This window comes from Paenibacillus kribbensis, from assembly GCF_002240415.1.
Lineage (GTDB): Bacteria > Bacillota > Bacilli > Paenibacillales > Paenibacillaceae > Paenibacillus > Paenibacillus kribbensis.
This window is the reverse complement of the sequence record NZ_CP020028.1, coordinates 1,200,686-1,316,028: the sequence shown is the minus strand read 5'-3', so window position 1 is coordinate 1,316,028 and position 115,343 is coordinate 1,200,686. Positions and strand designations below refer to the sequence as shown.

The window sequence follows — 115,343 nt, the reverse complement described above, 5'->3', positions numbered from 1 at the left end:
CATGCCCCAGCCCAATGCCCTCATGGGCTCCTTCAATCAACCCAGGCAGATCAGCCATCACAAAGTTACGATGATCACCCACATCCACGACGCCCAAATTCGGGGTAATCGTTGTAAAGTGGTAGGCGCCAATCTTTGGCTTTGCAGAGGATACGACTGACAGCAATGTAGATTTCCCTACGCTAGGGAAGCCGACCAAGCCTACGTCAGCCATCACCTTTAGTTCAAGGGTAATATAACGTTCTTGTCCCTCTCCACCGTTCTCAGCAAGCTCAGGCGCTGGATTACTAGGCGTAGCAAAACGAATATTTCCGCGTCCTCCGCGCCCTCCTTTTGCTACGATAACCTGTTGTCCATGGCGTGTCATATCTGCCAATACTTCACCCGTATCATCATCGGTGATGACTGTTCCCGGTGGTATGCGTACAATCATATGCTCCGCATTAGCTCCATGTTGAGATTTGTTACGACCCTTGACACCACGCTGGGCTTTAAAATGCCGTTGGTATCGAAAATCCATCAAGGTACGCAATCCTTCATCTACACGGAAAATCACATCTCCCCCGTTCCCTCCGTCGCCACCAGCCGGACCTCCTTCAGGAACGTATTTTTCACGGCGAAACGCAATTAAGCCGTCTCCACCGTCGCCGCCTTTAACAAAAATCTTCGCTTTATCTACAAACATGGTTACACCTTCCTTATGTCTGGCACTCCATCCGAATTTGAAGCATTTCGCCTGTTGGGAGCTTCTCTGTTCGAATGCGTTCACTTCCGTGTACGGATCTGACCTTCTTTAAAAAATTCGAATCGGCAGGTATTTCACTTCCTTCAAAGCGGACAATAACATCATTCTGATCCATACCGAAAAACAGTGTCAATCTGCGCACTTCTCCCCAGGACGACCGGCCACCGCCGTATTGATATGCACGCACCGTTTCTATGACAGCCGAGGCAAGCGACTCGCCGTCTTCGGGAGACATGACAGCGTCCAACTTTAAATGCTCCTCAACCTGTACCGACAACTGTAAATTCCCGGCGTTTACGCGAAAAGACTGCAAATAAAATACCAGTGAAGGAATACCCAGCTTGGATATTTTACTTTCTTCGGCCACGCGCTCTTTTATTGTTTCCACATAATCAGCTGATTTATCATGCTTATTCATACGAATATAGCCATAAAGCACCTGTAGGTCATTCATCCAGTCATGTCGATGATGGTTAAGCGTTGCGATAGCTGTATGTTCCAACGAACGCAAAGCAGCTTTACGCTCATTCTCAGCCTGTCTATGCATATACCACATGCCAAAACAAGCAGCAGCAACAGACCATACAGCTAATATGATAATCGTTAAACCTTCAGGATAGAGCAGTGAAAAAACCAAAGGAATCAGAATGGAACCCAACGCCAAATAAGGCGCTCTTATCCGCTGGAACATGGCTTCTCTCCGTTCTGCCATAATTAATAGATTATTAAATAACCTTAATCCAGTATAGCACAGACTGACTTTCCAGTTCATTACCATCATGCAAAAAAGCCTCCGACAAAAGTGCCGGAGGCTTTTCAGCGTGTCTAAGCCGCTATTAAGCTTCTACAGTAGCTGCTACTGGAGCAGCGTCAATCGGGTAGATGCTCACCTTTTTACGATCACGGCCCCAACGTTCGAACTTCACAACGCCGTCCACTTTCGCGAACAGAGTGTCGTCCTTACCGATGCCCACATTCGCGCCTGGGTGAATTTTCGTTCCGCGTTGACGAACCAGAATGCTACCGCCGGTAACTGCTTGACCGTCAGCACGTTTCACGCCAAGACGTTTCGATCTGCTGTCACGTCCGTTTTTCGTGGAACCTACACCTTTTTTCGATGCGAACAATTGAAGATCCAATGTCAATTTCAACATGATGTCTACCTCCTTCTTTGTTTATTTTCTATTTGAATATACTTACCATATGATTCAGCAATACTTGTCAGCATAATCACCATAGACTCCAGCAGCAGTTGAACCTGTGCGTTAGTAACATGGTGACTTTCAGGAGGAAAATACGCGCTCAAAAAGCCATTTTCCATTTCTGTTTCCATTTCAACGTCCGTAAGAGCTCCGATCGAATTGACAGTTCCTACAGTTACCGCTGAAACACCAGCACATACGATATCCTCGCCAGACTTGGCGTAATTCGCATGGCCTTTAATAGAAAATCCCTGTATGCTGCCATCCTCCAGTCGTATAATGCGCACGATAATCACTTATCGCACCCTCTTACGCTTGGATTTTTTCAATCGTCACTTTCGTGTACGGTTGACGATGACCTTGCTTCACATGATAGTTCTTTTTAGGTTTGTATTTGTATACAATGACCTTTTGACCTTTACCATGCTTCTCAACTTTAGCTGTTACAGAAGCTCCGGAAAGAAGCGGTGTACCTGCTGTCAAGCCATTGTCGCCAGACACTGCCAGAACACGGTCGAACGTTACAGTTTCACCATCGTTCGCTTCCAACTTCTCGATGAACAATACGTCGCCCTCTTGAACTTTGTATTGCTTACCACCTGTTTCGATAATTGCGTACATTTGCTTGCACCTCCTTATTTCTCAGACTCGCCTAATAGCAGGTGGCAGATTCCCGAAGGATACTGCACTTCAGTACCTGATTGGAGCGGTTACAGCATGTGCAGCCAAACTTACGCATCACACATACTAAGTGAGTATAGCACAAGCTTCATCCACATTCAACCTCTAGTTTTGAAATGATTTTGATTTACAGATTGCTCTACACAAGCGTCTTTTCCTCACGCACCTTTTTACGGGTCATTTCCAGAAGACCTAGCCGCGTCCAGCCCACAACATATGATTTGGTCCGATCCTTCTTTAGTCTGGCCTCCAGAACAGAGGATACTTCCCTACGGTTCTCCTCTTGCTCCATGTCAATAAAATCAATGATGATAATGCCACCAATATCGCGTACACGCACCAGCCGGGCAATTTCTTCGGCTGCTTCGATGTTAGTCCGGGTCACCGTCTCTTCCAGATTGCTGCCGCCCGTAAACTTACCGGTATTCACATCGATAACGGTCAATGCCTCCGTATGATCAATGACAATGTATCCGCCGCCCTGAAGCCATACTTTTCGTGCAAAATCACGTTCCAGCTGCTGGTTGATACCATAGGCATTAAAGATCGTTTCTTCTGCACTACGGAATATGCTCACATGAGCTTTCGCCGGACCAATCTGTTGCAGCATGATTTCCGCATCCTTCGCCTGTTCCTCGCTGTCAATGACCAGCTCATCCTGTTCCGGGGTAAACACATCCCGAATCAAGCGTTGAACGATGCTCAAATCCCTGTGTAGTTCACATGGAGCGGAGCATTCACCAGCTTTACGCTGAATGAGTGCCCACTGCTGACGTAGTTGGTCCAGATCATTTTCAATCGCCTCTATACTCATTTCCTCCGAAACGGTACGGATAATGATCCCTTCCTCACCCGTGCGCAGCTGTTCCCCCATTGCTTTCAAACGGGTACGTTCTCCCTCACGCTCGATTTTCTTGGATACAGCCACATAGTCGGCGCGGGGCATGTATACGATCCAACGACCCGGAAGTGAAAAATGAGTCGTCACTCTGGCTCCCTTGCTGCCAACAGCCTCTTTTAATACCTGTACAACAATTTCCTGACCCACCTTTAACAGCTCAGAAATGGACGGCTTTACCTGCGGCTGCTTGTCCAAATGAGCATGAAGCACGTCATCCACATATAAAAAAGCATTTTTTCGTTGTCCAATGTCAACAAAAGCGGCTTGCATACCCGGCAGCACATTGACTACCCTCGCTTTGAAGAAAGAACCTAAAATCCCCCGTTTTCGTGGCAGCTCTGCCGCATATTCAACCAATCGTCCCTCTTCCAACAGCGCCATTTGGGTCATCTGCTGCTGGCACTGTACAATCATTTGTTTCATGGTTTTTCAACCTCTCTGGATACAGCCTCTTCCTTAGCTCTTAAAACATTTATTTAAGCTTTGGTTTCTCACCATCTGGCGGACGTGCCGCAAAATAAGAGCGAATAAGGCGCTGCTCCGGCAGTACGGCTACAATCCGTCCCTGTTCATTCATAACGTAAACCATATGATACCGATCTCTTCTAAAAAGACGCAAAATAGGCTCCAAATGTTTCACTGGCAAGGATACAATAGGTAAGGCAATACTTCCCTTAGCTGCTTCGCGGTAAAAAAGCTCGTCCCTCCCCAGCAAAAAACGTATAAAACGGTAAGGAATATTACGATAATCCACAATATTAGAATAAAGCAAAAAAATCCCTACCGCCAGCAGATTTAAATGCACAGGTCCATTTTGTCTGAACAGTGGAGAAATTCCATACATGCAAAATAGCAAGCTCGTCACGATACTGGCCCGAAAAGTCCACACTAATGTACGATGATAAGAAAGAAACAAGCTGATCAACGCCTGCAGTATTTTTCCACCATCCAGCGGCAAAATCGGCAGCAAATTGAACAATGCAATAACTGCATTTCCCTGAATGATATAATTTACATAATCATGCTCAGCCCCGCTCACATTTCTGAACCATAATAGGATGATGATCATGATTCCATTTTGCAGAGGTCCAGCCAGTGCTATGACAACTTCCTTCCACGCATTGAGCTTCCCCTGATCCTCAATGACCGCCACTCCTCCAAAGGGTAGCATCTGTATGGAAAGCACTCGCGCCCCTAACAACGAAGCGGCTGTCGCATGACCCAACTCATGGATAAACACCAGTGTAAACAAGGTCATGATCTCAATAAAATGTCCAGTCAACACAGAAGTCAACATGACCAGTACAAACAGTGGATGCAGTGATAAGGTCACACCCCGGACATTAATCAAGAGCTACCACTTCCGCCGGATCAATATACTGATCCCCCTCTGCAATGCAAAAAACAGAGTCACCGCCTCATTGGCGCTATGGCTTGCTGGAAGTACACCAACCTCATCCCCCTCCTGAACCCAGTCGTTTACCTTTAGGGTAGAGCGAGAAAGCCTTCCGTATGTTGCAGTAATACCACCAGTGTGACGAATCGTAATTGTAGTTCCACTTTTGGGATGATTCAAAATGTCCAATACACGTCCTGCATCTATACTTTTAACAGCGACTACCCCGTTGCTGGTAACATTCGGCGTAATTTCCACCCCTTTAAGGCTTAGTGCAAACGGCTGTGTTATATTGCCTTCAATCGGCGCAAAAGCCTTTCGGCCCGCATTCACCTTGTGCGTTTCAGTCTCCTCGCCAAAGATCGGTAAAAAGGAAGGGGCACCGTCAAAATAAGTTCCATACCATTGTCTGGCGGCTGCAAAATCCATATCCTTATTCAAGGAATCTGCGATAAACATTTTCAAATTCACCGCATAGGGCATATCCCAGCGAAACAATCCCCACACCATTCCAAATAACACAGCTGCCATTATTGATCTGCGCCAGAAAGAAGTCCAAAAAGACGGACTGCGATTCTCTCCGAAAGATTGACGCCAGCGTTGCTGTTCATTTTTCCATTCGGTTTCCGGGTCTCTGGGCCGATTTGCATTGATTACGGGCATTGACTTCATTTCTCTATTCCCGTACCTGTCCTGATATACACCGGAGGAATATGGTTCAGATTGGCCTCCCGCGATTAGCTGCTGTATACGTTCTTCTCTGCGCTGCTTGATTCCGGAATTTTTATGCATCCTGTTCAGCCCCCTCAGCGAGGTATGTTTGATACATCTTATGAGGACGGGCTTCAACTTATGTTGTCCGGTTCGGGATTACGCTCCTGAAAAGCCAAAAAAACCGGCGGAAATCCACCGGATGCATTAGGTATGTAGGATAGCAAGACAAAACAAAGACACTTAAATAAGGCTACCACTTATTTAAGTGTCCAGTATCACAAATAAAAAGATTGCATGGCTTTAAAAGCCTGTAAATCTTCGCCATGCCTTTCACTACATCCTCTACCTTGGGAAAACAGTGAAGGGACCACGCGGAGCGTCTCCCAATCAAAACTCACGGTTTTACTCATCCACCCATACCAAAAAACTTCTTAAAGCGTGTCATCACGCTTTTCTTCTGATCCATCTGCATGAGGGGCACCGTATCACCCAAAATCCGTCTCGCAATGTTGCGATAGGCGATCGCTGCTTGTGAATCTGGATTCATGACAGTAGGTTCTCCTGTATTGGCTGATTTGATCACCATTTCATCATCCGGCACGATCCCAATAAGGTCTATGCTAAGCACTTGTAAAATCCCATCAATATCTAACATATCCCCGGATTTAACCATGCTGTTACGAATGCGGTTAACCACCAGCTTGGGTGAAATTACATGTGAGCTTTCCAGCAAGCCAATTACCCGATCAGCATCGCGTACGGCAGCATTTTCAGGGGTCGTTACAACAATGGCCTGATCCGCCCCGGCAATGGCATTTTTGAAGCCTTGCTCAATACCCGCAGGGCAGTCAATCAATATATATTCAAAATCCTTTTTAAGCTCCAATATAATATCCTTAACCTGCTCAGGTGTAACAGCACTTTTGTCCTTAGTCTGAGCGGCAGGCAGCATATAAAGCTCCTCAAAGCGCTTATCCTTGACCAGAGCCTGGTTTAAACGGCAACGACCTTCGGCTACATCAACCAGATCATAAATAATCCGATTTTCCAGACCCATTACCACGTCCAGATTACGCAGACCGATATCGGTATCCACCAGACACACCTTTTTACCGAGCAGTGCAAGCGCTGTTCCTATATTGGCTGACGTCGTCGTTTTACCGACGCCGCCTTTTCCTGAAGTGACGACGATAGCCTCTCCCATGTGCTACACCCCTTTGAACACGTTAAAATCGCGGCCCAGACGCACGATATTGCTCATTTTATCTATTTGCATAGCGCCATCCTTGAGATACGCAAACTCCATGCCGGATTCACGTGTCTCCCATTCGTCTGGTGGACGGCTGATCATTTCGGAAATTCGCAGTTGTGTCGGTGCAAAATAGGAGGCCGCGATAATCGCTTCGCTGTTGCCCTCCATCCCTGCGTGCGCCATACCTCGCAGAGCGCCGAGGACATAGATATCACCGGTACATGTTATAATTCCGCCCGGGTTAACATCTCCTAAAAAGAGTAAGTCCCCGTTATGATGAAGCACTTGACCTGACCGGATAATCCCTGTCACCGTATGAATAGGAGGCTTCCCCTGCACTTCCACAGGCAGCCCGGGAGATTCTATTGACCGTATGAGCAGATTCCCCTTCTGCTTCAAAATCTCCAGAATACTTTCCTTTTGTTCCTCTGTCACTTCCCGGCTTCCCAGCTTAATATCCACATGAATGATCGGGCCTGTTAAAATATTTTGATGACTGTGCTCCAGCTTAAAACGCAGCTCACCTAGCAAATCCTCAAACTCGCATTGATCGTCCAGCAGGAATACCAGGCCGTCTTTGATGCCTTTAATCGTGACATGATTCGATTTCACTGCCATTAGCCTGTCCCTCCTATTTCAATCATTTCGTCCCCGGGACGTCAAATCCCTGCTAACCCGGACAAAATGTGTGAAAAAAGACCTAGACAGCCTCTTCTTTTTTCACACGGGTACCCAAACGCTGCAATTGCTTGCGAACGGGTACATAAATAATGAGGGCAAACAGAAAATGGATAAATAAATCAGGAATCATATACTGTGCTAGCGCCCAGTCGAAAGTCTGATGGTTCAGCTGGAACAACTGATCAATGGCAAAAAGCATAGAGTCCAGCAGAAAGCTGCCAATCAACACAACCGCCATCATAATGGGCATTGGTGCACGCCTGGCTGTAAAAACAAGTCCCAATAAGTATACAGACAATCCCATTGCAAAAGAATAGGGTCCAATGATAAACCCGTAATAGACTACATCATGAATAAGTCCAAATACAATTCCCAGCACTAATGCGATATGGCGGCTGTAATACACAGATACAAACAAGATTACGACATACACAAGATTAGGAACCATCCTTGAATGCCAGCTATCGGGAAGAAGCCACGGTAGAATCGTTCCTTCGGCTATAAACAGTACAAACAACAGCAGTACTAAAACCTGACCGCGTATCTTCATTATTCCGGTACCTCAGGAGTATACAGAACGAACAGTTCCTTCCAATCCACAAAGCTGGCTGCCGGTTTAATAATGGCTGTCCGTGTTTGGCCAAACTCTCCGACCTGAATTTTTTCGACCGTGCCGATCAGCAGGTTTTTACGGAATTTCCCGCCACCACCGGACGTAATAATCTGATCCCCCTTGGCAATGGGGTCATTTTCCGAAATTTTTGTCATTTGAAACGTATTGGTGACTGGATCATAGCTTTCCACCATGCCGAATGTTTGCTCTTTCCCAAGTGCGGTAGCCGCTATCGCATAAGAGTTTGGATTTTTAGGATCCAAAGTAGTCAGCAATGTTACTGTAGAGGTGAAATTTGCAGTTCTGCTAATAACTCCTACAAAGCCATCCAGAGACCTTACCTCCTGGCCAACTCGCGCTCCATCCTTTGATCCGATATCAATCACGAGCGTTTTGGAATCATTGCTCACGCTGTTAACCTGGGCGACACGCCAATCATAATTATTTTTCGCCTTTTGTTGCTGAGTAAACTGCAATTCGTTCTGCAATCTGACGTTAGTCTCTTTATAATTGCGGGTTTGAATTTGCTCGGTAGTAAGCTGTGCCACCGCAATTTTCAAACGTTCGTTTTCTTTATAGATGCTCCGCATATTTCCGATATCTTCAAAGAAGCCCGCTATTGCTGAAGCGGGCCTGTAAAAGATACCTTGCACAAAGCCAATTGAATCTCTGGCGAACTTCTCCGGCCAGGTTAAGGAATTTCTCTGTCCAAGTGTAATCCCCATAAGGGCAATAAACAGAACGATTCCGATCAATAGAATAAATAGTCTTTTATTGCCAAACAGCTTAAACAGTTCCTACACCCCCGATTCAACGTTTGGAACGGACGGCAGAACTGCTCCGCGATTTGAACAAGTGGATATTTTCAAGTGCTCTGCCCGTACCAATCGCTACACAGTCCAGAGGATTTTCCGCTACAATCACTGGCATTCCGGTTTCACTCGCCAGCAGCTTGTCCAGGTTACGCAAAAGTGCTCCACCGCCAGTCAGTACAATTCCTCTGTCCATAATGTCTGCCGCTAACTCGGGAGGACATTTTTCCAGTGTTACTTTGACCGCATCCACAATCGCATTCACTGTATCCGACAACGCTTCGCTAATTTCATCGGATGTAATCGTAATGGTCTTCGGCAAACCTGTCACCAGGTCGCGTCCGCGGATTTCCGATGTCTCTACCTGCTCTAATGGCATAGCAGAACCAACTTCCATTTTCAACTGCTCTGAAGTCCGCTCACCAATCATCAGGTTATATTGACGTTTCACATACTGGATGATGGACTCATCCATTTCATCACCAGCCACACGCACAGAACGACTTGTTACAATGCCGCCCAAGGAAATGACTGCAACCTCGGTTGTACCCCCACCGATATCGACAACCATACTGCCTGTAGGCTCCCACACAGGAAGATCAGCACCAATTGCAGCTGCAAACGGCTCCTCAATCGTGTACGCCTCCCGCGCGCCTGCTTGCTTTGTCGCATCTTCAACCGCACGCTGCTCCACCGCAGTAATGCCTGAAGGCACACAAACCATCACGTTGGGATGACGTGGAAACAATGAACGTTGAGCTTGCGCCTGACGGATAAAATATTTGATCATCGTTGCTGTCGTATCAAAGTCAGCAATGACCCCATCCTTCATCGGACGAATCGCACGGATATTCCCCGGTGTGCGACCAATCATTTTTTTCGCAGATTCACCCACAGCTTCAATGGTTTTTGTATCTGTACGCAAAGCGACTACAGATGGTTCACGAACCACAATTCCTTTTCCTCTTACGTATACCAGCGTATTTGCCGTCCCCAAGTCAATTCCCAAATCCTTTGTAAAGCCACCCAGCATGATGTAATCTCCTTTTCTCTTCCCTGAAATCTGTTATCCATGTATAAACGGTTTATTCAGGCCGGCTTAGCCGGTCGTGTTTTAAATGTTTGATTTAAATATTATATTATATCAGACCTTGCTCCTTCAAACTTACAAAGGTCCCGTCCCCGATCACAATATGATCGAGCACGTCGATACCCACAATGCTGCCCGCATCCATCAGACGGCGGGTCAACTGGACATCCTCCGGGCTTGGCTTCGGATCACCGCTCGGATGGTTATGAGCGCAAATAATCGAAGCACTACTGCATTTGATCGCCGCCCGAAACACTTCACGAGGATGCACGATGGCGGAATTCAGGCTGCCCATAGACAGTGTCTCCTGGGCAATGACATGATTTTTAGTATTCAGGAACAGGCATACAAAATGCTCTTTCTGCAAATAACGAAGCTGTTCAAACAGCAGATCTGCCACATCCCGCGGGCAACTGATCACGGGGGTCTCCAAATGGCGGGACAATGCTAATCTGCGTCCCAGTTCGATACCCGCTTTTAGCTGTATCGCTTTAGCATTTCCAATGCCCTTAATCTGGGTCAGTTCGCTCAGACTCATATCCACCAACTGACGCAAGTTCCCCGCCTGCTGCAAAATACGCTGCGCTAAATGCACCGACGACTCATTTTGCGTTCCTGTACGCAGCAATATTGCCAGCAACTCCGCGTTGCTCAAGGCCTCAGCCCCATATGTCATCATGCGCTCTCTTGGTCGTTCTTCATGGGGGAGGTCGCGAAGCATCAGTATCGGCGACTCCAACATATGTTTATCCCCTTTAAGGACGCAGCACATTCACTCCAAAGTCGGACAGCATGTCCGACAACAGGGAAAGCGGCAATCCTACGACGTTAAAATAACAACCCTGAATCGATTCCACCAGCGTAGCACCCATACCCTGAATGCCATACGCTCCTGCTTTGTCAGACGGTTCGCCTGTATTCACATATGCCACAATTTGCTCATGGCTCAAAGGTTTCATTGTAACCTCTGTTTGGCGATGTCTGACAAGCGTTTTGCCGGTTACGGTATGTAAACAGGCCACCCCGGTGTACACAAGGTGTGTTCTTCCCTGCAATGCAGTCAGCATACGAACCGCGTCCGCATGATCAGCAGGTTTGCCCAATACCAAACCATCCAGCACGACAATGGTATCACTCCCAATCACCAGTCCAGCTTCTTCGGACTGAGCGGCAACGTTCACGACCGCTTCGGCTTTACGTGCCGCAAGGGTCTCCACAATTTGCTGAGGCGTCCAGCTCTCAGGCGTGCTCTCATCCGCATGACTTGGCATCACCTCAAAGGGGAGTCTCAAAAATGCGAGCAATTCCTTCCTTCTTGGTGAAGTCGATGCCAGAATAATGCGGGGCGTAATTTTCCCGTCCATAAGGGAAGCTCCTTTTCATCAGTTAGAGCCTGCGATACAGCCAGAACGCGGCGATGATGCCGATCAGACTAAGCAGGCTCAATTCAAAATTTATTGTTATGTTGTAACTAATAATATCCAGATCCGCTCTCGGCGACCAGGATATCGTAGTGGGGTGGGTCAGAAAGGAAAGGACTTTGAACGATTGAAGGGCCTTGGCAATCCATGCACCCAAAAGCCAACCGAGCAACAAAAACAGTATAAGCATTCCTACATTTTTTTTCATCCTGATCTTCCCTCGCCATTTTTTGACACCTTCATTATTATACGGTGATTTGTACTGCAATACAAACAGAAATCCGGCAGGGGGAACTATTTCCAGTTCCTTGCCGGAAAGTGTGGTTAATCTATTGTTTTATGAATTGAATAAATTCATTCTCACGCAAAACATATTCCATCATTGAGGACTGAATCTCCCAAATGTGCTCCTTTGCAGTATTCTTGTTATATTCACCAAGTGCAGAGACTGCACTATTCATCGCCTTTTCCAGTGAAGCTGCAGAGGCAGCCGCCTCCTTCGGAAGACCGGAGGGAAGTGCAGCGATATTTTGCGTCCACTGCTGATGCAGATCATTCAGCTCCTTCATTTCAGAGACGGGTACCGCAGCTGGACCGCCATCTCCGAGCAGAGATGAGCTAAGTCCACTCAACTTGCTTACTAATGTGCTGCTTAACTGAAAAAAGGCAGTGAGCTTTTCGCCTTCGCCTCCATAAGCGGCTTTTTCCAATCCTGGCAATTGAAGCTCACGAACATACAGTTCGACGCCTTGTGTCTTCAATTGATTGCTGAGCAGCTTGGCCTGCTCCCTGTCTGGCGATATTCCTGCATAAACCCGATTTTGGTCCTCGGCATCCCCTCCGGCAGCAATGCCTGCCTTTAACAGCTCTTCTTTGGCTTGCAAGGCCCGTTCTGGAGTACTAAAAACCCCGTACTGCAGCAAATAATAGGTTTGTGGAGGCACTTGAGTCGCTACGACATTGACGGGACTAGAATTCTCTTTTGCAGACGGTATACCTGTGCTAACAGATTCATTAAAGACTGGTATGGCCTGCTCTGCCGAGGATTCTGATCCCGGGACCACTCCGCCTCCGTTAAACAGCAGCAGCATGATATATCCAAACATCCCTCCAGTCACCAGCGCACTGGCTACTGAGCCGATCAGCTTCCATCTGGAGGAGTGAGGCGGTCGCTTCCGGTACTCTTGACCATAACGATAAGTTTCCTCATCTCCCTCCTCCTCCCGGCCATCTGGCAGAACGTCTGCATCTGACCAGGAAGCCGCCGAACGGCCAAAAGGGTCGTCCCATCCCTCCTGTACCCTCAACGACGAAGCAAAACGCCGGGTTGTATTACGTTTATACTCACTCTCAGGTTTATCAGGTTTTGGTTCTTGCGCATGTTCAATACTTTCTTCTCTCCCTCTAATCCGTCTCGTGCTTTCTCGCAGGTTAACGGTTTGCAGCTGCTTCTCATTTTGATGTAGTCCCGTATCTCTAATCGCTTCACGCCGTTCGCTTGCAACTGGCCCGTTTTTGGACGGAAGCACCTGAAGCTTTTCCTCCTGGCTTGTCTCTGGCAGCTGTTGATCGAATCGGAATGTCATCTTGGCCTTGTTCACGGATGCACTCCCTCCTTGTCCCATACTTCCTCATAGTTTGTTGTATGAGCCAAGCTGAGAAAATATGTCTCCAGCAATACAAGAAAAGGTATCCCGAAACATATTCAATGTTCGGAATACCTTTGTATATTGTAATTCATCGGTATAGCTTAACATATTGTACTTATTACGCTTGCTGTCCGCGAAGATGGCGCGCTAACGAGTCGCCCGCTTTCCAGATGTCTCCTGCACCCATCGTCAGCACAAGATCACCAGGCTGTAGCCGATCTTTCAACTTCTCGATCACAGCTTCTTTGGTCGGCAGGTAGATTGCATTGGCATTGCTGTTTTGGACGATCAAATCTACAAGCTTGGAAGAATGCACGCCTTCAATTTGTTTTTCTCCTGCTGGTGAATAAATGTCGGTAATAATGACTTCATTGGCTTCACTAAACGCACGGCTGAACGCATCCAGCAGGAAAAAGGTACGGCTATAGCGTTGCGGCTGGAACACAGCAATAATACGCTTGCCTGTCGCTCTCGCTGCACTAATCGTAGCCTCAATCTCTGTTGGATGATGCGCATAGTCATCAATAACCAGAATGTCATTGCTTTCACCTAGCACTTGAAAACGGCGCTTGGCTCCGTGAAATTCCAGAATCGACGCTGCGATTTGATCGAATGGAATTCCTGCTTCCAGGCATGAAATCACAGTCGCCATCGCATTGTACATGTTGTGTCTACCTGGCACAGACAATTCGATCGTTCCGAGCTCTGTCCCTTTCCGGCTCATGGTAAAGCTTAATCGACGGTCGCCTAATTGGATATCTGTCGCCATATAATCTGCTTCATGCTCCACTCCGTAGGTAATGACCCGAGTTTGAAGCTGCGGTATCATCTCGCGGATGTTCTGATCATCTGCACATACAATAGCCGCACCATCTGGCCGTATTTGGCTCAAAAACTGTACGTAGGCACTTTTCAGACGATTAAAGTCGCCATCGTAATTTTCCAAATGATCTGCCTCGATGTTGGTTACGATACCTTGCCACGGATGATATTGCAGAAAAGAGCCATCGCTCTCATCCGCCTCGGCAACAACAAACTCGCTTTTGCCCGCTTTGGCATTCGTACCCAAATTCGTGATTTCACCGCCAATGATATACGTTGGATCGACATTGCATCTCTCCATAACCAAAGCAATCATCGAAGAGGTTGTGGTTTTACCGTGCGCTCCTGCAACGGCTACTCCCTTACGCTCGTTAAGCAAGCGAGCCAGCATCTGTGAACGGTGCAGCGTTGGAATATTCAGTTCTTCCGCTGCCACCCGCTCCACATTGTCGCGAGACAATGCCGTTGAATAGACGACGATATCCGCACCCGCAATATGTTCAGGGGTGTGTCCGATATATATTTTTGCGCCTTTTGCCGCCAATTTTTCTGTCAGCTCTTGTGATGCCACATCTGAGCCAGTCACGGTATAACCCATCTCCAGCATAACCCGAGCAATCGCGCTCATCCCGTATCCGCCGATACCGATAAAATGAACATGTTCCGAAGTAATCAACAAATTTCACCAACCTTTTTCCGAATCGGTTTGATACATAAGGGTAGCCCGTACATCCGCAATGAGATACAGCGTACCGGACACCACCCCCAGATCTTCCGCTTCCGTATGTGACTGAAGTAGGCCAAGAGCCTTTTTCCAGTCACCTTCTACAATAATTTTCAAATCCGTTTTGGCATAAGACGGCCGCAGCTTCTCCACGAGATGAGCCAATTCAGCGGCATCCATTTTGCGGCGAAAAACAGGCTCGGTCAGGATAAGCGTATCCACTAGTGGCAGTATATGCTGCAAGTATGCTTCATGATGCTTGTTTGACAGCATCCCCATCATTAAAACCAGTTTTCTGTATGAATACAGCTGAGGAAGACTCTTTGCAAGCGTCTGTGCCCCTTCTGGGTTATGAGCCCCGTCAAGGACAATTCTCGGGGAGGTGCTGACCTGTTCGAGACGTCCAGCCCAAGCCGCTTGTTTAAAGCCCTTCAGCAGTTCGTCATCCTCCAACACAAAGGCCAAATACTGACGAAGGACCTCCAGTGCCATCATAGCTCCTGCCGCATTAGCACATTGATGCTCGCCTAACAACGCAATGTCGATTTCCATGTGCCGGAAAGGACCAGCGAATGAAAACGTTTGGCCCGTTTCGTCCCCGTTCAGCCGTTCATACGTAAACTGTTCACCGGCCAGATACAGGGTAGCTCCCTGTCTTGCCGCCGTTTCCCGTATAACCTGAATAGCTTCGGGTTGGGTAACGCAGCTTACGACAGGTACGCCAGGCTTGATGATACCGGCCTTTTCCCTTGCAATCTGCTCAAGCGTATCTCCCAGAATGTCTGTATGGTCATAGCCTACATTCGTAATAATCGAGACGATAGGACTCACGATATTAGTTACATCCATCCTTCCCCCGAGACCTGTCTCCCATACCACAACATCTGGAAAAGACACCGTAGCATAATACAGAATAGCCAGTGCTGTCGATACCTCAAACATCGTGGGTGATCCCAAATCACTGGCTGCTATTTCTTTTACCAGCGGGTACAGGCGATTGGCAAGCAAAACCAGCGTCTCATCAGGAATGTCGGTCCCGTTGAATTGAAAACGGTTCGTAAATCGTGTGATGTATGGAGACGTAAAAGTCCCGACATCGTAACCACACTTCATTAGGACGGAGGTTAGAAAAGCGCAGGTTGAGCCCTTGCCGTTGGTCCCCGCAACATGCACAAATTTCAAATGTCGTTGCGGATCACCCAACATGCTCATTAGCTGCTCGATTCGTTCAAGTCCGGGTCTGATTCCAAACGGAATTAAACCATTGATCCATTCCACTGCTTCATCATAGCTCTGTAAAGGAGCAGCCTCGCCGCCCCTGTTCGTATCTGACATCCTTTTCACCTTCAGGTCATTTTATAGTGAGTGAAATTATCCCTTGAGTTCTTCAATACGTGCGATAACTTTGGCGCGCTTATCTGAGTAATCAGCTTGTTTCGCCTTCTCTTCCTCGATGACTTTAGCTGGTGCCTTAGCCACAAAACCTTGGTTGGAAAGCTTTTTCTCCACGCGCTCCACTTCACTGTTCAAATGCTGAAGCTCTTTTTCCAGTCTGCCAATTTCCTGGGCAATATCAAGCAGTCCGGCCAATGGCAGATACAGCTCTGCGCCGCTGACAACAGATGTCATGGCTTTATCTGGAACGGAGAACTCCAATCCCGCGTCGAATTCGGACGTATTGCAGAATCGGCGTACATATTCCGCATTGCGTTTAATGATATCGAGAACGGCTTGATCACCGGGTTTTACAAGCAATTCAACCTTCTTGCTCATCGGTACGTTGACTTCAGCGCGAATATTGCGCACGGAGCGAATCACGTCGATCAGCAAATTCATTTCAGCTACCGCATCCTTATCCTCAAAAGCCGGATCATACACAGGCCAAGCGGCCAGTGTAATCGTTTCGCCTTCATGCGGAAGATGCTGCCATATTTCCTCGGAGATAAACGGCATGAACGGATGAATCATGCGCAGTGTCCGATCCAGTACATATGCCAGTACAGACTGTGTTTTCTTTTTCGCCTCTGCGTTGTCGCCATATAGGGAAAGCTTCGCAAATTCAATGTACCAGTCGCACAAATCATCCCAAATAAAGTTATACAGAAGGCGGCCTGTCTCGCCAAATTCATAAGCATCTATTAGACGCGTAATGTCGCGTGAAGTTTCGTTTAGACGGTGGAGAATCCAACGATCAGCAGTGCCCAAATCACCGGTAATGTCGATATCCGCCGCAGTAACACCCTCCAAATTCATCAGCGCAAAGCGGGACGCATTCCAGATTTTATTGGCAAAGTTGCGGGCTTGCTCCACTCGTTCCCAGCGGAAACGAAGGTCTTGTCCTGGCGTGCTGCTGGTGGAAATCATATAACGCATAGCGTCCGTTCCATATTGGTCGATTACATCGAGCGGATCAACACCATTACCGAGGGATTTGGACATTTTTCTACCGTCCGCATCACGAACCAGACCGTGCATAAGCACGTCCTTGAACGGAATCTCATCTGTAAACTCCAGTGCGGTAAAAATCATCCGCGACACCCAGAAATAAATAATGTCATACCCTGTAACCAGAACATTGGTCGGGTAGTAGCGTTTGAGATCCTCGGTCTGTTCCGGCCAGCCCAATGTCGAAAACGGCCACAAACCAGAGCTGAACCATGTATCCAGTACATCCTCATCCTGTTTTAGCTTTCTGCCAGCATATTCCGGCAAAGTTGTAGGGTCCTCTGCCGAAACAATAATTTCTCCGGTTTCTTCATCGTACCAAGCCGGAATACGGTGTCCCCACCACAGCTGACGGGAAATACACCAGTCGCGCACATTTTCAATCCAGTGCAGATACGTACGCTCAAAGCGGTCTGGCACAAAATTCACACCGTTCCCAGCCTTTTGCGCTTCAATCGCCTTGGCTGCCAGGGGCTTCATTTCTACAAACCATTGTGTGGACAGATAAGGTTCTACAACTACACCTGTACGCTCGCTGTGGCCTACTTGGTGCACATGCTCTTCAATACGAATCAATACGCCCTGTTCTTTCAGATCAGCGACGATTTGCTTACGGCAATCGCTGCGATCCAGGCCCTGATATTTGCCTGCTTCGGCATTCATCGTTCCTGTTTCGTCCATGACCGTAATTTGTGGCAACTGGTGACGTTGTCCCATTTCAAAGTCGTTCGGATCATGAGCTGGTGTAATTTTAACCGCGCCGCTACCGAAATCTTTATCTACATAATCGTCCGCAATGATCGGAATTTCCCGCCCGATAATCGGAAGCACAAGTGTTTTGCCGATCATTTGCTTGTACCGTTCATCTTCCGGATGTACAGCAACAGCTGTATCGCCCAGCATCGTTTCAGGACGGGTAGTGGCAACCGTAATAAATCCGCTGCCGTCTTTCAGTGGATATTGAAGGTGATACAGATTTCCGTTCACCTCTTTGTATTCCACCTCAATGTCCGACAATGCCGTACGTGCGGCAGGGTCCCAGTTAATGATGCGTTTACCGCGATAGATGAGGCCTTTTTTGTACAGTTTTACGAATACTTCGCGCACTGCTTGGGACAGTCCCTCATCCAGCGTAAAGCGCTCACGAGAATAGTCGAGAGAAAAACCCATTTTCTCCCATTGATTATGGATGTTATCCAAATAAAGTTCCTTCCATTCCCATACCTTCTCCAAAAACTTCTCGCGGCCCAAGTCATAGCGTGTCAGACCTTCTTCGCGCAGCTTCTGCTCTACCTTGGTTTGCGTAGCAATACCCGCATGGTCTGCCCCTGGCAGCCACAAGGCATCATAGCCCTGCATCCGCTTGGTGCGGATAATAATATCCTGCAAGGTAAAATCAAGCGCATGTCCAATATGCAGCATACCCGTCACATTCGGTGGTGGAATAACGATTGTAAAAGGCTCTGCCTCTGGATGTTGTCCGGCGCGGAAATAACCCTTCTCCATCCACGTTTTATACCATTTTTTCTCTGCTGATTTCGGATCGTACGTTGTTGGCATTTCCAAGGTTGTCTTGTTGTCTTGTTCTGACATATCAGGATACCCCCATGATTTTTCAATTGGCAAATAAAAAAAGCCCTTCATCCTCAAAGGACGAAAGGCTGTTCTTTCGCGGTACCACCTTTGTTTCACCCCTCGTGTATGTATCCACTGATCCATTACACATGGTGTGACACTTTATGCAGATAACGGTTGCGGACCGGCCTTATTCTACCGTGAACCTCGTACCTTCCGTTGGAATGAAATGAGGGACCGTTCAAACAGGCGACTCCCGGGTGACTTCGGCCAGTAGCTTCCTGTGGAACCTCACAGCGCTGCAATTCCACTCTCTGAAGGGCTTGCTGCCTACTCTTCCCGATCTCAGTCTTTCAATAGCTATACCACATCATACATTTCCCTTTGACTATAGTCAACACCCGCTGCGCATTTTTCGGCGGCTGGATCAAGGGATGTACAATACCTGACCTTCTTCTACATGATGCTCCGCCAATCTGTTATACAATTGAAGCTCCCGTGAACTGAGCTGATAGCGATCAGCTATTGTTTCCAGCGTATCCTCACGCTGCACGATGCATAAGCGGACCTTGCGGAAAGGCGTTTCATCCTGTGTATGGAAAAAAAGGTTTTTCCACTTGGCATTCTCCCGCTCTTCTTCGGCTTTCTGATCCTGCGGCTGCTGCTCCAGCTCTAGCTGATGCTGGTATTCCGCTTCTTTCACCGAACGGCTCGATTGGAGCAACGACGAGTAGACAACCGTGTCCGGCTCGTCTGCTCCTTCGTCCTTTTTGCTGTTAAGCGCTACACGCATCTCCGGCTTCTCGTCGGCAATGGTGTCATGGACCGCATGGTCCACCTGTTCTGACGCTTCAGGTCTAAAATCATCCACATGGCTCGCTTCCAATTGCGGCGGCTCCAGATAGCTCCCCGGCTCTGCTGAGGAATGTGCTTCAGACTGCAAAGGATCATGCACCACATCGGAAGATACAGCAGATACCTTCGGCTCACTTCCCGTCCATGCTTCCTCCTGCTGAAATCCCCATACTTCCGGTGCAGCATGCTCGTGCTTTATCTCGGAAGGGCTATCTTCAACCGCTTTGCCCGTCCAAGGCTCATAGAATCGATCAGAGTCTACAGCTGGCTCATAAGCTTGCTGTTCCGGCGGCAGTGGCAGTTTCTGCTCCCCATAGTCCAGTGACGGCTGTTCCCAGGAAGCAAGCTCCTGTTGGGTAGAATAAATCCCTTCCTGCCGATGCTCACCATCCGTGGAAGGAGATTGCGCCGGATGATCAGGTGCATGCACTACGGTAAATTCCTCATCCAGCCAAACCGCCGTCTCTTCGGCATGCGAGCTTTCCACCCCGTGCAACGAAAGAACGCCCGTAATATTCAGACTACGCAAGGAGAGCAGATCCACATCAAAATTTTCAATCTCGACCGAAATATCTTCCAATCTTCCTACCCGGTTCATCGGAATGGTAATTTCCACAGGTATCAAATGATGAAGCTCACTCGTGGCCTCTTCAGGTGTGCGGTACACGCCCTCCAGCAGCAAATGCCCTCGCAAAGCGGCATGGTCGCCGTGGGTTACAACCTGAATGCGTGGCAGAAGCTCAATTTCCTCCAACTCAGCAATCCCGGCAGCTTCCTCCGTCAAATGAATGCGTTCATAAATATCAAAACGCAAGCCTTGCGGCTGATCATTCTGTTGTTTATTCAAGGATGGCATCCTCCTTTGGGCAGCCTCCGCACATCCTCTGACTCCTGTCAGGCGCACGGAAACTCCATATTGCAAACCGTTTCTAGGTTCAAGTATATGCGCCAAAATAGAAGGCATGCCATCTTTTATAGCTGTTTGACCAGCTTTTGCAAATCATCCGGCCAAGCATCCTCCACGGTAATCGTTTCCCCGCTGAGCGGATGACGGAAGGTCAGACGCTCTCCGTGCAGCGCCTGCCTGCCAAAATCAGTCGCCCGGCCCCCGTACAATACATCCCCGAGCAACGGGAAGCCGGCATGACTAAGATGAACGCGAATCTGATGCGTTCGTCCGGTGTCCATTGTCAGATACACGAGGCTAATCGCACTTGGACCACTTCCCCATACGTCACCAAGTTCCACATGGGTAACTGCCTTTTGCCCAGTCGGAGATACACGGCGACGCTGCTTGTGATGCCTGTCCTTGCCAATAGGCCAATCCAATGTCCGCAGCGATGAAGGCACTTCCCCCCGTACCAAAGCTACATAGCGGCGGTCGATAGCCTTGGCTCGCATTTGCTCGTCCAGCTTGAGCAACGCGAATTCGTTTTTGGCATATAGCACCGGGCCTGTCGTATCCACATCCAGACGATGCACATGTCGTACTGCTGCATGAATGCCATGGATTTCATAATAGGATGCGACAGCATGATCCAACGTCAGTGGACCATCCTTTACACCGCCGTCTGGATGGACCGCCATCCCCGCTGGTTTGTGTACGACCAGGCAAAAATCATCCTCGTACAGTATCGTCAAATCATACCAACGTGGGATGACGCCAAGGTCCATTACAGGAAAAAGGGCCAGCCGCAGCCGGTCCCCTGTATGTTCAATCCCTTTTTCGTGCCTTAGTCTGCGCCACAGCTTATCCGGCAATCCCAAATGATTCAGCAACCAGTGGTCTACAGCCTCAGCGCGATCTTCATTCTCAATGCGATTTTCACCAGCTGAAATTTCCCGTCCCGGTGTGACTTCCAGCCAAGGTCCCCTTCTTCTCCAGCTACCCTGCCAGCTCATAGACGTTTGAGCGCGCGATAGTTCGCTTCAATGGTGGCGTCAATATCCTCAACCGTATGCACACCTGATACGAACATGCCCTCGAATTGAGATGGAGCCACACTGACTCCCTCATTCACCATTTCGGTAAAATAACGGCGGAAATGATCCTGATTGCTCGTTTTAGCCGTATCAAAATTGACAACCTTCTCGTCCGTGAAAAATGGACACACCATGGAACCCACACGGTTGATCGAGACAGGAATACCGAGCTCACGCGCGTTACGTTCGAATCCGGCCTGCAGCCGTGCTGCCCGCTCTTCCAGCCGATCGTACACTTCCGGTGTCAGCAATTTAAGCGTCGAATAGCCTGCTGCCATAGCCAATGGATTTCCGCTCAGCGTACCCGCTTGATAGATTGGCCCGGAAGGCGCGATTTGCTCCAAAATGTCGCGACGTCCGCCGTAAGCACCTACAGGCAGTCCACCACCAATAACTTTGCCCAGACACGTAAGATCCGGCGTCACACCAAAGCGTCCTTGAGCGGAATGAAGTCCCACCCGGAATCCAGTCATCACTTCATCAAAAATCAGCAGACTTCCATATTGCCGGGTTACCTCACGCAAACCCTCCAAAAATCCAGGCTGTGGCGGTACAACACCCATATTGCCTGCTACCGGCTCGACAATAATTGCAGCAATCTCTTCGCCAAATTTCTCAAAAACCAGCTTCACTGAAGCCAAATCATTATAAGGAACAGTGATCGTATGTGAGGCCACGACTTCAGGTACACCCGGACTATCGGGCAGACCTAATGTCGCAACACCAGAGCCCGCTTTAATCAGCAAGCTGTCCGCATGACCGTGATAAGAGCCTTCAAATTTAAGGATTTTGCTGCGTTTCGTAAATCCGCGTGCGAGTCGTATTGCACTCATGGTCGCCTCGGTCCCCGAGCTCACCATACGAACAAGTTCCATAGAAGGAACACGCTCGCATACGAGTTTGGCCATTTCAGTTTCCGCCAACGTTGGTGCGCCGAAGCTGGTTCCTTTTACAACAGCAGCCTGTAAGGCTTTAACCACTTCGGGATGTGCATGGCCCATAATAAGCGGTCCCCATGAACATACATAGTCTATATAGGATTGACCGTCGATATCATATATACGCGATCCTTCCCCACGGTCGATATATACGGGCGTTATGCCTACGGATTTAAAAGCCCGAACCGGACTGTTTACGCCACCTGGAATATATTGTTTTGCCTCATCAAAGGCGACTTTGGAGCACGTATCCTTGCGCACCGTTCGTTGTTCGTCGATCATTCTGATCACTCCTGTCTTCTGAAAAATACGCTTATTGCTTCAACCATCTTGCCGCATCCTTGGCAGAATAGGTAATAATCATATCCGCACCCGCACGCTTCATGCTTGTCAGAATTTCCAGCACCATCGCTTTTTCATCAATCCAGCCTTGAAGAGCTGCCGCCTTGACCATTGTATATTCGCCGCTGACGTTGTAAGCCACCAAAGGCAGATCAAATTGATCCTTAATCGTACGCATCACATCCAGATAAGAAAGAGAAGGCTTCACCATCAGCATATCTGCACCCTCCAGCACGTCAGATTCCGCTTCTCGCAACGCTTCGCGTGCATTGGCAGGGTCCATCTGATACGATTTGCGGTCACCAAACTGCGGCGCAGAATTTGCGGCTTCACGGAAAGGACCGTAAAAAGCAGACGCATATTTGACGGAATACGACATAATCGGAATATGTGAAAAGCCTTCCTGATCCAATCCTTGCCGAATGGCCTGCACAAAACCGTCCATCATATTGGATGGGGCGATAATATCCGCACCTGCTTTAGCCTGGGAAACCGCTGTACGTACCAGCACCTCCAGGGATTCATCATTCAATACTTCGCCGCATACCTCGCCATCATGCTCATGCATGTGTACCATACCGCAGTGTCCATGATCCGTAAATTCGCACAAACAAGTGTCGGCTACAACCAGCAGCTCGGGATAGCGGGACTTGATCAGACGAGTAGCCTCCTGCACAATACCATCATCCACAAAAGCCGATGTTCCCAAGCTATCTTTGGTTTCTGGTATGCCAAACAAGAGCACGGCGGGAATGCCCAGCTCGCTAATTTCTTTCAGTTCTTCTTCCAGCTGATCCAGTGAAAAACGGTATACGCCTGGCATGGAGCTAATCTCCTGCTTCACCCCAGTGCCAAATGTTACGTAGATCGGTTGGATAAAATCAGCCGGATTCAATACGGTCTCACGCACCATACTGCGGATCGCAGCCGACTGGCGCAAACGACGATGTCTCGTAAAAGGTACACTCATGATTGCAAACCTCCACATTCTATACATTCATTTGGTAAAAACACAAATTATAAAGTCACAGTAGTACTTGACTGCTTCCAGTCACACAGCGATTGGACCAGACTTTCAATGGTTGCCTTCTCAGACATAAAGCTGACGGTCAAACCGGCTTGGGTAGCTGTCTCGCCGGTTAAGGGACCAATTACTGCAATCGTAACTCCCTCCAGCAGCGACACCGGATCATCGACCCCCATTTGCCTGAGCGCTTCCATAAAAAAGGTTACAGTTGAGGAACTGGTAAAGGTAATGGCATGGATGGCGCGTTCCTCTAGCAGCTTGAGCAGCTCATCATCCTGTGTGTTGGCTGCCAGCACAGTCTGATACAGATCAGCCTCGGTTACCTCAAGCCCCATCTCTCTCAGCTTGTCTGGCAGCCAGGATCGAGCTAGATCACCTCTGGGGAGGAATACGTTCTGCCCTGCCTGCAAATCCTGCTCAAACGCTCCAAGCAAGCCCTCAGCCTGAAACGGACCTTCGATCTGTTCTGCTACGATTCCATGCGTCCGAAGTGCGGCTGCTGTAGCCGGACCAACTGCGGCAATACGCGCTTTGAACAGCGCACGCACATCCTTGCCCTGCTCCTCCAAGTGGGTGAAAAAGTACTCTACTCCGTTAACGCTGGTAAAGAACACCCAATCGTATTCAGGCAATCGTGCAAATGCCTTTTTAATTTGCTGTTTCGTCGGCTCGTCCGAAGGGACTACCGTCCGGATGACAGGGAACTCATAAGGCTCGCCGCCGAGTTCCTCAATCCGGCGAACCAGACTGCTGGCCTGTGCGCGTGCACGGGTGACCAAAATCCGCTTGCCGAACAAAGGCATATCCTCAGCCCATTTTAACTGTTCACGCTGCTTCACCACTTCTCCAACCACGATGACAGCGGGAGGCTGGAAATTAGCGGCCTTCACCTTGGCCTCGATATCCGCCAGCGTACCCACCAGTGTATCCTGCTCTGCACGAGTTCCCCAACGAATCAAAGCAACGGGTGTACTGGACGGCTTGCCGTGCTTCATCAGCTGCTCACTGATATAACCGATCTTCGCCACACCCATCATAAAGATCAGTGTGCCCGTTGCATTCGTTACTTTATCCCAATGAATACTTTGATCAAGTTTATCCGGACTTTCATGCCCTGTAATGATTGACAGCGACGAGGCCATATCCCGGTGTGTAACCGGAATGCCCGCATAGGCAGGCACGCTGATGGCTGAAGTGATACCGGGTATGATTTCATAGGAAATACCGTGTTTACGCAGCAGCCCGGCTTCCTCTCCAACCCGACCAAAGATGGTGGGGTCTCCCCCTTTGAGCCGAACAACCGTTTTCCCTTCCAGGGCCAGGTCCACCAGCAGCTGATTGATTTCCTCTTGCTTCATAGTGTGACGATCCGGCAGTTTGCCGACATATATTTTCTGTGCACCTGGCTTCATCAGCCCCAAAAGGCGTGGGCTTGCCAGTCTGTCATACACAATGACATCCCCCAGTTGAATACATTCCCATCCCTTGACCGTAATTAATCTCGCGTCTCCGGGCCCTGCGCCAACTAAATATACCTTCCCTGCCATATCATCATCCCCTTACCTGTGCCAAAATCTGTTCTGCTCCCTTGGCAATCAAGCTGGACGCCACCGCTTCTCCCAGCTTTTGCGGATCATCTCCCTGGAGCGTTTCCTTCAAAATAACCTCGCCATCCGGCGAGCCTACCATGCCCGTAAGGCGGATTTCTTGTCCAGCCCAGACCGCATGAGCCCCGATCGGCACTTGGCATCCCCCATTCAGTACGCCAAGAAAGGTTCGTTCTGCAGCAACCGTAGCCGAGGTATCCCGGTCATTGTAAAGCCGCAACAATGACAACAGCTCTTCATCGTCGGCACGGCATTCAATACCGAGCGCTCCCTGTCCAACGGCCGGCAAGCAGGCTTCCTCTGGTATATAGGACGTAATTCGCTCTTTCCAGCCCATTCGGTGCAAACCAGCCGCTGCCAAAATAATGGCGTCAAATCCTTCCGTCTCCAGCTTTTTCAGACGGGAATCAATATTGCCACGTACAGGCTCTAACTGTAGATCAGGTCGCATGGCTTTGATTTGACTGGCACGGCGCAGACTGCTCGTGCCTACTTTTGCTCCTTGAGGCAAATCCTCCAAGCTCTTGGCCCCGAGTGTAATTAGGCAATCACGCGGGTCCTCCCGGCGCGGTACAGCACCGTTGACAAGGCCTTCCGGCAATTCGGACGGCATATCCTTCATACTATGTACTGCCATATCAATCTCACCAGCCAGCATGGCCTGCTCAATTTCTTTAACAAAAAGGCCTTTGCCGCCTACTTTGGACAAGGTTACATCCAATATTCGATCGCCCTTGGTCAGTATTTTTTTGACGACAAACTGCAAAGCCAATCCATGCTCCGCGCACAGCGACTTCAAATCCTCAATGACATGCCCGGTCTGAGTTAGCGCAAGCGCGCTCTGTCTGCTGCCTACCACAATTGTTCGCATGTTATTCCTCCTGATTTTGCGCAATCCATTGGTATATCTCTTTTTCAGTCCAAGCGGTAAACTCATGACGTCGTATTTGATCCAAAATACCGCTGCTCGCCAGACGCCTCAGAAGCTTGGCCCTTTGCTGCGGAGAACTTACAGTACGTTTGATAATCTGTCGCATTTCGTACATAAAATCCAGATATGGCTCATATTCGCTGCCGAATAATGCTTCTAAAGCTGATGTAATATCAGCGGTTACAGCCGGACCTGCCCCTGCAGTGGAAACACTGATCGTCAGCCTCCCCCGCCGAAGGATGCCTGGCGTTATAAAGTCAGCCACTTCCGATTGGTCTGTCACATTTACCAGTATACCTCTTTGCCTGGCCTCATGCGCAACTGCATTATTCACTTCTCTCTGATTCGTTGTTGCATATACAAGAAAGGCCCCCTGGAGATCGCCCTCGCGATATACGCGATTTACCCAGTGGAGCTGCTTGTGATCGGCCAGAAGCTGTAAATCCGGCGTTATATTCGGGCTGATGACGGTAATGCATGCCCCGCTTCCTATCAGCCCCTTTACCTTGCGTTCCGCTACCCTGCCGCCGCCTACAATACAACAGATCTTATTTTTACAATTCAACGAAATCGGGACAAAATGTTGCAAACGCTCATTCACTCTCCCGTCCACTGATGAAATACAGACCAGGAATTCAGCAAAAAGTTAAGAATTAACAGGGTATAGCCCACTAATGCCCACTTTGCCATCACGAGTCCTGAACGCTGACTCCATCTTTTACTCACTAACAATACAATATACACGCACAAGGATATCGCTGTCATCAGCACTTTGCTATCCAGCAAAAGACGCCAGCGCTCCTCGGCAATAATAGAAATGACTGCAACGACAATAGAAACTCCGAGTAAAGGAGTGCCAATCAACAGGGCCTTATGCGTATACCGATCCATCATTTCGAGGCTTGGCAGACGCCTGATCGTGTCATTCCATTTCTTTACTTTCAATTTACGATGCAAAAACAGGTATAAGCCCGAAAATACAGCCGCTACTGTCATCGCTACAAAGCCGAGATTAGCCAACGCAATATGAATGAGCAGCAGCCCATGCACGGTATGCCAATTTGCGAGTGGGTTGTCGGTGGGCTCCATCCATATTTTATTGAGCACGAGTACCGCGAAGCTAATAATATTAAGCAGCAATACTGCAAATTCAGAATGTTGGTAGCGTGACAAAATCAAAGAAATCAGCACTAAAATAAATGAAAACAGAAATAAAAAATCGTAACTCACAAAAATAGGAAGGTGCCCCTCGTTCCAGGTTCTTATTCCCATATATACGAGCTGGAGCAAAAGAACGACAACAAGAAGCCCTGTACCTGTCCGTTTGGCATTCGCGTTGCGTCGAATTCCATCCGAGAATACAAACAGAAGGCTCAGGGCAAAAACATAAATCATTGAATCATATATAAGCATGCCTGAAGCCACGTCTGTACACCTACCTTTACAGGCCAGCCGGCGCTAACGAGGCTGGCGAGGCTTGAACCTGACCGGATGTTTCATGAACACCGGCCTCCGGTTTCATTAACGCGGATGCATCGCTTTTATCTACTTTCTGAGCGGCGTCCTCCAAACGATCCTCCAGAGCAAAAATGTGGCTAAACAACTCTAAGGCCTCATTCCCCTGCTTTTGGACTGCCAATTCCTTCACCCGATTGATAGGATCATGCATCATCTGGTTCAGCATGCTCTTCGTCAAGCGGCTAATCACTTTGCGTTGCCGTTCATCCAGCTCCGGAAGCTTGTTGAACAAGCTTTCCAGTGTATCCTGGTGCACGGATTCCGCTTTTTCCTGTAAAGCACGAATCACCGGACGCACTCCCATCGTTTTCAACCATTGATAAAATTCGCTAAGCTCGCCTTCGATCATATGCTCGATTTTGGCGGCCTCGGTACGACGCATTTCCAGATTGCTCTCCACGATACCTTCCAAATCATCAATATCGTATAGAAAAACGTTCCGCAATTCCCCAATAGCTGGGTCCAGATCACGCGGAACCGCGATATCGATCATAAACAAAGGGCGGGACTGACGTCTTTTCATACTGGCTTCAACCCGATCCCGATCCAGTATATATCCTTGGGCACCTGTCGAGCTGATAACTATGTCCACATCGGCCAACCGTTGAATGCCTTCCTCCATCGTAACCGGCGTTCCGTGAAACTTGGAGGCCAGGTCTTCCGCACGGGACAAAGTCCGGTTTGCCACAATAACCTCGGCTGCTCCGCCACTGTACAAATGCTTAACGGTAAGCTCGCTCATTTTACCTGCACCGAGAATCAGCACCTTCTTATCGGTAAACATACCGAAAATTCGCTTGCCCAGCTCAACTGCTGCATAGCTGACAGATACGGCGCTTTCTCCAATGGACGTCTCCGAGTGGGCACGCTTGCCCAATGTGACGGCTTGCTTAAACAACCTGTTAAACCATGTGGCCGTAATTTTCTGGGATTGAGCCTGAAGAAAAGCATTCTTCACTTGTCCCAAAATTTGAGTTTCCCCAATGACCATCGAATCCAGACCACAAGTCACCCGGAACAAATGCCGGATCGCCTGCTCATCCTCATATATATATAAATGCTGTGTAAATTGATCACGCGGAATGCCGAACCATTGCTCCATAAAACTGCGTATAAAATAACCGCACATGTGAAGGCGGTCCACCACGACATATATCTCAGTTCGATTGCAGGTTGCGACAACTACGCCCTCCAACACACTTTTAGTAAGTTTGAGTTGCTCCAGCGCTTTTGGCAAATCTTGTTCTGCAAATGTAAAACGCTCTCTGACTTCCACAGGCGCCGTACGATAATTCAACCCAACAACGACGATGTGCATTGCAAATTCACCTGCCTAAACTGTAATAAGAATAACCACTGTCATCATAAACTATGTTAATTATATCACAGAAGTCTGATTCTCCTCGGGCTGTTTTATGAATTGTTTATGAAAATTAGATGTATCCGCCACGCTCTATATCATTTGATTTAGTGTAGACTACTTTTAAAACAAATAACCATGGAAAATTCCATGGTTATGATATAGGACCACGCGAATGGCTCCATAAGAAACGAATTACACCAATTCAGCGCGCTTGCTCTCCGGTGATTCCACCTGAAGCTCTCCCAGGCCGCGAATCAGCTTCTTCGCATATGTTTTTTCCGGTTTTAGGACAGATACCAGGTAATCGATAGCCAGCTGCGGATCAACAGTCTCACCGCAGGTGTAACAATCAATAGCGGCAAATCCTCTCTCAGGATACGTATGAATAGAGAGATGGCTCTCCGACAACAGTACAAGCACAGTAGCTCCCTGTGGTTCGAATTGCTTGGATTGAACGGACATCACCGTTGCTCCGCAAGCTTCAGCAGCCTCAACCAATTGAGTCTCCAGAAACTGTGCATTATTCAGCAATTCAAACTCAACACCCCAAGTATCTACGGCAACGTGTCTTCCGAAAGTTGAGTACTCCAATTCCATCTTTCGGTTCCCCCTTCCTAGGAATAAAATGTTTGAAAAAAATTTCATCCGCTAGGACCTACGTCATTCACTTCCCGAGGGATAACCTCTCGCAACATTCAATGTCCTGAGTGAATCCTGGTTCCTATATTCATTTTCAACGAGATTAAAAATAACATCTATGTACAGCAAATGCAATCATTTTTTTGGAATAAAAAAGCCCCTTCCGGTAGCGAAGAGACTGCTCTGCATAACGATTCATTCCGGCCTGCCCAAGCCCAATTTAAGCTTCCAGCGCAAACAGCCTGGAGCAGCTCATCCGAAGCTTTTGATCAATCTGTTCCAGCTCCGAGAATGTACGAGCCAGATTCCGTTGATCCAGCAACGAATTAATGAGATTATACACGGCTGATATTTCATTTTCCACGTTGTGATGCTGAAAAAGCTGTTGTAGCTCCTGTACTGTGTTTTTATATTCAAATACCAGCTTGGAGCCTTCGGCATTCTTCTCCATAATTTTGCGAACAGTGCCTTCGTTATAAAAATACACCATTGTGAATCCTTGATACATCCGGTAAACAATGCCCTTACCCTTAAAGCGAACAAAAAGTTTACGTATAAACAAGGTTAGTTGCGGATGAATTAAGCAGCAAGTCAATTCACAGACATATTCTCCCTCTTTGGCCTCAAAAAACAAATGAACTTCCTCGCCCGCAGTATGCTCCAGAACGATTTCCTGTCCCCCGTTATCCAGCACTTTAATTCGGTAATGCACTTGGGGATCATCCACTGCCTGCAAAAATTCATCCATTTGAGTTTCCGACAAGGTCAAAGTGGTTTTTACATACTCTGTGGCTAACCGCTGAACCATACCAATCTCCTCAATTCTTTTCTGAACCTATAGTTCGAGCTTTACATTTTATTATACATCAGACCAACAGCGCTTTTCTTTCAAATCAGTTCACAAAAATCAGTCATTCATGAGAATTAAACGGAAAATATCTTCATTGAGGTGGCATTATCCCCGATATGCTCACTTTTCTGTTGAAAATCCACGTGATTGCTCAGCTATATATACGAAAAAGGACGCCCCAAGGGCGCCCTGCATTTACAATTCCGTCTGTTCTTCGTCGTCATTGCCTATATAGCCGGAGATGACAGACCACAGTTCTTCCTTGCCCATACCTTCTTCGGATGAAAAGGGGATAAACAATCCACCGGGAAGTATTCCGAGTTCCTGCTTAATGACTTTATAATGCTTTTCCCGTCGTGTTTTGGGGATTTTATCTGCCTTTGTACCTACAACACATACCGGAAGCCCGTTATGGCGCAGCCAATCATACATCATGATATCATCCTTGGATGGCGGATGGCGCAAATCAACCATTTGCAGCACCAGCTTGAGCTGCTCCCGCTCCAGCAAATAAGACTCGATCATCTGCCCCCAGGCTTTGCGGGACGTCTTGGATACTTTAGCGTAGCCGTAGCCGGGAAAATCGACAAAATAGAGATCATCATTAATCCGGTAATAATTGAGCTGTTGGGTTTTCCCTGGCGTAGAACTGGTGCGCGCCAAATTTTTGCGGCTAATCATGCGGTTAATCAATGAAGACTTCCCGACATTAGAGCGCCCTGCCAGAGCAATCTCTGGCAAAGCGTCTACAGGAAACTGATTGGGACCAACCGCACTAATAATAAATTCTGCTTTTGTTACTTTCATTGTGTCCTTAATTCCTCTCTAATGTACCCTTGCCTGCTCAACCAAAGCATGCTTCAGCACCTGATCCATATGGGCAACGGGAACGAATTCAACATCCTGCCGAATACTGTCGGGAATATCCTTCAAATCCCGTTCATTATCTTTGGGAAGCAGAATTTTTTTGTAGCCTGCCCGGTGAGCTGCCAGCGACTTCTCTTTCAAACCACCAATCGGCAGCACGCGACCGCGCAGGGTAATTTCGCCCGTCATAGCCACATCCTTCGATACATGCCGGTTGGTCAATGCCGAAATCAATGCCGTAGCAATGGTGATTCCAGCAGAAGGTCCATCCTTCGGAATCGCTCCCTCAGGAATATGGATGTGAATATCATTTTTTTCATAAAAGTCCGGTTCAATGCCCAGCTCGATCGCTTTGGAACGAGTATAGCTGAATGCCGCCTGTGCGGATTCCTTCATCACATCTCCAAGCTTACCCGTAAGAATCAGTTTACCGCTACCAGGCACAACCGTCACTTCAATCATCAGCGTTTCACCACCGACCTCTGTCCATGCCAGGCCTGTAACCGTACCGATCTGATCCTCCAGCTCCGCTACGCCGTAACGGAATTTGGCGATGCCCAAATAATCTTTCAGATTATCCGGTGTGACTTGAATCGATCCTTCCCCACCAGATACAACTGACTTCGCAGCCTTACGGCATAGGGAGGCCAGTTGCTGTTCGAGATTCCGCACGCCGGATTCACGGGTATATTCGCGAATGACACGCAGCAAGGTATCCTCGCCGATGACCAACTGCTCCTCTTCTAAACCATGCTCTCTCTTCTGCTTGGGCAGTAGATAACGATTGGCAATCTCCAGCTTTTCCAGTTCGGTATAGCCAGGAATATAAAGTGTCTCCATACGGTCCATAAGCGGGCGCGGGATATTGTGTGCAGCATTGGCTGTCGTCACAAACATCACATTGGATAGATCAAATGGCAGCTCGACAAAATGGTCGCTGAACGTATTGTTTTGTTCGGGATCAAGCACTTCCAGCAATGCTGCTGATGGATCTCCCCGAAAATCGGAAGCCATTTTATCAATCTCATCCAGCAAAAAGACCGGATTGGACGTGCCTGCCGTCTTCATCCCCTGAATGATACGCCCCGGCATCGCACCAACATAGGTCCGGCGATGGCCACGGATTTCTGCTTCATCCCGCACACCACCGAGGGAGATGCGAACAAATTCCCGCCCCATGGATTTGGCAATCGAACGAGCCAGCGAGGTCTTGCCGACCCCTGGCGGACCTACGAGACACAGAATCGGTCCCTTGATGGTCTTCACCAGCTTGCGCACAGCCAAGTACTCCAGTACCCGCTCCTTCGGTTTATCCAGTCCGTAGTGGTCATGATTCAGCACCTCTTCGGCCTTGGCAATATCCAGGTCATCATCGGTAAACGTATTCCATGGCAAGCTTAACAGCCAATCGACGTAATTGCGGATGACGCCACCCTCGGCGGAGCTTGCAGGCATTTTTTCCAGACGGTCGATTTCCTTTTCGACCTTCTCTTTTACCGGAACAGGCAGCTCCAGCTCACTCAACTGGTTGCGTAGCTCTTCAACTTCTCCTGCACGACCTTCCTTCTCGCCAAGCTCCTTCTGAATCGCCTTCATTTGTTCACGCAGATAATATTCCTTCTGCGTCTTTTCCATTTGCTTTTTCACTCGCTGGCTGATTTTACGTTCCAGCTCCAGAACCTCGCGCTCGTTGTTCAAAATATCCAGAAGCTTCTCCAGACGCTGAGTTACGTCGATCGTCTCCAGGATATCCTGCTTTTCCTTAATCTTGAGCGTCAGATGGCTTGTGATTACGTCTGCCAGCCGTCCAGGCTCCTCAATATCGGATACCGCAGCAAGTGTCTCGGGCGTTACCTTTTTGGACAAGTTGATATAATGCTCGAACTGGGTCAATACAGTGCGCATCAGCGCATCCGTCTCGGGCTGCACGTTTTCTGCCTCATGCAGTTCCTTGGCCAGTACCTCGTAATATTCTTCATTGTCCGTATATTGGATAATCTCGGCACGTTCCAGCCCTTCCACCAGCACCCGAATCGTTCCGTTAGGAAGCTTGAGCATCTGGCGCACCTTGGCTACCGTGCCGACTCGAAAAATATCCTCTTGTGTGGGTTCTTCAATATTTACCTCTGATTGAGAACACAGGAGAATCAAATTGTCTTCAACCATCGCTTTTTCCAAAGCCTTGACCGATTTTTCCCGGCCCACATCGAGATGCAGAACCATGCTCGGGTAGACCAGAAGTCCTCTTAAAGGCAGCAAAGGAAAACGACGACCTTTTGTCTTGATGGGTCCCATCGCTTTCGCACCTCCAGTGATTCTCAGGTTCCGGATTTTACAATCCTCACGTTGTTATCTTTCATATTTTATCAAATGTTAAATAAAAAAACCAATGAAAGAGCCACTTATTAGCAAGATCCTGTATCGGAAATCGTTCCATTATGCGTTCCATCCGCCTGCAGCAACGAAGATTGGGATGGGCGAAAAGTCTCAATTGGCGCATGCACAGGTGATTCCGACGTCATTTCTTGCCCAAACACATGACGGAATACTTCGGTAACCGACTGTACGGGGATGACCAGTAAGCCCTCAACACTATCAAAAAGAGCTTGCCAGTTTTCCTGCGGAATGATCACCTTTTTGGCTCCTGCCTGAAAAGCTGCCTCGACCTTGGCTAATACGCCGCCAATCGGTTTGACACGGCCGTGGATGCTAACCTCGCCAGTCATCGCAATTTCGTGATCCACCGGAATTCCCCGTATGGCGGATGCAATAGCTGTTGCCATTGCGATTCCTGCAGACGGACCGTCTACTGGTGTGCCCCCGGGGAAATTGATATGCAGATCGTAATTCGACGGAGACAATCCGAGTGTACGCAAAACGGTCAGTACATTTTCCACAGAACCTTTAGCCATGCTCTTGCGTCGCAGTGTACGGGAGCCACCCCCAATTTCCTCCTCATCGACTACGCCCGTAATATTGTAGCTTCCTTTTCCTTCAGGAACCGGAACCGCCGTAACCTCAATTTCCAGCAGCATCCCCATATTTGGACCGTATACAGCTAATCCGTTAACAAACCCGATTTGCGGCACACCCGGTACTTTTCGATCAGGACGTGGTTGAATTTGACTGCTTCCTGCAACCCATTCCACATCAGACGCATTGAGACGTTCCCGCTTCTCAGTGAGCGCCAAGCCAGCGGCAAGCTGGATCATATTGACTGCCTCCCGACCATTCGTAGCGTAACGCTGTACGACTTCTACCGCCTCGGGACAAGGCCCAAAGCCCAGCTTGTGGACAGCATCCTCAGCAATGCGAGCAATCTCCTGCGGCTGAAGGGCACGAAAATAAATTTCCATACAACGGGAACGGATGGCAGGTGGCAGCTCATGCGGAGAACGAGTGGTCGCACCTACCAGACGAAAATCCGCTGGCAATCCATTTTGAAAAATATCGTGGATGTAGGCAGGAGTATGCGTGTCTTCCGAGTTGTAATACGCACTTTCCAAAAATACCTTGCGGTCCTCCAGCACTTTCAACAGCTTATTCATCTGCGTCGGGTGCAATTCACCGATTTCATCAATAAACAGCATGCCGCCATGCGCCTTCGTTACAGCGCCAGGCTTAGGCTGCGGAATACCCGCTACCCCCATAGCTCCAGCCCCTTGATAAATGGGATCATGCACCGAGCCAATTAACGGGTCTGCAATGCCACGCTCATCAAAACGGGCCGTCGTGGCGTCAATCTCCGTGAATTTCGCATCAGCCTTGAATGGAGAGGACAGATTTTTCTTCGCCTCTTCCAGCACTACGCGCGCAGCAGCCGTCTTCCCTACTCCCGGCGGGCCATAAATAATGACATGCTGTGGATTCGCACTACATAAGGCCGCCTTGAGCGCACGCAGTCCGTCCTTCTGTCCGACGATATCCTGTAACGTTGCTGGCCGAGTACGTTCCGCCAACGGCTTGGTCAGTGAGATGGAGCGCAGCTTGCGCAGCTTATCCAGCTCCTTCCGGGACTCCCGGTCCACCGCACTACGGTTCGTTTTCTGGCTCCGCAGGAGATTCCAGAAATACAGACCGATGACAATCCCGAAAAACATTTGTACCAACAACAAAATCATAGTCAAGTCCATTGTATTTCCTCCGTTTCTCATCTCAGCAATTTGAAAAATGCTGCTCTATGAAAGACAGTATTTCCTTTTCCGCGATAGCTAAACGGCAGTCTTTCAAAAGATCAGAGGGAAAATACAAAAATACCGTGAAGAACAATTCTGTAGCAGAACTGTTCTTCACGGCGATGATATAATGACCATAAAGTATGATTATACTCCTGTATAAAACTGATTGGGTCTATACTTTCTCAGCTGTATGGCGTTCTTCGCGCCCAGGGATTTTGCCTGTCTCTTCATACGCTTTGACGATGACATCAATTTCTTTTTTCAATTCATCAACCATGTCAGCCTCGGGCACTTTGCGGATCATTTTACCGTAACGGAACAAAAGCCCTTCCCCGCGTGCTCCAGCAATGCCGATATCCGCTTCCTTCGCTTCACCCGGACCATTTACTGCACAGCCCAGCACCGATACTTTAATCGGCACCTTGAGTTTGGCAATATAGTCCTCTACCTCGTTGGCAATAGAGAACAGATCGATATCCAGACGTCCGCAAGTTGGACAGGAAATCAATGTCGCAGCGTTGGTGATCAGTCCAAACGTTTTGAGCAGTTCCCGTGCAACCTTCACTTCTTCCACCGGATCGGCACTGAGTGAAATACGCATCGTGGAGCCGATGCCTGATGCCAGCAAGGCCCCCATCCCCGCCGCACTTTTGACCGTTCCGGTAAAGAGCGTACCTGCTTCGGTGATACCCAGATGGAGCGGATACTTGATAATTCCAGCGGCCTTCGTATAAGCGGCAATCGCCATGGGTACGTCAGATGCTTTCAGAGATACGATAATATCGTGGAAATCAAGCTCCTCCAAAATACTGATATGGTACAGCGCGCTTTCTACCATCGCTTCTGGCGTCGGATAACCGTACTTATCCAGCAAATGCTGCTCCAATGATCCGGCATTGACACCAATCCGAATCGGAATCCCTTTTTCCTTACACGCATTAACGACAGCCTCCACTTTTTCGCGTCGACCAATATTGCCTGGATTAATGCGGACCTTGTCAATTCCGTTTTCAATCGCCAGTAGAGCCAGCTTGTAATTAAAATGAATATCCGCGACGAGCGGAATATGAATCCGTTTTTTAATTTCCTTAATGGCAGCGGCTGCTTCCTCATTGTTGACCGTAACCCGCACCAGTTGACATCCGGCTTCCTCCAAGCGAAGAATCTCGGCTACCGTAGCTTCCACATCTGCTGTTTTGGTTGTACACATACTTTGGATAATGACTTCATTGCTGCCGCCAATCGTCAGATTCCCGACTTTAACGGGACGTGTGTCTTGTCTTAAGAACATGTACTTTTCTCTCCCATTAACACCAAACCTCCACCCCTTAAAACCTCATACGGTTTAGTGAAGTGGAGATTCGGCTTCTCATGTTTTAGAGATCGCGAAGTATCAATCCTTAGGCGCTCTCTTCTTGTTTTTTATCCTTATCTGTACCACCGAGTTCCGGTGCGATTTTTTCTTTTACTACCTGCTCGTTGATGACGCAAGTCGTCACATCATCACGGGAAGGAACTTCATACATGACGTCGAGCATAATACCTTCAATGATCGCGCGAAGACCACGGGCACCCGTGTTACGCTTGATCGCCTCACGAGCAATGGCTTCCAGAGCATCTTGCTTAAACTCCAGCTGCACATTATCCAGTTCCAGCATCTTCTGGTATTGCTTGGTTAACGCATTTTTCGGCTCCGACAAAATACGAACCAATGTTTTCTCATCAAGCGGCTCCAGCGTAGAAATGACTGGCAAACGTCCTACGAATTCCGGAATCAGCCCGAATTTCAACAGATCCTCAGGCAATACCATGGAAGTATATTCGCCTGGCTTCAGATCTTTTTGTTCGCTAGTGGCATTAAAGCCAATGACCTTTTTACCGATACGGCGTTTGATCATTTGCTCCAGACCGTCAAAGGCGCCACCGCAAATAAACAGGATATTTGTGGTGTCAATTTGAATGAACTCTTGATGCGGATGCTTGCGGCCACCTTGCGGAGGTACAGAAGCAACCGTGCCTTCCAAAATTTTAAGCAGCGCCTGCTGTACACCTTCTCCCGATACGTCGCGCGTAATGGACGGGTTTTCGGATTTACGGGCTACTTTATCAATTTCGTCAATGTAGATGATGCCGCGCTCGGCTTTTTCCACATCATAATCGGCTGCTTGAATCAATTTCAGCAAAATGTTTTCAACGTCTTCACCTACATAACCGGCTTCCGTGAGGGAAGTGGCATCTGCAATAGCAAAAGGTACGTTCAAAATTTTAGCCATGGTTTGCGCAAGCAACGTTTTACCCGAACCTGTAGGTCCAAGCATCAGAATGTTGCTTTTTTGCAACTCTACATCATCAATTTTGTTTTGTGTATTAATACGTTTGTAATGGTTATATACCGCTACAGACAACGATTTTTTCGCTTGATCCTGACCAATGACATATTGATCCAAAATCTCACGGATTTGCATCGGTTTCGGAATGTCTTTCAGATCTACTTCTTCTTCATGACCCAATTCCTCTTCCACAATCTCCGTGCACAGCTCAATGCATTCGTCACATATATATACACCTGGTCCGGCAACAAGCTTGCGAACCTGATCTTGAGATTTGCCGCAGAAAGAACATTTCAATTGTCCTTTTTCATCATTAAATTTAAACATAGAGCCACCCCTTTACAGATTAATCGGTTTAGACAGCACCTGGTCAATGATACCATATGCTTTTGCCTCTTCTGCTTCCATGAAGAAATCCCGGTCAGTATCACGTTCGATTTTTTCGAGGGGCTGACCCGTACGCTCTACATAGATTTGATTCAGCTTGGCACGTGTTTTGATAATCCAGTCCGCATGGATCAGCATATCAGAGGCTTGCCCCTGAATGCCGCCGAGCGGCTGATGGATCATAACCTCACTGTTGGTAAGCGCATATCTTTTGCCTGGTGCACCCGCTGTGAGCAACAAAGAACCCATACTTGCAGCCATGCCTACACAGATCGTTGATACGTCCGGCTTAATAAATTGCATTGTATCATATATACCCATGCCCGCAGTTACAGAACCGCCCGGCGAGTTAATATACAAATTGATATCCTTCTCCGGATCTTCCGCAGCAAGGAACAATAGCTGTGCAATGACGAGATTGGCGACATCGTCATCAATCGGGCCACTTAGGAAAATAATGCGATCCTTAAGCAACCGCGAGTAAATATCGTAAGATCGTTCTCCTCGATTCGTTTGTTCCACAACCATAGGGACGAGACTCATCACGACCAACCTCTTTTCTTAATTAAAATGAACACCTGTATTCATCCGCTTCCTTAAGTCCCATTAAAACGAAAGCGGCGAGCATGAAACGTGAACACCTTACAAAATATTTTAACATGTTCAGAGTCTCGTGTCATATTTGCATCCGCTCATCTAAAGTGCGGCTGTTTACAATACGCTCTGCCGAGACCTTCTCATATTTAACCATGTTTCGTATGTATGTGCAAATGTACAGTAGTGACTTATGTAAAACACGAAAACACCACTTACAGCCCTTTCCATAAACGACTAAAATTTAGGTTTCCTAAGGTAAAAATAAGGCACGTAACTTTCACTACGTGCCTTACCCCTATCTAATTACTACGTTGCAGCCTGTAACAGCATACCCGTATATTTTATCGTTTGAATTACTCAGCAGCTGCAGCTGGTGCTTCAACTTCTTTGCTGTTTTCCACCAGCAAAGCAATTGTTTTGCGCAGTGAGATCTCTTCTTTCAAGTTGGCAAACGAGCCGTTACTTTCCAGAATACTGCGGATTTCTTCAACAGAACGTTTGTAAGCATCAGCCATGTTTTTCAGCTCTTCATCAATTTCCGCTTCGGAAACTTCGATGTTTTCTGCCTTAGCCACTTGCTCCAGCACGAGGTTGTTACGTACGCGCTTCTCAGCATCAGTTTTCATTTGCTCTTCCAGGTCTTCCTTGCTTTGACCGGAGAAGCCGAGGAACATTTCAAGGTTCATGCCTTGGCTGCGCAGACGGTTGTCGAAATCGCGAACCATGTTTTGCACTTCACTCTTGACCATTGCTTCAGGAATGTCGATGGTTGCATTCTCAGCAACTTTCTCCACTACAGCACCCTCACGAGCTGCTTTAGCTTCATTTTCCTTACGCTCCAGCAATTGCTTTTTCAGGTCTTCCTTGAATTCAGCCAATGTGTCAAATTCACTTACATCTTTAGCAAATTCATCGTCCAGTTCAGGAAGAACTTTGCGTTTCAGCTCATGAACTTTCACTTTGAATACAGCTTGTTTACCAGCCAGGTCAGCAGAATGGTAGTTCTCAGGGAACGTTACTTCAACGTCCTTGGAATCGCCAGTATGCAAACCAATCACTTGATCTTCAAAGCCAGGGATGAATGTGTTGGAGCCCAGCTCCAGAGAATACTTCTCTGCTTGTCCGCCTTCGAACTGTACGCCGTCTACGGAACCGTCGAAGTCGATAATAGCTGTATCGCCGGATTGAGCAGCATCTTCATCAACGACAACCAATTCAGCATGACGTTGTTGCAGGCGCTCCAGCTCTTGAGTCAGCTCTTCGTCGCTTACTTCGATTTTGCTTACAGGCACTTCTACGCCTTTGTACTCGCCCAAAGTAACTTCAGGCTTAACTGTCACCTTCGCTTTGAATTTGAAAGATTCGCCTTTAGCAAATTGATCAATTTCAACGTCCGGGCTATCAACCGGGAAAATGTCCGTTTGCTCTACAGCTTCACCATAAGCTTCTGGCAGCAGGAAGTCGATTGCATCCTGATACAAGCTTTCAATACCATAGCGTTTTTCAAAAATAGGGCGTGGTACCTTTCCTTTACGGAATCCTGGTACACTTACTTGCTTTACCACTTTATTAAAAGCTTTGTCGAGTGCAGCGGCTACACGATCCGCGTCAACCTCAACTTCAAGAACCCCAAGGTTCTTCTCTATTTTCTCCCAAGTTGCTTTCATTTTATGCTTTCCCCTCCAACAAAATCTTCACTTAGTTTTCATTTCAATCAACGCACACAAAATAACCATTATAGTATATCTAACATTACTGTCTTTTTCAAGAGCAGCCCTTTCAATGCTTTACAGGTAAACGTTTCCGGTCATTCAAAGAGTATTCATTCCCGCAGCTACAAAGAGCCGCATTGACCGATACGCCTGCTCAAAACGGAAGCGCAGCGCATCTGTAATGCCGTAAATAGCACGTGTTTCTTCCTCATTGTTGTTTCCACCCAAACTCTCTGAAACCGTCTGGTGAAGAGCTGCCGCCCAAATATCCTGTATTCCGTCCTCTTCCACCAGCATCGATCTGTAATCATTCGTACCATATACAGCCATTACAAACTGCGACCACAGCTCCTGCGCAAAATAGAACAGCGTAGGCTCATGCACCTCGGTCTGATCAGCTACCCGTTCCAAAATACGCATAATCTGTTCAGGAAAATCACCTGGTTGAAGCGGAACAGCTTCAATATCGATCTCCGCTTTTTCATCTCCCCGTCTGATTTCTATTATCCCTTCCATTCCACGTCGTCGCATGGTCTGCAAAATTCGGAATTGGAGGAGAGGATGGATTTCCCGTTCCTTTATCCAGCGAAGCAAGGCATCGTCAATTTCCGGCAGCTCCAGATAGGACAACTGCTCAAGTGCTAAAATCGTCTGTTCGGATAATGGTCCATCCATAGCCATCTGCAGAAGCTTATTGCCATACCCTGCATCCTGCTCTTGCTTAAAGCGTGCATGGCGGCGAGCCAATTCTACTTCGCCCACCTCGTCTTCTTCCACAACGTCCGTTACTCCCCCACTGTCAACATACTGTGGAAAGGCAGCTTCCAGCCATTGTAATAGAGCATCCCATTCATCGTATTGTTTCTGCTCCTGTCCCTGACACTGCATTAAAAAACGCAGCATCGCCATCGCCTCTCCGTAACGTTCGTTTTCAAGCATCACAGTAAGTTGAATTTGATAATAGTCCAGTGTCTTTGGAAACAATACAATATTGTTTTCTTTTGTCGTCACCTTGGAGTCCTTTATTAAAGGCACCCCCTCTCCTCCGCAAGCTAAAGTATTTGTAGATTATATGAGAAACAGCAGCTTAAGTCCAACCACTCGTCTTCCGCATATTCACCTGTATTCTAACATACCCTTTTATAAGGCAAAAAAAACCACGCCTAGTCTGAATTTATGCTGCACAAAGTCTGAACAACCAAATAATATGGGAAACAAGACTTGAATCTTTTGCATCCATGTGATATATTAATATTCGCTTGAATTTTATGTCCCAGTAGCTCAGCTGGATAGAGCAACGGCCTTCTAAGCCGTCGGTCGGGGGTTCGAATCCCTCCTGGGACGTATAGACAAAACTTCCTGTTAGGAAGTTTTTTTCGTTCCAACGGGATGAGAACCCCCTTGGGGGGACGTCGGAGCATTAGCTTCGTTAGCATTTTTAATGTAGAAAGGCTGCTTCCACTATGCCGTATGTCGGTTTAGCGCTTGTTGGAAGCAGCTTTTTTTGCGTACAGATCATGGCTTGCTAGTAACTGCCCTTTTAAAAAAACACAGAGATTGCTATCATCTATCTTGTTCCCCATATCGTTATTTCATTATATATGCTTATCCCAACCGAGGATATATTCAACCACACCGCTTGACCGCGATGAGTAATAAGGAGATCGACAATGAAATTAATATCTTGGAATGTTAATGGCTTAAGAGCCTGTGTGACCAAAGGATTTTATACTTATCTAAAAGAAACAAATCCCGATATTTTTTGCGTACAGGAAACCAAGCTTCAAGAGGGTCAAATTCTCATGGAGAACATGGAGGAATACACACAGTACTGGAATTATGCCGAGAAAAAAGGATATTCCGGCACGGCTATCTTCACTAGATTCAAGCCGCTTTCTGTGCATTATGGACTTGAAGAAAATGGGGAGCCTGAAGGCAGGACCATTACTCTGGAATTCGAGAAGTTTTATCTGGTTAATGTGTATACTCCGAATACCAAACGGGATTTGTCCCGACTGCCTTACAGACTGGAATGGGAGGACCGTTTCCGCAGCTATCTGCAACAGCTGGATGCATCGAAGCCTGTCATTGTTTGTGGTGATCTCAACGTGGCTCATCAGGAGATTGATTTGAAAAATGCAAAAGCCAACTATGGCAATGCCGGATTTACGCCTGAGGAACGGGAGCGAATGTCGCAGTTGCTAGGCGCCGGGTTTATAGACACCTTCAGACACTTTTATCCTGACCGGACGGATGTGTATTCCTGGTGGTCCTACATGCCGAAGGTGAGAGAACGGAACATCGGCTGGCGGATCGACTACTTCCTCGTCTCGGACAGACTTCGCCCGCTATTAATAGATGCAAGCATAGATTGCCATATTACGGGTAGCGACCACTGCCCTGTTATACTCGATATGCAGGATATTTCAGCATAACCCGCCTTACACAAGTATTCCGCAATCTTAAAAGCCGTCATGTTGTGTGATTGCAGCATGACGGCTTAAATTATATCCCCTTTTTCTGTCTACAACCCGTTATTTGCCATCACTTGCTTGAACCACAGCGCACTTTGTTTGGGTGTTCGTTCCTGCGTTTCGTAATTGACATGTATAATACCGAAACGTTTGCTGTAGCCCCAGGCCCATTCAAAGTTATCAAGGAATGACCAGACAAAATAACCCTTGAGCTGGCCTCCCTCTTCGATAAAGCGATGGCATGCCTTTAAATGCTCCTCAATATAGTGCTGACGCTCGGTGTCCTCAATTTTCCCGTTCATCAGCTCATCCTTCATCGCTGCTCCGTTTTCCGTAATTAAAATGGGTATGCCTTTGGTAAAATCCTTCTCAATTCGGGTCAGCAGCTTATAAAAGGATTCGGGATGAATCTCCCATCCCATATCCGTTACCGGCTCCTCGATGCGAACCTGCTCCACCTGCAGCAACGAAGCGTCTGTAGTCGCACGAATGACGCTGCGGGCATAATAGTTGATGCCCAAAAAATCCCCCGGCTGCTGAATCAGCTCCATATCACCTGGCTCTACAAAATCCAATCCATTCAGATCCGCCCCGTACCATTCCACCATATCCTCAGGATATTTCCCGTTAAACAACGGCTCGGCAAACCAGCGATTAATAAAGCCATCCCGCCGGACGGCAGCGGCAACGTCCTCGGGTCGTTCAGAAGCGGCATCCACATGCTCCATATTCAGTGTAATACCTATCTTGCCCGTCAGCCCTTTTTCCTTGTGTAATTTGATGGCTATCCCATGACACAGCAGAGTATGATGGGCGGCAGTAAAGGCTTCCTTCCAGTTCTGATGGCCGGGGGCATGCTCTCCTGTACCATAGCCCAAAATGGAGGCACAATAGGGCTCATTTATCGTATTCCACCAGCTTATACGCTCTCCAAATCGATCCATGATTACAGAGGCATACGTCATAAAATGCTGGACAATCTCGCGCTTCGTCCAACCGCCCTCGTCCTCGATCCACTGCGGAAGATCCCAGTGATACAGCGTCAGCATCGGAATGAGCCCGGCCGACTCAATCTCATCCAGCAGGCGCTCATAGAAGAGCAAACCCTGTTCGTTAACCACACCGGGTGCGGGAATAATGCGCGGCCAGGCCACGGAAAAACGGTAATGTAAAAAGCCAAGCTGCTTCATTAATTGCACGTCTTCCTTAAAGCGGTGAAAATGGTCACAAGCTATATCTCCGCTGTCACCGTCTATCACCTTCCCTGGCACTTGACAGAACGTATCCCAAATGGAAGGCGTTCTTCCGCCCTCAGCGGCACCACCTTCAATTTGATAAGAAGAGGTTGAGGTTCCCCACATAAACGTGGCTGGAAATAAAAAGGTATTCTCACTCATATTCGGTATCATCCTTTCAGGAATCAAGACTTCACAGCTCCGGCCATTGCACCGCCAACAATAAAGCGCTGGAGGAAAATATACAAAATAACCAGCGGTAGTGTAACAATCAGAATACCGCAAGCCAGTAGCGGCCAGTTGTTCATGTATTGTCCGTAGAAGGAGAACAACCCCTTGGTCACCGGCTGATACGCAGGATCAGACAAATAAATGGTAGGACCTATAATGTCGTTCCACGCCCCGATTGCTGTCAAAATAATGCCTGTCGCCAGCACCGGCTTCATCAGCGGTACTAGAATCGTAAACAAATAGCGGGAATACCCGCACCCGTCCATCGCAGCCGCTTCATCCAGCTCTCGGGAGACAGACTTGATATATCCTACAAACATCAGGAAGGCAATGCCGGTCCCCGTTGTTTTCAGCAAAATAAAACCAAGCTGCGTATTGTAAAGTCCCAAACTATTAATGAGGGCAAATTGCGGAATCAGCGGGTTCGGGAGATACATGGATATCAGGAAAAACACATAAAAGAAGGTGCTGAACTTGACGTATCCCCGCGCCAGTGGAAAAGCCGCAAACACGGATATTACCAACGTTAATAGCGTAGATGCTCCTGTATACAAAATGCTGTTCCACATGTATTGAGAGAAGTTCCCTTTTTCCCAGGCATCCATGAAATTCTCCAAGCGCAGACCCGTGGCTATAGCCACAGGATCGATCAAATACTCACTCTGAGTCTTCATCGATACATTAAAGAGGTAGAAAAGCGGAAATAAATATAGGGAAAGCATGAGCAGTACGATAATGTAGCTCAATAGTTTTGTTCCTTTGGAGCTGCTCATTACATTTCTACCTCCCTTCTGCGCAAGTAATACAGGGCAATCATGGATACCGTAAATACGAACAGGAACTGGATCATAGCTACTGCAGAAGCAAGGCCGTAATCCGCCGTCCCGGAGCCGAAGGCTGTTGCATACACATCAAACGCAAGTGTCGTCGTGTTGAATTTGCCGCCTGTCAGCACATAAATAATGTCAAAGGTCTGCAAGGCTCCGATAATGGACAGCAGCATATTGACGGTAAAGGACGGCGCAATCATCGGAAAGGTAATATTTTTGAACGCTTTCCACCCGGAAGCGCCGTCCATATACCCTGCTTCATATAAATCATTGGGAATGGATTGCAGTCCGGCTAAGAAAATAGTCATTGAGTAACCCATGTACATCCAGATTTGCACGAAAATAATCAGTTCAAAGGCAATATCATAATCCCCGAAAAAGTTGGAGCTGGTTCCAAAAAAGTTCATCATGGCTTGCGCAGGACCGCCAAGCGGGTTGGCAATCAGCTGCCAGATCAGACCGGATACCGTTACCCCAAGCACAACAGGCAGGAAAAACACAGCGCGGTAAAATACATCACCTTTGAGCTTTTTATTAATAAGGATGGCCATGAACAGCCCTACTGCATTTTGAATCACAACCACTGCTACGGCAAAATATAAGGAACGACCAATAGAAGCGATACGATCTCCTGAATCAGAGGAGGTAAAGAAGGTCGTATAATTCTCAAATCCGACAAAATTCCATGATTGTCCCGGAACACCTGATGCATCTGTAAAGGAAAACAGTACGGTTACCATGGAGGGACCAAAGCCAAGAAGCAAATAGAGCAGCACCGGAATACTCAGCAAGAGATACGGCATTAACCGGGCCGCCCCCTTTCCGAAGGGATACATGGGCCTCACACCTTTTTACATTATTATGGGAGCTTTGCCGTTGCCAATCTGTGTTCATGCAAAGCCTATTGATTTATTTAGGGGCTGCCGCATCCCAATCTGCCTGTGATTTTTGGGCAAGCTCCAATGGTGTCTTGAGCGGACCCGCAGGTGCCAGAAATTCCGCATGTACGCTGGCATCCTTAATGTACTGTCCAACATTTTTACGATTGATGAACAGCTGATCCCAGGAGAGCTTGAAGTTTTCCAGTGAAGGCTGGATTTCATTAACAAATTCACTAGTTATCTTCACGTCAGGCTGTGTTGGCAAAAATCCGGCGGCGTTCACAAAATCCGTGTAGTTCTGCTTCTCGGAAAGCATTTCAAGCCATTTGATCGCATATTCCTTGTTGGGCGACTTTTCCACTACCATCCATGTCATATCATACTTGCCTGCAAGGTTTTTATTTTTGGCAGGATCATTGCTGCCCGGAATCGGAAAATAACCAAATTTCATCGCTGGATTGGCTGTCTGGATCGTAGTTGCATCCCACGTGCCATCCGCAATCATAGCTACACGCCCTGTAGCAAACAAACTTGGCAAGGTTCCATAGTCAATTCCCATAAATCCACCAATGGCATTGTTCATCAATATTTGTGTTTTTTCCAGCACCTCAAGCTGGACGGGGTCTGTCAGCTTCGTCTTTCCTGTCCACAGCCCTTTGATATATTCCAACTGATCATCATGAATAGAGGCCTGAAGCCCTTGGACAGCAAGATTAATAGGCCATACATCCTTACCGCCAAAACCAATCGGTTCTACGCCGTTATCCTTGAGCACCTTCATCACATGTACCAGCTCATCCCAAGTTGTGGGCACAGCAAGATTATATTTTTTAAAAATCTCTTTGTTGTAGAACAAACCTGTCAGGGCCACCTTACCCATATTCACACCATATACCTTGTCCTTATAGGTCATCGCATTTTTGACATCTGTAGGATTATAGTTTTTTAAAAAAGCCTGATCTGACAGATCGGCTATTAGTCCTCCATCAATCCATTGCTTCCACATTGGATCAGCTGCTCCCTTGGACCATTCCTGCGGTGCGCCTACGAAGCTGAATTTCAGAGGAATAATGTCTGCATCACCGGATGAACCAGCATTCATACGTGTTTGCATCAGTTGATCATACGTTGAGTCAGCAGGTACCGTCGTATACTCCACCTGAACATCCGGGTACTTCTCTTCAAACCTTTTATTAAATTCCTTTATATAGTTATTAATATTCTCCTGCTGCCAATGAATAATCTTTAATGTGACCTTTTTATTCCCGTCCTGTGCAGCTTCGCTACCTTTACCACAAGCGGCCAATACAACAATTAAAGCGGTTACAAGAAGTAATGAAAAACTCTTTTTTAACATTGCAGAATCCCCCCATATAATCTTAAAATAAATGCATTCATACATTACGAAAGCAGTTTCGTATCCTACATTTACCATTATGTAACGAATGATCTGTATTTGTAAATAGAGATTTGCAAAATATCAAAAAAAACATAAACCATCTCCAAAATAAACTTACATTCCCATGATGTGCTAAACTATTCTCCTAAGAGCGCGGTTGACTCTCCTCTATGAGGTAGCATAGAATACGAGTAACCATTAAATTTAGATTGCAAAGACAAATCAACTAAACTAGTTTAGCTTCGGAGGATTTCATGAATATAAAAACAATAGCCAGTATGGCAGGCGTTTCGGTAGCAACGGTTTCGAAAATCATCAACAATTACACGGATATCAGTGAGGAAACCCGGCAGCGGGTACTTAAAATAATGGAGGAAACAGGCTATAGACCCTCCTCCTCGGCCAAAACGCTTGCTACCAAAAAATCCAATCTGGTAGGCGTTATATTCGCTGGCAAGCTGAATGTTGATTTTAGCCATCCTTTTTTTGTAGATATCATTAATGTCTTCAAAAAACAGATTGGCTTGCTCGGTTACGATCTGCTGTTTTTTTCAAATGAAAAATTTCTGGATAATGGAGAAGACTATTTGGCTCGTTCGAAATATTTTTCAGTGGACGGGTGCATTATTATTGCTGGAGATGAGGTGGAAAAGAGCGTTTTTGACCTCGATGCCAGCCCCATCCCCTGCATCGGCGTTGATATTGAACTAACCGGAGCCAGTTCCTGCTATATTATGTCCGACAATCAGAAGATCTCAATGAAGGTTGTTGAGCATTTTTACATGAATGGCTACCGCGATATGGGTTTTATAGGCATTGAACGCCCATCCTTGGTCATTAAAGAGAGAGAAGAAGCCTTCGTCACTTCACTAAAACGGTTTAGTCTTGATGTCAAACCCGAATGGATTGTGTATGCTAAAGACTACGCAGCGGAAGATGGATACCAGATCGCAAAGGCGTGGATACAGCAAGGAGAATTGCCAAAGGCTATTTTTGCGGCTACCGACCTGCTTGCCTTTGGTGCCATCCGTGCTTTTAAGGAAAGCGGCTTGAGAGTACCCGAGGATATAGCTGTAGTAGGATGTGATGATATAGAAGCCTGTCGTTACACCGATCCTCCACTGACCACTGTAAAACAGGACAAACAAAAAATAGGCCGACTAGCCGCAATGGTACTGTTTGACCTGATGAACAAACAGATGGAAACGAAATGTATTAAAGTTGAACCGGAGCTAGTCATTCGCAGCTCCTGCGGAGCCCGGCAAAATTGGAATCCTGCGCTGGTTAAGGGCTAGTTTACCTCAGAGCTACATGACTGTGCCGAGCAAAATGGACACTTTTTCTCAAAGTGCCCATTTGCTTGGCATTTGTATTTTAATCTAAGAAGCTATTTGTAGGCCATTGCTGCGTTTACAGCCTTTTTCCAGCCTTCATACAAGCTGGCTCGCGTTGTCTCATCCATCGTAGGGACAAAAGTACGTTCCGCCCTCACACGCTTGCGAAGCTCATCCATACTGTTCCAGTATCCAATCGCCAAGCCTGCCAGACATGCAGCACCCAGTGCCGTCGTCTCATGAATAACAGGCCGCTCCACCGTAGCATCCAGAATATCACTCTGGAATTGCATCAGAAAATTGTTCAGTACAGCTCCTCCATCCACCCGCAGCATTTTCACAGCAATGCCGGAATCGATCTCCATCGCCGTAAGCACATCCTTCGTCTGATAAGCGAGTGACTCCAATGTGGCACGGATAAAATGCTCTTTTGTAGTTCCCCGTGTCAGTCCGAACATCGCTCCGCGCACCTCACTATCCCAGTAGGGACTGCCCAGTCCGACAAAAGCAGGTACAAGATACACCCCTTCTGTAGAGGATACACGGGCCGCATAGGGCTCACTATCCTTCGCTTCCCGGAACATGCGCAGACCGTCGCGCAGCCACTGGATCGCAGAGCCTGCTACAAACACGCTTCCCTCCAGCGCATATTGCACTTTACCTTCCTCCAGCCCCCATGCGATGGTCGTAATGAGACCATGCTTGGATTCCACAGGCTGATCCCCCGTATTCATCAGCATGAAGCAGCCTGTGCCGTAAGTATTTTTTATCATCCCTTTTTCATAACAAGCCTGACCGAACAAAGCTGCCTGCTGGTCACCCGCTGCACCGGCAATCGGTATATTCTGACCAAAGAAATGATAATCCACCGTGTGCGCATAGACCTCAGAGGAAGGTCTTACCTCAGGCAGCATGATTTTGGGCACACCGAGAATGTCGAGCAGCTCTTCATCCCACTTGAGCTCATAAATGTTATACATCAGCGTCCGGGCTGCATTGGAGTAGTCCGTCACATGCGCGGTTCCACCAGAAAGCTTCCAGATCAGCCACGAATCAATCGTGCCGAATAACAAGTCGCCCCGCTCTGCCTTTTCCCTCGCACCCTCCACATGGTCCAGTATCCACTTCACTTTGGTGCCGGAAAAATACGGATCGATCAGCAGCCCTGTTTTACTGTGAAACAGCTCCTCATGCCCTTGCCGCTTCAATTCCTCGCAGATATCCGAAGTCTGGCGCGACTGCCACACGAGCACATTGTACACAGGCAATCCCGTATTTTTGTCCCAGACAGCTACCGATTCCCGCTGGTTGGTAATACCGATGGCGGCAACCTGGTTTGCCTTTACCCCGGATTCGGAAAGACAGGATGCGATGACTCCCAGAATGGAGCTCCAGATTTCATTTGCATTCTGCTCCACCCAGCCGGGGTGGGGAAAATATTGCGGAAATTCCCGTTGAGCGGAATACACCACATCTCCTTCTTTATTGAACAAAATCGCTCTTGAGCTTGTCGTTCCTTGATCCAGTGACAAAATATATTTTTCCATCGTTCATCTCTCCCCTGTAAATCAATCCATTTTATACGGTTAGTTTGTTGGTGATAGAGCTTTTATAAGTACGACTGAAACGGAAGGTAACCAGTAGTACAATCACAATGATGCCTAGCATAATCCAAAAAGCCGGACTTGCATATCCTTTAAATACAGCCTGGTAGAACAGCCCTCCGAAAGAGCCGCCCAGCAGCGGTCCTACAATGGGCACCCACGCATATTTCCAGTCAGATGCCCCCTTGCCGGGAATCGGCAGTAAATAATGTACAAGACGCGGGCCAAAATCCCTCGCCGGATTAATGGCATAGCCCGTCGTCCCGCCAAGGGATAAACCGATGCTCACTACCAGAAAACCCACAATCAACGGATGCAGGCCCTCTGTAAATGAATTTGCGCCAATCGACTGTAAAGCAAGAACAAAGATGAAAGTACCTATCATTTCACTAAGTACGTTGGCGAATGGATGATCCATAGCCGGTCCTGTGGCAAATACACCAAGTTTGGTGGCTGTGTCCTCCGTCTCTTTCCAATGGGGCCAATAATGTAAAACCACAATCACAGCACCTGCCATGGCACCAAGAACCTGAGCCATAATATAGCCGGGAACGTCTTGCCATGGAAAGACACCCTGAAATGCCAACGCCAGCGTCACCGCCGGATTCAAATGCGCTCCGCTGACTTGACCTACGGCATACACTGCAATAGCAACCGCAAGCCCCCATCCCATTCCGATGACAATCCAGCCGGAAGCGTGGGCAAATGATTTTTTCAGGGATACCCCTGCGCACACTCCGCTACCCAGGACAATCAGAATCATCGTCCCTATAAACTCGGCTGCGTATGGCGACATACAACCTACCTCCTCAATAGATCACCCGATTTTTAATCCCTTTCATTGCGTGTCAAAAAAAGAAAAGCCATCACAAACCGCTCCCGTGTTTAGCATGGGATGTCTGCGTGGCTCTCCTGTCTCCGTCACGATTATTAACTTAAATTTGATATTATATAAGCATGTAAGCGATGTCAACTACAATTTTACATTGTTCTATGTATCCAAATAATCGTTGACCATGTTAGATTCTTCGCTTTATGATGTAAAAAAATGGGCAGCTTGGCGGCTCTTTTGGGTTGTCGACAAATATTTCACAGAGAACATGTTACTCCCAAATCGATGATGAAGGGAAGAAGGTTATGCTGAAATTACTGCAAAAAATCGGAAAGTCTTTAATGCTTCCAGTAGCCACACTACCCGCGGCTGGAATTTTGCAAGGGCTGGCTCTGATCAACTATGAGACGGATATTCCGCTTGGCTCTGCGGTAGGCGGCTTTTTGAATCATTATGTCACTCCTTTTTTGAACGAAGGCGCAGGCGCCATCTTCGGCAACCTGGCATTAATCTTTGCCATCGGTGTTGCTATTGGTCTGGCAGGCGATGCGGTAGCCGCACTATCTGCGGTCATCGCCTATATGGTACTGACCCGCATTTTAGCGGCAGTACCGGGCATTTTCGCATATATTCCCGATGACGTTAAGCTGGATATGGGGGTGCTGGGTGGCATTTTTATCGGTGGATGGTCCGCTTATCTGTTCAAAAAATATCATAATATCCAGCTTCCGGATTGGCTCGGCTTCTTCTCCGGCAAACGTTTCGTCCCCATGATTACCGCCTTCACCACCATGATTTTAGCCGTTCTGCTCGGTATGATCTGGAGCCCGGTACAAGATGCGATTGCAACCTTCGGCAACTGGATCGTCGGCTTCGGCGGCATAGGATCGATGGTGTTCATGATTGCCAATCGGCTGCTGATTCCGCTCGGTCTGCACCATGTACTAAACTCTATCGCGTGGTTCCAGATTGGCAACTTTACGAATGCGGCTGGCGAGGTTGTTCATGGTGACCTGACCCGTTTCTTTGCAGGCGATAAATCAGCGGGTCTATTCATGTCCGGCTTCTTCCCTATCATGATGTTCGCTCTCCCGGCAGCCGCTCTCGCATTCATCCATACAGCCAAACCTGAAAAACGCAAAGCGGTCGCTTCTATTTTCATCGGATCTGCGCTCGCATCGTTTTTGACCGGAATTACTGAGCCACTCGAATTTTCCTTTATGTTCATCGCACCGCTGCTTTATGGCATCCATGCGCTGCTTACAGGTCTGAGTGGCCTGATCATGTACTTGCTGGATGTCAAACTTGGCTTTTCTTTTTCAGCAGGACTCATCGACTATTTAATCAATATGAAGCTGTCCACCCACCCGCTGCGAATGATTGCAGTCGGTCTGGCTTTTGCCATCGTATATTATTTCCTGTTCCGGTTTATCATTGTCAAATTCAATCTCAAAACTCCCGGGCGTGAAGACGATATAGAAGACAGCCTCCTTTTGGATACGGACCAAGCCATACCCATTGAAAAGCCAGAAGCCCCATTCGACAGCCAAACGAGCTATGCAGAAAAAATACTGGCCCAGCTTGGTGGTTCGGACAATATCCAAAGCATTGATGCATGTATTACACGGCTGCGGCTGGTTGTCAAAAACGACCATGCTGTAAACGACCATGCCCTCAAAAAGCTTGGGGCTTCGGGAATCATCAGACTTGGCAACGGTGCAGTACAAGTCATTTTCGGTACTCGGTCCGAAATTCTGAAGGATGAAATACAGCGGTTGATGTAAGTAAGTTCAGATTCACAAAAAGGGTATCTCTTCAATATCGAGATACCCTTTTGGGTTGCCGTCAATCTGCTAATAACTGAAATACAATTAAATTATAATGTCATATACACGATGTTACATGTATTGTTTGTTTTTTAACACTTATCTTAGTGATTGTTGCTGTGTGCTCCTTTTTGTCTCAGAAATACCCCCTCAGCCCACACCTTTAGCTGCGCAAAGGCATAGACGACGCCGAAGGAGCAGGCTACAGTCGTCAGATAAACCAAGAGTAGCCCCACGAAGAAAGGAAGCTGGCCTATCAAGTCACCGAACAAGCGCAGTACGATGACCAGAATGAACACATTCGCTGTAAAGGCTCGGTACGCGTAAGTAGATAACCATTTGTAATAGGGAAGTGAACGGGAATTCAAGCTGATCAGATGCCTTGCCAGCATGTAAATCAGGAATATCACTACCAGACTATACAAGGTCATGGACGGCTTCAGATAAATCAGATTTCCGAAGGACATATCCTCAAATCCAAAACCGAAAAATTCGTGATTTGTCCAAATGAGAATAAGAAGCATTACCGGAATGAGTATGAACTGAATCCGGCGAAGCACTCCGTCGAACTGTTTCTTATATACCCAAGCGATTCCACCTAGTAAAGCATAAATAAAATAACTAACGAAAAAGCGGTCAAGGTAACGCAGACTAATCGCATATGTTCCTCGGAATACGAAGGTATCGTACATCCAAAGCCACGCTCCGAAGATCACGAAGCTCACAATAAGCAGCGGAATGACCCGCCTAGGCTTAGCCAGGTATTTGTAGCAGACGAAAATAATAATAGGCATCAGCACTTGAAATTGCAGCATCATCACCGTGTACCAAAACTGTGATGATGCATTGCCGAGCACAAATGACTCGATGAGCGTCCAGAATGATGTAACGTGCTGATTAACCTGAATTTCCGGGAAGAAAATTAAGCCAGCCGCTGCCCACAGTAAATAAGGAATCACGAGCTCACCGAATTTTTCCTTGTAAAAATGGGATACCTTCGTATGCTGATTATTTTTCACCATCCCATATACAATGGCAAAAATAAAGACTGGCGCAGTATACTTTACTATATTGAAAATAACACCTAATAAGGCTAGGTCATCATTGGTGTGTGCATACTTCAGAAACATTCCCAGAACGCTTTGCAAGATCGCTCCGCTGACGGCAAACACCTTTAAGATGTCGCTTTCATTAATATTAACTTTTTGGGCTGTATTGTTTTCCATAATACGCACTTCCCCTTTGAGAGCTTATGTTTGCATACATCAAATGGTCGTGCATTCCTCCCTTTTGCCGTTGATTATAGCTCCTTATTGCCAAGGATTACGAACGAGCTTGGGACCCGAAGAAGTTCGCAGCACCACAGTACTAGCCCGTCTCTCAAGAATTTCGCGTAGAACGTAGGCACCGTCTCTTGTCTCCAATTGAATGTCAATTCGAACACCCAGATGCTCCAACTTGTGCACAAGTCTTTCAGCTGCTGCATAATCAATAACCTCGGAACCATCTATAACAAGGTCAAGATCACTCGTTTCCTTCACAGTTGGGTATTGCGTTACTATTTCGAATCCCGCACTTCCCACTGGTCCCCAGCGCCAATCCAGCATGATTTCTGCTAATAAATCCAGCACCTGCAGGACAGGCTGTTGCCGTCTTGTTGCAGATAAACAGTTCCACATCTGGCGCTCCGCTATCGCATAAGGAGACACGAGCTGGCACACGCCCTCCGGGTCAAGCAAGGCAGATTCCCGTTGATTTCGCTCTGTTCCACGTATTCCGACAGGAATATGACTATTTGCTAATAGTCCAGCCCTGCGAACGACTACAAAGGGGGCCCGCCTCAGCGAGGCGGTTACCCACTCCTTGTCTTCGTAGAAGGAGAGATATTTCAAATTGGACACTTCGATCAGATCATGTGGCCGAATTACCATTGCTCCGAAAGCGCTTGTCGCACGTTATTCGTTGCCGTACGCCCACCTGCCAGAGCTTCCTTGGTCTGCAAGCGGAAGCTAAGGTCACGAGGGGCTCCTTTCGTACTCTCAATAGCCTCGGAAATGGTCCGTTCCACAATGGCTACATCACTGTTCTGTGGATCGTCCGCCTGGATTCCGCTCAGCAGCGAATATAGTGCTCCCAGAGTACTGTAGCTGCGCACATCGTAGGCCATGGCTGGAACTTTCTTGGTAGCTTCATCAAGCTCGGCAATCGTCCGCTTGGTGATTCGGGCAGCAGAAGCCTTGGACATGGCCTGAATATTAACCTTGCTGTCATCCAGTGCGATCAAACGATTCGATTGCAGCCCATGCGCGAGGAAGCCTCCGGAAATCGCGTTGCCGACGATCACACCAATGACCGGATGACCCTCTAATCTAGCGGTTGCATAAGCATCTGCACTTGCAGCGAGGGCAAGGCTGATGCCGACCATTTCTTCCTTATAGCCGTAGGCTTGACTCGGTACATCAATGATGGCAATGATCGGACGTTTGGTTTCTTTTTTCTCATCCTGACGGATTGCGTCCTTGATGACTTGAGCCACCGTCCAGCCTTCAAGCATACCGACCTCGCCGTTTCTGACACGCGGGAATCGGTTGGAGGCATCCGGAACAATGGCGACATATCTGCACAATTGTCCGTTCTTTTCCACATCAGCCGCAAGTACGGAAGGAACATCGCTGACTGGGTGAGTAATGCCCGTCAAGCGGGAGAACCAGCGATAACCTCTACTGTCCGAAATGTCGGCCGCGCCCTCTTTTGCCAGCGGGACAGGCTGCTGCACAGGCTGTATCTGCTTGTAAAATTCGCGATAGCGCTCAGGTGTCCAAGGTTCTGCAGGATCAAGATTGCTTAACAGGGTCAGATAGAAATCGATTTGCTCTGTTTTAGCAGGCTTTGCCGGTGCCTTGAGCGCAGTATCAATCGCTTCGATAACTGCATCCGTCGTATCTTCCACCACTTCGTCAATCAATCCGGTTTGGAAGCGCTGGTTGACTCCGATTGTGTTCCAAATCAAGGCTTTGTCGCTTGAATCGAACTCCATAACCCCTGCTTCCTGCTCAATAACCTCCGGCCCGTTCAGACCGAGGCGCGCTTTCTTCGTAGCAATCAGAGTGGTAAACAATTCTGCAGTAATGGACATTCCCCCAAATGCCCCTACACGGCCCGGAACCAGCCCGATAACTGGAACGTATTTACGCAGGCCGACGATCTGGGTCGCAATCTCCGAAATCGACAACAACCCATAGTTCGCTTCTTGTAGCCGAACGCCCCCTGTATCGAAGATCATGATGGGATATAGTTTGTTCCCTCTCTCATTCTCTTTCAGTGCCAGTTCGAGCGCTCCGGAAATTTTGGCACCGCTGACTTCTCCAATGCCCCCTCCTTGAAAAGCGCCTTCCATCGAAATGATCAAGACTTTCTGCTTTCGTATTTCGCCAAGAGTTAGAATGATTCCATCATCACTCTGAGGAACAATGCCTTGCGGCTCAAGGTGCGGGGATTGGATTTGGTCCAACGGCCCAAGCAACTCCCGGAAAGTCCCCTCGTCCAGTAACGCTCTGGCTCTCTCGCGTCCATTCAGCTCTACAAAACTATTCTGCATAGTCAAGCACCTCCAGCACTTGCGTAAATCTAAGCATGACTACCCCCGGAGTGGCTCCGAAGTCATGAACTGTAATATTGGCAGTAATCGGATAACGGTTAAAAAAACGGGTCAGCACATTCTCCCATACTTGTCCAAATCCATCACTGCCTGTTAAAATGCTAACGCTGGTGGTCTGGCCTTCCACAGGCTCTACAATAATCTCCAAATCCCCCGAACCGACAACACCGATATGTGCCGGCTTACGGATGGGCTTTGTTGTTTGATATTGAAACTGTAATTTTTCCATCCTTCAGGAACACCTCCAAGTAAAAGTATCAATCGATGAGAAACAATGTGGCAGCTAGCAGATCGGCACTGCCTCCAGGTGAGAGTTGTCTGACATTGCAATACTCAGACAATCGGTAAAACAGCTTTCTGCCCGACTGGGTTCTAAATCCGTCTGCTGCAAGGAAGGCTGCGGACATTCTCTGAATCGCCATCAGATCCGACAACTGACCGCGGTGCAGGATACAGGTATCATCCACACTAGCCATCAAGGCCAATAAAGCTTCTATGCGTGCTTCCACCTCTGTCTTCTCACAAGCCCTGGCACGCAGCAAAGCAGGCAAAGCTTTGTCCCGGATGTGCGGAAAGCCCAGCTTCGCTTCTTCCTCTGCCCCCACGACCGCGTATTTCTTCTTAACCGATTCTCCATTCGTCCGCTGCATCGGGCGGTACCGATCATGGAACGATGCGATTGTTCCTGCAATGCTCATAATCTGATGTGGGTCCCGTTCCATTGGAAAGGCTGCCCGTGCACTGGTTAAAAGACCGAGGGCCCAAATGGCACCCTTATGTGTATTGACACCGTTCGTTGCACGGAGCATCACCTTTTCGCCCTCCCGCCCGATTAGAGCTATCTGCTCGCGCAAAGACTGGTCCACCGGGTGAAGGTATGACACAATGGCTATTTCCCGAAACGTATCCTCCAATGCTCTCGCGGATGCAAGCATCAGATCGATGGACATATCTGTATGAGAGCCATTGTCTCTGGCATCGACAAGTCCAGGCTTGGGCGTAAGCAGAGCCTCTTCCGTCAATGCCTTTACAGCTTTGGCAGCGAGAGAAGTCGCGAAAGCCGAATGCTTCGTCGTGAGCATGGCTTTAAGACCAGCTCCGGAATTTAGCCGGTGGATCATACAATCCGTCTGACCAATCTACGAGATCGTTGACCGTTTGCGCTGCCAGCAGCGAGCGTTTGGCTTGTCTGCGCATGATTCCAAGATCCTCCGGATAGGCCACAATCCCTCTGTCACGCAGCAGGCTTACATCGCTCTCATTACTTTCCATCCCTAAAGGCGTTACGCCCGCAATTGCCGCGAGTGCTTTCTTTCTCTCCTCTATGCTGTCCGTCTTGTAGAGGTATGCGATGCCTTCCTCGGTGAGGACGTGGGTAACATCATCCCCGTAAATCATAACCGGCGTAATGGCAAGGCCGGATTCATCCTTCACCTTGATGGCATCCAGCGAATCCACAAATACCGGCTTTTTGTTGGCACCGTATGTTTCAACCATCTGCACGACCAATTTCCGGCCTTTGGAGAGCTCCGTCGGACGCTCGATCATGTCAAGCCAGGCAGCAGTCGCATGTCGCCGTCCCCGAGGATCATGTCCCATATTCGGCGCTCCTCCAAAACCGGACAGTCTGCCGGAAGTAACGGTAGACGAATTGCCTCCGCGGTCCATTTGCAACGTTGATCCGATAAACATATCTACAGCGAATTGGCCTGCAACCTGACACATCGCGCGGTTGGAGCGCATAGATCCATCCTTGCCGACGAAGAACACGTCGGAACGAGCCGCAATGTATTTCTCCATACCGACCTCGCCTCCAAAGCTGTGGATGCTTTCGACCCAGCCGGATTCAATCGCCGGAATCAAAGTCGGATGCGGATTCAGGGCCCAGTGCTTGGCAATCTTCCCTTTCAGGCCGAGCTGCTCGCCATAGGTCGGCAGCAGAAGCTCAATCGCTGCAGTATTAAAGCCGATGCCGTGATTAAGCGACTGCACCTGATGTTTTCCATAAATGCCCTTGATCGCCATCATGCCCATCAGGATTTGCAGTTCAGTAATATTCTGCGGATCACGGGTAAACAGTGCTTCCAGTGCGTACGGTTTGTTGGCTTGTACAATGACGTCGACCCAGGAGGCAGGAATATCGACTCTCGGCAGCTCGTCCACGATTTCATTGACCTGCACGATCACGATCCCATCCTTGAAAGCGGCCGCTTCCACGATCGTCGGAGTTTCTTCCGTATTGTTTCCGGTATACAGATTGCCCTCGCGATCTGATTTGTCTGCCGCTACCAACACCACATCTGGAATAAGGTCAATGAAGAGACGTCCGAACAATTCCAAATACGTATGGATGTCACCGAGCTTAAGCGTCCCGTCATCAATCATTTGCGCAACACGCAGGCTTTGGGAGCCACTGTAGGAGAAATCCAGCTTCCCGGCGATGCCTTTCTCGAAAATATCCAAATGTTCGGGTCTTGAAATGCTGGACATAATCATATGCAGATCATGCACCTTGCCAGGATCGACTTCCAGCAGCTTTTGGGAAAGGAAGGACGCTTGCTTCTGGTTATCTCCTTCCAGGACGACCTTCGCTCCTGGCTCGATTAGCGCCTCCATCAGGTCGACGATTCGGGAGGAGTCGATGTATTTTCCGTCCAGCCACTTTTCCACCTTTCCTAACTTTTCCTGCTTTTTATCACGTTTTTGTGACCAGGATCGCAGTACTTTATTCATTCTTCTTGCTCCTTCCATTTTCTAATCAGATACTGAGTCGCTTCCAGACCGATCTCGCACACGGCGATTTGCCGGGTATCCTTATGGGCTTGCTTGACAAGTCTGGAAAGCGTATTACCCGGCGGCATCTCTATAAAACAGTTAGCTCCCGATTCGACGCAGACAGCCGCCATATCCATCCACCGGACGGGATATGCTACGTTTAGGGCAAGGTCCTCCGCAATTTTTTCCTTGGCTGTCGTCTTTCTCCCCGTATGATTCACCAAATATGGTATTTGAGCGTCCCGCATGGAAAAAGTATGCATTTTCAGCAATAGCTTATTGGCTACCTCTGACATCAGCGGGGAGTGTGAAGGAATCGGAACCTTCAGAAGCACTGTCTTAGCGGCCCCAAACTCCTTCGCATGCATAAAAGCTTTATTTATCCCTTCCAATGAACCGGATATGGCGATTTGCTGCTCTGCATTCATATTCGAGAGGTAGACAGGCATCGTCTCGCTATGAGAAAGATCCACGGCTTGTTGAACCTCTGCCTTCGTAAGCCCAATAATCACACCCATTCCATAGCCTTCGGGGAAAGCCTCTTCCATCAACCGGGCACGGAGCCATACGATCCGAAGCGCATCCTCGAACGAGAGAACCCCAGCGATGACCGCTGCAGGAAATGCACCAATGGAATGGCCTGCCACGAATTGGGGCCGGATACCCTGCTCGATCAACCGGTAGGCAATTGCCGTCTCCTTAACGAAGAGTGCCGCCTGAATCCAGACGGTTGAGCCCATAGCCACCTCATCGTCGCGTAGTTCAGTTCCGATGATGCTTGTTGCCTTTTTCACATACTCGGGTACATCCTGGAGCATTCCAGGAACCTGTGACCCCTGGCCAGGAAATGTAAAAACGATATTCAGAATCTCACCACCTTTAGCGGATTCATCTTCTCTACATTGTCAATTGTAAGAAGTGAGCAAATACCTGTAAAATATATATATTCACATATGATCGATAACCTAATGGTTATAAAGGGGATTACTTCACTATGGATTTTTTGCAGCTTAAGTATTTTCAAGTGACCTCGAAGCATGAGCATGTCACACGTGCCGCAAACGAGCTGTATATCTCACAGCCTGCCCTAAGTAAAATGATTAGAAACCTGGAGACGGAATTGGGTGTGCAGCTATTTGACCGCGAAGGAAAACATATCGTACTGAATGAATATGGGAAGAAGTTCCTGAAAAGAGTGAACCAGTCGCTATCAGCGCTAGAGCAAGGCATATCCGAGGTCAAAGAAATGAAGAATGAAAAGGTAGAGGTCATTACGTTATACGTCGCCGTCGGCTCTATGCTATTGCCCGAGCTTGTCGGCAAGTTTCGCGATCTCTACCCTCAAATTAGATTTAACCTGACCCAGCACCCTGCGATGATCAAGAAAGGACTGGCGTACGATTTTGCGATTACGTCCGAAGAGTTGGCGAACAACGAGCATGCGATCCTGTTGGAGGAGGAAATTTTGCTTGGCGTACCAAAATCTCACCCTCTGAGCGCTCAGGACACCGTATTCCTGAAAGATCTAGAGCATGAGAAGTTTATCAGCCTTACACCTGGTCATTCGCTTAGGAAAACAACGGACCGCTTTTTTGCCCACACCCCTTTTGAACCGAACATCGTCTTTGAAAGTGATGATCCGGCTACGGTAAGAGGGCTGATTCAAACAGGACTTGGCATCTCCTTTATTCCTTCTATCCTGTGGAAGAATGTCGTAACCGAAGACATCAAGCTGCTTCAAATCAGGGAGCCTCGATGTATGCGCACCATCTATCTGTCCTATCCTGCCGGGGAGCTGCACACCGATATAGAAAAATCGTTTTTCGAATTCATCATTAGATTTTTCCAGAATATTGCTCAGCGTTGACGATTTAGAACCCACTGGCTGACTACGGCATTAATGATGAGCAGTTGGCTCTTTTGCGTACATCACTGTAACATTCAAAAAGGGAGTGTCCTCCAAGCCTGTGATGGCTGAAGACACTCCCTTTTGAATGTTATGACTTTCCATTTTTATGAATTGACTGTCTGTCCTTTTTCTTCTACCTGGATCGCTGCGCTTACACTGGCACCTGCAAGAATCCCCTTTTGCTTATTAGAATACAAGGAATCCATATAGGTTCGGGTTTCTGCAACTACGATGCCTGACAAGCCGAGCAGTGCAATCAGGTTGGGAAAGGCCATCATTGCGTTAAAGATATCTGCCAGCAGCCAGATGGCATCCAGCTTGATGAACGCGCCTCCGGCAACCAGTGCAATGAACAGATATCGGTATGGCTTAATCCACTTGACGCCAAGCAAATATTCAACACAGCGTTCCCCGTAGTAGTTCCAGCCGAGCATAGTCGTGAATGCGAACATAATCAGAATGATCGTGAGCAGCTCTGCCCCAAGCGGGAACGCGCTGGAAAATGCTTGCTGAGTCATCAGGCCCGCATCAGTAGGTCCGCTCCACACACCGCTTACCAACAGCGTCAGCCCGGTCATTAGACAAATAACCATCGTGTCAATAAACACACCTGTCATGGAAATCAGCCCTTGCTCCGCAGGCCATTTCGTTTTGGCGGCTGCGGCTGCAATTGGTGCGCTTCCCAGACCGGCCTCATTGGCAAAAATACCTCTGGCTACCCCGCTGCGCATCGCCAGCATAATGGTAGCCCCGGCAAAGCCGCCCGTCGCAGACGTAGTCGAAAACGCGGAGTGCAGCACAAGTGCGATTGCGGCGGGAAGCTGGTCCGCAAACCGAATCAGTACGATGATACAAATCAGTACGTATAAGCCTGTTTTAAAAGGAACGACCTTGGTCGATACCTTGGCAATGCTTTTGAGTCCTCCAATGGTAACCAGTGCTGTAAGGGTAGCAATAATCAACGCCGTTACAATCGGCGGAACGCCAAAGCTATTTTCGGTCGAAGACACAATGGCCTTGACCTGCGGGAACGTTCCAATGCCGAACAGCGCCACCAGCATGCCCGAGAAGGCAAACAGCATGGCCAGCGGTTTAAAGCGGCGTCCCAGACCATTTTCAATATAATACATCGGGCCACCGGAAAATTGTCCATTCCGATCCTTCACCCGGTATTTTACCGCCAGCACACCTTCCGCATATTTCGTAGCCATCCCGAAAAAGGCAGCCACGACCATCCAGAACAAGGCACCTGGCCCGCCCAGCTTAATCGCCGTCGCTACACCGACAATACTTCCTGTGCCAACTGTAGCCGCCAACGCCGTGCTCAGGGCCGCAAAGCTGCTTACATCTCCGCTGCCTTCATTTGGGGCCTTGCCAATCAGCTTGATCGCCAAAGGCAGGCGAAATACCTGCAGCATTTTTAAACGTATGGTCAGCCACAATCCCGTTCCCATCACGAGAATGATAAGCGGCGCTCCCCATATCCAACTGCTAATCGTTTCTAACACATGTACCAAATTCATTTCAACCCGCTCCTCAAGCATATTAAAAAACAAAAAAGAGTCAAATCAGCTGATTCGACTCCTGGAGAGGTTAAAGGCACGAAAAAATACAACCCTTTTGCGCAGGTTGCTGCCTCTACATAACTTATAAAAAAATAGGGCATCCCCTGTCACAGGTTATTCGCGTCTCTGTCCTTTTGCCTGAGAGTTTAAGCAGATGTTCTCTGCCGTGCACCTTCGGCGCCCAATTAAGGGTCTCTCCAGAGTTCTGTCCGTTTACGGTCCCGCTTGCTGTAATCAGCCAAGCACCTGAGAGTTTTGCCCCTTCGGTCGGAACCTTCGTTCCATCTCCCGCAAACATCAACCAGACATATGAAATTGTTTTTTATTATACAGAAAGCTTTCAGTTTATTACAAGTGAAAAATTTGTGAAGCCCTCTGAGATGCAGTCATCTGTCTGCACAAAAAAACGGGCACAGCAGAGTGCATCCTTACGATGTTCTCTGTCGTGTCCGTCGAAGACGATATGAAGTTACATAAAATTACAGCTCTTCACCATTCGTTGCAATTACATTTTTGTACCAGTTAAAGGAGTCTTTTTTGGAACGTTTGAGTGTTCCGTTACCGTCATCATCCAGGTCGACATAAATAAATCCGTAGCGCTTGGACATTTCAGAAGTAGACATACTTACAAGGTCGATAGGCCCCCAGCTCGTGTAACCGATCAGATCCACACCGTCGGCAATCGCTTCCTTCATTTGGGCAATATGCTGACGCAAGTAATCAATGCGATAGGTGTCATGTACAGAACCGTCTTCTTCCACCTTATCATACGCACCCAAGCCATTTTCCACGATGAACAGCGGCTTTTGATAGCGGTCATAAAACGTATTCAGCGTAACACGCAGGCCGATCGGATCGATTTGCCATCCCCAGTCGGAGGACTGCAGATACGGATTTTTCACGCCGCCAATCAGGTTGCCTGCTGCTTTCTCGCCTTCCGGGCCCGCAGATACGGTCAAAGTCATGTAGTAGCTGAAGGAGATAAAATCGACCGTGTTATTTTTCAAAATTTCCGCATCGCCGGGTTCTGTTTGCAGAACAATATTATTTTCTTCAAAATAACGGTTCATGTAGTTGGAATATTCCCCACGGGCATGTACGTCCGTAAAGAACAGGTTCATCTGATTTTCATGCTGGGCTTTCAGTATATCCTCCGGGTTACACGTATGTGGATAGCTTTCTATACGGGCTAGCATACAGCCGATTTGAGCGCCCGGGATGATCTCATGTCCCCGTTTGGTCGCCAGTGCGCTTGCTACAAATTGATGATGCAATGCTTGATATATCGCTTGCTGTTTGTTTTCTACACGGTCAATCACCACACCGCCGCCTGTGAACGGACTCATGGTCATTACATTGATTTCATTAAAGGTCAGCCAGTATTTTACTTTATCCTTATAGCGTGTAAATACCGTTTCGGCATAATTCACGTAATGCTGTATGACTTCGCGTCCCAGCCAGCCATTATATTTCTGAGTCAGACCTAGCGGTGTTTCATAATGTGACAATGTCACCAAGGGCTCAATACCATACTTGCGCAGCTCATCAAATACATTGTCGTAGAATTGCAATCCTGCTTCATTCGGCTCGGCATCATAACCATTCGGGAAAATCCGCGACCAGTGGATGGACATGCGAAATACCTTGAAGCCCATTTCTGCAAACAAGGCGATATCTTCTTTATAGTGGTGGTAGAAGTCCACCCCTTCACGCTTTGGAAAACGGGCATTTACTTTACCTGCCAGGATGTCTTCCAGACGTTCGGACGAAATCTCGATAGCATGATCGTTCTTGCGTTCTGCTTTGGGGACATAGGCAATCATATCTGCACTAGACAATCCCTTTCCATCTACGTCAAAAGCTCCTTCCAATTGGTTGGCCGCAGTTGCCCCGCCCCACAGGAAGTTTTTCGGAAAGCCTTTTAGCATCTTCGTCATCGTCTAAAAACCTCTCTTCTTGTTATATTCAAACTTCTTTTACGCTATTTCTGCTCATCCTCGAAATAAATACCATTTTGATGACGCAGCTCATTGCTGATTTTCTGAACCTCGATACTCAATGACTTTAACTCGTCATAACGAACCTGATCCTGTTCGGTGATGATCCGGTAAAATTCCCGCGCCTCGTGAAACATGAAATGATGAGTTTCCGGGGTGCTTACCGTATCCGTTACCTTGGTGCGAACGTCCAGTACAGACACCTCCGTAATACCGGAAACACCGCTGGAGATGAGAGTCGCCTGATCGCCGTAGATTTCCACACGGTTGGTGGTCACCGCATTTTTCCCCAGTTGAATCACCAGTGTAAAATCAGGATACGACAATAGGATCGGACCGCCTAAATCCACACCGTTCTCATGCTTTTTGGCACGGTACACACCTGATGTCGGCGCTCCGAGCAAATCAATGGCAAAATAGAGGGAATAAACCCCCAAATCCATCAACGCTCCCCCGCCGTAAGACAGGGAAAAGATATTGGGAACATCTCCTGACAGCAATTGATCGTACCGGGAGGAAAATTGCATGGAATACAAGGAGCCTCCCTGGATGCTGCCCACACGCTTCACGTTGTCCTTCAGCCGCAAAAAGTTTGGCTCATGAATATGACGGACAGCTTCCAGCAAGTAACAGCCATTCTGGTCAGCCAGTTCGTACGCATCCCGCAATTCTTGCTCGGTCAGACTGATTGGTTTTTCAACAATCGCATGCTTGCCATGCTCCAGAAACAGACGGGCCTGCGATATATGCAAGGAATTAGGTGTAGCGATATAAATGGCATCAATATCGGATTTAGCCATCTCTTCCAGACTGTCATACAACGTAATATTATCGAGCTGGCATGCTGCTGCAAACGCTTCACCCTTGTCCCGATTACGGACAAACAGGGCTGTAATCTCCCATTCTCCAGCTTCTTTTACGGCTTTAACCCACTCCTGGCTGATCCAGCCAGTTCCAATCATACCAAGCTTCATAGGTTGTAACTTCCTTTCCTGATGGTAGGTCTATCGCCGGAAATCAACGATGGACGGGGAAGGCTGCTTAAAGCCGCTTTCCAAAATCTCTATTGTAAGCAAAATATCCTCGTCCGGAACCAGCTTGGGTGTACCGTGCACGATAGACTCATACAGAGAGTCGTACAGTCGTCCGTAATCTCCTGTCGGCGTAGGGAGTAATTCTTCAACAGCTTCACTGCTGCCAGAAGGTACGTATTTAAGCTTGCCGTAGGAGGCTGGATCGTCCAGACCAAAACCCTCGGCATCCGGGGTTTTACCTGCTTTCAGCCAGGCTTCCTGCTGGTCGTCTCCCCATTTGACAAAGCTGCCTTTCGTACCATGTATGGTGAACTGCGGATATGGCAGACACACAACAAGAGAGGTTTTAACAATTACTTTTTTATCTGGATAATACAAAATGGTTTCACTATAATCGTCGGCACCTTGAGCAGCGCGAACAGACTTGATGTCATATCCGATCTGCTCCGGCCTGCCAAATAAGGCAATGAGTCTGTCCAGCGTATGTACGCCGAGTCCGTAGAACATTCCATTGACTGGATTGCCGCCAGGCACACTGGCATCAGGACGGAAATAATCGTAGTGGGATTCAATCTCCACAATATCTCCCAATTTATCGGAATAGAGCGCTTCCTTGAAAGCCAGATAATCGCTGTCAAATCTGCGATTTTGATAAGGCATGACAATCAGGTTCTTTTCCTTGGCCAATTCGATCAGTTCACGCGCCTGTTCAAGACTTTCACAAAAAGGCTTTTCCACCAGCACATGCTTGCCGTGGGATAATGCCAATTTGGCGTATTCATAATGTGTGGCAGATGGTGTACATACGACGACAAGTGATATTTCCGGGTCATTGAGAACATCCATGATTTGATCCGAAAACAGTATATCCGGGTAGGCTGTCTTCATCTCCTCCCGCACCTGGCGTGTATACACTCTCGATACTTGAAAGGTGTCCCTGAGTCGGACATAGGGTAGATGATACCGGGTTGTACTTTTACCAAATCCCAAATAAGCAACTTGAATCGCCATTTTGCAAATCCCCCGTTTCCTAAAGGCTCCGCTTTCGATTTTGCAAGAACAACCGTATAATGAGGACCATTCTTTTTGAAATACACTTAAAGATGCTTTAAAATGGACGTAATGCCCTCATTAGCATACTAATCTTTGTAACGCGTTTCATGTCAAATATTTTTTCTTATGTGAGGAGAAGCATCATGTCGAATCTTGATCAAATTGCCAAACTGGCGGGCTTTTCCAAAGCTACAGTATCCAGAGTGTTAAATCAGTCACCTCATGTCAGTCACGAAACCAGAACAAAAATCTTAAAAATCATGCAAGAGATGGATTACGTCCCCAATCGGAATGCGATTTCCTTATCCAAGGGTCAAACACTACAAATTGGAATTATTACTTCAACCATTAATGAGATTGTTCTGGCCTTTCTGGACAGCTTTGTAGAAATTGCGGGCCAGTACAGTTTTCAGACCATTATTTATACTTCCGGAGAAGATAAAAAGAAAGAGCTTCAGGCTTTTGAGGATTTAAAAAGAAAAAGAATCGATGCGCTGGTCATCATTTCCTGCGTGAATGATACCGATTTGTTAAGCACCTACTGCAAATATGGCCCGATTGTGTCATGGCAACGAATGGAGCATACCGCTATTCGCTCGGTCGCTATGGATCAATATGAAGGATACATGCTGGCACTACAGCATCTGATCCAAAAAGGCTATACTCGAATAGCCAATGCCTTTGGCCGCCCGAGCAGCATCAATACCCAAAGCAGACAACGAGCCTATGAGCATATCATGAGTGAGCATAACCTCCCTATTTTGCAACATTGGAATCATTCCTCCATCTATAATATCCGTGACGGCGAACAGGTCGTTCGTGATTTGCTGCAGCGTCGGGATGAATTCCCAGAGGCTATTTTGTGTGCTAACGATTATGTGGCAGTCGGCATTCTCTGTGAAGCACGCAGACAGTCGCTTAGTGTTCCTGAGGATCTGGCAATTATTGGGTTTGATAACACTGAGCTAGCGCATACGATGGGAATTACAACCGTTCAAAATCCCATTATGGGTCAGGCGCAAAATGCCTTTTTTATGCTATCGCCTCAGTTAATCGGCCGCCAAATGGAGCTTCATTCGCTGGAATACAGCCTGATTGAACGTACAACTACATAGGTAACGTTACTTGTAAATTAGGCAAAACGACCTTGATGTAAAATATTTTTTGTCGAAAGGGAATAAAATATGTTGAAATCGCTTTTTTTTGTGCTACAATAGCACTATATCGAAGGATTGTGACCGGTGATGCGGGCAATGCCTGAGTTCAATTGAGTGCTATTGCTAACAATAGTGTTGAATTGTGCTTGGGCATTTTTTATTGGTAAAGGATGGAAGGGGGAACTTCAATGATTATTGAGAAGGTGCTCAATAACAACGTCCTGTTGACTAAAAATGATAAAGGCAAAGAGGTCATCGTGATGGGAAGAGGCATTTCCTTCAAAAAGGTAGCTGGCGACCACGTCGATGATGATAAAATAGATAAGATTTTCATGTTAAATGAAAACGAGTTCACAGCCAAACTTACAGAGCTACTAAATGATATCCCCGTATCTCATCTGGAGGTCGTGAATGAAATCGTAAAGCATGCAACGGAAGTGCTGGATACGGAATTAAGCGACAATATTTATTTGACGCTGACTGATCATATTCATTTTGCCGTACAACGGCAGGAAAAAGGACTGGCGCTCCAAAACGCGATGCTGTATGAAATTAAACGCTTCTACAAAAAAGAATTTGCAGTTGGACTGGACGCGCTGCAAAAAATCGAAAATACGCTTGGAGTCAAGCTGGGCGAAGATGAAGCGGGATTTATCGCACTGCATATGGTGAACGCACGGATCGACGGCAACGAAATGAAGTCCACACTGAAAATGACCGAGATCGTTCAGCATATATTGAACATTATCACGTACCATTACGGCATTGTGCTGGATGAATCATCTTTTAGCTACTCCAGATTTTTGACACACCTGCAATATTTTGCAATGCGGGTCATCCGCAAGGAGGTCATTCACAGTGGCGAGGAATTTTTGTACAACCAGGTGAAGCAGACGTATACCGAGGCCTTTGCCTGTGCGCAAAAGATCAATGAGTACCTGGAAAAAACATACGATCAATATTTAAGCAAGGATGAATATGTATATTTGACCATTCATATTCATCGCGTGACGGAACGAAATAATATAACAGACTAAAAACTTCATACCTTCATCGTTCATGGATTGTGACTGGTAAGGCAGGCAAAACCTAAACTGATGGTGAAATCAACGTTCCTCTATAAGAGAGGGTGCGTTTGTTTTCACCACGAGTTTAGGTTTTTCTTGTTTACAAGGTTAAAAGGATGCACGCCGGCGCATCTTAGCAACATGAGGTAAACAGAAAGTCCTATCCATAGCAAAGAATAACCCATAAGGAGTTCTGAACATGAGCGATAAAGAGCTATCCAAAAAAATAGTGACCCTCGTTGGTGGCGAAGAGAATGTCAATTCGGTATTCCACTGCGCTACACGCTTGAGATTTAAATTAAAAGATCGTACCAAAGCGGATAAAGCTGCACTGGAAGCAACCCCAGGTGTCATTACTGTAGTGGAAAGCAGTGGTCAATTTCAGGTTGTTATCGGCAACAATGTAGGTCAAGTATTTGAACACATGATGGCAGAAACAAATTTGCAGGATGCGGAGAATCCAAATGCGAAAAAGGAAGAATCTTCCGAAAAAACGAATTTTCTTGGTAAAGCGGTTGACATCATTTCCAGCATATTCTCTCCTCTCTTGGGCGCTCTTGCCGGAGCAGGTTTGCTCAAAGGGATTCTGGCATTAATTCTGTCACTCCATTGGATTAATGATAAAAGCGGTACGTATCTGATCCTAAACGCAGCTTCGGACAGCGTATTTTATTTCTTGCCCGTATTTCTAGCTATTACATCGTCCCGTAAATTTAAAACAAATGCCTTTGTATCAGTCGCAGTTGCCGGAGCACTCGTCTACCCGGCTGTTATTACAGCGGTGGACAATCCGGCCAAACTGGCTTTTCTCGGCATTCCAATCATTCTGATTAAATACAGCTCCAGCGTCATTCCCATTATTCTGGCGGTGTGGGTGCAATCTTATGTGGAACGCTGGTTTAATTCCTTTGTTCATCAATCGGTTAAAAACATCATCGTACCGATGCTTTCACTGTTGGTCGTTGTTCCATTGACGTTTTTGGCCTTTGGTCCCGTAGGGAACCTGGTCAGCCAAGGCTTGGCAAGCGGTTTTACATGGGTATACAATTTAAGCCCATTGATCGCTGGTGCGGTTGCCGGGGCGTTCTGGCAAGTATTTGTTATTTTCGGTGTGCATTGGGGCTTCGTTCCTATTATGCTGTCTAATATTTCAACATTGGGTTATGATACGATGCTTCCGATGCTTACAGCAGCCGTACTTTCTCAAGCTGGTGCAACATTGGGGGTATTCCTGAAATCCCGCAACACTCAAATGAAGGCTTTGGCAGGCTCCTCCACGCTGGCGGCTGTATTTGGGATTACAGAACCAACCATTTATGGCGTAACATTGAAATTGAAAAAGCCATTTATCTATGCTTGTATTTCCGGCGGTATTGGGGGGGCTATTATCGCTTCCGGCGGAGCGACTGCAAAATCCTTCTCCCTGCCTAGTTTGCTGGCTTTGCCTACTTATTTTGGAACTGGTTTCTTGTGGCTTGTCATCGGCTTGCTCGTTGCCTTTGGGCTTGCAGCCTTGCTGGTTATGATCTTGGGCTTTGATGATCCAAAAGAAGAAACAGCCAAGACAGCAACAGCACCAGAGAAAAAAGAAGCTGCAATCGAGAAGGAAATTATCGTAAGTCCTTTGCAAGGTAAAGTATTGCCTTTGGATCAATCCTCTGATGTTGCTTTTGCCTCAGGGGCCATGGGGAAAGGAATTCTAATTGACCCGACAGAAGGTGTACTGACATCTCCTGTAAACGGAACGATTACGACGGTATTCCCAACCGGACATGCTATCGGTATTACATCCAATGACGGAGCAGAAATTTTGATCCATGTGGGTGTCAATACAGTGAAGCTGAAAGGGCAATTTTTTGACAAGCGCGTAAAAGAAGGCGATGTGGTGAAGCAAGGACAGCTGCTGCTGGAATTTGATATCGAGCAAATTAAAGCTGCAGGCTATCCAACAGCTACACCAGTTATTGTAACCAATTCTGCACAATATCTGGATGTACTGACCACGATGGAATCTGAAGTAAAACGCGAAGATTACTTGTTGACTGTAGTGGTCTAACAAAAGGGGTTGTACCCTAAGTGGAATTTTCTACGAAATAGACGCTCCTTGTTATTTTAAAAATCATAACAAGACTGAAAAACAGCGATTCTCCGGTTGGAGAATCGCTGTTTTTCGTTTTTGCTTTTAGAAGGAATGTACAGAACTTTTTCCACTTAAAGCAGCGGAGAGGACGGAACGATTGTGGAAAAGCGTTAGTGTTCGCCTTTGTACCCGGATTTTCACCGCTAAGGGGAATAGAAAAAATCCGGGTACAACAGCGATTGGAACAACGGTCCGTTCGCGGAGCGTCCACCTCCAGTTCCCCAGTCGATCCTACTCAAAAAATAAGATTTATCCCAAACAGCCATTTTTTTCGCTTTTGCGACATGATCCCTTTTTTTCTTACATAGTGAGACAAGTGTTACAGTCAAAAATGGAAATATCATTTATACTATGCGTTAGATTGTAAAAAAAGGAGGATTTCTGTGAAAAAAGCATATATCGCCGGATTAAGTGTCATTGTATTGCTTCTTATTGCTATTGCGATTTCTGCCGTATTCAAATTTCAGGGCCTGGAGCAAGTGATTCAACAGAAAGACAAAGAGATTCAAGCGAGCAAAAGCAATTATCCCGAAATATATGACCATTTGAATGCGGTTACTATGGATGGTTTCAAGAAACTGATCCAGCAGGATCAAAGTGTGTTCATCTATGTCGGCAGACCCAGCTGCGGTGACTGCAACCGCTTTGAGCCGAAATTTAACAAAATGATCGAGGATTACAATCTGGGCTCGAAAATTACATTTTTGAACGTTCATAAAATTCATAAGGACAAACCCCAATGGAATAAATTCAAAGCGGATTACAACGTTAAATACACTCCTACGATTGCAGAATTCAGACAGGGCAAGCTGGTTGATAAAATAGAATGGACACCTGAAAGAGACCTCAGTACGGATGCTGTAAAAGAGTGGCTGATTTCCAAAAAGCTTATTCAATAAGCCTCGTGCTTCGTTACGCAATGCGATATACGAACAAGCTGTTCATGCAAAAAAAAGGTATTCACGCGCCTGGCGCATGGATACCTTTTTCTGGGGAAAACATACAAATCATCCACTCACAAAAAATAGGTCCTGGCCCCTCCTGTACTCCCCTCTCATACCTCGTTCATCTACATCCAAGTCTTATTTGTAAGCACTTTATAGGGAATGAGTGTCCAGCGGGTCGGGAAATTCATATCGGCTAATATCCGTTTCTGATACGATATGCCCGATTTGTGACTCGATAAATTCCAGATCTTCCTCTATTGCGCCTATAAAATGCTTCGCACCAGGCTCTACGACGATAACCTCACCAGGACTGACTGTCTGTGTCACGCCATTGATACACACGCTTCCGGTGCCTGAGACGATGGTCCAAACTTCTTTACGGAACTGATGCTCATGATAGCTGATAAATCTTCCAGCCGAAATAACAACTCGTTTGGTCACTGTCTGCAAACCACTTGCTGACTGTTGATGGGATAACACAGTTTGCTTTCCCCAGAAGCGCTCTTCAAAGCGCGGACCGATTTCAATTTCGGCCACCATATCCTTAATGCCTGTAGAAGATTGTCGATCCGTAACCAGCACGCCATCCGGCCCGGCAACGACGATAATGCCCGGAACATTCCAGATGCTGACCGGAATCTCCAGTTCATTGATAATATGCGAGTCATGTGAAGCTTCTGAAATATAGCCGGGGCCGCTCAGCTCTGAGCTCATTTCCCGCACCAACGAATCCCAGGTTCCCAAATCCCTCCACTCTCCATGGTACGGAAGCACGGAGAGCTTGCGTGTATGTTCTACTACCGCAATATCAAAGCTGGTTTTGGGCAAGTCTGCATAATTTGTCGAAAGAGATTTATAGTCTGCTGGTAAACCCTTTTGCTCCAGTATATCCAACAAAAAACCTAGCCTGAAAGCAAACACCCCGCAATTCCATAAGGCTCCTTCACGGATCAACGCTTCCGAACGGATAAGATCAGGTTTTTCTACAAATGAGCTAACTCTATAAAATGGCTGGGCAAACGAAGGGGATGACGAAGGCACAATGTACCCGTATTTATCTGAGGGCTCGGTCGGAGCCGCTCCCATCAGTGCGATATCACTCCCCGACTGCTCTAATATAGAAGGAAGTCTGCGCAGATGCTCAAAAAATTCATCTCCCGCATATCCGTCCACCGGCATGACGCCTACGATTTCGTCGCGTGAAGCACCTGCAACGTCATGCAAGTAGGCTGTAGCCAGTGAAATGGCTGGGAAGGTATCCCTCTGAGTCGGTTCTTCTATGACCACTGCATCTTCGCCAATTTGCCCCCGAATCAGCTCGGCCTGAGTCCCACTTGTTGAAAAATAGGCCTCATCAGCCAAATTCGCTTCATCTAATTGTCGCCATATTCGTTGCAGCATGCTTTCGGGTCGTTCGTCATGACGCAGGATGGAAAGAAACTGCTTGGGACGGTTCACATTGGATAAGGGCCAAAGACGTTTACCCGAACCCCCGGATAATAAGATCATTCGCAAAGACGCAACCTTCTTTCTCTAAATTAAATTTTTTTCTTCTAATTAAGACTGTTCGTTTTTCGCATTTCTGCCGAATACATAAGTATGTATTATTGTGAAAAATACATACTTATGCAACGCTATTGTCTATACAGGAGATGTGAGTTATGCCCATAAAAATATTTATCATTGAAGATCAAAAAAGTTTGGCAGATATGATTGCTTTACATCTTCAGGAGGAAGGTTATCTCACCGAGATTATCTATGATTGTAAGCTTGCCATTCCTACACTTATGCGTTTTAAGCCTGATATCATTGTGACCGATCTGATGTTTTCCGGTAAGGTCGAATGTGGACTGATCGGCCAAATCCGTCAATTTACAACAGTTCCTATGCTAGTCATCTCTAATAACACCTTGTTGAATATTAGGATAAAGGCTCTGGATGACGGAGCGGATGACTTTTTATGCCAGCCCTTCAGTCTGAGAGAGTTGAATGCCCGCATCAAAGCCCTGCTGCGCCGCAGTGGCAGCAACATGCCCACTGAATCGCAAACGGTAACCCCAAAGATTAAAAAGGTAAGAGTTTGGGTGAATGATTACCGTCATAGCCTGTTAGTCGATGACCAGGAAATTGAAGTTACTCAAATCGAATTTTCCATTATAAAAGAGATGTCCTCCAATCCAGGAAAAGTCTTTACCCGCAGCGAGCTGATGGATCGGATCAAAGGCGGAGATGGCGCTTATCTGGATCGTACCATCGACGTACATATTTCCAGCCTTCGCAAAAAAATAGAACGTGACCCTAAAAATCCTCAGCATATCCGCACTGTCTGGGGCAGAGGCTACAAATACGAGATGTAGCCGTATCATGCTACCAGTTCCCCCCTGAGCAGCTTGCTTCTTATGGAAGCTTTCGCTTTTTCCATCGCCGATAAGGAAGAAAACAAGCTGCTCCACCGAGTATCCCGATGGAGAACATTACCCAGCCGAAACGATAGGCGGAAGCCAGAATAACGATAACTTTCCCCTTTCCATTGCCACTCGTAATGAATCCGGTAGTCACGCCATTTACAGAAAGACGAGCACGCTGATTTTCGTTTCCCAGCCTAAACTCCCATAGCGGGTTGGGTGACTCGGTCTCCCGGATCAGCACCTGCTGATGCGATGGGTTATATAGCGTAAAGCTGCGTTCCATGGAATTTTCACGAGTAGCCTGAATACTTTCCGAAGCATATGGTGCTATAAAAAAGGTATCCATATCTGTTCCCTCAAACAACGTGAATTGATCCACTGTAATCATCGCTCGATAAGGAATGATGGAATAGTTCTTCATTTGAAACAAGCCTGACTGCTTCTTATGCGAATGTGCCAAAATCTGAAACTGCATAAAGGCGGTTCCTTCCGGAGCCTTCACAATCTGATCATAATGATTCCATTGCTCCTTATCTCTCTCCTCGACCTCGTCAATATATGAGGTTTGGAGAATTTGAGAGGCTTTATTCAAGAAAATGACCTTCATATGCCGACTTCCAATTTGCTCTGACCGCGCATCCAACTGTACCGCATACTCCTGCAGTGGCTCAGCCTTCATTTTCCGGGACGCATATATATTCCAGTCACAGGAATAGCTTGGGGCATAACGAATGGATAGCCCATCGCCTGACAAAGACAGATTCGTCTGGCCGGGCCGAATATCCGCTACACAGCCTACAGCGGTGCTTAAGGATTCCGTGGTGTCCTCCTCAGGCATCACCGTCACTTCCTGTCCAACCATCCGATGAATATCTCCAAAACTGCTCAATGACGGCACCTGACTGTCCAGTACAAGTGTTAAGCGGTACTTCCCTTTGGGTAAGAACAGATTTCTGAATTCTACCCGTCCATAATCCTTCAGGAGACCAGGGACATGAATAATTTGCTTGGAGAAACCATCCTGATTCGGCAACGTTTCAATAACCTGATTTTCGGATAAAGAGGTGGTGGGCAACCGCTTATACACCTCACCTGTACGAACCGTTCTTGTCAGTACCTCTCCGGTCTCTTGATTCGTCCATTTCATTGTCAGCGCCCCATGATATCCGGAGGGTAAATCAGCCAAAATAGCGGTGGAATAAGTGCCTGCTTTGGCAATTTCCACATCCCTGCTCAATGAACCTTTCTGAAAGCTGATTCCCCGTCCCATACTGAGCCGTGGCAGGGCACGCTCCGTCTGCACATTCCCTTTAATGTTAAAATCGTTTTCTGCCTCCAAGGTGAAAAAAAGCTTGCCCCGCTTCAACGCCTGCTCAACCGGAAAAACCAGCTTATCCAACTGATCTATAGGTACAATGGCAAATTGATTGACCGCATTAAAGCCCTGCAGGTTAGTAACCGTAATCGGAGTATCTCCTTTGGGGAAGGCATGCTCTCCCAGATCGACCCATTGGAATTGGTTCAAGCCCTCATCCTGGGTCTTTATGTTAACCACTTTGTCCGGCAGTGCGACTTGCAATTTCCCGCCTGCCTTATTCATAAACACTCTGGCATACACTTTCGAGGTTTGCGGTTGATCCAGCTTTTTATGCATTGTAAACGAGTTGGGCTTGCTGTATTGCCCCAAATCACGTAGCTGGATATCATGAATCCACCAGTAGTTTTTTTGCTGTGGACGTTGCAGGGTTAGCAAATCCATTCGCATCCAATAGCTTCCAGGCGGCGACACATATTCCCCGTAAAATTTTACACCGTCAAAATTATATCCCTCTGAAGGCGCCACAACATAGCTAACCCCCAGCTCGCGCATTTGCTTATCGTAAAACCTCATTTTTACATGCATTTTGTTCGTCCCGCGCCCGGAAACGGTAATTTGGAACTGATACGGATTATTTTCCTTGGCTTCCAGCAGCCCGGATCTGGCGACCTGCCATATATTACTCGGGTCCCCCTTCATAATCTCACCATGCAGAGTAGGTACATCATTCAGTTCCTCACGGGGATTAGCCTGTACACTGAACAGCTGCGGATTATCCGCCTTGAAAAAGGTTTCCGTCTTCAGCATAGAGTCAAAATCCACGACTGTTTTCCCTTCGATGCTGCTCATCTGATAAGGGGCCACATCCAGCTTCTTACTGGCAAAGGTGACTGCAATCCCTGCATCCATTTCCATATCAAACGGAAAGTTCCGTATATTTTGGGAGGATAAATACCACAGCCATTCATTGGTCGAGGCAAAGGTTTTGGACCATTTCAAAAAGGCATTGCCGTCCTCAATCGCATCAAAAGGCTTCAAGTAATCCGCTGCCGGAAGCTGAGACAACAGCAAATCATTAAAGGAGGCCGCTTCCACATAATCCCCCTTGTTGACCGTCTGAATCGTGTTCAACTCAGGCTTTAACGTACTGAACAGCACCCCGAAGCGGCTAAAATCAAAGCCAGGCAGATGACTGTAGCTCTCCAATCGGCTAAACCCGTAAGGTGTCACAATTTTACTAGCCAGAATGTTCATATAAGGCGGTGCCTGATCCAGATTAAATATGGAAAAGAGCCCGTTTTTGTAGGTACGCTTCAATCCAGTCTGGCCTTCCAACTGGGAAAGGTGAAAATCCTGACGCTTCTCCTGTCCCACATATTCATCATGATAGACCAACTGGTTCACGCCGAAGGTAGAGAACAGCGACCCTAACCGGGAGCTCAGCCCATTGTCCATAACATATTGCAGAAAATTCAAATAGTACGTAATCCCGGGGTCATTTCCCTCATGATGGAAGATGGTATTTTTGGGAGAAGAATATACCTGGAAATCTCCAGTTGCCTTCTCGGTTGCAGTCTTCCCTTTATTCCATTTGGGCGTGGCCACTCCGTTATAGCTTTGAATCATATTGTCGGCAATGGGAAAGTACAAGGCCTTGCTGTCAAAACGATTCGGATCTGTCAGCTTTTCAGCCATTTGGGCATAATCCGATGGCACTTGAACCGGCTTGTAATATCCCTCAATGAACTGAGTACGTAGGGGAGCAAAATACACCCCCAGACACAAGACGACGATAACCAATGCCAGCTTTTTATATGCACGCTGCAATGGCGACGATCCGAACCACTCCATAAACTGAATCACACCAAAGGTCAGCAACACCCCAAAATTAAGAGAGAGCAGACCAATAAATTTGTTGGGATCACGGAAAACCGAGCCAATCACAGGAGTCTTCGTAACCAAAATGACAAACCACTTGGCAATGGATGGAAACGTCGTCCCGGTAGCTGCAACCAGAAACATCACCGTAAGCAATGAAAAAATCAGAATGATCGGATTTTTATGTGAACGGGTTACCATCGCATAACCGATCAATAGCAGCAAAAATCCTCCTCCGACATAAAATAAGACAGGCAGTGAGGAAAAGGAAAACATAGGCCACCAATAGCTCAATAGATAACCGACATTAGTTAAACTGCTATTACGGCTAAACAGAGACAACGTATCCACGACGTTGATATTATGCTGAGACGCTTGAGCGCCCATCAGCATGCTGCCGACATACAGGGACAACCAATAAAAGCTGAGTAGTCCAAAAAATACGCCAAAAATAATCCCTTTACGCAAAAAATTGCCGTATAACGGCTGTAGATAGGTGCGACCAGCCTTACGGTGGGTCCAGGTCAGCTTGATCAATAGCAGCATGGTGAACAAGCCCAAATAAATCATGCCGAAGAAAAAATAATGAATGGCCGCGGCACTAACGGTGAATACCGCAGCCAGCAGAAACAGGTCGATCCAGTTCCGTTGATACAGCTTATGTGGATGATAGTTCTTAATTTGTTGAATTTGAAATTTAGGATCAACCGCACTGAAAAAGAATCTCAGCATTAACGGAAACAAACTATATCCACAGAGCAAATAAATATGCTGTATTCGGAAAATAACCCATGGATTCAGCGCATAAAACAGCGAACCAGCCGTAATAGCGAAAATACGGGTTTTCGTAAAGCTCGGTGAATAATACACACTGACCAGCCGTTTGGCAAAGGCATACATCGAGAACGCCGAAATAAATAACAGACCCGTGATAAAAGATTTCAGCAAGACCGGCCCGCTCTCGTCAAATAACAGTGAAAGTACATAGAAAGGCAAAATATACAGGATACGTGGAGCATTGAACAAGGTCGAGGTAGACCAGCGTTCGTTCCATACTCCTGTTATTTCTTCCAGATATCGATGAGAGGTGGCTCCAAAGGCAATGTCGCTAAACACAATTTGCCCTGGTCCATAAATGGGAGCAAGATATGTAACAATGGCCATCAGCATCAATATCATTGCCGCCATATCATAGCGATAGCGAAATACCCATTTTTTCATGCTCAGCCCCCTCTCTTGAATTTCTCGTTGATCTGTCGTTTATTTTTGGGCTATCTTCTCAATTGAACAATGGCCTGCAAGCCTTGATCCGTATTCCGCAGCTTTAAACGACCGCCTATCGTCTTCAGGTATGCATCCATATGATACAGGCTGAACGTATGCTCCTGCGAGCTTTGGGAATAATCCGGCTGGAAATAGCTCCAGCGCATTTTATCATCAATCCCGCCGCCCGTGTCTTCAATAAGAATAATAATTTCTCCTTCTTCAAGCCGTGAACTCACCTTGAGCATATGAGACTTGCGCTTGGATCGAAACCCTGTCCGACTTCGCTCCTGATTCTCTACCGGCTCTCCACCTTGACCCATGGCCTGTACTGCATTTTCCAGCAGCCCCTGAATTGTTTTGTACAGCATCGGCGCTTGTGCTGCAATCGATGGAACAGGCTCTTGCCGCAAGATGACTTGAATGTTCTTCATGTTCAATGAACGGTTCGCCCATTTCAACGACTCGGACAATACCTCATTCATATCGGTGAAGCTAATTCCACTATTGTCATGCATCTTTTCTTCCAGCTCATCGCGCAGAGTACGTACTCCCGTCAGCAGTTCTCCCAGTGAGGACTCCTGTCTGAGACGACCCTGAATGAAGTTCTCATTCAACTCCCGGAAGTACTCCAGCTCCTCATGAGATGCTCCTTTTCCCTGGCTGGAAGCCGCTTCAAAGCGGTTGGCCAGATCATGATAGAAGCCCAGCAGCTTCAAATCATCACCGCCTGTCAGACGAGCAGTCTGCCCTTGCAGCTCCTGCAGCCGCTGCTCAATCGTCTGCATTAACGGTAAATAATAGGTGTCCTGCTGCTGTCGCATATCCTCATCCCGCCGCTGGTCACGCACCTGACTATTGACGATGGCATCCTTCACAATCCGTTTGCGGAACTGTATGAGCATGGCCCACAGCATAAGCAATATGAGAGCCATGACCATCAACAACTTTTTGCGAAAAGAGCTGATGCGCTCTGCAATGTCCTGACCGGTATCTTCAACCGATATGTAAAGCGCCTCTTCCCCGATGCGGCTGAACCCTATTCCATGTTTCTCTCCGCCATCTTCAACGACGCCTGTATTGCCCTCCAATAGCCTGCGGGTTGCGTTCGTAATATCCGTTCGGTTGATATCGGGTGTATTGCGGGAGGCTACAACCTTAAATTGATTATTATAAAACAAAACCTCGTGCTGATTGACCGGTTTACTTTTAATAATTCCACTAAGCATATCAGCATCAACCGTACGCACCATGAAGCCGCCCATCTGCGCCCCTTGAATCCTGCATACCATATACTGGGCAGGCTGATGATCCTCTGTTACAAAGGGGCTTATGGCACAGCCATTTTGCAGCCATTTAACCTGTTGAACCGCGCTTTTCATCTCACGATTGTCTTGCCCGGCAATGACATGATACTGTTCATCCAGCACATAAAAGGACCCGGTTTCCCGCTTAAACCCCTCGGGGTATTGGCGTTTTCCCTGATTCAGCATATCTCTGCCCAGACTGGACGACAGCTCCTTTAGTTCAGCCTGCCATGCAGTATAACGCTCGGTTATACTGGCGGACAGTTCCTGCACCTCATGCTGGAGCTGATCATTTTGAATTTCTGCCAAGTGACTGCTGAATTGCCGTATGACAAACCATTGAAGCACGGCAGCCAAGAACACAGTCACGCACAGAACGATCAGGTACAGGATCAGCTTTTGCCAACCCGGTTTCAATAAAGCCCATTGCTTCATGCTCCCCTGTCCCCTCCATTTTGTTCAAGACGGCCCAAAATAGCCTGCATCAGACATTCCAGCTCATAGCTGACCAGCGGTAGCCGTGCACACAGCAGCCGGGGAGTCCGGCGCTGGAGTGCGGCAAACCTCGCAGCGGTTTCCGGTGCTTCGTCCGTCAGCAAAATCAATTCGCATGTTTTTGCGATATATAAGCCATCCAGCTCTTCTTCGCCATACTCCCGAAGATCAACCACATAAATATCATGACGATTATCCATGTGCTGAAGTGCACTGGAGACGGTCAGGGTTACACCCGTATGTCGCACAGCATGATACTGATGAAGCAGACGCATGCCTTTTTCCCAGAGCGCATGTTCAGCCGAATCGAACCGTTCACAAAAAATCCGCAACGCCCGTTCTGCATTGACATCTTTTAAAAATGCCAAAACGCTGATATTATACATGTAGTTCCTCATTTCTTACTTCATGAATGGAGTTGCGCAGTTGCTATGACACCCCAAAACATTCTATTTGTTGACGACAGCCCTATGGTTCTGTCCCTGCTAGAACGGACATTAACGCAAGAAGCATTCACCTTACATACCGCTAACACACCCAAAGAAGCATTACAGGTGCTGAAACAGCACCCCATTGATGTAGTGGTATCCGATCTGCTCATGCCTGGTCTGGACGGGATTACGTTCCTTCGTATGATCAAGAAGGACTATCCGCATATCGTACGGATCATTTTGTCAGGTCACCTGCATACGCAGTCCATTTTATCGGCAATTAATCAAGTCGGCGTGTTCCGCTTTTTGACAAAACCACTGGAGCTGGATGACGATAGTCTGAAAAAGATACTGTATGAGGCACTGGATCAGGCCCAGCTCAATCGAAGCAGCCAATATGCAGATCAAAATGTGGCTCATGGCTTGTCGGTATTTATAGACAGCATTCTGAATGCTCCGTATCGGCCTTATGTGCTGCTTGATGATCAGCATATCGTAACTGCTGTACACGCTGCGCTCGCTGAGCTGTATCCTGTCGGCAGCTCACTTCGTCATCCTGACCGTGAAGGTATTCAGTTAACGGCGCATTCATTGTATATACCGTATGGGGAGTCGGAATCTTCCGATCCCGACCTGTATACGCTGGATACGCTGACTGTGGGCCATTCATCCTTACGCCTTATCCGCCTTAGCGAGATCGCCTGAGTGACGGTTGCCGCCCTTTAATACGGCGGCAACCCCAATCACAGTCAGACATGTATACATCCACAACATGCCCACCGTCAACAGCGGGTGACGAATATAGCTTTTCAAATTTCCCCATGTATACAGCACCGGACGGAAGAAGTACCAGCGCTCCAGTGCCTTTCGCAAGCCCCCCTCTTCGGATGACATTGTACGATCCATCACCGAGAAATAGTAGGCTTTTTTACGCAATACATCTTGCAGGTATACCTTTTTTTCATCATGATATACCCGTGTAAATACCGCCCGGCGAATGACTCCGCCAGACTCTATATAGCGTAAGGTCGGCTGTATTTCTTCGAAAGCAATCTGCTCCGCATTAAAGCCGCCTGTCGATTCGTAAGCGCTCATTCGCCAGAAGCGTGCCGCTTCTATGGAGCGTTTTCCCAAGGTTTCACCCGCGTTGTTAATCACATTGCGCTCGAAGACCTTCACTTTGGAATAAAAATTGTCCGCTTCCGAATACGCCTCCTCAGGAATAACCAAGGCGCCAATGTCCTGATGATCGTCAAAAAAGTCGATGCTCTGCTGGATCAAATGCTCCGCTAAAATCATATCGGAATCCAATACAAGTATGTATTCGGCACCCAAACGATTTGCCTCTTCGACTGCCTTGACTCTCGCGACTCCACGCTCCCCGTGGGGAAGCTCCAATACCGTGACAGGTACTGAGCTTCCTGCCGACAGCGTACGAATCACCTCCACAGTCCGGTCATCCGAGCCATCATCGGCAATCACGATATGCAAGTCCTTGTAATTTTGCCCCATACAGCTTCGCAAACATGGCTCTATTGTCCGCTCATTGTTGTATGTGGAGAAGAGAATGACCACTTTGTCCACTCTGTTCCGCCTCCTTTGTCCAATCTTTCATCAACTGCTCAAACGCAGCTGCGGTATGATCAAAATGAAATCTTAACGCATACTGATATGCCCGCTCGCGAATCGCCAGGTAATCTTCGCCGCCCTTTGCTGCTCTTTCCATCTGTTCAGCCAAGCCACGGATGTCACCGTGAAAGCACAGATATCCGCTTTTCCCAAAATCCGTCGCATCCACCAAGCCGGGTGAATTGCTGACAATGCTGGGGGTTCCAACAGCTGCTGCTTCGGTAATCGTCAAGCCCCAGCCTTCACGCAGGGATGGGAATACAAGCGCGTGGGCACGGCTCATCAGCTCCAGCTTATGCTCTGCTGAAACGAATCCGAAAAAGGTAATATCAGCTTGGGATTGCCCTTGCTCATCCGGTTCTCCGTAAGTCAATCCATACCGTTTCATAATCGGCACTAGTTGTTCTGCCACATACGTTTTATCGGTTTTTCCGACAATCCACAATATAGCCTGCGGGAATTTTTTCTTGAGTCGTCCAAAGGCTTCAACGACCAGATCAATCCCTTTATATTTCACAAAGCGCCCGGCATACATAAAGGTCGGACTGGACTCCTTCGCTAAAAATTGTTCACGCGGCCAGTGTTCAAACTCAATGCCTTCCGGCAAGAGATGAACACGATCCGGATGAAAGCCCAGCTTAAGCAAATCATACCGGGTAGACGGGGAAACGGTGAGTGTACGATCCTTGCGGGCCAGCTTGAGCATCAACGGCTCCAGATGAAATCCGACAAAATTTAGTGGAAATCTGGCATTTTGATACCATATCTCCCTTGTTAGCTGATGTATAAAAAAGATTCGTTTAGATGCCTCGACCCAAAAACGGGTAAAGAACTGGTGCGTATTCGCCTGATTAATGACATAATCAATATGCTTGCGATGAGCCCGGTAATAACGCATGGCAAAATAAATAACGCTGTATATATTTCCTTTTCGGATATACGTAATTCCGTCTATGATTTCATGCTCAGGCAATCCCTCAAATTGGGGCGAAAAATGAATGAAATGAAAGCGGCCTTGCTGTGAGCGTTTTAGCATCTCATGGGTGAAAACTTCTGCTCCTCCGCTTTTAGGTGAACGAATGTCACGCCAGGATAGCAATAGAACTACGGTTTTGCCGTCCTGTTCATGTATTGTATTCATGAGGTGAATCTCCCCTTATCTTTATTTTGAACAAATAGAAATAGGCATCTACCACAAAGTAAAGAGACATGGCGCCATACACCACCAACTCAGACAGTAAAAAGTCGGAAGGCTTGTTGTGGGCCATATGAAAGGCTGCCAGTAAAGCCGCCGCTCCTGCGATCAAGCTGAACATAGATTTGCGTCTGCCCACCAATACATGCATATGAACAAAGAACAGTACGATGGAAAACAGCCAGTACACCCATCCTCCCCATGGAATAAAAGCTTCTGCCGACTGATAGGAAGATCCGAACAATACAGGAATCGATGATGGGAACACAAAGGTCGTACCTACATACACACAGATGGCTGCCACAGCCATTAATCCACCATAAACGGCGATCAGCTTCCCCAAGGCTTGACGGTCATGACCATGCGCACCGAGCTTTGGAATAAATGCAGCGATCAGACTATACGAAACGTAATAGACTAACTGGCTGTACTTCAGCGCAATGGCATAACTGCTGGCTTGTTCCGGGAAATAATGCTGCACATACAACATGTCAATGGAGATGCAGAACAAAATAAATAAGTTCGTTATGAGACTATCCGTAAAATCCTGACCTAGTGATTTCCATAGCCCGGAAGGCACACGTTCTCCACGATTACTAAATAAAGATAAGCCTCGAGCCGAAACGATCCAGCCGTGAAGCAGCGACAGCAACATTCCCCCACAGCTTGCCAGCAGCAGGGCTTCCAGCTTTAATCCCAATGCAGCCAAAACAAAAAACAGGCCCAGCTTCCCTAAAACCTCAATATAGTAGTTCACATTGAGCGCCAGCATGCGTTCCCTGCCCTGCAAATCTCCGCGGCACGAGCTCACGAGAATATGCAGCCCTACCAAGCCATACAGCATGAACAACGGGCCGGATTCGACGCCTAATAGCGAGCGCAGCAACGGATGGAAGACCACCAGAATGACTATGGCAAGCACAGTGAGTAACAAAGGAGCTTTTAGCAAGAGAGAACCCAGCGGTAGACTGCGTAGCGGAAGCTTGTGGTCTCCCTTGGAGACCAGCTTGGCGGTTAATAGCTGAATCGATAAGCCCAAAACGGACAACAGTGCAAAGAGGGCCAGCAGCGCGTTCGCCTGACCATAAGCTTGTCCGGTAAGATACCAGCTCGCTGCAATGTGGAAGAAAAAATTAAATCCGTTCAGCAGTACATTAAATAAAGGAAACATCAACGGACGCAAGCGGTTATTCACGTTGTTATCTCACCCGCCGATCCAGCCGCCAAATATCAATAATGGAACGTAGAAAACGAATGGAATCCTTGAAGACATCAATGTGCGACCCGTCCCGGTCAATACATTTGACGGGTAGTTGCAGCACACGAAGCTGGAGTCGCTTGGCGATAAACATCATTTCCAAATCCAGCGCCAGTCCGAGCTGCTCCTTCAAATGCGGAAACATCCGCTTCACTGCCATAGAGCTCATGACTTTAAGCCCTGTTTGGGAATCCACCACACCTGTCGGTAAAAACGGGCGGGAAACCATGCGTTTGCCGAAGCTGACGATCGATCGTAGTAAAGAGCGATTTTCGGCTGTCATATCCTTGGTTCCAATCACGACATCGTAGTAGCCCTGTCGAACCACGTTAATCATTCTGGCAATATCCTCAATAAAAAAGGAGTCGTCCGCGTCCACAAATACGTAGTAATCCGCACCGATGGTTCGCATTCCTTCCAGATACGTTCCTGCCTTACGGGTATTGCGCCCCAACTCCCTGGTTTGAAGCAAAGGACTAAGATTCTGATTAATCCGGTTGACGGACAAATCCGTTGTTGCCTTCAGCGCTCTGATCAAGGTATTCGTGCTATCGTGGCTGCCATCATCAATGAGATAAATGGAGCCTTCTACAAGATGGCTGCGAATAAAAGTTTGCAGGCGTTTGGCAAATGCCTCGACGTGTACAAAACGTTGCTCCTCGTTATATACAGACAGAATGAAGGCAATATGTTGACCTTTGGCTGAATACTCAGGGTAGAGCAAGCTTTGTATTTCTGACAGCACTTCCTCGTTGTCATTGGCTTGCCAAAATAGCAGGCGTAAACGGCCTATTCCGGTGATCTCCACCATATGCTGATCACTGAATGGAGCTGTGACATCCGTTAACACTAGCAGTGGCATTTGCGGAAATTGACTACGAATTTGATTGGCTATCCGCACAGCTTCCTCCGGTTCCCTGTAATCGATCAGGCAACAACATGCGTCTGCATAGACTGAAGCTGCCTCAGGGTCCCTGCATTGTATAGATTGGTAAAAATGAATCACATTGGGATAATCAATAGCCCTGTAATGATCGCTAAAAATGGCTATAGGCCCCACACAAACCTCTCCTTTTCCTCCGAATAGTTCTATTTTGTTGAAAAAGAATTAAAAATGTTTGCTTAGAGGCGTTAAATCGATGTGCAAATCCTTCATAATTTCTTCATAAAACACCTGACATGCCGTGATACATAAGGATATAAGGGGAATAGAAATGATTTTTATATTTTGTAAAAATAGAGTATTAAGACCTGATTCATAAGAACCAAAAACAATGAATTCATCGTATTTTTTCAAAATTAATAATTGGTTCTTTGTAATCAATTACAGAAAAATTTATGGTTATTTTGTCATATAACAATAGACGAATAAAACAGTTTGGCACGTCCATACTATGGGCAGCATGACATTTTTCGTCATGAATAACCCTAATGAACAATTATTAATACGAAGAGAAAGAAGGGTGTTTGATGGAAGCATTTTATGTCAATCGGGACGGCTCATTATCCACTTCATTACGGGGGAAGGATGTGCTAGCGAACCCCCTTTTGAACAAAGGTGTCGCTTTTACAGAAGAAGAACGCAAAGAGCTGGGGCTGGAAGGAATCCTTCCTCCAACCGTCCTTTCACTGGAAAAACAGAGCGTACGGGCGTATCAGCAGTTTTTGGCACAGCCCACCATGCTGCGTAAAAATGCTTCGCTCAATGACCTTCACAATCGAAATGTCGTACTCTACTATCGCCTGCTAACCGACCATTTGAGTGAAATGCTGCCTGTGGTCTACACACCTACGGTAGGAACCGCCATTCAAGAATATAGTCACGAGTACAACCGTCCCGGAGGCGTATATTTGTCGATAGATGACCCGAACGGCATTGGACAAGCGTTTTATAATTCCGGTTTGAACGGAGAAGATGTGGATCTGATCGTCGTAACGGATTCCGAAAGTATTTTGGGGATCGGTGACTGGGGTGTCGGGGGAATTAACATCGCTATTGGCAAGCTTGCTGTGTACACAGCTGCGGCAGGCATTCATCCCGGGCGGGTACTGCCGATTGTACTGGATGTGGGCACGAATAATGAAAAGCTGCTGAATGATCCGCTGTACATCGGAAACCGCCATAAGCGGGTTCGCGGAGAAGCCTACAACCAGTTTATTGATACTTTTATCAGCAAAACGTTAACACAATTTCCGAAGGCGCTTTTGCATTGGGAAGATGTGGGCAGCGTGAACGCACGCCATATTATAGGCAAATACGGTCAAAGCATTCTCACCTTTAACGATGACATTCAAGGCACAGGAGCGGTAACCCTGGCTGCGATTCTTTCGGCGGTAGGTGTCACCAAGATTCCGCTGCGTGAGCAAAAAGTACTTGTCTTCGGTCCGGGGGCAGCAGGAATCGGCAACGCTGACCAAATTCGGGGAGCCATGATCGCGGATGGCCTTTCGGAGGAGGATTCATTTAAGCCATTTTGGGCTTTTGATTACCGTGGGCTGTTAACGGACGATATGGAAGATGTCCTGGATTATCAGAAGCCGTATGTACGTAAAAAAGAAGAAGTCAGCTCATGGACACGGTCTGATGACGGAAAAATACCGCTGCTTGAGGTTATCCGTCAGGTGAAGCCTACTCTATTGATCGGAACGTCTGGTGTAGCGGGTGCCTTTTCAGAAGAGATTATCAAGGAAATGGCCAAGCATGTAGAACGCCCGATCATCATGCCCATGTCCAATCCTACAAACCTTGCCGAAGCGGTACCCGAGGATTTGATACGGTGGACCGACGGCAAAGCATTGATCGCTACCGGAAGTCCCTTTGAGCCCGTCACCTATAACGGTACGAAATTTGAGATTGGACAGGCGAACAATGCCTTTGTTTTCCCGGGACTTGGCCTGGGTGCGATTGTGGTCAAAGCCAAAAGGATCACCCCCGCCATGTTTTCAGCCGCAGCAGAAGCCGTTGCCAATGGCGTAGATTCGAATGAACCTGGCGGTGCGCTGCTGCCCCATATCCGAAAATTACGTGATGTCTCGTTTGCGGTTGCGGTTGCGGTGGCGAAGGCCGCAATTCAGGATCAGGTAGCACAGGCACACATTTCAAATGTTGAGCAAGCCATTCGGGATGCGATGTGGAAACCGGAATATGTGCAGGTCAAAGCCGTGGAAAGTGCAATCCATCACCCTCACTAATGCTTCAATTAGGGACGGGAATGCCTGTTCAGACAGGCAGGATACGTCAGTTCAAGCAAGGAGAATCGATCTATGAGTGTCGGACATATCCTTTATATTTTGGTGCCGATTTTTTTCGTTATTATTTTGGGATGGTTAGCGGGGCATAACAAAAGCTTCGATGCCTCTTCCTCCAAAGCCCTGAATGCGCTCGTTACCAGATTTGCGCTGCCTGCACATCTATTCATCGGCATTACAACAACGAACAGGAGAGCGCTCATTGAGCAATGGACATTCCTGCTGGCTCTGTTCATTGGCATTGTCGGCTTTTTTGTCGCTCTCCTTCTGCTGTCCCGCTTTGCGAGGAAGCAGTCGATGAAGGATGCCGCCATGTTCGCTTTGAACTCGGCACAGCCGACCTTTGCTTTTATGGGTATTCCCGTGCTCGGAGCCATCTACGGCTCCTCAGCCGTGGCCATTCCGATTGCCCTTACCGGAATCGTAGTCAATGCCGTCCTTGACCCGGCGGCTACCATTATAGCTACCGTAGCCAGCCGGAATTCAGGCAAGGAACGGAAGGGTCCCCTCGGAAGGCTGATCTGGGACTCCATTCTTCACGGCTTAAAGGAACCGCTGGCGCTGGTGCCGCTGGTTGGTGTGATTTTGACCTTGTTCGGCTTCCAATCGCCCGATTTGTTAAGCAAATCGCTTAATCAAATCGGAGACATTACGTCCGGGGCTGCTTTATTCGCGGTCGGTGTGACCATTGGCGTACGCAACATTAGTTTTAGCGTAAGTGCCTTTGCCATCGCACTGTTAAAAACGATCGTGCAGCCATTATTAATGCTGCTGATTGCCTATCTGTGCGGTCTGTCGTCTGCCGATACCGTTAAGGCGGTTCTGCTCGTTTCCTTCCCGGGTTCAGCAGTCGCTGCTATGATCGCTACCCGTTTTGAAAGTCTGGAATCAGAAACAGCCTCCTCCTTTGTCATCAGTGCTGTCATATCTCTCGTTACACTTCCTGTGCTGATTTCGCTATTGATGTAACCAGGTCAAGCACAACCAGCCGCAGGGCGAATGGATAACGGTTTGACATAATGTATGAACGAATGTACAGTAATAGTCAAAAGAATAGGAAGTCCACTAGGGGAGCCGCTTATGGCTGAGACAAGAACGTATCTTGGACCCTTTGAACCTGATCTAGTTCGTACTAGCGTAGGAAAGTGGAGCCTTCGTATATAAGGTCCCTTGCTTTTTGCGCATGGACCTATGATGAAGCCGCTCCAGTTTTCGGGGCGGCTTTTTAGCGTTGTTCCGGAACTGTATTCTTACGGGACTTCCTGCTCTTCATTTTGGTGGAGGTGGGGAAATGAGCTTTACACAAGAGCTCCGTCGGCAGGCGGATAGCGTTTTTCAAGCGATTTTTGAGCATCCCTTTGTGAGAGGTATTGCTGAAGGGAGTTTGACAAGGGAACAGCTGATTCACTATGTAAAACAGGACTTTGAATATTTGAACGCCTACATACGGATATACGGCATCGCGATCTCCAAATGCACGAGCCGGGAGGACATGGCTGTATTTAATGAACAGATCTCTTTTATCCTCCGCAGCGAGGTTCATCCCCATCAAAATTTCTGTGCTGTCGCAGGTGTGACCTATGAAGAGTTGCAGGGGTATCCGCTCGCTCCGTCGGCTCATCATTATATCCGTCACATGCTAACGGTCGCACATGAAGGCAGTCTGGGCGAGCTCATGGCCGTGCTGCTGCCGTGTCCATGGACGTATCTGGAGATTGGTCGCAGGCTGCTGGATGAGGTAAAGCCCGACGAGTCCCACCCTTTCTATGAATGGATTTGTTTCTATGGAAACCAGGTTGGAGATGTAACCGCCAAATATCAAGCCCGTGTGGATGCTTGGGCGGAAGGTGCAACGGCTGCCGAACGGGAACGGATGATTGAGCATTTTATGCTAAGTTGCCAGCTGGAATATATGTTCTGGGATATGGCTTATAAGCAGGAAGAATGGCCGATCCAGACCCCTTTTACATCGGACTACAAGCCTTGTCGCAAATTGAAAATCTAATATATGAGAGGAACATCGATATGCTGAAATGGGAAAAGGATTGTTCGGAGCTTCTGACAAAGGTACACAGCAGCAACCCCCTCGTTCACAATATGACCAATGTGGTGGTCACCAACTTTACAGCCAACGGCTTATATGCGCTGGGTGCTTCGCCGGTGATGGCTTATGCCCCCGAGGAAGTAGCGGATATGGCCAAAATAGCAGGTGCCGTCGTCTTAAACATCGGTACACTGAACCGCGATCTGGTCGATGCCATGGTCATTGCCGGACAATCGGCGAATGCACATGGCGTTCCGGTTCTGCTGGATCCGGTCGGTGCGGGAGCGACTCGCTTTAGAACCGAGTCAGCACTGCGAATCCTGAGTGAAGTCAACATCTCAATGGTGCGGGGCAATGCGGCCGAAGTCGCCCATCTTATCGGAGAGGCCCGCGAGATTAAAGGCGTCGATGCTGGTGACAGCCCGAGCAGCAGTCATGTCGAGCTGGCAGTTCGAGCTGCGCGGGCGCTCAATACCATCGTTGTCATCACTGGAAAAGAGGACGTCATCACCGATGGGGTCGAAGTACGAGTGATTAACGGCGGAGACGCGCTGCTTACGAAGGTAACCGGAGCAGGCTGCCTGCTGACCTCTGTGCTGGGCGCTTTTGCCGCCGTTGAGCCTAATTTGCTGCTCGCAGGAACAGCAGGCTTGGCATTTTACGGTGCAGCCGCTTCCCGAGCCGCCGCGCGTACAGCAGATCAGGGACCCGGCAGCTTCCAGATTGCCTTTCTCGATGAGCTTGCCAAGCTGCATACGGGCTCGCTGGAGGGGCATGTATCGATTCGTGAAGCTGGAACAACCACAGCAGGTGGTAAGCGATGACAGACGTTCGTGTAGCTAGAGCACTGACGATTGCCGGTTCGGACAGCGGTGGCGGGGCCGGGATTCAGGCCGATCTCAAAACCTTCCAGGAGCTTGGCGTATACGGCATGTCGGCAATTACGGCAGTTACCGTACAGAATACGCTGGGAGTGCACGGAGTATATCCACTGCCACAAGAGGCGGCAGCCGAGCAGATTGAAGCGGTAGGATCAGACCTTGGCGTAGATGCCCTGAAGACTGGCATGCTGTTTGATGCAGGCATCATCCGTCTTGTGAGCGAGCAGATTCGAAGGTTCGGCTGGGAGAAGGTCGTCGTCGATCCCGTGATGATTGCCAAGGGAGGTGCAGCACTGCTGCAGCCAGAAGCGATGCAGGCTTTGCAGGAAGACCTGCTCCCCTTGGCCCTGGTTGTTACACCGAATATCCCGGAAGCGGAAGCCCTGACAGGGATCAGCATCCGTACGATGGAGGATCGCCGGGAGGCTGCGAGACATATTAGCAATATGGGCCCAAAATTCGTCGTGATCAAGGGCGGCCATGCTGACGAGAGCGAGAACAGCCGACAGATTGTTGACCTGCTCTTTGACGGAACCGCCTTTACCGAACTGGGCGGCAAGCGGGTGCGGACTGTCCATACACACGGAACAGGGTGTACCTTCTCGGCAGCGATCACCGCCGAATTAGCAAAAGGAAGATCTGTATCGGAGGCTATCTCGAGTGGTAAAGCCTTCATCCAGGCGGCGATTGAGGAACCTTTGCAGCTTGGACAGGGACATGGCCCCACCAACCATTGGGCCTTCCGCCGTCGTCAGGAGATGCTTCTATGAGCAGCAGAATGTTGTCAGAGACGGTGCGCCGCCATCTCCAGATGTACCTGGTGCTTGGAAGCGTGAATTGCCTCGCGGAACCAGGCTGGGTCGTGCAGCAGGCTCTGGCCGGCGGCGCAACCATGGTCCAGTTCCGCGAAAAGGGCCGTGGTGCGTTAACAGGCGCCCCCAGGCTTGAACTGGCACGTCGGCTACAAGACCAGTGCCGCCGTGTAGGGGTTCCCTTCATCGTGAACGACGATGTCGAGCTGGCTCTTGAGCTCGACGCCGACGGCGTTCACATCGGTCAGGACGATGAATCGGCTGCTTCCGTCCGCGAGCGGATCGGAAACCGGATGCTCGGCGTTTCCGCTCATACGATTGAGGAAGCCCGCCGCGCCATCCTGCAAGGTGCAGACTATCTCGGCGTGGGGCCGATCTATCCAACCATCTCCAAGGATGATGCCAACGCCGTGCAGGGTCCGATCATATTGCATGAGCTGCGCAAAGCAGGAATGGATGTGCCGATCGTCGGGATTGGGGGCATTACGGTGGATCGTGTAGAGGAAGTGGTACGTGCGGGTGCCGACGGTGTAGCGGTGATTTCAGCCGTGACGCAGGCAGAGCAGATTCGGACTGCTGTCGAGGAAATGAAGAAAAAGGTAGTGTTGAGCATCAAATCCCCGGGGGTGTCCCAAAAACTATAAAATGGCTACTGGGAATGCCCCTTGTATTTGTGTTCAAACGGATCGTTGCTCCAGTCGCTGTTGTCTCCAGATGATCTGATACTTTTTAGATAAAGCAAAAATGGGAGGCGGAGTAGTCGCTTCCCACTGCCCAATCTATTTTCGATTTTCACTTAAAATGAATTAGCTACCTCTCAGCAGCATGAGCAATTCCTTGATAACGGTGAGCAAGAGCTTTGTGATAATACTCTTGTTCGGCAAACTGAAAAAACAACACTGGATTGTTCGCATTAGCCATTTTCATCCGTTCAAAATGCTCCGCCTTTACAAAATTTTGACCAGCAAGTTGATTAGGATCGTTAGACATGTACATATCACGATAAAAAGCTGTATTATACAACATAAACACTCCCTGTCTGGTTTTGATGTGTAGACAATAATACTATATGGTAAATACCCAGTTAAGGTCACATGATAAGAGCCCAAAGGTCGGCGGGACCCATATAAGAGTCGTCTGCAAGGTGCAGACTATCTATTTTTTGATCCACCTTTTGATAGCAATAAGCAAAAAAGTAAAAAGCGCGACGAAAAAAATGATACCCACTATTACTATAATCAGAGCAGTAGTCATACTTAACAACTCCTTCCTTTTTCGCGCGTATATTCGTGAAGGCTTCCAACGATCTGCACACTGATATTGTATAATAATTGTAAATGGAGTGAGGGGAGAAAACTATGCTGAAGAAGCTGAAGAATCCAATTTTTCTTATTTTGATAATTTTCTTGGCTACCTTAACAGTGCGAATTGTATATAATAATCCCCCCCATTATATTTATGATTGGTTGATGGGTGCATACGCCATCCGTTTGATTGGTCGGACGATGTACGAAAAATACCAGAATAATCATAGGACCAGTATTATAACCGATTCGATTGTAGAACTGATTATACTTATGATCTCATTCGGAATTATCCTATTTTTATTTATCTCACAAGAAACATGGCGGCATAAGTCGCTTTTTCATCGGAGAATCCTCTTTCCTGATTTACAGCGGCATAACTTTTAAAGAGATCCTAAAAAAGGGCGGAATTGATTTTATAAGGAGGACTTTATGAAAATACAAAAAAATACGTTCTAAGTTTCATAATAATTTTTGTAGTAATAGTTGTTGCAGGAGTCATTTTTGCATCTAAAACGGCTATAACCTTTAAAGAGGCGGCTTTGGGGCAAGTAAATTTGGAAGAAATTGATACAATTGAGATCATTAAATCAGATGATAATCCTACAAACGAAAGAAAGATAACTGTGTCAGATCCTAAAGAAATTCATCAAATAATAAATGAATTTTCACAAATACAGCTAAAAAAATCCAATTCGAGTCCCCCCTCGTCCGACTCGTACTGGATCACTATAAGATCAAAACAAGAAAGAAAACTTGGATTAATCATTTTAGGAGAGAAAAATATAGTAATTTATAAATACAATTCAGCCAATCCTAAAAATAGCATTGTTTCATATGAAATTATTAGCGGGTATAATGGAAAATTAATACAAAATTTATTCAAATAAATTTTGGTTGAAGAAAATAAAACAATGACTATTAAAGAACCATCCACCGCTGGTAGAATGCACTCGAACCACTAACCTCGAAGCGTACTTCCATTCTCACAAAATGCCTTTCTTCCCTAAAGTTCGCTTTTTTTAATGGCTTAATATTGTTTTTGTAAAACGGTAAAACATATAGTCTTGATTTAATGTATAGTTTTGTACATAATAGATTTGTTATGTAAATGTAAAAAAAAGGATGTTAGTGGCTTTTATGTAATTTTGAATACAAAAAATTTAGGGAGATGAATGAACTTTGAAGTTCAAGAGTGTTTATTCATGGATTGTTGTAAGCATGCTTTCGTTATCGCTAACTTGTTCAGTAGGTGCAGAATCACTCCAAAATGAACAGTTAATCAATCCGTCGATGACTAAATCAGACAATGCTATTTTGAGCGATATCATCAACTCGCTGGACCCCGAAGACAGAGAAAACGTTACATACATAGATGAAACGGGCAAAGTGCTGGTAAATAAGGAAAGTTTAAGGCAGGAAGTTATTCCCCTGGAACCAGTGAGTCAGGTTACGTATAAGAACTCGAATTCATCCCTCACATCGGTAACTGATACTACGTATAAAAATAATAGGTATAAAGATTCAACGGGGCAGTTATATACTTTACCCGTGTTACAGCCTAAACCAGCGTGTATGGGAAATCACTCATTAACACCAATGGATTTTAGCACTAACTCCGCGAGCTTCCCTGAATGCCGAGACCTGAGAAACGGGCCGTATCGTTCGGTATGGTCACATGTAGGGTTTGCATGGGCTAGTACACGAGTTCATTTACCAAGTGCTAGAGAGATTCGTGATAATAATAATGGTTATAATGGAAGCACAGGATTTATCTATATGGGTGGTTGGAGTAACACCAATATGGCGGTTGATGTTGGTTTGCAGCATAGTACAATTTATAATGACTGGGCTCCTTTTATGCTCATTGAAGGTGTAAAGAAACCTTATACTTTTAAGCCACGCTTTGAGCCTGATCAGGAAGTACAAATGAAATTTTATGTTCCTTCTGACGGTAACATTGCCTTGACTGTAACAGGTTATGCAGACGGTGAAAAGATAAGTAGAAGCTATGTTGAGCCGGCCCCAGGTTGGACGGCTACTGGTAATGGTAACCTTATCAAAAGAACGACAAGTATAGGCCAGATACAAGATCGACAAGACTATAACGATGGTTCTTATATCAGAAAAGTTCGTTGGGCTACATCCTATATTGGTAAAGATTCTGAAGATAATATCCCTTGGCGAAACAGTCAAACCTATGATTATTGTTCTATGCCACGGAGTAAAGTCGTAGTTAATTACGTACATGGAGGAGAGGAAACAGATAGTATATTTTTAGATTGAATTTTGTGAGGGGCTGCTTCGCCCCTCTCTTTTAAGGAGGAGATTTTGTGGGAAAGATGTTGTTTAGGATTATACTTATAGGCGTATTGTTTTTTTGCTTTTCTCAACCCTATACAGGAAAAATGTCAGCTCAGAGTATAGCTCCAAGCACTCAATTTTTGAAGATTAACAATTACTATATCTTGTTCACAACTCCCAAAGCCCCTTATATTGATAAGAACAATCGCTATATGGTGCCTTTGAGATCCATTAATGATTTGTTGGGAGGACAAACTACTTTTGACCCTACTTCTAATACAGCCACGATTAAGTTTAAAACACACAAGGTTGAGTTTAAGATGAACTCTACCGAGATTGTTACTGACTCAATCCCGTCCGTAATGGATACCGTCCCGGTACTGTATAAAAATTCGATGTTTGTTCCTTTAGGGGTACTAACTAAGCAGTTAAATATACATCAGGAATGGGATCAGCAAAATAAACTGTATTCCCTCTCTGGGAAGGAATTATTGAAGACACCTATGATGGAGAATGTAGAAGATTTGGATCATTTTAAAGAACAGGTTGATAATGAAAATGCATTCCATTTGTTATCGTACAAATTGATTCTAGGAGAAAAGATTCATCTCTCAATCACAGCTAAGAACGTGACAGGGAAAAAGATTAGTGAGGGTATTGAAGACTTAAATACTACATTTATTTTTTCTGACAATAGCACGGCCGGGGAAAATAGAAATCGTAAAAGACCCAGTATAGATAAGGATGAAATTGTAACTCGCGAAGATGACATAGATTATGTGAAAACAATAGAGAATAATAAAATTATTAAACATGAGCTGGCGTATATTCTCTTTAAGGGCAGAACGCTAAAACCATAAACTCCTTGCAAGTAAAACTGTACTGTTTTACTTGCAAGGTCCACTCGACTTGGAGCTGACTCCAAGTCGTACAAAATGTACAAAATTCAATAGATGGAAGAACACAGATGAGTGGGGAGTTTTCATTTTCTATTAAAGAAACGTTCAGACAAAGCCGTTTCAAAAATAGCTAAATATATTATTCTTCAATTCCGAGTAATTCGGATACTTTTTTTCTATATCTTTTGGCCTTGCGTGTCCCATGAATGAGATTGGACAATCTCGAAGCCGGAATTTGATATGTAGTGCAAAACGTTTTCTGATCCATTCTTTTCTCGATCAGTTTTTGTTTGATCTCCCATCCAAAAGGGGTTACAGGATTTCGATGATTCAACCTCATGACCTCCACACCTGGTTTTTATAATCGTAGGATGTTGCAGTATGTAATACATTCATAAGCTTAAGATTCTGATTTGCATGTTTGGTAATGATTTAACAGTTCATCTAACTTCTTGGATTGTTCAATCACTTTAGGATGTGTTAAAAATCCATACTTTTTCTGGACTTGGTACAGTTTCCTCCTAGCTCGCTCGACACGAAGTAAAGTCACACCTTGATTCATCAGCGTGATCCCCTCCTCTATGTCATAATTTAGAATAAAAAGACGATTTTTGGATTGTAGAATGATGTTCCTATATAAGCTGAACTAAAAAGTTTCTTATCGTGCCACTACGCAGCCGGATGATGCTTCCCATCGCCACCGCCCCCGGATTTCTTGAATTAGACCCATGATTAGGGTAAAAATCCGGGGACAAAAGCGACCGCTTCGCTTGTACAGCACCATTCCGACTACTCCGTTTTTGTGTATCATTTTTCGAGTTTAGATTGTATGACAAACAAAGTGCTTCTGATCTCTCCAGAAGCACTCTGTTGATTTTCAATTTCTATAGACTATCCAGGTTATACAGTTGAGACGATCAATAATAGAAAAGTTTATATTTCTTCCCTTTTTTAACTAAAATTTCATATTTTGCATGAGCTTGAACATCTGCAAATTCTTTAAATTGCTCAAATAATCTTACGCACCTAATAAAGAAGGTTTCTTTATTAATGACTAATGATTTTGCTAAAACGTCAAGCAGGTAATTAAAGCCAAGTAAATACCTACCCCCATTTAAGTAATATTTAGCTAATTCATATTCAAAAAGTGTTGTATGTCCTGGTACTACTTGATAAGTGTACATATCAGCAGTTGGAGACTGTTCATAAAAAGAATTAATATCCGGTTCAAAACGTGATAAGACATCATCGATATCTAGCTGATATTTATTGGCCGCTATTATAACGTTCAACAGCTTTGAGAACTTTTCGTTTTCGTCAGTGATTGGTGTTGCTGTTATATATTCAACATAATTTGGGAGCACACTTGTATCTCCAGAATGAAGCTTATTCACATAGGTATTACCTTCTGCCCAATGTTGGTACAGGCTAACCCAATATTGAGTATCCTCGTCCGTCTCTATGACCCAATCTAAATCGGCGTAGGCGTATGTGAATTGTAATGCCTGCTCATAATCGCCTCGGGCTTCACAGACACTCGCACACAGTAGATCGGCATAGGTGATGTACACAAACATAGGACGACTCAACCTCTTATTAGGCTCCTCGCGCTTTTGCTTCCTCTGCTGATGTTTTATAGAGTATTGTATTTTCGCTTTATCTCTCATTTTTCGAGCCGTTTCATAAAGCATGTCCCATTCTTACAAAGAACGATATACGTTTGCCAAATCTTTTAACGCATCTAGCTGTTCTATCTCATCCAGACGTTCGAAAAAAGGTTCAAATCGGGTAGCTGCCTTGAGATTTCGATTCTGATCGTCCCCAACCTGAATCGTGAATATGCGATATTGACAAATGGCCAAACGTTCAGAGTGCTGGTACTTCTCTGCTTCCGCAACCCCCTCATAGAGCAACAACGCGGCAGCATGTCGACCTTGTGCGAATAATGTTTCTGCCGTATCAAACAGCTTCGGGGAATAGAGCAGGTTATCCATAATATTCCCTACTATACGCTGAATCGCTTCCAGCTTGTCCAGTTCCACACAGCGAAACAATACCGGTTCAATTCGCCGCCAATCCGAGGAACGTTCGATGATGTAATGTTCTATGTATCGGTCGTAAAAATAGCCCTCTGGTAATTCCATTGCCCGTGTGATTCGATCCAACTGATGTATAGCGACTGGACGATGCTTAAGAATCCAATTATTGAGTGTTCTTTGATGAACACCAGAATGTTCTGCAAATTGTGCCAGCGTTATATCATTTCGCTGCAAATAATCCTCCAGTTCCGCTAAAATCGTAGGTGTATGTTCCAAGGCATAACCACCCTTCATACAAATAATTCGAAATTTGTAATCCAAGCTCAATTTTCCTCCAAATATTAACATGCGTCAATAGTCTTTTTTCAAAGGAGCCTACTGTATGATTGAAAAACCTCTTTTTAAAGTGAATAGCAATTCACTCCATATTCCTCAAGTAAATCCGGATCAGGAAGAAGTATTGCAACAAGAAGTTTATTTCATCGAAAACAATAACGTATTGGTTAGAAGAATTTTGGAAAGCGGAGTGACTTTAAACGAATTTCCGTTTGAAAGTCAGGATGTCGAAGAAGTTATTTTATCCAACGTGGAAGTACAATTTGCATTGTGTCAGTTTTATACAATGTATGATACAGATGCGAGTAACCAGCCAAAGTATATTGGAGAGCTACACTATTTCAATAATGAAGCAGTTCAACTAAGTGATAAGATCATATTTAGACTGCTTTCTATCTTCGATTCCTTGCGGGTCGCTTATAAAAAAGGAAAGGCCCATGTTCAAATTACTTTATCAAGTGCGAGTACAATGGGGAAAATCTATAATGTCTATCAAGAATTGCATAAGGAAGATCGTTTAAACCCGTTTATTAAATTCTTTTTGGGCAAAGGGCAAAAAAACTCTTTACAAAACACGCTCCATGATACATTTCAATATCGACCGGATATTTCAGAACTCCATGAGTTGGAAACCAATCAGGAGGAACGCATTTTTATTGAATTTATTCAAAATCAGCTCATGCTGTCCCCTTATTTTGTATGTTATTGTGCGGGGTGGAGTGAAGAAGAAGTATTTGAAAGCAGAACAATGAAAAAACTAGCTAAGTATTTTCAAAATATTTTCTTTTTATCAGGGAAGAAGGGTTTCCAAACCGTGATGCTTATTATATGCAATTGATGTGGGTACTCTGAATGGGTATTTTAACTAAAAAGGGATTAAGCAAAGACGAAAGGTGTGCCGCTTCTGAAACAGAAACGATGCACCTTTATTTATTTTAATATACAGTAAAGGTAACCTGGGACAAGTGCGGGCATACTTACGAAGTTTGTAAAGGTATACAAAAAAGGATCGTCAGCATTTTTGCAACGGTCCATATTGTCAGTCCGCTAGTTGAAAACATCAGCTGATCACGTTGACTTATTAACGATTCCTCTTTATAATTCTGACATCGAGAGCCAAGGCGATCCCCAGTCGGTTGTCAAATTTAAAGAAAGCATTCGAAAAGCGGACGGTGTACTGATTGTCACCCTGCGCAGTCACAAGACCAGGTGAGACAGACACTGCTTGCCATGAATGCCTATACCGATGTCGGGTCCGAAGGTTCTCATCGGCAGCAATCACGAAAAACCGAATGAAACCACCGGAGAATTGGACGACGAATCAACGCTTCGCCATTTGGAAAGATTTCTGACAGCTTTCGAAGAATGAATCTTGGTCTTTAAACAAACTCATAAATGAAAGATGTGAAGGAATTATGACTAATCAGAAAGTATACTACGGTAAAGATATCGAGGTCATGTTTAATTCGGAGGTATGCATTCATTCCGGTATTTGCGTAAAAGGCCTCCCTGGTGTTTTTGATTTAAGCAAGCGTCCTTGGGTTAATCCCGATGCTGACACTATGGAGGCAATTGCCCGACATATTGACACCTGTCCAAGCGGAGCACTGACGTATAGACGTCTGGACGGTGAATATTCAACAAAGAAAGAGGGATGAACATGCATATTGTAGATCATGATACCGCTAATAAAAGATTTCTTATTCGAGATAACGACGGCATTGCTGCATTGATGACGTATGTAATCTCAAATCCGGAGCTTTACATTATTGATCACACTTTGGTCGAAAATGCTTACCGAGGACAAGGGCTTGGCGATAAGCTGGTCAAAGCTATGGTAGAATACGCGCGGGAAAACGGTATTAAGATTTTACCCTTATGCCCGTTTGCCAAGGGACGATTCGAACGTCTCCCCGAATACGCGGATGTTCTCCATAAATAATCACTAATAATATAATTATAACAATAATAAGAGAAGAGCCTGAGGGTACGAGATTTCTTCGTCCCTCTCAGGCTCTTCTCTTATCTGTCAATCGATTTGTAATCCAAGCTCAATCCCCCCAAAAATATTAACAATATGTGCATAACATGCCAGAACACTTACTGGGACATTCAAAGAACGCCCCTTCCCACTCGGATTATATATCGTATGTTTCCAAGTTTTGAGGTGGGCGTACAGTAAAAAATAGCCTTGGCCGACTAACGGCCAAGGCTATTTGCATACGAGCGAATCGGAGCCGATTCGTGATTAGTGACCTATCATCATCGCGGGGTCCGTATTATCCTCGCCAGCGGTTCCGTCTTCTTCCTGCTGCTTCGGTTTTACGCAGAAGGAGCGACAGTGCGATACCTGCGGTCACGATGGCATACGGACAGGAAGAACGTGTCGCCATAACCCGCGACGACGGCACTCAGTGGATTCGCGTCCGCTCCCGCGCTTGCGGCGTGGGAAGTGATTTGCGACGCCACGATCCGTCAATATGACGCTTTCTCGTACAAATTCGCAGGCAATGCCTGCACGAACGACGACCAATCGCCCGTCGTGTAAAGATGGAGCCGGTGCATAGCCCTCGTACACGCCGTATAAAGAAGCTTGCGTTCATTGTCCCGGCCGTAAGATTCAGACGAAGCATCATAGACCAAGACTGCATCGAACTCGACACCTTTGGCGAGATACACGGGAATGACCATCACTCCTTTTTCAAAGCCTGACGTCTCTTTCGTAATGAGCTGCAGAGCTTCGCCTCCATGAGTCCGTAACGATTCATAGGCCTCACGGCTTTCTGCTGCGGTCTTCGTAATGACGGCAATGGAATCGAAGCCCTCGGCCCTGAGCGCCGCAATGTCTGCCAGAATTTGCGCATCACGCTTCTCCCCGCCGTCCAGTCTCGTGAGAAGTGGTTTTGGGCCTCCTCTTTCAAACGGTACGATTTCTTCCCCGCCTGGAAGCATCGATTTCGTAAATTCAACAATCTCCCTGGTTGAACGATAACTGCGTACCAGGCGAACAAGACTTGTTTCGTCTTCCCCGAAAAGGCGGACAAGCGGCGAATCGGATGCGTCCAGACTTGTGGCCTGCATGAAGATTGCTTGCCCGAAATCGCCGAGCACCGTCATCCGGGCACGGGGGAACAGCTTTTTTAGATATTCATATTGAAACGGCGAATAATCCTGACCCTCATCAACGAAAACATACCGGATTTCTGTGTTCGTCCGGACGCCTTCGATCAGTTCTTTTACATACAAATACGGAGTCGCATCCTCGTAGAATAACTCGTTCCGGAGCAGCGCTTCCTTGGTTTGCCTGCATATTTCAGGCCACAGCAGGGGGATGACGGCCCCATTCGTTTTCTCCCGATAAGCGGCTTCGTCAACAAACAATTGGCCATATATGCCTTTGATATCTACAAACAAGAGCTTCTTCACGATTTTCCTTAGCGGTTTAAAGCTTTCTTTCACAATCCTGCGGCGGAGCAGATCTTCCTCCCTCCGTGCAAAATCAAAGTCGCCTTCATCTTCCCGTCGCTTGTTGTTCATTTTCTCGCGAACTACGGCGTATTGTTCCGCAACGTCGAATACTTCCTTCTCTTTGTGCAGCATTCCGAAGACTTCCGCGTACTGCTCGGTGTCGAGATAATTCAGCTCTTCCTCTACCCAAAGCGCGTCCCGTTCCATACGTTCCAGCGAGGCCAATTCATTCAGCAGCCATTCTTGCAAGAGAACGACACGATTGTACAACGGCAGTGAACGGTCATAACTGTAAAATTTCGCTCTCATTTGCTCCGCGGTAATCAAACCGCGGTCCCGGAACCGAATATCGTTGAATTGCATGCCTTCCCGTCCCAACCACATTCCATAGTTCTGCAGGGCTTGCAGGAAAGCCTCGGAAGCTTTATACTCGATCCCCTGAAGACGAGCCTCATATCCCGGCGCTCCTTGTGCGGTCAGTACGTATTCGATCTGATCAAAGGGATCCTCCGGCCGTAACGAGGAACCTAACCAATAGTCGAGATATTCTTGAAAAGTCGTCTGCTGCATATTCTCTTCACCGAGCTCCGGAAGGACGGTGGAGATATAACTGGCAAACATCGGATTCGGTGAGAAAAGAACGATCTGATCAGCTCTGATCGTCTGACGGTGTTTGTAGAGCAAGTACGCCACCCGCTGCAATGCCGCGGAAGTCTTACCGCTGCCGGCCGCCCCCTGTACGATAAGCATCCGGCTTTTGTCATTGCGGATGATGGCGTTTTGTTCCTTCTGAATAGTTGCTACGATACTCTTCATTTGCGAGTCTGCACCTTTGCCGAGCACTTGCTGCAGCAATTCGTCTCCGATCGTTTCACTCGCGTCAAACATGTTGCGGATTTGCCCGTTTTGAATCTGAAATTGCCGTTTGAGCTCCATCGTCCCTTCGATTCGTCCGCCCGGCGTGACATAAGACGCTCGGCCGGGGGAATAGTCGTAGTACAGGCTTGCGATTGGCGTACGCCAGTCATAGATCAGAAAGCTCAATCCGTCTTCGTCGACGAAGGAAGATACGCCGATATAGATCTGCTCGCTGAGGTCCAGCCCATCCTCCTGAAAGTCGATGCGTCCGAAATAAGGAGACGGGAGGAGACGGTTCATGCTTTTCAGTTGCTGCGTCAACAGCTTGTGGCCGCGCTCCCGTTCGGCCAAGACCGCCGACTGCTGATTAATCGTGTAGAAGGTCTCTTCGAAATCTTCATGCGTGCTTGTGTTGATCGTAACATCTTCCCAAAACCGCTTGCGGATGTCCGCAGCCTGATCACGCAGTCCGGCAACCTCCGGCTCCAGTTCAGCGATTCTCGCCTGCAGCTTGTTCCTGACTCGTTCCAGCCGCTCCTGTTCCTGCTGCCAATCCTTCGTTTCCATCTCTCCTTGAACACACTCCTTTTTCCGTTTTCTGGGATGAAAAAGAGCATTGACAAATCAAAGTTCCAGATGTACAATTAAAGTAGGAATAAAAATGGATACAATTTTCACTTTAATTTGTCAATGGCGCTATCGATTATATCATAGCGTTAATTTGTGTTCAATTTATTTTTTTATTGTTACCCCCGGCAGTGCTGAACACTGACCCGGATTGTGGACTGTTTAAACAAACCACCGCGAAGTAACTCCCGTTAGTTCAATAAAAAAGACGCTCCCGCGCCTTGGCTTGGACTACATCCTCCTCATTATATTCCATTTCCAATTATTAATTGAAATACATCCGCGAGTAGCATGTATTGCTTTGAAAAGAGCATTGTCCTAATCTAAGCACTACTGGATTTAATTATTTTGGTTTTTGGTTCCCCACTCACATAGCCCTTCCAAAACAGGTAATAGTGTCTCCGCTTTATGTGTGAGACTGTACTCGACTTTAGGAGGAATTTGAGGATACTCTTTCCGATTCACCAGACCATCCGCTTCCAATTCTTTTAGCTGTGAACTCAATGTTTTATAAGTAATAGCTCCTATCTGCCTTTTCAGATCATTAAAGCGAACCGTTTGGTTTTCTGCCAGGAGGTAAATAATAACCATTTTCCATTTACCACCAATAACTGATACGGTATAACCAAAAGGTGTATCTTGAATATTTTTAACTTTACCTTTAAATTCAGCCATACTCATATTTACACTATCCTTTCGGGTAGTACCTTTCAATAAAGTGCGTACTACGTTTTTATTTGTGTTCAGTTTATACTAGCCTTACTTTTGAAGTAAAGGAGAGAATAACATGACTAAAAAAACGATACGCCTGTTAATGCCACAATGGCAAGGGGGATACAATCCTAACTACTCTTTTGGAGCTGAACTACTTGCTTGGCTAGCTCCGGACAATGATCAACCCCTTATTCATGTTCCAGTGCAAGCTTATGATGGAACTCCGCTGGAAAACGAGAACGGTATGAATGGGAGAAAACAGCTGCTTGAACAATTAGAGGCTGCTCAGCATATCATTGATGCTCATAAGCCAGATCGCATTGTAATGTTTGGTGGTGACTGCTTGGTCGAGCAAGCCCCTTTTGCCTATTTAAACGAACGATACGGTGGGGAATTAGGTTTAATTTGGATCGATGCTCACAGTGATTTAGTTAGATATGTGGGCTATGATAACGGACATACATTACCGCTCGGAAATCTGTTGGGAGAAGGTGATGAGGAGTTCGCAAAACATGTGAAGATCCCTCTAAAACCTGAAAATGTCTTTATCGCAGGATTAGCTACTCCTACAGAGCAAGAAATAGAAGTGATTTCAGAAGCGTTTCAAAGACTAGGTATAGCTCCTGCAGAACCAGATACAGAAGTGATTCAAAGACTAGGGATTAGAACTGCAGGAACCCAAGAGCTAACGAACAGTACTGAATCTATAAAAGAGTGGATTAAAGAAAGTGGCATTAAGCACCTGGCGATTCACCTTGATTTAGATGTACTTGACCCAAAAGCATTTCGTTCTTTATTATTCGCCAACCCTGAAGCACCTTATCATTACTCTCCTGCGGGAACCATGCAAATGCCTCAACTACTTAATCTGATTAAAGAACTATCTGAAGAAACAGATGTAGTTGGATTAGGTATAACAGAGCATATGCCATGGGATTCTATTAACTTGAAGAAGCTGCTTGGAGAGATACCTATTTTAAATAAGTAAATTGGCTATAAAGTAAAATCCACACCCCGAATCTTGGAGGAATATATCATGCGTCTAAAATTCGGGGGCGGTTCACTTAAGTGGTCGCTCGCTCAACTAATTTGAACTCCAAAGGATGTAGTGCTTCATTCAGTCCCTCAAGGGCATTCCAAATCATGATGAACGCATTTTCTGCCTGTTTGTCAATCGGGTAATGAATGGTTGTTAAATCAAGCAAATGCGAAATTTCGGTATTATCAAAGCCCATCACAGCAACATCACTCGGGACAGAAACACCAAGCCTGCGTGCTTCGGTCAAAAGCCCTGCAGCCAAGTAATCGGTAGAGCAAGCAAAGGCATCCGGTTTGTTGGGTTGTTCTCCCCACCAGTGAGCAATTTGTTCACCCGCTTCTATGGAATTCAAGTCATAAAAATGCGAGAAGGCATCAGCGTCCAGATCATATTTTTTGCAAAAATCATGATAGGCCCGGATGCGCTCCTTCGTATTCAGTCCCCTCATATTCCCATATACATTCACAATACTGCGATATCCTCTGGCATATAGATGCTCCAGCGCAAGCATGTACCCCTGATACTGATCCATAAATACGGACGGAATCGTCTCAATATTCACACGCTGCCATGTCACAATCGGGCCATACTTGGTGTAGTGCTCAATCACACTCCACTCATTGACACGAATCATGCAAACCAAAGCATCCAGTTGCTTTCTCCGCAGCATTTCCAGTGCCTCAAGCTCCCGTTCCTTCTCTCCATTCGTAATAAACAGCGCTATATTAAAGCCATGCTCCTGAGCATACGTTGTAAAGCCACGCACAAATACACTCAAAGAATCATTAAAAGAAATTGAAATAATCCCGATGAGCTTGGTCATGCCCTTTTTTAATGAAACCGCATTTAAATTAGGAACATAATCCAGTCGGTCGATGACCTCCTGCACACGCTGTCTTGTCGGTTCACTTACGTACGGATGGTTATTAATGACACGGGACACCGTAGCCGAGGATACACCCGCGAGCTTTGCAATTTCATGAATATTCGCCACATTTCTCACCTCGTTCTTTCTATTTTAGCATGTTCGTGTTGAGCATGTTCGTGGTCCTGCCCTATAATTATCACCTTCCCCAAATAAGTTTTTTAAAAACGCTTGACCTGTAATGCATTACAGGGATTACAGTGAAATTGAGCTTAAGAAAGCGGTTTAAAAAAACATACTCAGGAGGCACTAACCATGAAAAAAGGCATAAAGATTGCAACCATTGGCGGAGGCTCCAGCTATACACCAGAATTAGTAGAAGGCTTCATCAAACGCTATGCAGAGCTTCCCATTCGGGAATTGTGGCTGGTAGACATTGAAGCAGGACGCGAAAAGCTGGAGATCGTAGGGGCAATGGCCAAACGGATGGTGAAGGCCGCAGGCATTGATTGCGAAGTACATTTGACGCTGGATCGTCGGGAAGCCTTGAAGGATGCCGATTTTGTAACGACACAGTTTCGGGTAGGCCTGCTCGAAGCCCGGATTAAAGATGAAAGTATTCCGTTAAAACACGGTATGATCGGTCAGGAAACCAATGGCGCCGGCGGGATGTTCAAAGCCTTTCGTACCATTCCCGTTATCCTTAGTATCGTCGAAGATATGAAGGAGCTGTGTCCAAATGCGTGGCTGATTAATTTCACCAATCCTGCTGGTATGGTCACCGAAGCGGTGCTTCGTTATGGTCAATGGGACAAAGTCATCGGATTATGTAATGTTCCAATTGGCGCAATCAAGAGTGCAGCAGCCGTGCTGGACAAATCGGAAGAAGAGCTGTTCTTCAAATTTGCAGGCATTAACCACCTTCACTGGCACAGAATTTTTGACAAAACAGGGGCCGAATTAACGGAGCAAGTCATCGAAGGACTGTACGCGCCCGGCGCAAAACCGGAGAAGGTCGTTGAAAATATCAGAAACATGCGCTTCCTGTATGATCAGGTTCGTCAATTGAAAATGCTGCCTTGTCCTTACCATCGGTATTACTACATGACGGATAACATGCTCAAGGAAGAATTAGAGGAAGCCAAAAACGAAGGAACTCGGGGACAAGTCGTCAAACGTCTCGAAGAGAGTCTGTTTGAACTGTATAAAGATCCGAATCTGGATTACAAACCAGAGGAACTATCCAAACGTGGCGGTGCGCATTACAGCGATGCAGCCTGTGAAATTATTAATTCGATCTATAATAACAAAGGCACGCTGATGGTGGTGAGCACACGGAATAACGGAGCGATTGATGATGTCCCTTATGATAGCGCAATCGAAATTACCAGCGTGATTCGCGCACATGGTGCGGAGCCTGTAAACTTTGGCAAATTCCCGCCAGCACAACGCGGCTTGCTGCAAGTGATGAAGGCGATGGAAGAGCTGACGATTGAAGCAGCCGTCACTGGCGACTACGCAACCGCATTGCAAGCCTTTACCCTGAATCCGCTCGTTCCAAGCGGTGACATTGCCCAAACCGTGCTGGATGAATTGCTGGAAGCACATAAAGAGCATTTGCCGCAGTTCTTTGCCGATAAGGCGAAGGCTACGGTGTAAATCTATAAAAGAAGCTGACTATGCTGGACGTACGGAAAAACGGTCGTCTCCCTGCGATTTTGATGGGGTCACGGCCGCTTTTTTGTTATCCATGTCGGATTAAATAATTATGAATTAAAAAGGCTCAAAACCAAAATCAGTGCTTGACGGAATCATTAAAGGTTAAAAATGGAAAATCATCTGCAAGCTGTAGATTATTTCGATTACATAGCTCCCATATTAGAGGCTTTTAATCCCAAGTCTTTCTCGAATCTGTGTATAGCTCTACTGTTCTTGAATACGTAAACGAACAGCCTCTTTCTCTGTTTCCTCGTCATATTTATTAAACTTTGTGGCATAAAAAAAACCCTCCGGCCAACAGTGTTGAGTCCATCATAGACTCTTTTTTCACTGTCTACCGTAAGGGGAAAATACCAACCTCTTTAGATGATCATTTCTTCTTTGTCTTCGTTTTAATGGTTCCGCTGTTTGATACTACGCCTGCCTTGTTTCTTGCAGTAATAGAAATCTTATAGCGCTTGTTTGCAGATAGATTGGTTAGCGTATGTTCCAAATCGGTTATCCATCCACTGTCATAACCATTGTTCGTTGTAACACGGTACTCGGTTTCATTTGAGTTTCCATTCGCTGTCCAAACTACCTTAATCTTTGAAGCAGTGATGTCTTTGGTTTTTATTTTATCCGGACTGTTCGGATTTGTTACGAGAATAACAGATGACTGACTGCTGTCATTTCGGCTCCAAGCTACCAATGTATACGTGTACGTCTTTGAAGGGGTTAATCGCTTATCTGTGAACCATGTAAGTTTCCCTTTATAAATGCTTTTTCCGTCTCGTAACAATTCATAGGTGTCAGCATTTACAACCTTTTTCCATGTGAGTGTAGTACTCGTTGATTTTACCAGTTTTCTCACGAATTTGGGTGATTCTAAATTGTGACTCTTCGTTGCTATCTGAATAACTTGTGGGACGCTTTCTCCCGCATTATTTTTAGCCACCAATGTATACGTGTACGTCTTTGAAGGGGTTAATCGCTTATCTGTGAACCATGTAAGCTTCCCTTTATAAATGCTTTTTCCGTCTCGTAACAATTCATAGGTGTCAGCATTTACAACCTTTTTCCATGTGAGTGTAACATTTGTTGATTTTACCAGTTTTCTCACGAATTTGGGTGATTCTAAATTATGACTCTTCGTTGCTATCTGAATAACTTGTGGGGCACTTTCTCCCGCATTATTTTTAGCCACCAATGAGTAAACGTAGGTGGTTGACCGCTCCAATCCAATATCGTTAAAGCTGGTGTCCACACCGCTGTAGATGATTACGCCGTCACGCTTCAGTTCATAGCTCATCGCTTGCACAACCGGAGCCCAAATGAGAAGAATACTTCTCTCATTGCTTGTGCCAACAAAGTTGATTGGGGCCGTTGGCAGCGGCCTTACTGGAATCGATGGTGATGGCGTGGTCGACGGTGTGGTTGGCGCCGGATCGGCTGTCTTTACTTGCACCGAGGCCGGGCTGCTTTCTCTTGTTCCATTCTTGGCTACCAATGTGTACGTATAGCTCGTGGACGACGTCAAGCCTGTATCCGTATAGGTTAGTTCGTTTCCGCTGTAGACCAGTTGACCGTCTCGCTTCAACTCGTAGTTCTCGGCGTTGTCTGCTGCATTCCAGCTGAGCTTGATGCTCGTTGTAGTGGCTGTGCCTGTCAGATTCGTCGGAGTCGCTGGAGAGGGGTGCCGCCGGGACTGCGGCGCCGGATCGGCTGTCTTTACTTGCACCGATACCGGACTGCTTTCCCCTGTTCCGTTCTTGGCTACCAATGTGTACGTGTAGCTCGTGGACGCCGTCAAGCCTGTATCCGTATAGGTCAGGTCGTTTCCGCTATAGACCACTTGGCCGTCTCGTTTCAACTCGTAGCTCTCGGCGTTGTCTGCTGCATTCCAGCTGAGCTTAATGCTCGTTGTAGTGGCTGTGCCTGTCGGAGTCGCTGGAGTCGCCGGGGCTGGAGTGGTCGGCGTTGGATCAGTCGGCATCGGATCAGTCGGCGTCGGATCAGCTGGCATCGGATCGGCTGTCTTTACTTGCAACGATGCCGGACTGCTTTCTCCGGTTCCGTTCTTGGCTACCAATGTGTACGTGTAGCTCGTGGACGCCGTTAATCCGCTATCCGTATAGGTCAGTTCGCTTCCCGTGTACACCACTTGTCCATCTCTTTGCAACTCGTAGCTCTCAGCACTGTCTGCTGCATTCCAGCTGAGCATGATGCTCGTTGCAGTGGCTGTGCCTGTCAGATTCGTCGGAGTCGCTGGAGTCGCCGGGGCTGGAGTGGTCGGCGTTGGATCAGTCGGCGTCGGATCAGCTGGCATCGGATCGGCTGTCTTTACTTGCACAGATGCCGGACTGCTTTCTCCGCTTCCGTTCTTGGCTACCAATGTGTACGTATAGTTCGTGGACGACGTCAAGCCTGTATCCGTATAGGTCAGGTCGCTCCCCGTGTACACCTCTTGGCCATCGCGTTTCAACTCGTAGCTCTCGGCGTTGTCTGCTGCATTCCAGCTGAGCTTAATGCCCGTTGTAGTGGCTGTACCAGTCAGATTCGCTGGAGTTGCTGGCGCTGGATCAGCTGTTTTTACTTGCACCGATGCTGGACTACTTTCTCCGACACTGCTCTTAGCTACCAATGTGTACGTGTAGGTTGTTGCTGCCGCCAAGCCTGTATTGTCGGTAAGTTGGGATTCGCTTCCGCTGTATATACTAACACCGTCACGCTTCAACTCATAAGTCGTAGCCCCGGCAACATCATCCCAATCCAGCGTGATAGACGAATTTGTAGCGGTGGTTGCGATATTTGCCGGAGTTGGTAATACCGATTTATTCGTTTTGTCTATTATTTTAGCCTCATTGGTCTCCCCATTACTATTCCGTGCAATAAGCGTGTACGTATAATCGGTAAATGGAGACAACCCTGTATCTGTAAAAGTAGAATCCGCTCCTTGGTAAAGGATTGAATTATTTCGTTTGAGTACATAGGTTTCTGCATTTGCAATTTTATCCCAGGTTAGTACCATTTTCTGATCTGTTTTTTCTGTGATCTGCAAGTTAAAGAGCGGAGCAGCAAAACCTGTAGCAACTCCATTATTTCTCTTGGTAACATCATAAACAATTCCCGTTGTCAACGAATCTGGGTTCCATGCCCCAATTAAACCAGCTTCATCTCCACTGAGAGATCGGTTCATATCAGACTGAATATCTTCAGCAGTCCGGGCATAGTTCCAGATACGCACTTCCGCTAACTTACCCGCGAATTTATACTTTGAGTCGTGCCCCCATCCGGATATGACGGCCATTGGAGTAACAGATTTAGATTCAGTCTGTTGCGTGAGAAATAAACTAATGGATTGTTTCTCTCCGTTGATGTAAAGCTCATTTGTATCAGCCGTTGGAACACCATTCGTAAAGACTGCTGCTACATGAACCCATTTGTTCTTCAATTCAGCAGAAGGTATTCCTAAGACACTTCCATCAGCTTGATTAAATCCAAAGTATCCATTAGCAAAATAAAGATTATAGATGTACCAACCAAACGGCTTGACAAAATTCGTCCCATTCCAATACGTCCAGAACTCTACGGTAGTCTTGGCTCCCGGTGTCGTATTAACAGGAAGATTGATTATTTTGATGGTGTCATCTGACCCATCAGTAGTAATGAAGTTTATAGGTTCCACAGGAGTAAACGTATTAGTTGTTGCAGGGTCAAGCACTCCATCTGCAGCACGTACCAAACTTGTTGGAATAAAAATAGGCAGTATGATCCCCAAAAACATAATTAAGGCTAAAAAGGCGTTTGCTATTTTATTGCATTTCATATTTTCCTTCCCCTGTTCCGTCTAACATTTTCTGCAAAAACAACTCGTCGTTTATCATAAAAGTTGATGGTCGCTTGCAGTCAAGCATGTTTCAATCCCCTGACGTTTCAGTCCCCCGATGAGAGGGGCTGAGAAGGGAAACGATCCCGCCGAAACCATAAGACCGTTTTTTTATGTTGCATATTTTAAACAAATAAAAGAATTGTTTTGGCATCCAACTCTTTCAAAAAGATAAAGCCCTCCATCACCCTTTCGTATCTCAACCTAGAGAAGCATTATCGAACTGCCAAAAACCCTGATAGATTGGAACAATTTTACACAGAAATTCCCCTCTCTCTTCCCGTTTTGTAAATATTAATTTCAGATATTCCTTCTGAACGGAAAATTCGACAAAATAATCTCTTTATCATTATCGGATAAGAAATCTTTTATTTTAGGCTCAAAACCAAAATCAGCGCTTGACGAAACCATCAAGATTAAGAATGGAAAAACATTTGTGTGGGTATACGATTTTGTTGGTCCCAAACAGCGCTACAGCAAGCTCTTTCGCTCCCTATTGTTGAACAAGCGCTCGGTTCTACAGCAGTGCATAGCGCCCGCATGCAGCAAGCACCGTCCAGTTCCGTACAGCGTATGCATAACGAGGCGATTCCGGCCGAGTATGAACGGTATGAACGGATCTACGAGCAAGTATGGGAGGGATACTCTCCTTACGGTCGAGACTGCGAAGTTTATGCTAGCGATGCTTATGCTCCGACGTCCCCCAAGGGGGATTCTCATCCCACTGGAACACAAAAAAAGCTTCCTAATATGAATTAGGAAGCTTCTGCAGTACGTCCCAGGAGGGATTCGAACCCCCGACCGACGGCTTAGAAGGCCGTTGCTCTATCCAGCTGAGCTACTGGGACAAAATGGTATTCAATTAAAGCTTATGTATTCAGTGTATTAATTATTATATCACATTTCGGGTAACTGTCAAAAGCATTTTTTCATCCTGCATGGAAACCACTGAGAAAGGAATCATTTGGACGCTAACGGGGTATTATGTACAAAAGGGCATGCTATTACAAGGAGGGGTTGATCCGTGAAGGGTCTATTGTCGTCGCTTTGTTATTTCAGCATTTTCTTTGCACCTTTTCTGCTGCCTATCATCGTGTGGATTGCAGTACGAGACGAATATGTACGGGGACATGCCAAAAAAGCCATTTTATCGCACATTTTCCCCATTATTGCGGCGATTCCGCTGTTTTATTTTATTGTAACAGCCAATCATGCGGGTTCTGTTGTCGGGTTTGTACTGCTGTTCGTAGTGGTTTATCTCGGGGTGTTTGTCTATAACATTTACAAAGGGATTATGACACTGCGTGAAGCTGCGTAGCTCCAAAAAAGCCTCCTGCATTCCGCTGGTTAAACCGGAAGTGGAGGCTTTTTCGGATTACTGGATCATCAAACCTTATTCTTCTCGTTTATTTATTGCCGAAGCGTCTAGGACTTCTACGTACTTCATGTCTTACGTTTTTCTCCAGCACTTCTTCCGCAAACTCATTGTTATGAATATAACTGCTGCTTTTATTCTTCTTGTATTTCGGTTTGCCGTCTATGATTTCCCCCTCCTTTCACGCTGATTCTGCGATGATGCCGGAGTCCAGATCAACAGAAGCCGAGGCATAGCACACCAAATTCTCATCCCCCGAACTCCTTGGCAAACTCCGTGCTGAGCTGCCCGTAGGAGAGCAATTCCCGTTTAAACTTGTTCCGTTCCTCCCCAGCGGTAATGTGTGTGGAATCGGTAAAAGCCTTGTCTGTCACTTCTTCAAATGCGGAGTGCAGATTATTGTCGTACCAATCCAATTCCAAATCGGCGTCATTGCGAATGATCCGTACCATGTCATAGTCATTCTGACCGTCCTGCTGGTTGTTCGCCGTGATATATACCAGCAATTCCGGGTCATCTGCCGCGCCGGGCCGCACCTCTACCTCTGCGCAGCGCACGCCGTCAATTTCAGTGAAGCGACGGATTTTGGCGTCCTTGATGTAGTACATTGGTCTCCCTCCTTCCTTGCGAGTAGACGGGTTGCCCCATCTGTAGTTTTCGGAACGGACAGACATTTTATGCTTCTTTTCGGCATATATACTGATGAACTGGGGATTTAGTTTTTAATTCATTCCAACACTGGATGAACACGACAAAGAGAGGATGAACAGACATGTGCGGAATTACAGGTTTCATACAGTGGAACGGAGACTTAATGCATCAGTCGGAGCTGCTGCTAAATATGACGCAAACACTCTCCAATCGCGGACCTGATGCTGCTGGCACCTGGATATCCAACCCGTGTGCCTTCGGACACCGAAGACTGAGCGTAATGGACCCGGAAAATGGCGCCCAGCCTATGATCC

98 protein-coding genes, 2 tRNA genes, 2 pseudogenes, 2 riboswitches and 2 other annotated features (2 of these 106 running past the window's edge) are annotated in these 115,343 nt (G+C 46.9%); of the genes and pseudogenes, 28 read left to right on the top strand and 74 right to left on the bottom strand.

Features of this window, described 5'->3' with window-relative positions:
- The 39 genes from obgE to B4V02_RS05860 all read right to left on the bottom strand — a co-directional run.
- A protein-coding gene (gene obgE, locus B4V02_RS06050; RefSeq protein WP_007431686.1) for a GTPase ObgE crosses the window boundary here: on the bottom strand, positions 1-685 show its 5' portion. It extends 626 nt beyond the left edge of the window; only the first 685 of its 1,311 coding nucleotides appear in the window; its start codon is at positions 683-685; its stop codon lies beyond the left edge, outside the window.
- Between the two features lie 13 nt (positions 686-698).
- Positions 699-1,436 (bottom strand): Spo0B domain-containing protein, encoded by a 738-nt coding sequence (locus tag B4V02_RS06045; protein WP_094156951.1) that lies wholly within the window; start codon positions 1,434-1,436, stop codon positions 699-701.
- A gap of 145 nt (positions 1,437-1,581) precedes the next feature.
- The gene (gene rpmA, locus B4V02_RS06040) at positions 1,582-1,899 is read right to left on the bottom strand and encodes a 50S ribosomal protein L27 (protein WP_007431688.1); all 318 of its coding nucleotides are present in this window, start codon (positions 1,897-1,899) and stop codon (positions 1,582-1,584) included.
- 5 nt (positions 1,900-1,904) lie between these two features.
- Complete coding sequence (locus B4V02_RS06035) at positions 1,905-2,243, bottom strand: ribosomal-processing cysteine protease Prp (protein ID WP_094154112.1); 339 nt, start codon at positions 2,241-2,243, stop codon at positions 1,905-1,907.
- 13 nt (positions 2,244-2,256) lie between these two features.
- Positions 2,257-2,568, bottom strand: a complete 312-nt coding sequence (gene rplU, locus B4V02_RS06030) for a 50S ribosomal protein L21 (protein ID WP_007431690.1) — start codon at positions 2,566-2,568, stop codon at positions 2,257-2,259.
- A gap of 13 nt (positions 2,569-2,581) precedes the next feature.
- Positions 2,582-2,669: a sequence feature (ribosomal protein L21 leader region), on the bottom strand.
- Between the two features lie 98 nt (positions 2,670-2,767).
- Positions 2,768-3,952: an Rne/Rng family ribonuclease gene (locus B4V02_RS06025; RefSeq protein ID WP_094154111.1), complete on the bottom strand. Its 1,185-nt coding sequence runs from the start codon at positions 3,950-3,952 to the stop codon at positions 2,768-2,770.
- A 49-nt stretch (positions 3,953-4,001) separates the two neighbouring features.
- Complete coding sequence (locus B4V02_RS06020; RefSeq protein ID WP_094154110.1) at positions 4,002-4,880, bottom strand: M50 family metallopeptidase; 879 nt, start codon at positions 4,878-4,880, stop codon at positions 4,002-4,004.
- Between the two features lie 3 nt (positions 4,881-4,883).
- Positions 4,884-5,717, bottom strand: a complete 834-nt coding sequence (locus tag B4V02_RS06015) for a M23 family metallopeptidase (protein WP_244188461.1) — start codon at positions 5,715-5,717, stop codon at positions 4,884-4,886.
- A 328-nt stretch (positions 5,718-6,045) separates the two neighbouring features.
- On the bottom strand, positions 6,046-6,843 hold the full coding sequence (gene minD / locus B4V02_RS06010) for a septum site-determining protein MinD (protein WP_007431694.1): 798 nt from the start codon (positions 6,841-6,843) through the stop codon (positions 6,046-6,048).
- Between the two features lie 3 nt (positions 6,844-6,846).
- Positions 6,847-7,509, bottom strand: a complete 663-nt coding sequence (gene minC, locus B4V02_RS06005) for a septum site-determining protein MinC (protein ID WP_007431695.1) — start codon at positions 7,507-7,509, stop codon at positions 6,847-6,849.
- Between the two features lie 82 nt (positions 7,510-7,591).
- A complete protein-coding gene (mreD, locus tag B4V02_RS06000; RefSeq protein ID WP_094154109.1) occupies positions 7,592-8,122 on the bottom strand; it encodes a rod shape-determining protein MreD in 531 nt (176 codons plus the stop codon).
- The gene (gene mreC, locus B4V02_RS05995; RefSeq protein WP_007431697.1) at positions 8,122-8,940 is read right to left on the bottom strand and encodes a rod shape-determining protein MreC; all 819 of its coding nucleotides are present in this window, start codon (positions 8,938-8,940) and stop codon (positions 8,122-8,124) included. The genes mreD and mreC overlap by 1 nt, the downstream gene beginning before the upstream one ends.
- A gap of 55 nt (positions 8,941-8,995) precedes the next feature.
- Positions 8,996-10,030, bottom strand: a complete 1,035-nt coding sequence (locus tag B4V02_RS05990) for a rod shape-determining protein (protein ID WP_007431698.1) — start codon at positions 10,028-10,030, stop codon at positions 8,996-8,998.
- 106 nt (positions 10,031-10,136) lie between these two features.
- The gene (gene radC, locus B4V02_RS05985) at positions 10,137-10,829 is read right to left on the bottom strand and encodes a RadC family protein (RefSeq protein WP_094154108.1); all 693 of its coding nucleotides are present in this window, start codon (positions 10,827-10,829) and stop codon (positions 10,137-10,139) included.
- Between the two features lie 13 nt (positions 10,830-10,842).
- Complete coding sequence (locus B4V02_RS05980) at positions 10,843-11,451, bottom strand: Maf family protein (RefSeq protein WP_094154107.1); 609 nt, start codon at positions 11,449-11,451, stop codon at positions 10,843-10,845.
- Between the two features lie 22 nt (positions 11,452-11,473).
- Positions 11,474-11,716 (bottom strand): DUF4321 domain-containing protein, encoded by a 243-nt coding sequence (locus B4V02_RS05975; RefSeq protein ID WP_007431701.1) that lies wholly within the window; start codon positions 11,714-11,716, stop codon positions 11,474-11,476.
- Positions 11,717-11,837: 121 nt separating this feature from the next.
- Positions 11,838-13,109 (bottom strand): SPOR domain-containing protein, encoded by a 1,272-nt coding sequence (locus B4V02_RS05970; RefSeq protein ID WP_094154106.1) that lies wholly within the window; start codon positions 13,107-13,109, stop codon positions 11,838-11,840.
- Positions 13,110-13,275: 166 nt separating this feature from the next.
- On the bottom strand, positions 13,276-14,655 hold the full coding sequence (murC, locus tag B4V02_RS05965) for a UDP-N-acetylmuramate--L-alanine ligase (protein WP_094156950.1): 1,380 nt from the start codon (positions 14,653-14,655) through the stop codon (positions 13,276-13,278).
- A 6-nt stretch (positions 14,656-14,661) separates the two neighbouring features.
- Positions 14,662-16,038, bottom strand: a complete 1,377-nt coding sequence (locus tag B4V02_RS05960) for a bifunctional folylpolyglutamate synthase/dihydrofolate synthase (RefSeq protein ID WP_094154105.1) — start codon at positions 16,036-16,038, stop codon at positions 14,662-14,664.
- A gap of 36 nt (positions 16,039-16,074) precedes the next feature.
- Positions 16,075-18,741, bottom strand: coding sequence for a valine--tRNA ligase (locus tag B4V02_RS05955; protein ID WP_094156949.1), 2,667 nt, complete (start codon positions 18,739-18,741; stop codon positions 16,075-16,077).
- A 53-nt stretch (positions 18,742-18,794) separates the two neighbouring features.
- Positions 18,795-19,079, bottom strand: a binding site (T-box leader).
- A 71-nt stretch (positions 19,080-19,150) separates the two neighbouring features.
- Positions 19,151-20,425: a LysM peptidoglycan-binding domain-containing protein gene (locus tag B4V02_RS05950; RefSeq protein WP_094154104.1), complete on the bottom strand. Its 1,275-nt coding sequence runs from the start codon at positions 20,423-20,425 to the stop codon at positions 19,151-19,153.
- Positions 20,426-20,550: 125 nt separating this feature from the next.
- A complete protein-coding gene (locus B4V02_RS05945) occupies positions 20,551-21,480 on the bottom strand; it encodes an RluA family pseudouridine synthase (RefSeq protein ID WP_094154103.1) in 930 nt (309 codons plus the stop codon).
- Entirely contained in the window at positions 21,477-22,781 is a 1,305-nt protein-coding gene (gene hemL / locus B4V02_RS05940) for a glutamate-1-semialdehyde 2,1-aminomutase (RefSeq protein WP_094154102.1), read from the bottom strand. The genes B4V02_RS05945 and hemL overlap by 4 nt, the downstream gene beginning before the upstream one ends.
- A 31-nt stretch (positions 22,782-22,812) precedes the next feature.
- Entirely contained in the window at positions 22,813-23,811 is a 999-nt protein-coding gene (gene hemB / locus B4V02_RS05935; protein WP_094154101.1) for a porphobilinogen synthase, read from the bottom strand.
- Between the two features lie 47 nt (positions 23,812-23,858).
- Complete coding sequence (gene cobA, locus B4V02_RS05930; RefSeq protein ID WP_094154100.1) at positions 23,859-25,415, bottom strand: uroporphyrinogen-III C-methyltransferase; 1,557 nt, start codon at positions 25,413-25,415, stop codon at positions 23,859-23,861.
- 4 nt (positions 25,416-25,419) lie between these two features.
- On the bottom strand, positions 25,420-26,346 hold the full coding sequence (hemC, locus tag B4V02_RS05925; protein WP_007431712.1) for a hydroxymethylbilane synthase: 927 nt from the start codon (positions 26,344-26,346) through the stop codon (positions 25,420-25,422).
- 1 nt (position 26,347) lies between these two features.
- Positions 26,348-26,995: a precorrin-2 dehydrogenase/sirohydrochlorin ferrochelatase family protein gene (locus B4V02_RS05920; protein WP_094156948.1), complete on the bottom strand. Its 648-nt coding sequence runs from the start codon at positions 26,993-26,995 to the stop codon at positions 26,348-26,350.
- Positions 26,996-27,003: 8 nt separating this feature from the next.
- The gene (gene ccsA / locus B4V02_RS05915; protein WP_094154099.1) at positions 27,004-27,831 is read right to left on the bottom strand and encodes a cytochrome c biogenesis protein CcsA; all 828 of its coding nucleotides are present in this window, start codon (positions 27,829-27,831) and stop codon (positions 27,004-27,006) included.
- Between the two features lie 16 nt (positions 27,832-27,847).
- Positions 27,848-29,242, bottom strand: a complete 1,395-nt coding sequence (gene hemA / locus B4V02_RS05910) for a glutamyl-tRNA reductase (RefSeq protein ID WP_094154098.1) — start codon at positions 29,240-29,242, stop codon at positions 27,848-27,850.
- A 237-nt stretch (positions 29,243-29,479) separates the two neighbouring features.
- Positions 29,480-29,878, bottom strand: coding sequence for an adenosylmethionine decarboxylase (gene speD, locus B4V02_RS05905; protein ID WP_068500902.1), 399 nt, complete (start codon positions 29,876-29,878; stop codon positions 29,480-29,482).
- A 268-nt stretch (positions 29,879-30,146) separates the two neighbouring features.
- Entirely contained in the window at positions 30,147-30,734 is a 588-nt protein-coding gene (locus B4V02_RS05900) for a non-ribosomal peptide synthetase module (protein WP_094154097.1), read from the bottom strand.
- 237 nt (positions 30,735-30,971) lie between these two features.
- On the bottom strand, positions 30,972-31,583 hold the full coding sequence (yihA, locus tag B4V02_RS05895; RefSeq protein ID WP_094154096.1) for a ribosome biogenesis GTP-binding protein YihA/YsxC: 612 nt from the start codon (positions 31,581-31,583) through the stop codon (positions 30,972-30,974).
- A gap of 18 nt (positions 31,584-31,601) precedes the next feature.
- Complete coding sequence (gene lon, locus B4V02_RS05890) at positions 31,602-33,938, bottom strand: endopeptidase La (RefSeq protein ID WP_094154095.1); 2,337 nt, start codon at positions 33,936-33,938, stop codon at positions 31,602-31,604.
- A gap of 110 nt (positions 33,939-34,048) precedes the next feature.
- On the bottom strand, positions 34,049-35,776 hold the full coding sequence (gene lonB, locus B4V02_RS05885) for an ATP-dependent protease LonB (RefSeq protein WP_094154094.1): 1,728 nt from the start codon (positions 35,774-35,776) through the stop codon (positions 34,049-34,051).
- A 217-nt stretch (positions 35,777-35,993) separates the two neighbouring features.
- Positions 35,994-37,112, bottom strand: a complete 1,119-nt coding sequence (ispG, locus tag B4V02_RS05880; protein ID WP_094154093.1) for a flavodoxin-dependent (E)-4-hydroxy-3-methylbut-2-enyl-diphosphate synthase — start codon at positions 37,110-37,112, stop codon at positions 35,994-35,996.
- Positions 37,113-37,221: 109 nt separating this feature from the next.
- On the bottom strand, positions 37,222-38,478 hold the full coding sequence (clpX, locus tag B4V02_RS05875) for an ATP-dependent protease ATP-binding subunit ClpX (RefSeq protein ID WP_094154092.1): 1,257 nt from the start codon (positions 38,476-38,478) through the stop codon (positions 37,222-37,224).
- A 12-nt stretch (positions 38,479-38,490) separates the two neighbouring features.
- On the bottom strand, positions 38,491-39,081 hold the full coding sequence (gene clpP, locus B4V02_RS05870) for an ATP-dependent Clp endopeptidase proteolytic subunit ClpP (protein ID WP_007431724.1): 591 nt from the start codon (positions 39,079-39,081) through the stop codon (positions 38,491-38,493).
- A gap of 407 nt (positions 39,082-39,488) precedes the next feature.
- Positions 39,489-40,802: a trigger factor gene (gene tig / locus B4V02_RS05865; RefSeq protein ID WP_094154091.1), complete on the bottom strand. Its 1,314-nt coding sequence runs from the start codon at positions 40,800-40,802 to the stop codon at positions 39,489-39,491.
- A 144-nt stretch (positions 40,803-40,946) separates the two neighbouring features.
- Complete coding sequence (locus tag B4V02_RS05860; protein ID WP_094154090.1) at positions 40,947-41,882, bottom strand: hypothetical protein; 936 nt, start codon at positions 41,880-41,882, stop codon at positions 40,947-40,949.
- Between the two features lie 235 nt (positions 41,883-42,117).
- Here B4V02_RS05860 and B4V02_RS05855 point away from each other — a divergent pair.
- Positions 42,118-42,191: transfer RNA gene (locus tag B4V02_RS05855), tRNA-Arg, on the top strand.
- Positions 42,192-42,517: 326 nt separating this feature from the next.
- On the top strand, positions 42,518-43,282 hold the full coding sequence (locus B4V02_RS05850) for an exodeoxyribonuclease III (protein WP_094154089.1): 765 nt from the start codon (positions 42,518-42,520) through the stop codon (positions 43,280-43,282).
- Positions 43,283-43,371: 89 nt separating this feature from the next.
- Here the strand turns inward: B4V02_RS05850 and B4V02_RS05845 are convergent, their stop codons facing one another.
- The 4 genes from B4V02_RS05845 to B4V02_RS05830 all read right to left on the bottom strand — a co-directional run bounded on the left by B4V02_RS05845 (position 43,372) and on the right by B4V02_RS05830 (position 47,855).
- Positions 43,372-44,718 (bottom strand): GH1 family beta-glucosidase, encoded by a 1,347-nt coding sequence (locus B4V02_RS05845; RefSeq protein ID WP_094154088.1) that lies wholly within the window; start codon positions 44,716-44,718, stop codon positions 43,372-43,374.
- 23 nt (positions 44,719-44,741) lie between these two features.
- Positions 44,742-45,560, bottom strand: a complete 819-nt coding sequence (locus B4V02_RS05840) for a carbohydrate ABC transporter permease (RefSeq protein ID WP_094154087.1) — start codon at positions 45,558-45,560, stop codon at positions 44,742-44,744.
- The gene (locus B4V02_RS05835; RefSeq protein WP_014277619.1) at positions 45,560-46,453 is read right to left on the bottom strand and encodes a carbohydrate ABC transporter permease; all 894 of its coding nucleotides are present in this window, start codon (positions 46,451-46,453) and stop codon (positions 45,560-45,562) included. The genes B4V02_RS05840 and B4V02_RS05835 overlap by 1 nt, the downstream gene beginning before the upstream one ends.
- A 73-nt stretch (positions 46,454-46,526) precedes the next feature.
- Positions 46,527-47,855: an ABC transporter substrate-binding protein gene (locus B4V02_RS05830; protein WP_094154086.1), complete on the bottom strand. Its 1,329-nt coding sequence runs from the start codon at positions 47,853-47,855 to the stop codon at positions 46,527-46,529.
- Positions 47,856-48,151: 296 nt separating this feature from the next.
- Here B4V02_RS05830 and B4V02_RS05825 point away from each other — a divergent pair, with 296 nt between their 5' ends.
- Positions 48,152-49,192, top strand: a complete 1,041-nt coding sequence (locus tag B4V02_RS05825) for a LacI family DNA-binding transcriptional regulator (protein WP_007431734.1) — start codon at positions 48,152-48,154, stop codon at positions 49,190-49,192.
- 92 nt (positions 49,193-49,284) lie between these two features.
- On the opposite strand, the gene glpK is transcribed toward B4V02_RS05825, so the two are convergent.
- Both glpK and B4V02_RS05815 read right to left on the bottom strand, forming a co-directional pair.
- Positions 49,285-50,778 (bottom strand): glycerol kinase GlpK, encoded by a 1,494-nt coding sequence (gene glpK, locus B4V02_RS05820; RefSeq protein ID WP_007431735.1) that lies wholly within the window; start codon positions 50,776-50,778, stop codon positions 49,285-49,287.
- Positions 50,779-50,809: 31 nt separating this feature from the next.
- Positions 50,810-51,631, bottom strand: a complete 822-nt coding sequence (locus B4V02_RS05815; protein WP_094154085.1) for an MIP/aquaporin family protein — start codon at positions 51,629-51,631, stop codon at positions 50,810-50,812.
- A 341-nt stretch (positions 51,632-51,972) separates the two neighbouring features.
- Here B4V02_RS05815 and B4V02_RS05810 point away from each other — a divergent pair, with 341 nt between their 5' ends.
- On the top strand, positions 51,973-53,451 hold the full coding sequence (locus B4V02_RS05810; RefSeq protein WP_094154084.1) for a PTS transporter subunit EIIC: 1,479 nt from the start codon (positions 51,973-51,975) through the stop codon (positions 53,449-53,451).
- 146 nt (positions 53,452-53,597) lie between these two features.
- On the opposite strand, the gene B4V02_RS05805 is transcribed toward B4V02_RS05810, so the two are convergent.
- From B4V02_RS05805 to B4V02_RS05775, 7 genes are all read right to left on the bottom strand, one after another.
- Complete coding sequence (locus B4V02_RS05805) at positions 53,598-54,719, bottom strand: acyltransferase family protein (protein ID WP_094154083.1); 1,122 nt, start codon at positions 54,717-54,719, stop codon at positions 53,598-53,600.
- Between the two features lie 84 nt (positions 54,720-54,803).
- The gene (locus B4V02_RS05800) at positions 54,804-55,424 is read right to left on the bottom strand and encodes a malonate decarboxylase holo-ACP synthase (RefSeq protein WP_094154082.1); all 621 of its coding nucleotides are present in this window, start codon (positions 55,422-55,424) and stop codon (positions 54,804-54,806) included.
- Entirely contained in the window at positions 55,418-57,091 is a 1,674-nt protein-coding gene (gene mdcD / locus B4V02_RS05795) for a biotin-independent malonate decarboxylase subunit beta (protein ID WP_094154081.1), read from the bottom strand. The genes B4V02_RS05800 and mdcD overlap by 7 nt, the downstream gene beginning before the upstream one ends.
- On the bottom strand, positions 57,081-57,380 hold the full coding sequence (locus B4V02_RS05790; protein WP_007431741.1) for a malonate decarboxylase subunit delta: 300 nt from the start codon (positions 57,378-57,380) through the stop codon (positions 57,081-57,083). The genes mdcD and B4V02_RS05790 overlap by 11 nt, the downstream gene beginning before the upstream one ends.
- A gap of 28 nt (positions 57,381-57,408) precedes the next feature.
- Positions 57,409-58,233 (bottom strand): triphosphoribosyl-dephospho-CoA synthase, encoded by an 825-nt coding sequence (locus tag B4V02_RS05785; RefSeq protein WP_094154080.1) that lies wholly within the window; start codon positions 58,231-58,233, stop codon positions 57,409-57,411.
- 4 nt (positions 58,234-58,237) lie between these two features.
- Positions 58,238-59,884 carry a malonate decarboxylase subunit alpha gene (gene mdcA, locus B4V02_RS05780; protein ID WP_094154079.1) on the bottom strand — a complete coding sequence of 549 codons (1,647 nt, stop codon included), beginning with the start codon at positions 59,882-59,884 and terminating at the stop codon, positions 58,238-58,240.
- Positions 59,881-60,720: an ACP S-malonyltransferase gene (locus tag B4V02_RS05775; RefSeq protein WP_244188459.1), complete on the bottom strand. Its 840-nt coding sequence runs from the start codon at positions 60,718-60,720 to the stop codon at positions 59,881-59,883. Before B4V02_RS05775 ends, mdcA begins: the two co-directional genes overlap by 4 nt.
- Before the next feature lie 200 nt (positions 60,721-60,920).
- Here B4V02_RS05775 and B4V02_RS05770 point away from each other — a divergent pair, with 200 nt between their 5' ends.
- A complete protein-coding gene (locus B4V02_RS05770; RefSeq protein WP_094154077.1) occupies positions 60,921-61,793 on the top strand; it encodes a LysR family transcriptional regulator in 873 nt (290 codons plus the stop codon).
- Between the two features lie 146 nt (positions 61,794-61,939).
- Here the strand turns inward: B4V02_RS05770 and B4V02_RS05765 are convergent, their stop codons facing one another.
- From B4V02_RS05765 to B4V02_RS05750, 4 genes are all read right to left on the bottom strand, one after another.
- Positions 61,940-63,358, bottom strand: a complete 1,419-nt coding sequence (locus B4V02_RS05765) for an alanine/glycine:cation symporter family protein (RefSeq protein WP_094154076.1) — start codon at positions 63,356-63,358, stop codon at positions 61,940-61,942.
- A gap of 158 nt (positions 63,359-63,516) precedes the next feature.
- Positions 63,517-63,611: riboswitch (glycine riboswitch) on the bottom strand.
- 268 nt (positions 63,612-63,879) lie between these two features.
- Positions 63,880-65,337: a glycoside hydrolase family 1 protein gene (locus B4V02_RS05760; protein WP_094154075.1), complete on the bottom strand. Its 1,458-nt coding sequence runs from the start codon at positions 65,335-65,337 to the stop codon at positions 63,880-63,882.
- A gap of 44 nt (positions 65,338-65,381) precedes the next feature.
- A complete protein-coding gene (locus tag B4V02_RS05755; protein ID WP_094154074.1) occupies positions 65,382-66,371 on the bottom strand; it encodes a Gfo/Idh/MocA family protein in 990 nt (329 codons plus the stop codon).
- A 30-nt stretch (positions 66,372-66,401) separates the two neighbouring features.
- Positions 66,402-67,442 (bottom strand): oxidoreductase, encoded by a 1,041-nt coding sequence (locus tag B4V02_RS05750; protein WP_094154073.1) that lies wholly within the window; start codon positions 67,440-67,442, stop codon positions 66,402-66,404.
- A gap of 185 nt (positions 67,443-67,627) precedes the next feature.
- On the opposite strand from B4V02_RS05750, the gene B4V02_RS05745 reads away from it, so the two are divergent.
- From B4V02_RS05745 to B4V02_RS05730, 4 genes are all read left to right on the top strand, one after another.
- Positions 67,628-68,599 carry a LacI family DNA-binding transcriptional regulator gene (locus B4V02_RS05745; protein WP_094154072.1) on the top strand — a complete coding sequence of 324 codons (972 nt, stop codon included), beginning with the start codon at positions 67,628-67,630 and terminating at the stop codon, positions 68,597-68,599.
- Between the two features lie 230 nt (positions 68,600-68,829).
- Positions 68,830-69,678 carry a BglG family transcription antiterminator LicT gene (gene licT / locus B4V02_RS05740; RefSeq protein ID WP_068500154.1) on the top strand — a complete coding sequence of 283 codons (849 nt, stop codon included), beginning with the start codon at positions 68,830-68,832 and terminating at the stop codon, positions 69,676-69,678.
- A 229-nt stretch (positions 69,679-69,907) separates the two neighbouring features.
- A complete protein-coding gene (locus tag B4V02_RS05735; protein ID WP_094154071.1) occupies positions 69,908-71,764 on the top strand; it encodes a beta-glucoside-specific PTS transporter subunit IIABC in 1,857 nt (618 codons plus the stop codon).
- Between the two features lie 467 nt (positions 71,765-72,231).
- Positions 72,232-72,747: a thioredoxin family protein gene (locus B4V02_RS05730; protein WP_094154070.1), complete on the top strand. Its 516-nt coding sequence runs from the start codon at positions 72,232-72,234 to the stop codon at positions 72,745-72,747.
- 198 nt (positions 72,748-72,945) lie between these two features.
- On the opposite strand, the gene B4V02_RS05725 is transcribed toward B4V02_RS05730, so the two are convergent.
- A complete protein-coding gene (locus B4V02_RS05725) occupies positions 72,946-74,304 on the bottom strand; it encodes a sugar phosphate nucleotidyltransferase (protein WP_094154069.1) in 1,359 nt (452 codons plus the stop codon).
- A gap of 152 nt (positions 74,305-74,456) precedes the next feature.
- Here B4V02_RS05725 and B4V02_RS05720 point away from each other — a divergent pair, with 152 nt between their 5' ends.
- The gene (locus B4V02_RS05720; RefSeq protein WP_094154068.1) at positions 74,457-75,152 is read left to right on the top strand and encodes a response regulator transcription factor; all 696 of its coding nucleotides are present in this window, start codon (positions 74,457-74,459) and stop codon (positions 75,150-75,152) included.
- Between the two features lie 40 nt (positions 75,153-75,192).
- Here the strand turns inward: B4V02_RS05720 and B4V02_RS05715 are convergent, their stop codons facing one another.
- From B4V02_RS05715 to B4V02_RS05705, 3 genes are read right to left on the bottom strand one after another with little or no spacing between them, the layout of a single operon-like run.
- Positions 75,193-79,620 carry an MATE family efflux transporter gene (locus B4V02_RS05715; protein ID WP_094154067.1) on the bottom strand — a complete coding sequence of 1,476 codons (4,428 nt, stop codon included), beginning with the start codon at positions 79,618-79,620 and terminating at the stop codon, positions 75,193-75,195.
- A 50-nt stretch (positions 79,621-79,670) separates the two neighbouring features.
- Positions 79,671-81,404: an ATP-binding protein gene (locus tag B4V02_RS05710; RefSeq protein ID WP_094154066.1), complete on the bottom strand. Its 1,734-nt coding sequence runs from the start codon at positions 81,402-81,404 to the stop codon at positions 79,671-79,673.
- Positions 81,401-81,850 (bottom strand): hypothetical protein, encoded by a 450-nt coding sequence (locus B4V02_RS05705; protein WP_094154065.1) that lies wholly within the window; start codon positions 81,848-81,850, stop codon positions 81,401-81,403. The genes B4V02_RS05710 and B4V02_RS05705 overlap by 4 nt, the downstream gene beginning before the upstream one ends.
- A 45-nt stretch (positions 81,851-81,895) precedes the next feature.
- Between B4V02_RS05705 and B4V02_RS05700 the strand changes: the two genes are divergently transcribed.
- The gene (locus tag B4V02_RS05700) at positions 81,896-82,600 is read left to right on the top strand and encodes a response regulator (RefSeq protein ID WP_094154064.1); all 705 of its coding nucleotides are present in this window, start codon (positions 81,896-81,898) and stop codon (positions 82,598-82,600) included.
- Here B4V02_RS05700 and B4V02_RS05695 read toward each other — a convergent pair.
- Genes B4V02_RS05695 through B4V02_RS05680 form a run of 4 tightly spaced genes read right to left on the bottom strand, consistent with a single transcriptional unit; the run spans position 82,568 to position 87,037 of the window.
- A complete protein-coding gene (locus B4V02_RS05695; RefSeq protein WP_094154063.1) occupies positions 82,568-83,479 on the bottom strand; it encodes a glycosyltransferase family A protein in 912 nt (303 codons plus the stop codon). The genes B4V02_RS05700 and B4V02_RS05695 overlap by 33 nt on opposite strands.
- Positions 83,439-84,665: a glycosyltransferase family 4 protein gene (locus B4V02_RS05690; RefSeq protein ID WP_094154062.1), complete on the bottom strand. Its 1,227-nt coding sequence runs from the start codon at positions 84,663-84,665 to the stop codon at positions 83,439-83,441. Before B4V02_RS05690 ends, B4V02_RS05695 begins: the two co-directional genes overlap by 41 nt.
- Positions 84,649-85,914 carry a polysaccharide biosynthesis protein gene (locus B4V02_RS05685; RefSeq protein ID WP_094154061.1) on the bottom strand — a complete coding sequence of 422 codons (1,266 nt, stop codon included), beginning with the start codon at positions 85,912-85,914 and terminating at the stop codon, positions 84,649-84,651. Before B4V02_RS05685 ends, B4V02_RS05690 begins: the two co-directional genes overlap by 17 nt.
- A 4-nt stretch (positions 85,915-85,918) precedes the next feature.
- Entirely contained in the window at positions 85,919-87,037 is a 1,119-nt protein-coding gene (locus B4V02_RS05680; RefSeq protein ID WP_094154060.1) for a glycosyltransferase family 2 protein, read from the bottom strand.
- Between the two features lie 410 nt (positions 87,038-87,447).
- Here B4V02_RS05680 and B4V02_RS05675 point away from each other — a divergent pair, with 410 nt between their 5' ends.
- From B4V02_RS05675 to thiE, 6 genes are all read left to right on the top strand, one after another.
- The gene (locus B4V02_RS05675; protein ID WP_094154059.1) at positions 87,448-89,169 is read left to right on the top strand and encodes an NAD-dependent malic enzyme; all 1,722 of its coding nucleotides are present in this window, start codon (positions 87,448-87,450) and stop codon (positions 89,167-89,169) included.
- A gap of 72 nt (positions 89,170-89,241) precedes the next feature.
- A complete protein-coding gene (locus B4V02_RS05670) occupies positions 89,242-90,195 on the top strand; it encodes an AEC family transporter (protein ID WP_094154058.1) in 954 nt (317 codons plus the stop codon).
- A gap of 88 nt (positions 90,196-90,283) precedes the next feature.
- Positions 90,284-90,387: riboswitch (TPP riboswitch) on the top strand.
- Positions 90,388-90,517: 130 nt separating this feature from the next.
- Positions 90,518-91,231, top strand: coding sequence for a thiaminase II (tenA, locus tag B4V02_RS05665; protein ID WP_094154057.1), 714 nt, complete (start codon positions 90,518-90,520; stop codon positions 91,229-91,231).
- A 20-nt stretch (positions 91,232-91,251) separates the two neighbouring features.
- The gene (thiM, locus tag B4V02_RS05660; protein ID WP_094154056.1) at positions 91,252-92,094 is read left to right on the top strand and encodes a hydroxyethylthiazole kinase; all 843 of its coding nucleotides are present in this window, start codon (positions 91,252-91,254) and stop codon (positions 92,092-92,094) included.
- Positions 92,091-92,921 carry a bifunctional hydroxymethylpyrimidine kinase/phosphomethylpyrimidine kinase gene (gene thiD, locus B4V02_RS05655; RefSeq protein ID WP_094154055.1) on the top strand — a complete coding sequence of 277 codons (831 nt, stop codon included), beginning with the start codon at positions 92,091-92,093 and terminating at the stop codon, positions 92,919-92,921. The genes thiM and thiD overlap by 4 nt, the downstream gene beginning before the upstream one ends.
- Positions 92,918-93,607 carry a thiamine phosphate synthase gene (gene thiE, locus B4V02_RS05650; RefSeq protein WP_094154054.1) on the top strand — a complete coding sequence of 230 codons (690 nt, stop codon included), beginning with the start codon at positions 92,918-92,920 and terminating at the stop codon, positions 93,605-93,607. The genes thiD and thiE overlap by 4 nt, the downstream gene beginning before the upstream one ends.
- A 166-nt stretch (positions 93,608-93,773) precedes the next feature.
- On the opposite strand, the gene B4V02_RS05645 is transcribed toward thiE, so the two are convergent.
- Positions 93,774-93,989: a hypothetical protein gene (locus tag B4V02_RS05645; RefSeq protein ID WP_007431771.1), complete on the bottom strand. Its 216-nt coding sequence runs from the start codon at positions 93,987-93,989 to the stop codon at positions 93,774-93,776.
- Between the two features lie 820 nt (positions 93,990-94,809).
- On the opposite strand from B4V02_RS05645, the gene B4V02_RS05635 reads away from it, so the two are divergent.
- From B4V02_RS05635 to B4V02_RS05625, 3 genes are all read left to right on the top strand, one after another.
- The gene (locus B4V02_RS05635) at positions 94,810-95,157 is read left to right on the top strand and encodes a DUF5301 domain-containing protein (RefSeq protein WP_094154053.1); all 348 of its coding nucleotides are present in this window, start codon (positions 94,810-94,812) and stop codon (positions 95,155-95,157) included.
- A 292-nt stretch (positions 95,158-95,449) separates the two neighbouring features.
- Entirely contained in the window at positions 95,450-96,553 is a 1,104-nt protein-coding gene (locus B4V02_RS05630) for a YrpD family protein (RefSeq protein ID WP_094154052.1), read from the top strand.
- 56 nt (positions 96,554-96,609) lie between these two features.
- Entirely contained in the window at positions 96,610-97,431 is an 822-nt protein-coding gene (locus B4V02_RS05625; RefSeq protein WP_244188532.1) for a copper amine oxidase N-terminal domain-containing protein, read from the top strand.
- Positions 97,432-97,609: 178 nt separating this feature from the next.
- Here the strand turns inward: B4V02_RS05625 and B4V02_RS05620 are convergent, their stop codons facing one another.
- The 3 genes and pseudogenes from B4V02_RS05620 to B4V02_RS05610 form a co-directional block, all read right to left on the bottom strand.
- Positions 97,610-97,804 carry a Rha family transcriptional regulator gene (locus B4V02_RS05620; RefSeq protein WP_094154050.1) on the bottom strand — a complete coding sequence of 65 codons (195 nt, stop codon included), beginning with the start codon at positions 97,802-97,804 and terminating at the stop codon, positions 97,610-97,612.
- 66 nt (positions 97,805-97,870) lie between these two features.
- Entirely contained in the window at positions 97,871-98,032 is a 162-nt protein-coding gene (locus tag B4V02_RS05615; protein ID WP_094154049.1) for an aspartyl-phosphate phosphatase Spo0E family protein, read from the bottom strand.
- A gap of 355 nt (positions 98,033-98,387) precedes the next feature.
- Positions 98,388-99,785: pseudogene (locus tag B4V02_RS05610) on the bottom strand (helix-turn-helix domain-containing protein).
- A 106-nt stretch (positions 99,786-99,891) separates the two neighbouring features.
- Between B4V02_RS05610 and B4V02_RS05605 the strand changes: the two are divergent.
- The 3 genes from B4V02_RS05605 to B4V02_RS05590 all read left to right on the top strand — a co-directional run bounded on the left by B4V02_RS05605 (position 99,892) and on the right by B4V02_RS05590 (position 101,787).
- A complete protein-coding gene (locus B4V02_RS05605; protein ID WP_094154048.1) occupies positions 99,892-100,683 on the top strand; it encodes a hypothetical protein in 792 nt (263 codons plus the stop codon).
- Between the two features lie 577 nt (positions 100,684-101,260).
- Positions 101,261-101,503: a (4Fe-4S)-binding protein gene (locus B4V02_RS05595; protein WP_029390138.1), complete on the top strand. Its 243-nt coding sequence runs from the start codon at positions 101,261-101,263 to the stop codon at positions 101,501-101,503.
- Between the two features lie 2 nt (positions 101,504-101,505).
- Positions 101,506-101,787: a GNAT family N-acetyltransferase gene (locus tag B4V02_RS05590; protein ID WP_007431778.1), complete on the top strand. Its 282-nt coding sequence runs from the start codon at positions 101,506-101,508 to the stop codon at positions 101,785-101,787.
- A gap of 533 nt (positions 101,788-102,320) precedes the next feature.
- On the opposite strand, the gene helD is transcribed toward B4V02_RS05590, so the two are convergent.
- Together helD and B4V02_RS05575 are read right to left on the bottom strand one after the other, a co-directional pair.
- Positions 102,321-104,738 carry an RNA polymerase recycling motor HelD gene (gene helD, locus B4V02_RS05580; protein WP_094154047.1) on the bottom strand — a complete coding sequence of 806 codons (2,418 nt, stop codon included), beginning with the start codon at positions 104,736-104,738 and terminating at the stop codon, positions 102,321-102,323.
- A gap of 399 nt (positions 104,739-105,137) precedes the next feature.
- Positions 105,138-105,479 (bottom strand): winged helix-turn-helix transcriptional regulator, encoded by a 342-nt coding sequence (locus tag B4V02_RS05575; protein WP_094154046.1) that lies wholly within the window; start codon positions 105,477-105,479, stop codon positions 105,138-105,140.
- Between the two features lie 106 nt (positions 105,480-105,585).
- On the opposite strand from B4V02_RS05575, the gene B4V02_RS05570 reads away from it, so the two are divergent.
- Positions 105,586-106,500, top strand: a complete 915-nt coding sequence (locus B4V02_RS05570) for an arginase family protein (protein ID WP_094154045.1) — start codon at positions 105,586-105,588, stop codon at positions 106,498-106,500.
- 76 nt (positions 106,501-106,576) lie between these two features.
- On the opposite strand, the gene B4V02_RS05565 is transcribed toward B4V02_RS05570, so the two are convergent.
- Positions 106,577-107,545: a LacI family DNA-binding transcriptional regulator gene (locus tag B4V02_RS05565; RefSeq protein WP_094154044.1), complete on the bottom strand. Its 969-nt coding sequence runs from the start codon at positions 107,543-107,545 to the stop codon at positions 106,577-106,579.
- 186 nt (positions 107,546-107,731) lie between these two features.
- Here B4V02_RS05565 and B4V02_RS05560 point away from each other — a divergent pair, with 186 nt between their 5' ends.
- Positions 107,732-109,075: a 6-phospho-beta-glucosidase gene (locus B4V02_RS05560; protein WP_094154043.1), complete on the top strand. Its 1,344-nt coding sequence runs from the start codon at positions 107,732-107,734 to the stop codon at positions 109,073-109,075.
- 430 nt (positions 109,076-109,505) lie between these two features.
- Here B4V02_RS05560 and B4V02_RS05555 read toward each other — a convergent pair whose 3' ends face one another.
- Complete coding sequence (locus B4V02_RS05555; protein ID WP_094154042.1) at positions 109,506-112,943, bottom strand: fibronectin type III domain-containing protein; 3,438 nt, start codon at positions 112,941-112,943, stop codon at positions 109,506-109,508.
- Positions 112,944-113,436: 493 nt separating this feature from the next.
- Between B4V02_RS05555 and B4V02_RS27190 the strand changes: the two are divergent.
- Positions 113,437-113,642, top strand: a pseudogene (locus B4V02_RS27190) (ISL3 family transposase); the annotation flags it as partial.
- A gap of 135 nt (positions 113,643-113,777) precedes the next feature.
- Here the strand turns inward: B4V02_RS27190 and B4V02_RS05545 are convergent.
- Positions 113,778-113,851, bottom strand: a tRNA-Arg gene (locus B4V02_RS05545).
- A 176-nt stretch (positions 113,852-114,027) separates the two neighbouring features.
- Between B4V02_RS05545 and B4V02_RS05540 the strand changes: the two genes are divergently transcribed.
- Positions 114,028-114,321, top strand: coding sequence for a magnetosome magnetite crystal formation protein family (locus tag B4V02_RS05540; protein WP_068500244.1), 294 nt, complete (start codon positions 114,028-114,030; stop codon positions 114,319-114,321).
- A 305-nt stretch (positions 114,322-114,626) separates the two neighbouring features.
- On the opposite strand, the gene B4V02_RS05535 is transcribed toward B4V02_RS05540, so the two are convergent.
- The gene (locus B4V02_RS05535; RefSeq protein ID WP_094154041.1) at positions 114,627-114,986 is read right to left on the bottom strand and encodes a hypothetical protein; all 360 of its coding nucleotides are present in this window, start codon (positions 114,984-114,986) and stop codon (positions 114,627-114,629) included.
- Positions 114,987-115,150: 164 nt separating this feature from the next.
- On the opposite strand from B4V02_RS05535, the gene asnB reads away from it, so the two are divergent.
- Positions 115,151-115,343 carry the start of an asparagine synthase (glutamine-hydrolyzing) gene (asnB, locus tag B4V02_RS05530; protein ID WP_094154040.1) on the top strand. The gene runs 1,652 nt beyond the window's last position, so only the first 193 of its 1,845 coding nucleotides appear in the window; its start codon is at positions 115,151-115,153; its stop codon lies off the right edge, out of view.

Bases quoted from the DNA above. Each gene is read 5' to 3' on its own strand.
- B4V02_RS06045 (WP_094156951.1), bottom strand. From the start codon at position 1,436: ATGTTCCAGCGGATAAGAGCGCCTTATTTGGCGTTGGGTTCCATTCTG.
- rpmA (WP_007431688.1), bottom strand. From the start codon at position 1,899: ATGTTGAAATTGACATTGGATCTTCAATTGTTCGCATCGAAAAAAGGT.
- rplU (WP_007431690.1), bottom strand. From the start codon at position 2,568: ATGTACGCAATTATCGAAACAGGTGGTAAGCAATACAAAGTTCAAGAG.
- B4V02_RS06025 (WP_094154111.1), bottom strand. From the start codon at position 3,952: ATGAAACAAATGATTGTACAGTGCCAGCAGCAGATGACCCAAATGGCG.
- B4V02_RS06015 (WP_244188461.1), bottom strand. From the start codon at position 5,717: ATGCATAAAAATTCCGGAATCAAGCAGCGCAGAGAAGAACGTATACAG.
- minD (WP_007431694.1), bottom strand. From the start codon at position 6,843: ATGGGAGAGGCTATCGTCGTCACTTCAGGAAAAGGCGGCGTCGGTAAA.
- minC (WP_007431695.1), bottom strand. From the start codon at position 7,509: ATGGCAGTGAAATCGAATCATGTCACGATTAAAGGCATCAAAGACGGC.
- mreD (WP_094154109.1), bottom strand. From the start codon at position 8,122: ATGAAGATACGCGGTCAGGTTTTAGTACTGCTGTTGTTTGTACTGTTT.
- B4V02_RS05990 (WP_007431698.1), bottom strand. From the start codon at position 10,030: ATGCTGGGTGGCTTTACAAAGGATTTGGGAATTGACTTGGGGACGGCA.
- radC (WP_094154108.1), bottom strand. From the start codon at position 10,829: ATGTTGGAGTCGCCGATACTGATGCTTCGCGACCTCCCCCATGAAGAA.
- B4V02_RS05980 (WP_094154107.1), bottom strand. From the start codon at position 11,451: ATGGACGGGAAAATTACGCCCCGCATTATTCTGGCATCGACTTCACCA.
- B4V02_RS05975 (WP_007431701.1), bottom strand. From the start codon at position 11,716: ATGAAAAAAAATGTAGGAATGCTTATACTGTTTTTGTTGCTCGGTTGG.
- B4V02_RS05960 (WP_094154105.1), bottom strand. From the start codon at position 16,038: ATGTCAGATACGAACAGGGGCGGCGAGGCTGCTCCTTTACAGAGCTAT.
- B4V02_RS05955 (WP_094156949.1), bottom strand. From the start codon at position 18,741: ATGTCAGAACAAGACAACAAGACAACCTTGGAAATGCCAACAACGTAC.
- B4V02_RS05945 (WP_094154103.1), bottom strand. From the start codon at position 21,480: ATGAGCTGGCAGGGTAGCTGGAGAAGAAGGGGACCTTGGCTGGAAGTC.
- hemL (WP_094154102.1), bottom strand. From the start codon at position 22,781: ATGATCGACGAACAACGAACGGTGCGCAAGGATACGTGCTCCAAAGTC.
- hemB (WP_094154101.1), bottom strand. From the start codon at position 23,811: ATGAGTGTACCTTTTACGAGACATCGTCGTTTGCGCCAGTCGGCTGCG.
- cobA (WP_094154100.1), bottom strand. From the start codon at position 25,415: ATGGCAGGGAAGGTATATTTAGTTGGCGCAGGGCCCGGAGACGCGAGA.
- hemC (WP_007431712.1), bottom strand. From the start codon at position 26,346: ATGCGAACAATTGTGGTAGGCAGCAGACAGAGCGCGCTTGCGCTAACT.
- hemA (WP_094154098.1), bottom strand. From the start codon at position 29,242: ATGCACATCGTCGTTGTTGGGTTGAATTATCGTACGGCGCCTGTGGAA.
- B4V02_RS05900 (WP_094154097.1), bottom strand. From the start codon at position 30,734: ATGGTTCAGCGGTTAGCCACAGAGTATGTAAAAACCACTTTGACCTTG.
- yihA (WP_094154096.1), bottom strand. From the start codon at position 31,583: ATGAAAGTAACAAAAGCAGAATTTATTATTAGTGCGGTTGGTCCCAAT.
- lon (WP_094154095.1), bottom strand. From the start codon at position 33,938: ATGGGACCCATCAAGACAAAAGGTCGTCGTTTTCCTTTGCTGCCTTTA.
- lonB (WP_094154094.1), bottom strand. From the start codon at position 35,776: ATGGACTTGACTATGATTTTGTTGTTGGTACAAATGTTTTTCGGGATT.
- ispG (WP_094154093.1), bottom strand. From the start codon at position 37,112: ATGTTCTTAAGACAAGACACACGTCCCGTTAAAGTCGGGAATCTGACG.
- clpX (WP_094154092.1), bottom strand. From the start codon at position 38,478: ATGTTTAAATTTAATGATGAAAAAGGACAATTGAAATGTTCTTTCTGC.
- clpP (WP_007431724.1), bottom strand. From the start codon at position 39,081: ATGAGTCTCGTCCCTATGGTTGTGGAACAAACGAATCGAGGAGAACGA.
- tig (WP_094154091.1), bottom strand. From the start codon at position 40,802: ATGAAAGCAACTTGGGAGAAAATAGAGAAGAACCTTGGGGTTCTTGAA.
- B4V02_RS05850 (WP_094154089.1), top strand. From the start codon at position 42,518: ATGAAATTAATATCTTGGAATGTTAATGGCTTAAGAGCCTGTGTGACC.
- B4V02_RS05845 (WP_094154088.1), bottom strand. From the start codon at position 44,718: ATGAGTGAGAATACCTTTTTATTTCCAGCCACGTTTATGTGGGGAACC.
- B4V02_RS05840 (WP_094154087.1), bottom strand. From the start codon at position 45,560: ATGAGCAGCTCCAAAGGAACAAAACTATTGAGCTACATTATCGTACTG.
- B4V02_RS05835 (WP_014277619.1), bottom strand. From the start codon at position 46,453: ATGTATCCCTTCGGAAAGGGGGCGGCCCGGTTAATGCCGTATCTCTTG.
- B4V02_RS05830 (WP_094154086.1), bottom strand. From the start codon at position 47,855: ATGTTAAAAAAGAGTTTTTCATTACTTCTTGTAACCGCTTTAATTGTT.
- B4V02_RS05825 (WP_007431734.1), top strand. From the start codon at position 48,152: ATGAATATAAAAACAATAGCCAGTATGGCAGGCGTTTCGGTAGCAACG.
- glpK (WP_007431735.1), bottom strand. From the start codon at position 50,778: ATGGAAAAATATATTTTGTCACTGGATCAAGGAACGACAAGCTCAAGA.
- B4V02_RS05815 (WP_094154085.1), bottom strand. From the start codon at position 51,631: ATGTCGCCATACGCAGCCGAGTTTATAGGGACGATGATTCTGATTGTC.
- B4V02_RS05810 (WP_094154084.1), top strand. From the start codon at position 51,973: ATGCTGAAATTACTGCAAAAAATCGGAAAGTCTTTAATGCTTCCAGTA.
- B4V02_RS05805 (WP_094154083.1), bottom strand. From the start codon at position 54,719: ATGGAAAACAATACAGCCCAAAAAGTTAATATTAATGAAAGCGACATC.
- B4V02_RS05800 (WP_094154082.1), bottom strand. From the start codon at position 55,424: ATGGTAATTCGGCCACATGATCTGATCGAAGTGTCCAATTTGAAATAT.
- mdcD (WP_094154081.1), bottom strand. From the start codon at position 57,091: ATGCAGAATAGTTTTGTAGAGCTGAATGGACGCGAGAGAGCCAGAGCG.
- B4V02_RS05790 (WP_007431741.1), bottom strand. From the start codon at position 57,380: ATGGAAAAATTACAGTTTCAATATCAAACAACAAAGCCCATCCGTAAG.
- B4V02_RS05785 (WP_094154080.1), bottom strand. From the start codon at position 58,233: ATGCTCACGACGAAGCATTCGGCTTTCGCGACTTCTCTCGCTGCCAAA.
- mdcA (WP_094154079.1), bottom strand. From the start codon at position 59,884: ATGAATAAAGTACTGCGATCCTGGTCACAAAAACGTGATAAAAAGCAG.
- B4V02_RS05770 (WP_094154077.1), top strand. From the start codon at position 60,921: ATGGATTTTTTGCAGCTTAAGTATTTTCAAGTGACCTCGAAGCATGAG.
- B4V02_RS05765 (WP_094154076.1), bottom strand. From the start codon at position 63,358: ATGAATTTGGTACATGTGTTAGAAACGATTAGCAGTTGGATATGGGGA.
- B4V02_RS05760 (WP_094154075.1), bottom strand. From the start codon at position 65,337: ATGACGAAGATGCTAAAAGGCTTTCCGAAAAACTTCCTGTGGGGCGGG.
- B4V02_RS05755 (WP_094154074.1), bottom strand. From the start codon at position 66,371: ATGAAGCTTGGTATGATTGGAACTGGCTGGATCAGCCAGGAGTGGGTT.
- B4V02_RS05750 (WP_094154073.1), bottom strand. From the start codon at position 67,442: ATGGCGATTCAAGTTGCTTATTTGGGATTTGGTAAAAGTACAACCCGG.
- B4V02_RS05745 (WP_094154072.1), top strand. From the start codon at position 67,628: ATGTCGAATCTTGATCAAATTGCCAAACTGGCGGGCTTTTCCAAAGCT.
- licT (WP_068500154.1), top strand. From the start codon at position 68,830: ATGATTATTGAGAAGGTGCTCAATAACAACGTCCTGTTGACTAAAAAT.
- B4V02_RS05735 (WP_094154071.1), top strand. From the start codon at position 69,908: ATGAGCGATAAAGAGCTATCCAAAAAAATAGTGACCCTCGTTGGTGGC.
- B4V02_RS05725 (WP_094154069.1), bottom strand. From the start codon at position 74,304: ATGATCTTATTATCCGGGGGTTCGGGTAAACGTCTTTGGCCCTTATCC.
- B4V02_RS05720 (WP_094154068.1), top strand. From the start codon at position 74,457: ATGCCCATAAAAATATTTATCATTGAAGATCAAAAAAGTTTGGCAGAT.
- B4V02_RS05715 (WP_094154067.1), bottom strand. From the start codon at position 79,620: ATGAAAAAATGGGTATTTCGCTATCGCTATGATATGGCGGCAATGATA.
- B4V02_RS05710 (WP_094154066.1), bottom strand. From the start codon at position 81,404: ATGAAGCAATGGGCTTTATTGAAACCGGGTTGGCAAAAGCTGATCCTG.
- B4V02_RS05705 (WP_094154065.1), bottom strand. From the start codon at position 81,850: ATGTATAATATCAGCGTTTTGGCATTTTTAAAAGATGTCAATGCAGAA.
- B4V02_RS05700 (WP_094154064.1), top strand. From the start codon at position 81,896: ATGACACCCCAAAACATTCTATTTGTTGACGACAGCCCTATGGTTCTG.
- B4V02_RS05690 (WP_094154062.1), bottom strand. From the start codon at position 84,665: ATGAATACAATACATGAACAGGACGGCAAAACCGTAGTTCTATTGCTA.
- B4V02_RS05675 (WP_094154059.1), top strand. From the start codon at position 87,448: ATGGAAGCATTTTATGTCAATCGGGACGGCTCATTATCCACTTCATTA.
- B4V02_RS05670 (WP_094154058.1), top strand. From the start codon at position 89,242: ATGAGTGTCGGACATATCCTTTATATTTTGGTGCCGATTTTTTTCGTT.
- tenA (WP_094154057.1), top strand. From the start codon at position 90,518: ATGAGCTTTACACAAGAGCTCCGTCGGCAGGCGGATAGCGTTTTTCAA.
- thiM (WP_094154056.1), top strand. From the start codon at position 91,252: ATGCTGAAATGGGAAAAGGATTGTTCGGAGCTTCTGACAAAGGTACAC.
- thiD (WP_094154055.1), top strand. From the start codon at position 92,091: ATGACAGACGTTCGTGTAGCTAGAGCACTGACGATTGCCGGTTCGGAC.
- thiE (WP_094154054.1), top strand. From the start codon at position 92,918: ATGAGCAGCAGAATGTTGTCAGAGACGGTGCGCCGCCATCTCCAGATG.
- B4V02_RS05645 (WP_007431771.1), bottom strand. From the start codon at position 93,989: ATGTTGTATAATACAGCTTTTTATCGTGATATGTACATGTCTAACGAT.
- B4V02_RS05625 (WP_244188532.1), top strand. From the start codon at position 96,610: ATGTTGTTTAGGATTATACTTATAGGCGTATTGTTTTTTTGCTTTTCT.
- B4V02_RS05615 (WP_094154049.1), bottom strand. From the start codon at position 98,032: ATGAATCAAGGTGTGACTTTACTTCGTGTCGAGCGAGCTAGGAGGAAA.
- B4V02_RS05605 (WP_094154048.1), top strand. From the start codon at position 99,892: ATGATTGAAAAACCTCTTTTTAAAGTGAATAGCAATTCACTCCATATT.
- B4V02_RS05595 (WP_029390138.1), top strand. From the start codon at position 101,261: ATGACTAATCAGAAAGTATACTACGGTAAAGATATCGAGGTCATGTTT.
- B4V02_RS05590 (WP_007431778.1), top strand. From the start codon at position 101,506: ATGCATATTGTAGATCATGATACCGCTAATAAAAGATTTCTTATTCGA.
- helD (WP_094154047.1), bottom strand. From the start codon at position 104,738: ATGGAAACGAAGGATTGGCAGCAGGAACAGGAGCGGCTGGAACGAGTC.
- B4V02_RS05575 (WP_094154046.1), bottom strand. From the start codon at position 105,479: ATGAGTATGGCTGAATTTAAAGGTAAAGTTAAAAATATTCAAGATACA.
- B4V02_RS05570 (WP_094154045.1), top strand. From the start codon at position 105,586: ATGACTAAAAAAACGATACGCCTGTTAATGCCACAATGGCAAGGGGGA.
- B4V02_RS05560 (WP_094154043.1), top strand. From the start codon at position 107,732: ATGAAAAAAGGCATAAAGATTGCAACCATTGGCGGAGGCTCCAGCTAT.
- B4V02_RS05555 (WP_094154042.1), bottom strand. From the start codon at position 112,943: ATGAAATGCAATAAAATAGCAAACGCCTTTTTAGCCTTAATTATGTTT.
- B4V02_RS05535 (WP_094154041.1), bottom strand. From the start codon at position 114,986: ATGTACTACATCAAGGACGCCAAAATCCGTCGCTTCACTGAAATTGAC.